This window comes from Pararhizobium polonicum (assembly GCF_001687365.1).
Lineage (GTDB): Bacteria > Pseudomonadota > Alphaproteobacteria > Rhizobiales > Rhizobiaceae > Pararhizobium > Pararhizobium polonicum.
In genome coordinates this window covers 55,442-168,121 of the sequence record NZ_LGLV01000017.1, presented here as the reverse complement: position 1 = coordinate 168,121, position 112,680 = coordinate 55,442, and the positions used below count along the sequence as shown (strand labels likewise).

General features: G+C 61.7%; 109 protein-coding genes, 1 pseudogene and 1 riboswitch (2 of these 111 only partly in view). Of the genes and pseudogenes, 58 read left to right on the top strand and 52 right to left on the bottom strand.

The window, feature by feature from the left end; genetic code table 11:
* The 5 genes from ppdK to ADU59_RS24765 form a co-directional block, all read right to left on the bottom strand.
* A protein-coding gene (gene ppdK / locus ADU59_RS24785) for a pyruvate, phosphate dikinase (RefSeq protein WP_068957615.1) crosses the window boundary here: on the bottom strand, positions 1–1,254 show its start. The gene continues 1,413 nt to the left of window position 1, outside the view; only the first 1,254 of its 2,667 coding nucleotides appear in the window; it begins with the start codon at positions 1,252–1,254; its stop codon lies beyond the left edge, outside the window.
* A 134-nt stretch (positions 1,255–1,388) separates the two neighbouring features.
* Positions 1,389–3,011, bottom strand: a complete 1,623-nt coding sequence (locus ADU59_RS24780; protein WP_244506503.1) for a diguanylate cyclase domain-containing protein — start codon at positions 3,009–3,011, stop codon at positions 1,389–1,391.
* Between the two features lie 143 nt (positions 3,012–3,154).
* Positions 3,155–6,616 (bottom strand): chromosome segregation SMC family protein, encoded by a 3,462-nt coding sequence (locus tag ADU59_RS24775; protein ID WP_068957611.1) that lies wholly within the window; start codon positions 6,614–6,616, stop codon positions 3,155–3,157.
* 180 nt (positions 6,617–6,796) lie between these two features.
* Complete coding sequence (locus ADU59_RS24770; protein WP_099050926.1) at positions 6,797–7,681, bottom strand: DsbA family protein; 885 nt, start codon at positions 7,679–7,681, stop codon at positions 6,797–6,799.
* A 123-nt stretch (positions 7,682–7,804) separates the two neighbouring features.
* On the bottom strand, positions 7,805–8,311 hold the full coding sequence (locus tag ADU59_RS24765; protein WP_068957609.1) for a DUF721 domain-containing protein: 507 nt from the start codon (positions 8,309–8,311) through the stop codon (positions 7,805–7,807).
* A gap of 95 nt (positions 8,312–8,406) precedes the next feature.
* Here ADU59_RS24765 and mutY point away from each other — a divergent pair, with 95 nt between their 5' ends.
* From mutY to ADU59_RS24740, 5 genes are all read left to right on the top strand, one after another.
* Complete coding sequence (gene mutY / locus ADU59_RS24760; protein WP_068957607.1) at positions 8,407–9,501, top strand: A/G-specific adenine glycosylase; 1,095 nt, start codon at positions 8,407–8,409, stop codon at positions 9,499–9,501.
* An 11-nt stretch (positions 9,502–9,512) separates the two neighbouring features.
* The gene (locus ADU59_RS24755) at positions 9,513–10,127 is read left to right on the top strand and encodes an HAD family hydrolase (protein ID WP_068957605.1); all 615 of its coding nucleotides are present in this window, start codon (positions 9,513–9,515) and stop codon (positions 10,125–10,127) included.
* 20 nt (positions 10,128–10,147) lie between these two features.
* The gene (locus ADU59_RS24750; RefSeq protein ID WP_068957602.1) at positions 10,148–10,504 is read left to right on the top strand and encodes a nuclear transport factor 2 family protein; all 357 of its coding nucleotides are present in this window, start codon (positions 10,148–10,150) and stop codon (positions 10,502–10,504) included.
* 121 nt (positions 10,505–10,625) lie between these two features.
* The gene (locus ADU59_RS24745) at positions 10,626–11,669 is read left to right on the top strand and encodes a calcium-binding protein (RefSeq protein ID WP_068957601.1); all 1,044 of its coding nucleotides are present in this window, start codon (positions 10,626–10,628) and stop codon (positions 11,667–11,669) included.
* 460 nt (positions 11,670–12,129) lie between these two features.
* The gene (locus ADU59_RS24740; protein WP_068957599.1) at positions 12,130–12,333 is read left to right on the top strand and encodes a hypothetical protein; all 204 of its coding nucleotides are present in this window, start codon (positions 12,130–12,132) and stop codon (positions 12,331–12,333) included.
* Between the two features lie 60 nt (positions 12,334–12,393).
* Here the strand turns inward: ADU59_RS24740 and ADU59_RS24735 are convergent, their stop codons facing one another.
* A complete protein-coding gene (locus ADU59_RS24735; protein ID WP_068957597.1) occupies positions 12,394–13,524 on the bottom strand; it encodes a site-specific DNA-methyltransferase in 1,131 nt (376 codons plus the stop codon).
* Between the two features lie 146 nt (positions 13,525–13,670).
* Here ADU59_RS24735 and ADU59_RS24730 point away from each other — a divergent pair, with 146 nt between their 5' ends.
* The 3 genes from ADU59_RS24730 (at position 13,671) to ADU59_RS24720 (ending at position 16,108) form a co-directional block, all read left to right on the top strand.
* The gene (locus tag ADU59_RS24730; protein WP_068957688.1) at positions 13,671–13,967 is read left to right on the top strand and encodes a nucleotidyltransferase family protein; all 297 of its coding nucleotides are present in this window, start codon (positions 13,671–13,673) and stop codon (positions 13,965–13,967) included.
* A complete protein-coding gene (locus ADU59_RS24725) occupies positions 13,964–14,314 on the top strand; it encodes a HepT-like ribonuclease domain-containing protein (RefSeq protein WP_099050925.1) in 351 nt (116 codons plus the stop codon). The genes ADU59_RS24730 and ADU59_RS24725 overlap by 4 nt, the downstream gene beginning before the upstream one ends.
* Positions 14,315–14,443: 129 nt before the next feature.
* Positions 14,444–16,108 carry a vWA domain-containing protein gene (locus ADU59_RS24720; protein WP_244506502.1) on the top strand — a complete coding sequence of 555 codons (1,665 nt, stop codon included), beginning with the start codon at positions 14,444–14,446 and terminating at the stop codon, positions 16,106–16,108.
* A 54-nt stretch (positions 16,109–16,162) separates the two neighbouring features.
* On the opposite strand, the gene ADU59_RS24715 is transcribed toward ADU59_RS24720, so the two are convergent.
* Both ADU59_RS24715 and ADU59_RS24710 read right to left on the bottom strand, forming a co-directional pair.
* Positions 16,163–16,528, bottom strand: coding sequence for an antibiotic biosynthesis monooxygenase family protein (locus tag ADU59_RS24715; RefSeq protein WP_068957591.1), 366 nt, complete (start codon positions 16,526–16,528; stop codon positions 16,163–16,165).
* Positions 16,525–16,869 (bottom strand): NIPSNAP family protein, encoded by a 345-nt coding sequence (locus ADU59_RS24710; RefSeq protein ID WP_068957686.1) that lies wholly within the window; start codon positions 16,867–16,869, stop codon positions 16,525–16,527. The genes ADU59_RS24715 and ADU59_RS24710 overlap by 4 nt, the downstream gene beginning before the upstream one ends.
* Positions 16,870–16,941: 72 nt before the next feature.
* Between ADU59_RS24710 and ADU59_RS24705 the strand changes: the two genes are divergently transcribed.
* Positions 16,942–17,628: an ArsR/SmtB family transcription factor gene (locus tag ADU59_RS24705; RefSeq protein ID WP_068957589.1), complete on the top strand. Its 687-nt coding sequence runs from the start codon at positions 16,942–16,944 to the stop codon at positions 17,626–17,628.
* Here the strand turns inward: ADU59_RS24705 and ADU59_RS24700 are convergent, their stop codons facing one another.
* Positions 17,629–18,060: a DUF1284 domain-containing protein gene (locus tag ADU59_RS24700; protein WP_068957587.1), complete on the bottom strand. Its 432-nt coding sequence runs from the start codon at positions 18,058–18,060 to the stop codon at positions 17,629–17,631.
* A gap of 170 nt (positions 18,061–18,230) precedes the next feature.
* On the opposite strand from ADU59_RS24700, the gene ADU59_RS24695 reads away from it, so the two are divergent.
* The 3 genes from ADU59_RS24695 (at position 18,231) to ADU59_RS24685 (ending at position 19,945) form a co-directional block, all read left to right on the top strand.
* Positions 18,231–18,926, top strand: a complete 696-nt coding sequence (locus ADU59_RS24695; protein ID WP_068957585.1) for an HAD family hydrolase — start codon at positions 18,231–18,233, stop codon at positions 18,924–18,926.
* A 315-nt stretch (positions 18,927–19,241) separates the two neighbouring features.
* A complete protein-coding gene (locus ADU59_RS24690; protein WP_068957584.1) occupies positions 19,242–19,670 on the top strand; it encodes a putative toxin-antitoxin system toxin component, PIN family in 429 nt (142 codons plus the stop codon).
* A gap of 38 nt (positions 19,671–19,708) precedes the next feature.
* Complete coding sequence (locus tag ADU59_RS24685; protein ID WP_244506501.1) at positions 19,709–19,945, top strand: hypothetical protein; 237 nt, start codon at positions 19,709–19,711, stop codon at positions 19,943–19,945.
* Positions 19,946–20,098: 153 nt separating this feature from the next.
* Here the strand turns inward: ADU59_RS24685 and ADU59_RS24680 are convergent, their stop codons facing one another.
* Positions 20,099–20,653 carry a hypothetical protein gene (locus ADU59_RS24680; protein ID WP_068957582.1) on the bottom strand — a complete coding sequence of 185 codons (555 nt, stop codon included), beginning with the start codon at positions 20,651–20,653 and terminating at the stop codon, positions 20,099–20,101.
* Positions 20,654–21,033: 380 nt separating this feature from the next.
* Here ADU59_RS24680 and thrC point away from each other — a divergent pair, with 380 nt between their 5' ends.
* The 5 genes from thrC to ADU59_RS24655 all read left to right on the top strand — a co-directional run bounded on the left by thrC (position 21,034) and on the right by ADU59_RS24655 (position 28,614).
* On the top strand, positions 21,034–22,440 hold the full coding sequence (gene thrC, locus ADU59_RS24675; protein ID WP_068957580.1) for a threonine synthase: 1,407 nt from the start codon (positions 21,034–21,036) through the stop codon (positions 22,438–22,440).
* Positions 22,441–22,456: 16 nt separating this feature from the next.
* Positions 22,457–23,758: a M16 family metallopeptidase gene (locus tag ADU59_RS24670; protein ID WP_099050924.1), complete on the top strand. Its 1,302-nt coding sequence runs from the start codon at positions 22,457–22,459 to the stop codon at positions 23,756–23,758.
* An 87-nt stretch (positions 23,759–23,845) separates the two neighbouring features.
* The gene (locus ADU59_RS24665; RefSeq protein ID WP_068957578.1) at positions 23,846–24,457 is read left to right on the top strand and encodes a GNAT family N-acetyltransferase; all 612 of its coding nucleotides are present in this window, start codon (positions 23,846–23,848) and stop codon (positions 24,455–24,457) included.
* The gene (locus ADU59_RS24660) at positions 24,457–27,369 is read left to right on the top strand and encodes an EAL domain-containing protein (protein WP_068957576.1); all 2,913 of its coding nucleotides are present in this window, start codon (positions 24,457–24,459) and stop codon (positions 27,367–27,369) included. Before ADU59_RS24665 ends, ADU59_RS24660 begins: the two co-directional genes overlap by 1 nt.
* Positions 27,370–27,618: 249 nt before the next feature.
* Complete coding sequence (locus ADU59_RS24655) at positions 27,619–28,614, top strand: sensor domain-containing diguanylate cyclase (RefSeq protein ID WP_244506500.1); 996 nt, start codon at positions 27,619–27,621, stop codon at positions 28,612–28,614.
* A 39-nt stretch (positions 28,615–28,653) separates the two neighbouring features.
* On the opposite strand, the gene ADU59_RS24650 is transcribed toward ADU59_RS24655, so the two are convergent.
* From ADU59_RS24650 to ADU59_RS24640, 3 genes are all read right to left on the bottom strand, one after another.
* Positions 28,654–29,730, bottom strand: coding sequence for a zinc-binding metallopeptidase family protein (locus ADU59_RS24650; protein WP_068957572.1), 1,077 nt, complete (start codon positions 29,728–29,730; stop codon positions 28,654–28,656).
* A 250-nt stretch (positions 29,731–29,980) separates the two neighbouring features.
* Complete coding sequence (locus tag ADU59_RS24645) at positions 29,981–30,172, bottom strand: CsbD family protein (protein WP_068957570.1); 192 nt, start codon at positions 30,170–30,172, stop codon at positions 29,981–29,983.
* A 119-nt stretch (positions 30,173–30,291) separates the two neighbouring features.
* Positions 30,292–30,894, bottom strand: coding sequence for a YqgE/AlgH family protein (locus tag ADU59_RS24640; RefSeq protein ID WP_425332054.1), 603 nt, complete (start codon positions 30,892–30,894; stop codon positions 30,292–30,294).
* Positions 30,895–31,082: 188 nt separating this feature from the next.
* Between ADU59_RS24640 and ADU59_RS24635 the strand changes: the two genes are divergently transcribed.
* Both ADU59_RS24635 and ADU59_RS24630 read left to right on the top strand, forming a co-directional pair.
* Positions 31,083–31,919, top strand: coding sequence for a protein-disulfide reductase DsbD domain-containing protein (locus tag ADU59_RS24635; protein ID WP_244506499.1), 837 nt, complete (start codon positions 31,083–31,085; stop codon positions 31,917–31,919).
* 78 nt (positions 31,920–31,997) lie between these two features.
* A complete protein-coding gene (locus ADU59_RS24630; RefSeq protein ID WP_068957566.1) occupies positions 31,998–32,483 on the top strand; it encodes a peroxiredoxin in 486 nt (161 codons plus the stop codon).
* A gap of 23 nt (positions 32,484–32,506) precedes the next feature.
* Here ADU59_RS24630 and ADU59_RS24625 read toward each other — a convergent pair whose 3' ends face one another.
* Entirely contained in the window at positions 32,507–33,391 is an 885-nt protein-coding gene (locus ADU59_RS24625; protein ID WP_068957564.1) for a LysR substrate-binding domain-containing protein, read from the bottom strand.
* A gap of 214 nt (positions 33,392–33,605) precedes the next feature.
* On the opposite strand from ADU59_RS24625, the gene ADU59_RS24620 reads away from it, so the two are divergent.
* A complete protein-coding gene (locus ADU59_RS24620) occupies positions 33,606–34,937 on the top strand; it encodes an MFS transporter (RefSeq protein WP_068957562.1) in 1,332 nt (443 codons plus the stop codon).
* A gap of 205 nt (positions 34,938–35,142) precedes the next feature.
* Positions 35,143–35,544 (top strand): VOC family protein, encoded by a 402-nt coding sequence (locus ADU59_RS24615; protein ID WP_068957560.1) that lies wholly within the window; start codon positions 35,143–35,145, stop codon positions 35,542–35,544.
* A 3-nt stretch (positions 35,545–35,547) separates the two neighbouring features.
* Here the strand turns inward: ADU59_RS24615 and rnhA are convergent, their stop codons facing one another.
* The 14 genes from rnhA to coxB all read right to left on the bottom strand — a co-directional run bounded on the left by rnhA (position 35,548) and on the right by coxB (position 45,909).
* Positions 35,548–35,991, bottom strand: coding sequence for a ribonuclease HI (gene rnhA / locus ADU59_RS24610; protein WP_068957558.1), 444 nt, complete (start codon positions 35,989–35,991; stop codon positions 35,548–35,550).
* Positions 35,988–36,968 (bottom strand): homoserine kinase, encoded by a 981-nt coding sequence (locus tag ADU59_RS24605; RefSeq protein ID WP_068957555.1) that lies wholly within the window; start codon positions 36,966–36,968, stop codon positions 35,988–35,990. The genes rnhA and ADU59_RS24605 overlap by 4 nt, the downstream gene beginning before the upstream one ends.
* A 183-nt stretch (positions 36,969–37,151) precedes the next feature.
* On the bottom strand, positions 37,152–38,162 hold the full coding sequence (gene ispH / locus ADU59_RS24600; protein ID WP_068957554.1) for a 4-hydroxy-3-methylbut-2-enyl diphosphate reductase: 1,011 nt from the start codon (positions 38,160–38,162) through the stop codon (positions 37,152–37,154).
* 3 nt (positions 38,163–38,165) lie between these two features.
* On the bottom strand, positions 38,166–38,531 hold the full coding sequence (locus ADU59_RS24595; protein ID WP_068957552.1) for a DUF1304 domain-containing protein: 366 nt from the start codon (positions 38,529–38,531) through the stop codon (positions 38,166–38,168).
* Positions 38,532–38,563: 32 nt separating this feature from the next.
* The gene (locus ADU59_RS24590; RefSeq protein ID WP_068957674.1) at positions 38,564–39,310 is read right to left on the bottom strand and encodes an SURF1 family protein; all 747 of its coding nucleotides are present in this window, start codon (positions 39,308–39,310) and stop codon (positions 38,564–38,566) included.
* Entirely contained in the window at positions 39,303–39,686 is a 384-nt protein-coding gene (locus ADU59_RS24585) for a DUF983 domain-containing protein (protein ID WP_068957550.1), read from the bottom strand. Before ADU59_RS24585 ends, ADU59_RS24590 begins: the two co-directional genes overlap by 8 nt.
* Before the next feature lie 129 nt (positions 39,687–39,815).
* Positions 39,816–40,109, bottom strand: a complete 294-nt coding sequence (locus ADU59_RS24580; protein WP_068957548.1) for an addiction module antidote protein — start codon at positions 40,107–40,109, stop codon at positions 39,816–39,818.
* Positions 40,106–40,411 carry a type II toxin-antitoxin system RelE/ParE family toxin gene (locus ADU59_RS24575; protein WP_068957546.1) on the bottom strand — a complete coding sequence of 102 codons (306 nt, stop codon included), beginning with the start codon at positions 40,409–40,411 and terminating at the stop codon, positions 40,106–40,108. Before ADU59_RS24575 ends, ADU59_RS24580 begins: the two co-directional genes overlap by 4 nt.
* Positions 40,412–40,523: 112 nt before the next feature.
* On the bottom strand, positions 40,524–41,402 hold the full coding sequence (locus tag ADU59_RS24570; RefSeq protein ID WP_068957544.1) for a cytochrome c oxidase subunit 3: 879 nt from the start codon (positions 41,400–41,402) through the stop codon (positions 40,524–40,526).
* Positions 41,403–41,465: 63 nt separating this feature from the next.
* Complete coding sequence (locus tag ADU59_RS24565; RefSeq protein WP_068957543.1) at positions 41,466–42,074, bottom strand: cytochrome c oxidase assembly protein; 609 nt, start codon at positions 42,072–42,074, stop codon at positions 41,466–41,468.
* 13 nt (positions 42,075–42,087) lie between these two features.
* Positions 42,088–42,228: a hypothetical protein gene (locus ADU59_RS30945; RefSeq protein WP_099050922.1), complete on the bottom strand. Its 141-nt coding sequence runs from the start codon at positions 42,226–42,228 to the stop codon at positions 42,088–42,090.
* The gene (locus ADU59_RS24560; RefSeq protein ID WP_068957541.1) at positions 42,228–43,184 is read right to left on the bottom strand and encodes a heme o synthase; all 957 of its coding nucleotides are present in this window, start codon (positions 43,182–43,184) and stop codon (positions 42,228–42,230) included. The genes ADU59_RS30945 and ADU59_RS24560 overlap by 1 nt, the downstream gene beginning before the upstream one ends.
* 105 nt (positions 43,185–43,289) lie before the next feature.
* Entirely contained in the window at positions 43,290–44,990 is a 1,701-nt protein-coding gene (gene ctaD, locus ADU59_RS24555) for a cytochrome c oxidase subunit I (RefSeq protein ID WP_068957539.1), read from the bottom strand.
* Positions 44,991–45,024: 34 nt separating this feature from the next.
* Positions 45,025–45,909 (bottom strand): cytochrome c oxidase subunit II, encoded by an 885-nt coding sequence (coxB, locus tag ADU59_RS24550; RefSeq protein WP_068957537.1) that lies wholly within the window; start codon positions 45,907–45,909, stop codon positions 45,025–45,027.
* Between the two features lie 434 nt (positions 45,910–46,343).
* On the opposite strand from coxB, the gene ADU59_RS24545 reads away from it, so the two are divergent.
* Together ADU59_RS24545 and tldD are read left to right on the top strand one after the other, a co-directional pair.
* Positions 46,344–46,883 carry an invasion associated locus B family protein gene (locus ADU59_RS24545; protein ID WP_068957535.1) on the top strand — a complete coding sequence of 180 codons (540 nt, stop codon included), beginning with the start codon at positions 46,344–46,346 and terminating at the stop codon, positions 46,881–46,883.
* 275 nt (positions 46,884–47,158) lie between these two features.
* On the top strand, positions 47,159–48,574 hold the full coding sequence (gene tldD, locus ADU59_RS24540; protein ID WP_068957533.1) for a metalloprotease TldD: 1,416 nt from the start codon (positions 47,159–47,161) through the stop codon (positions 48,572–48,574).
* 5 nt (positions 48,575–48,579) lie between these two features.
* On the opposite strand, the gene ADU59_RS24535 is transcribed toward tldD, so the two are convergent.
* Positions 48,580–48,861, bottom strand: coding sequence for a helix-turn-helix domain-containing protein (locus ADU59_RS24535; protein ID WP_068957531.1), 282 nt, complete (start codon positions 48,859–48,861; stop codon positions 48,580–48,582).
* Positions 48,862–49,131: 270 nt separating this feature from the next.
* Here ADU59_RS24535 and ADU59_RS24530 point away from each other — a divergent pair, with 270 nt between their 5' ends.
* Both ADU59_RS24530 and ADU59_RS24525 read left to right on the top strand, forming a co-directional pair.
* On the top strand, positions 49,132–50,025 hold the full coding sequence (locus ADU59_RS24530) for a hypothetical protein (RefSeq protein ID WP_068957529.1): 894 nt from the start codon (positions 49,132–49,134) through the stop codon (positions 50,023–50,025).
* 198 nt (positions 50,026–50,223) lie between these two features.
* Positions 50,224–51,255 (top strand): polysaccharide deacetylase family protein, encoded by a 1,032-nt coding sequence (locus tag ADU59_RS24525; protein WP_083198410.1) that lies wholly within the window; start codon positions 50,224–50,226, stop codon positions 51,253–51,255.
* Between the two features lie 12 nt (positions 51,256–51,267).
* Here the strand turns inward: ADU59_RS24525 and pdxH are convergent, their stop codons facing one another.
* On the bottom strand, positions 51,268–51,888 hold the full coding sequence (gene pdxH / locus ADU59_RS24520) for a pyridoxamine 5'-phosphate oxidase (protein WP_068957525.1): 621 nt from the start codon (positions 51,886–51,888) through the stop codon (positions 51,268–51,270).
* 132 nt (positions 51,889–52,020) lie between these two features.
* On the opposite strand from pdxH, the gene ADU59_RS24515 reads away from it, so the two are divergent.
* From ADU59_RS24515 to ADU59_RS24500, 4 genes are all read left to right on the top strand, one after another.
* Positions 52,021–52,473 (top strand): RT0821/Lpp0805 family surface protein, encoded by a 453-nt coding sequence (locus tag ADU59_RS24515; protein ID WP_068957523.1) that lies wholly within the window; start codon positions 52,021–52,023, stop codon positions 52,471–52,473.
* Between the two features lie 219 nt (positions 52,474–52,692).
* Complete coding sequence (locus tag ADU59_RS24510) at positions 52,693–53,787, top strand: DnaJ C-terminal domain-containing protein (protein WP_068957521.1); 1,095 nt, start codon at positions 52,693–52,695, stop codon at positions 53,785–53,787.
* Between the two features lie 253 nt (positions 53,788–54,040).
* Complete coding sequence (fabI, locus tag ADU59_RS24505) at positions 54,041–54,859, top strand: enoyl-ACP reductase FabI (protein ID WP_068957519.1); 819 nt, start codon at positions 54,041–54,043, stop codon at positions 54,857–54,859.
* 90 nt (positions 54,860–54,949) lie between these two features.
* A complete protein-coding gene (locus ADU59_RS24500; protein ID WP_068957517.1) occupies positions 54,950–55,534 on the top strand; it encodes a histidine phosphatase family protein in 585 nt (194 codons plus the stop codon).
* 87 nt (positions 55,535–55,621) lie between these two features.
* Here the strand turns inward: ADU59_RS24500 and ADU59_RS24495 are convergent, their stop codons facing one another.
* Positions 55,622–55,882, bottom strand: a complete 261-nt coding sequence (locus tag ADU59_RS24495) for a DUF1344 domain-containing protein (protein WP_068957515.1) — start codon at positions 55,880–55,882, stop codon at positions 55,622–55,624.
* Between the two features lie 251 nt (positions 55,883–56,133).
* Here ADU59_RS24495 and ADU59_RS24490 point away from each other — a divergent pair, with 251 nt between their 5' ends.
* The 5 genes and pseudogenes from ADU59_RS24490 to ADU59_RS24470 all read left to right on the top strand — a co-directional run bounded on the left by ADU59_RS24490 (position 56,134) and on the right by ADU59_RS24470 (position 62,317).
* The gene (locus tag ADU59_RS24490) at positions 56,134–58,848 is read left to right on the top strand and encodes a bifunctional diguanylate cyclase/phosphodiesterase (RefSeq protein WP_099050921.1); all 2,715 of its coding nucleotides are present in this window, start codon (positions 56,134–56,136) and stop codon (positions 58,846–58,848) included.
* Between the two features lie 163 nt (positions 58,849–59,011).
* Positions 59,012–60,109, top strand: a complete 1,098-nt coding sequence (gene aroC / locus ADU59_RS24485) for a chorismate synthase (RefSeq protein ID WP_068957513.1) — start codon at positions 59,012–59,014, stop codon at positions 60,107–60,109.
* 17 nt (positions 60,110–60,126) lie between these two features.
* Complete coding sequence (ribB, locus tag ADU59_RS24480) at positions 60,127–61,227, top strand: 3,4-dihydroxy-2-butanone-4-phosphate synthase (protein WP_068957511.1); 1,101 nt, start codon at positions 60,127–60,129, stop codon at positions 61,225–61,227.
* A 158-nt stretch (positions 61,228–61,385) separates the two neighbouring features.
* A pseudogene (locus ADU59_RS24475) lies at positions 61,386–61,625 on the top strand (hypothetical protein); the annotation flags it as partial.
* A 158-nt stretch (positions 61,626–61,783) separates the two neighbouring features.
* Entirely contained in the window at positions 61,784–62,317 is a 534-nt protein-coding gene (locus ADU59_RS24470; protein WP_068957508.1) for a GNAT family N-acetyltransferase, read from the top strand.
* Here the strand turns inward: ADU59_RS24470 and ADU59_RS24465 are convergent.
* Positions 62,314–63,504, bottom strand: a complete 1,191-nt coding sequence (locus ADU59_RS24465) for a winged helix-turn-helix domain-containing protein (RefSeq protein WP_068957506.1) — start codon at positions 63,502–63,504, stop codon at positions 62,314–62,316. The two genes, ADU59_RS24470 and ADU59_RS24465, sit on opposite strands and share 4 nt — an antisense overlap.
* A gap of 112 nt (positions 63,505–63,616) precedes the next feature.
* On the opposite strand from ADU59_RS24465, the gene ADU59_RS24460 reads away from it, so the two are divergent.
* The 9 genes from ADU59_RS24460 to dxs all read left to right on the top strand — a co-directional run bounded on the left by ADU59_RS24460 (position 63,617) and on the right by dxs (position 73,186).
* A complete protein-coding gene (locus tag ADU59_RS24460) occupies positions 63,617–64,297 on the top strand; it encodes an energy-coupling factor ABC transporter ATP-binding protein (RefSeq protein ID WP_068957504.1) in 681 nt (226 codons plus the stop codon).
* Positions 64,291–64,911 carry an energy-coupling factor transporter transmembrane component T family protein gene (locus tag ADU59_RS24455; RefSeq protein ID WP_068957501.1) on the top strand — a complete coding sequence of 207 codons (621 nt, stop codon included), beginning with the start codon at positions 64,291–64,293 and terminating at the stop codon, positions 64,909–64,911. The genes ADU59_RS24460 and ADU59_RS24455 overlap by 7 nt, the downstream gene beginning before the upstream one ends.
* Before the next feature lie 85 nt (positions 64,912–64,996).
* A complete protein-coding gene (locus tag ADU59_RS24450; protein ID WP_068957499.1) occupies positions 64,997–65,560 on the top strand; it encodes a biotin transporter BioY in 564 nt (187 codons plus the stop codon).
* Between the two features lie 9 nt (positions 65,561–65,569).
* A complete protein-coding gene (locus ADU59_RS24445; protein ID WP_068957497.1) occupies positions 65,570–66,562 on the top strand; it encodes a zinc-dependent alcohol dehydrogenase family protein in 993 nt (330 codons plus the stop codon).
* A 63-nt stretch (positions 66,563–66,625) separates the two neighbouring features.
* Positions 66,626–67,552 (top strand): histone deacetylase family protein, encoded by a 927-nt coding sequence (locus ADU59_RS24440; protein ID WP_068957495.1) that lies wholly within the window; start codon positions 66,626–66,628, stop codon positions 67,550–67,552.
* Positions 67,553–67,554: 2 nt separating this feature from the next.
* Entirely contained in the window at positions 67,555–67,806 is a 252-nt protein-coding gene (locus ADU59_RS24435; protein ID WP_068957493.1) for an exodeoxyribonuclease VII small subunit, read from the top strand.
* A gap of 160 nt (positions 67,807–67,966) precedes the next feature.
* Positions 67,967–70,144: a calcium-binding protein gene (locus tag ADU59_RS24430; RefSeq protein ID WP_068957491.1), complete on the top strand. Its 2,178-nt coding sequence runs from the start codon at positions 67,967–67,969 to the stop codon at positions 70,142–70,144.
* 34 nt (positions 70,145–70,178) lie between these two features.
* A complete protein-coding gene (locus tag ADU59_RS24425; RefSeq protein WP_068957489.1) occupies positions 70,179–71,102 on the top strand; it encodes a pirin family protein in 924 nt (307 codons plus the stop codon).
* A gap of 167 nt (positions 71,103–71,269) precedes the next feature.
* Positions 71,270–73,186, top strand: a complete 1,917-nt coding sequence (dxs, locus tag ADU59_RS24420; protein WP_068957487.1) for a 1-deoxy-D-xylulose-5-phosphate synthase — start codon at positions 71,270–71,272, stop codon at positions 73,184–73,186.
* Positions 73,187–73,238: 52 nt separating this feature from the next.
* Here the strand turns inward: dxs and ADU59_RS24415 are convergent, their stop codons facing one another.
* Entirely contained in the window at positions 73,239–74,357 is a 1,119-nt protein-coding gene (locus ADU59_RS24415) for an OpgC family protein (RefSeq protein ID WP_158515763.1), read from the bottom strand.
* Between the two features lie 161 nt (positions 74,358–74,518).
* Positions 74,519–76,345, bottom strand: a complete 1,827-nt coding sequence (locus ADU59_RS24410; protein WP_068957483.1) for a methyl-accepting chemotaxis protein — start codon at positions 76,343–76,345, stop codon at positions 74,519–74,521.
* A gap of 253 nt (positions 76,346–76,598) precedes the next feature.
* Between ADU59_RS24410 and ADU59_RS24405 the strand changes: the two genes are divergently transcribed.
* Positions 76,599–77,387: a TlyA family RNA methyltransferase gene (locus ADU59_RS24405; protein ID WP_068957481.1), complete on the top strand. Its 789-nt coding sequence runs from the start codon at positions 76,599–76,601 to the stop codon at positions 77,385–77,387.
* A complete protein-coding gene (locus tag ADU59_RS24400) occupies positions 77,384–78,634 on the top strand; it encodes a class I SAM-dependent RNA methyltransferase (RefSeq protein ID WP_068957480.1) in 1,251 nt (416 codons plus the stop codon). The genes ADU59_RS24405 and ADU59_RS24400 overlap by 4 nt, the downstream gene beginning before the upstream one ends.
* Before the next feature lie 25 nt (positions 78,635–78,659).
* Here ADU59_RS24400 and ADU59_RS24395 read toward each other — a convergent pair whose 3' ends face one another.
* From ADU59_RS24395 to ADU59_RS24370, 6 genes are all read right to left on the bottom strand, one after another.
* Entirely contained in the window at positions 78,660–79,343 is a 684-nt protein-coding gene (locus ADU59_RS24395) for a nucleotidyl transferase AbiEii/AbiGii toxin family protein (RefSeq protein ID WP_244506507.1), read from the bottom strand.
* Between the two features lie 112 nt (positions 79,344–79,455).
* Positions 79,456–79,680, bottom strand: a complete 225-nt coding sequence (locus ADU59_RS24390) for a hypothetical protein (protein WP_068957669.1) — start codon at positions 79,678–79,680, stop codon at positions 79,456–79,458.
* A 149-nt stretch (positions 79,681–79,829) separates the two neighbouring features.
* Complete coding sequence (mcpU, locus tag ADU59_RS24385) at positions 79,830–81,920, bottom strand: methyl-accepting chemotaxis protein McpU (RefSeq protein ID WP_068957476.1); 2,091 nt, start codon at positions 81,918–81,920, stop codon at positions 79,830–79,832.
* A 265-nt stretch (positions 81,921–82,185) separates the two neighbouring features.
* Positions 82,186–83,256: an extracellular catalytic domain type 1 short-chain-length polyhydroxyalkanoate depolymerase gene (locus tag ADU59_RS24380; RefSeq protein ID WP_068957475.1), complete on the bottom strand. Its 1,071-nt coding sequence runs from the start codon at positions 83,254–83,256 to the stop codon at positions 82,186–82,188.
* Between the two features lie 134 nt (positions 83,257–83,390).
* The gene (locus tag ADU59_RS24375; protein WP_068957473.1) at positions 83,391–84,143 is read right to left on the bottom strand and encodes a crotonase/enoyl-CoA hydratase family protein; all 753 of its coding nucleotides are present in this window, start codon (positions 84,141–84,143) and stop codon (positions 83,391–83,393) included.
* 11 nt (positions 84,144–84,154) lie between these two features.
* Complete coding sequence (locus ADU59_RS24370) at positions 84,155–85,936, bottom strand: acyl-CoA dehydrogenase family protein (protein WP_068957471.1); 1,782 nt, start codon at positions 85,934–85,936, stop codon at positions 84,155–84,157.
* A 207-nt stretch (positions 85,937–86,143) separates the two neighbouring features.
* On the opposite strand from ADU59_RS24370, the gene ADU59_RS24365 reads away from it, so the two are divergent.
* Positions 86,144–87,136: a transporter gene (locus ADU59_RS24365; RefSeq protein WP_068957469.1), complete on the top strand. Its 993-nt coding sequence runs from the start codon at positions 86,144–86,146 to the stop codon at positions 87,134–87,136.
* Between the two features lie 62 nt (positions 87,137–87,198).
* On the opposite strand, the gene ADU59_RS24360 is transcribed toward ADU59_RS24365, so the two are convergent.
* Complete coding sequence (locus ADU59_RS24360) at positions 87,199–87,654, bottom strand: BA14K family protein (protein WP_068957467.1); 456 nt, start codon at positions 87,652–87,654, stop codon at positions 87,199–87,201.
* Between the two features lie 256 nt (positions 87,655–87,910).
* On the opposite strand from ADU59_RS24360, the gene ADU59_RS24355 reads away from it, so the two are divergent.
* The 3 genes from ADU59_RS24355 to ADU59_RS24345 all read left to right on the top strand — a co-directional run bounded on the left by ADU59_RS24355 (position 87,911) and on the right by ADU59_RS24345 (position 91,067).
* Complete coding sequence (locus ADU59_RS24355; protein WP_068957465.1) at positions 87,911–88,894, top strand: glycoside hydrolase family 25 protein; 984 nt, start codon at positions 87,911–87,913, stop codon at positions 88,892–88,894.
* A 152-nt stretch (positions 88,895–89,046) separates the two neighbouring features.
* On the top strand, positions 89,047–90,714 hold the full coding sequence (locus ADU59_RS24350; RefSeq protein ID WP_139093216.1) for a calcium-binding protein: 1,668 nt from the start codon (positions 89,047–89,049) through the stop codon (positions 90,712–90,714).
* 137 nt (positions 90,715–90,851) lie between these two features.
* The gene (locus tag ADU59_RS24345) at positions 90,852–91,067 is read left to right on the top strand and encodes a hypothetical protein (RefSeq protein ID WP_068957461.1); all 216 of its coding nucleotides are present in this window, start codon (positions 90,852–90,854) and stop codon (positions 91,065–91,067) included.
* 57 nt (positions 91,068–91,124) lie between these two features.
* On the opposite strand, the gene ADU59_RS24340 is transcribed toward ADU59_RS24345, so the two are convergent.
* The 3 genes from ADU59_RS24340 to ADU59_RS30525 form a co-directional block, all read right to left on the bottom strand.
* Complete coding sequence (locus tag ADU59_RS24340; protein ID WP_068957459.1) at positions 91,125–92,222, bottom strand: FAD-binding oxidoreductase; 1,098 nt, start codon at positions 92,220–92,222, stop codon at positions 91,125–91,127.
* 1 nt (position 92,223) lies between these two features.
* On the bottom strand, positions 92,224–93,474 hold the full coding sequence (locus ADU59_RS24335; protein WP_068957457.1) for an aromatic ring-hydroxylating oxygenase subunit alpha: 1,251 nt from the start codon (positions 93,472–93,474) through the stop codon (positions 92,224–92,226).
* Positions 93,475–93,595: 121 nt separating this feature from the next.
* Positions 93,596–93,792, bottom strand: a riboswitch (cobalamin riboswitch).
* Positions 93,760–93,969, bottom strand: coding sequence for a hypothetical protein (locus tag ADU59_RS30525; RefSeq protein WP_148661992.1), 210 nt, complete (start codon positions 93,967–93,969; stop codon positions 93,760–93,762). Its footprint overlaps the riboswitch before it by 33 nt.
* 180 nt (positions 93,970–94,149) lie before the next feature.
* Between ADU59_RS30525 and ADU59_RS24330 the strand changes: the two genes are divergently transcribed.
* From ADU59_RS24330 to ADU59_RS24320, 3 genes are all read left to right on the top strand, one after another.
* Positions 94,150–94,755 (top strand): DUF6656 family protein, encoded by a 606-nt coding sequence (locus ADU59_RS24330; protein WP_068957454.1) that lies wholly within the window; start codon positions 94,150–94,152, stop codon positions 94,753–94,755.
* Between the two features lie 164 nt (positions 94,756–94,919).
* The gene (locus ADU59_RS24325; RefSeq protein WP_068957667.1) at positions 94,920–95,894 is read left to right on the top strand and encodes an L-threonylcarbamoyladenylate synthase; all 975 of its coding nucleotides are present in this window, start codon (positions 94,920–94,922) and stop codon (positions 95,892–95,894) included.
* A gap of 3 nt (positions 95,895–95,897) precedes the next feature.
* Positions 95,898–97,331 (top strand): FAD-binding oxidoreductase, encoded by a 1,434-nt coding sequence (locus ADU59_RS24320; protein WP_068957452.1) that lies wholly within the window; start codon positions 95,898–95,900, stop codon positions 97,329–97,331.
* 15 nt (positions 97,332–97,346) lie between these two features.
* On the opposite strand, the gene ADU59_RS24315 is transcribed toward ADU59_RS24320, so the two are convergent.
* Positions 97,347–99,659 (bottom strand): DUF1217 domain-containing protein, encoded by a 2,313-nt coding sequence (locus tag ADU59_RS24315; protein WP_068957451.1) that lies wholly within the window; start codon positions 99,657–99,659, stop codon positions 97,347–97,349.
* Between the two features lie 349 nt (positions 99,660–100,008).
* On the opposite strand from ADU59_RS24315, the gene ADU59_RS24310 reads away from it, so the two are divergent.
* Positions 100,009–100,575: a DUF6101 family protein gene (locus ADU59_RS24310; RefSeq protein ID WP_068957449.1), complete on the top strand. Its 567-nt coding sequence runs from the start codon at positions 100,009–100,011 to the stop codon at positions 100,573–100,575.
* Positions 100,576–100,888: 313 nt separating this feature from the next.
* On the opposite strand, the gene ADU59_RS24305 is transcribed toward ADU59_RS24310, so the two are convergent.
* The 4 genes from ADU59_RS24305 to ADU59_RS24290 all read right to left on the bottom strand — a co-directional run bounded on the left by ADU59_RS24305 (position 100,889) and on the right by ADU59_RS24290 (position 104,321).
* Positions 100,889–101,323 carry a hypothetical protein gene (locus ADU59_RS24305; RefSeq protein WP_158515762.1) on the bottom strand — a complete coding sequence of 145 codons (435 nt, stop codon included), beginning with the start codon at positions 101,321–101,323 and terminating at the stop codon, positions 100,889–100,891.
* Positions 101,324–101,425: 102 nt separating this feature from the next.
* Positions 101,426–102,385 (bottom strand): 4-hydroxybenzoate octaprenyltransferase, encoded by a 960-nt coding sequence (ubiA, locus tag ADU59_RS24300; RefSeq protein WP_068957446.1) that lies wholly within the window; start codon positions 102,383–102,385, stop codon positions 101,426–101,428.
* A 67-nt stretch (positions 102,386–102,452) separates the two neighbouring features.
* Positions 102,453–103,220, bottom strand: coding sequence for a MipA/OmpV family protein (locus ADU59_RS24295; RefSeq protein ID WP_244506504.1), 768 nt, complete (start codon positions 103,218–103,220; stop codon positions 102,453–102,455).
* A gap of 285 nt (positions 103,221–103,505) precedes the next feature.
* Positions 103,506–104,321 (bottom strand): AraC family transcriptional regulator, encoded by an 816-nt coding sequence (locus ADU59_RS24290; protein WP_068957442.1) that lies wholly within the window; start codon positions 104,319–104,321, stop codon positions 103,506–103,508.
* A 112-nt stretch (positions 104,322–104,433) separates the two neighbouring features.
* Between ADU59_RS24290 and ADU59_RS24285 the strand changes: the two genes are divergently transcribed.
* From ADU59_RS24285 to ADU59_RS24265, 5 genes are all read left to right on the top strand, one after another.
* Positions 104,434–105,633 carry an MFS transporter gene (locus ADU59_RS24285; RefSeq protein WP_068957440.1) on the top strand — a complete coding sequence of 400 codons (1,200 nt, stop codon included), beginning with the start codon at positions 104,434–104,436 and terminating at the stop codon, positions 105,631–105,633.
* Positions 105,634–105,894: 261 nt separating this feature from the next.
* Positions 105,895–106,938, top strand: coding sequence for a polyamine ABC transporter substrate-binding protein (locus ADU59_RS24280; RefSeq protein WP_068957665.1), 1,044 nt, complete (start codon positions 105,895–105,897; stop codon positions 106,936–106,938).
* Positions 106,935–109,328 carry a putative bifunctional diguanylate cyclase/phosphodiesterase gene (locus ADU59_RS24275; RefSeq protein ID WP_068957438.1) on the top strand — a complete coding sequence of 798 codons (2,394 nt, stop codon included), beginning with the start codon at positions 106,935–106,937 and terminating at the stop codon, positions 109,326–109,328. Before ADU59_RS24280 ends, ADU59_RS24275 begins: the two co-directional genes overlap by 4 nt.
* A 95-nt stretch (positions 109,329–109,423) precedes the next feature.
* Positions 109,424–110,695 (top strand): phosphoribosylamine--glycine ligase, encoded by a 1,272-nt coding sequence (purD, locus tag ADU59_RS24270; protein WP_068957436.1) that lies wholly within the window; start codon positions 109,424–109,426, stop codon positions 110,693–110,695.
* Between the two features lie 134 nt (positions 110,696–110,829).
* Positions 110,830–111,351 carry a plant virulence effector HPE1-like domain-containing protein gene (locus tag ADU59_RS24265; protein ID WP_068957663.1) on the top strand — a complete coding sequence of 174 codons (522 nt, stop codon included), beginning with the start codon at positions 110,830–110,832 and terminating at the stop codon, positions 111,349–111,351.
* Positions 111,352–111,467: 116 nt separating this feature from the next.
* On the opposite strand, the gene ADU59_RS24260 is transcribed toward ADU59_RS24265, so the two are convergent.
* From ADU59_RS24260 to ADU59_RS24250, 3 genes are all read right to left on the bottom strand, one after another.
* Positions 111,468–111,965, bottom strand: coding sequence for a 2-thiouracil desulfurase family protein (locus ADU59_RS24260; RefSeq protein WP_068957434.1), 498 nt, complete (start codon positions 111,963–111,965; stop codon positions 111,468–111,470).
* A 170-nt stretch (positions 111,966–112,135) separates the two neighbouring features.
* On the bottom strand, positions 112,136–112,450 hold the full coding sequence (locus ADU59_RS24255; RefSeq protein ID WP_068957432.1) for a helix-turn-helix domain-containing transcriptional regulator: 315 nt from the start codon (positions 112,448–112,450) through the stop codon (positions 112,136–112,138).
* A gap of 1 nt (position 112,451) precedes the next feature.
* Positions 112,452–112,680: the 3' portion of a type II toxin-antitoxin system RelE/ParE family toxin gene (locus tag ADU59_RS24250; protein ID WP_244506498.1), read on the bottom strand. 5 nt of this gene lie beyond the right edge of the window; the window shows 229 of its 234 coding nt (coding positions 6–234); the start codon falls outside the window, past its right edge — the gene reads right to left on this strand; its stop codon occupies positions 112,452–112,454.

Genomic DNA, 112,680 nt, shown 5'->3' with positions numbered 1-112,680 from the left:
ACCCGTCGCCGCCCCCGGCGAGGCCGGCAGGCCGGAGCCGATGATGTCGCGACGAGCGCGCGGATCGATGGTCGGGTGCAGCAGCTGGTCGAGCGAGGCCGGGTCTATGCGGGTGACGGCCTGATCCGTCGTGATCGTGCGGGCTTCGGCCATATCGACGGCGATCCTCAGCGCCGCCTTGGCCGTGCGCTTGCCCGAGCGGGTCTGCAGCATCCAGAGCGTGCCGCGCTCGATGGTGAACTCCAGATCCTGCATGTCGCGATAGTGGCCTTCCAGCCGGGCGCAAATCCTCTGGAATTCCTCGAAGGCTTCCGGCATCAGCTTTTCCAGCGACGGCTTGTCGGAGCCGGATGCGATGCGGGCGGCCTCGGTAATGTTCTGCGGCGTGCGGATGCCGGCAACGACGTCCTCTCCCTGCGCGTTGACGAGGAATTCGCCGTAAAGCTCGTTTTCGCCGGTCGACGGGTTGCGCGTGAAGGCGACGCCGGTGGCGGACGTGTTGCCGAGATTGCCGAACACCATGGCCTGCACATTGACGGCAGTGCCCCAGGCGGCGGGAATATTGTGCAGATGGCGATAGGTGATGGCGCGCGGGTTCATCCAGCTGGCAAAGACGGCGCCGATGGCACCCCACAATTGCACTTCCGGATCCTGCGGAAAGGCCTCGCCGAGTTCCTCTTCGATCACCCGCTTGTAGAGCGAGATGATATGCTGCCATTCGACGGCGGAGATCTCTGTGTCGTTTTCATAGCCAAGGCGGCCCTTCTCGTCCTCGAGGATTTCCTCGAAGACCTCGTGATCGAGCCCCATGACCACATCGGCATACATCTGGATGAAGCGGCGATAGCTGTCCCAGGCAAAGCGGGCATCGCCGGCATCATGGCCGAGCGCCTGCACAGTATGGTCGTTAAGGCCGAGGTTGAGGACGGTATCCATCATGCCCGGCATCGACGCGCGTGCGCCGGAGCGGACCGAGAGCAGCAGCGGGTGCTGCGTGTCGCCGAAGATGCGGTCGGTAATCGCCTGCATCTTCTCGATGCCGGCCTTCACCTGGGCTTTCAATTCATCGGGAATGACGCGGCCGTCGTCATAGTAGCGCGCGCAGGCCTCGGTGATGATCGTCAGGCCGGGAGGGACCGGCAGGCCAAGATTGCACATCTCCGCCAGGTTGGCCCCCTTGCCGCCCAGCAGGTCACGATCGCCCGCACTTCCCTCGGCTTCTCCACCGCCGAAGGTATAAACCCACTTCGTCATGCTCATTCTCCACCCATTCGGCTCCCACCGAAGCGTACAGTATCCCTTTCGGGTTTAAAATGCATCGGCGGCAGAATTTTGCTGCACTGCAACAAAATCAAGGAAAAACCTGTCCCAATGATCGGAGCGAGCCGTCAGGCAGCGGCGCGGCTTCGGCGCCATGTGCTTTTTCCGGATGCCTTTGCCTGATAGAGGGCGGTGTCGGCGGCGCTCATCAGCTCGTCGGGGTCGAAGCCGTTTTCGGGCGCAGCGGCGATACCGATGCTGACGCTGATGCCGATCTGGCGGTTGGCGATGCCAAAGGGCTCCCCGAGTGCAAGGACGCAGCGGTTGGCGATATCGGCGGCCCCTGCCGCCGACGCATGCTGGAGAATGGCGAATTCATCGCCACCGAGCCTTGCCACCAGATCGCCGGCACGCAGCACCGATTTCAGCCGTTCGGCAACCTGCTTCAGGAGCATATCGCCGGCGGCATGGCCAAAGGTATCGTTGACCGGCTTGAAGCCATCGAGATCGAGATAATGGACCGCCAGTTCCCCGCCATCGCGCGCGGCGGTTTGCAGCGCGGCTTCGAGCCTCTGGCGAAACTGCATGCGATTGGGCAAGCCCGTCAGCGGATCGTGATGGGCAAGATGGGTGGCGTGCGCCTCGGCGCGGATGCGATCGCTGACATCGGCGATGGTCAAAAGCAGCCGCCGGGATGGTCCTTCGTTCAGCATGCGGACATAGATGAGCACATGGTGTTCGCCGCCGCTGGCCGTCGTCTGGCGCCAGACGGTGCGTGCCTCGCAATCTCCCTCAAGCCCGCGCAGCGTGGTGCCGAGCTTTTCGCTCTCGCCGGGGACGTGAAAATCGGTGATGCGCTTCTCCAGCATCGCCCCGGCTGCAAGGCCATACAGCGCGACTGCCGCATGGTTCACCGCGAGAATGTCGAGCGTGGCCGCATCGCAGACCATCATCGGCATCGGATTGGCGTCGAACAGAAGCCGGGACGACTCTTCCCGGCGTTTCAGATCGGTGATGTCGATGCGCATGCCGATGGCGCCGCCGTCGGGCGTGCGACGGTCGTCATGGCGCAGCCAGCGCCCGTCACGCAACATCTGCTCGTGCTGGGAGACCGGCATCATATGCCGCGCCATCCGTTCCTCCAGCCACACATCCGCATCATCCACCGCCTCGGTGGTCTGACCGCTGCCAAGGCTGATTTTCAGAATATCGCGGAAGGCGATGCCGGGCCGCAGATGCGCGGCGATCTCCGGATAGAGTGCCGCATATTTCTCGTTCCACAGGACATAGCGGTCCTCGGCGTCGAAGACGCAGGCGGCCTGCGGCAGCATGTCGATGATGAAGCCCAGGCGCCGTTGGGCGGCTTCCGCTTCCGCCAAAGCCTCCTCATTCTGCCGCTCAAGCTCGAGCTGCATCGATTCCAGTGCCTTTTCATCGATCAGGTCGCGGATCACCACACCCATGCGGCCATTGCCAAGACGCACGACGGAAAGCTCGACCGGGATCGCGCCGCCATCGCTACGCACAAGCATGGTTTCCCGGCGGAAGGATCTGGTTGTCGTCATCGACAGGGACTGCCATTGCGGCAGGAGGCGCAAAACCGGCGTTCCGGCCATCGTCGAACCGGCGCCGGACATCGCAATCGCGGCCTCGTTGGCAAAGACGATGACACCGTCCGCATTCACGCACAGCGATGCGAAGGAAACCGCCTCCAGCAGCAGCAAGGCATCTGCGCCCGTGAAATCCGTCAATCCCTTACCCTCGGCAGCCGACATCCGCCCTTTGACAAGGCCTTGCCAGGAGTGTGCGCGCAGATCGGAAAGATTCCCTTACCGGGCCCAGATACCGTGCAAGACGGACCGCCGGCTATGTCTCAAATCAAGAGGCCCGGAACCTAAACCGCCTCCCTCAGCTGCTCGGCCGTCTGCAGATCGACAGAAACCAGCTGGGAGACGCCCTGCTCGGCCATGGTGACGCCGAACAGGCGGTTCATGCGGGCCATGGTGATGGGGTTGTGGGTGATGATGACGAAGCGGGTCTCGGTGGAGGCCGCCATCTCGTCCATCAGGTTGCAGTAGCGCTCGACATTGTGGTCGTCGAGCGGTGCATCGACTTCGTCGAGCACGCAGATCGGCGCGGGATTGGTGAGGAAGACGGCGAAGATCAGCGCCATCGCCGTCAGCGCCTGCTCGCCGCCGGACAGGAGCGTCATCGTCTGCGGCTTCTTGCCGGGCGGACGGGCGAGGATTTCGAGGCCGGCGTCGAGCGGATCATCGCTCTCGATCAGCTGCAGCTCGGCCGTACCGCCGCCGAACAGATGGGTGAAAAGCCGCTGGAACTGGGCGTTGACCACATCGAAGGCGGTCAGCAGCCGTTCGCGGCCTTCGCGATTGAGGCTCTGGATTGCCGAGCGCAGCTTGCGGATCGCGTCGATCACGTCCTCGCGCTCCTTCAGCATGCCATCCAGCCTGTCGGAAAGCTCCTTCTGCTCCTCCTCGGCCCGCAGGTTGACGGCGCCCAGCCGTTCGCGCTCGATCTTCAGCCGGTCAAGCTCGCGCTCGATCTGGCGGACATCCGGAAGCTCGGCATCGACGGCAAGGCCAGTGAGCCGCATGACTTCATGCGGGGCACAGTTGAGCACCTCGCGGATACGGGCTTCCCCTTCGAGCCGCTTTTCCCGGGCGGAAACAAGCCGTTCCTCGGCCCGGCCGCGCTTTTCCCGCGTCTCGGCCAGTTCCGACAGCGCCGTGACGGCGATCCGGTCGGCGTCGCGCTGGCGTGTTTCGGCAATGGCCAGCACATCCGCCGCCTGCCGCCGCGCCTCTTCGGCTTTCGACAGCTCGCTCATCAGGGCGCGGCGCTTCTCGTCGAATTCGTCCGGCGCTTCGAGCAGTTCCTCGGCTTCCTCGCGCGCCTCGCTTTCGCGCTCGCGCAGGGTTTCGATATGTTCCTGGGCGCTGGCTGCCCGTGCATTCCACGTCTGGCGCTCCGCTGCGATGGCACGGATACGGCGCTCGCGGGCTTCGTTTTCGCGGGCAAGGCCGTCGTTGATGGCGCGGGCTTCGGCCACCAGCGCCCGGTCGGTGGCGACGGTGGTCATCTGGCTGTTGAGCGTCTGCTCCAGCTGGCCAAGATCCGGTGCATCCTCCAGCGCATCGCGGCCGCTCTCCATCTGCTCGCCGATCTCCTCGACCTGCAGTGAAAGCTGGCTGCTGGTTTCGGCCAGTACGGCGCGGCGGCGGACGAGATCGCCGGAGGCGCGCTCGGCGGCGGCAAGCGCCTCGCGGGCTTCGGCCAGCTTGCGCACCACCATGCGCTGGGATTCGCGCGACAGCCTTAGTCGCTCGTCCTCAGCACGGATGCGCGCGGCAGCGGCGGCAAGCTCGGCTTCGCGCGCCGCCAGCTGATCGCGGGCGTCAGCGAGTTCGCCTTCCAATTCGGCAAGACGGTTCTTCTGTTCAAGCCGGAGTGCTGCGGCGCTTGGCGCATCCGCTCCCGTCACATGACCATCCCAGCGCCAGACGGCGCCCTCGCGGGTGACCAACCGCTGTCCGGTCTTCAACAGCGGCAACAGCCGCTCCGCCGTGGCGTCATTCTCGACAATGCCGATCTGCAGCAGGCCGCGATCGAGCGCTTTGGGCGCACGCACATGCTGCGTCAGCGGCACCGCGCCATCGGGTAATTGCGGATCACTGGATGCATCGCCGGGCACGCGCCAATGGGCAGGCGCAGCCGGATCGAGCGGCGACTCCAGATCCTCGCCAAGGGCTGCACCCAAGGCTGTCTCGAAACCGCGATCGACCTTCATGTCGTCAACCACCGGCGGGGCAGCGCCCTGCACAGCGGACGCATCCAGCATGCGGCGGATGGTGCGGGCTTCGGTCTCGATGCCGTTCAGCCGGGCGCGGGCGGCATCGACCGGCGGACGCGCCGCGACCTCGGCCAGACGGGCGGCATTCAACGCTTCTTCGATATCGGCGACGGCGTTTTCCGCATTTTCCAGCGCGACCTCGACCGCCTCGACCTCTTCGCGCTTTTCCTGCGGATCGGGCAGCGTCGCAATCTGCCGGTCGAGCTCGCCGAGATCACGGTTCTGGTCGGAGAGCTGCCTGGCAAGCCGCGCCTGCCGCTCGGTGAGATCGCGGATGGTCTTTTCGAGCTGGTTGCGCGATGCCTGCGCCTCGGCACGTTCCGCAGTCAATAGCCCGAGCTGCCGTTCGCTCGCAGCCAGTGTGTCACTGACATCGGCCAGCCGCTCGCGCGCCTCTTCCGCCCGCTCGCCGGCTTCGGCCAGGAGGTCGGCAAGCTCGCTTTCCTCCTCGTCCAGACGCGCCAGAATACCGGCATTGTCGGCGACCAGGCGTTCTTCGCGAACAATATCCTCGGCCAGTTGCGACAGGCGGCGCTGCAATTCGTCACGGCGGCGGAGAATCCGGCCAGCATCTTCCTCCAGCTGCGACTTGGCAATCTGCAGCCTTTGCAAGGCCGCCGCCGCGCGGGCCTCGCCTTCGCGCAGTTCCGGCAGTTTGAGGCTGGCAATGCCCTGCACCTTTACCGCCTCCATCTGGGCCTGCGCCTTCTCGGCCACCAGCGAAGTCGCCTGGTTCAGCTGGCTGTCGGCTTCGCCCTCGGCTTCCTTGGCCTGCACCCAGCGGATATGCAGCAGCATCGCCTCATGGCGGCGGATATCGGCCGACAGCATCTTGAAGCGGTTGGCCTGACGCGACTGGCGCTTCAGGCTTTCGATCTGGCTTTCGAGCTGGGAGGTAACGTCCTCCAGCCGCTCGAGATTGGTTTCGGCGCCCTTCAGCCGCAGCTCGGCCTCGTGGCGGCGCGAATGCAGGCCGGAAATGCCGGCGGCCTCTTCGAGCAGCTGGCGTCTTGCCTGGGGCTTGGCCGCGATCAGCTCGCCGATCCGCCCCTGGCCCACCATCGATGGCGAACGCGCGCCGGTCGAGGCGTCGGCAAACAAAAGCTGCACGTCCTTGGCGCGGGCTTCCTTGCCGTTGATGCGGTAGACCGAGCCGTTCTCCCGCTCGATCCGCCGCGTCACCTGGATTTCGTCGCTATCATTGAAGGCGGCGGCGGTGCGGTCGCTATTGTCGAGATAAAGGCCGACTTCGGCCGTGTTGCGGGCCGGGCGATTGCCCGAGCCGGAAAAGATCACGTCGTCCATGCCGGACGCGCGCATGTTCTTGTAGGAATTCTCCCCCATCACCCAGCGCAGCGCCTCGACCAGATTGGACTTGCCGCAGCCATTCGGCCCGACAACACCGGTCAGCCCGCGCTCGATGACGAATTCGGAGGGTTCGACGAAGGACTTGAAGCCGAGAAGACGGAGCTTGGTGAATTTCATATGTCCACCCTCCCCTTGAGGGGGAGGGTCGGACCGAAGGTCCGGGGTGGGGTGACCTTTCGCGATATCCAACGGGTCACCCCCACCCGCGCATTCGCGCGACCTCCCCCCTCAAGGGGGAGGTAATAAAAAACGGGCGCACAAAGGCGCCCGCCGGTCGTTTTCTCGAAACGAGAGGGATCAGAGCATCGTGTCGATAAGGGCCGACATGGTGTCAACCGACATTTCTCCGGAATACTTCTTGCCATTGATGAAGAAGGTCGGGGTGGCCTTGACGCCGAAATCCTTTTCGCCCTTCTGCATTGTAGCCTGCACATCATCCAGAAGTTTCTGGTTCGTCAAGCAGGCCTCGAAGCTCTCCTGTGTAAAACCGGCGAGTTTCGACATCTGCAGCAGCGCGTCGCGGCCGTTCGGGGCGGCGGCCCAGGTTTCCTGCTGCTTGAACAGCATCGAGACCATCGGGAAATACTGGCCTTCCGGCGCGCAGCGCGCCAGCATGAAGGCGGCAGCGGCACGCGGATCGAACGGGAATTCGCGCACGACGAAGCGGACCTGACCGCTATCGACATATTTCGTCTTGATGGCGTCGAAGGTCTCGTTGTGGAAGCGGGCGCAATGCGGGCAGGTCATCGACATGTATTCGACGATCGTTACCTTGGCATCGGCCTGGCCGAGCGCCATTTCCGGCAGCGGACCCGGCGCCATCAGCTTGGCGACATCGACTTCGCCTTCCGACTGCGGCAGCTCGATCTTTGCCGGTGCTGCGGCCTGCGCCACCTGCGTCTGACCGGCATCGGTGGCGGTTGCCGGCGTGGCCGCCGACGACATAGTCGACGAGGTCATCGTGCCGTCGACCGGCTTCATCGCCGTGCTGGACGACATCATCGAGCCGCCTTCGGCCGGCTTGATCTCGGTCTTGGTGGCGGTGTCCGTCGTCGCGGTCGCGGGCGCATTGGCAGCCGCGTCCTTCTTCTCGTCGCTGCAGGCGGCGAGCGTGACGGCGATGGCGGCCACGGCAACGCCGCTCAGGAGGCGCTTGAACGGGCTCAATTCAGAAAGGGACATGGTTTCACCTGTGTAAGGGGATAAACGGAAACGCTCGAAAATTCGATAACTTGCCTTCTGCGGGGCGACAAGGGGCTGTCGCACACCAAAGTTCAAACAATTGTGACCGGCCGGTGTTCCCACTCACTTTTTGCGGGCCGACAGCACGGCCGTGCCAAGGCGGGTCAGCGCCGCCTTCAGCGCGTCGTTCTCGATGCCGCCGACCATCGTTTCCAGATGCCGCGCCCGCTCGCCGGTCAACGGTTTCGGCTTGCGATAGGGTTTGGGCGGCGGCGAAACCGGCTTCTGGACGATGCGCATCTGGTTGATCGCCGGGAAACCGAAAAAGCCGTTGATCCGCTGGATCAGCTCGCCCTGCGCGTGGGTGAGGAACAGGGCGCGCGCTCCCTCGCAGGCAATCGTCAGCACACCGGGCTGATAGCCGCCCTCGCCCGCCATTTCCGAGGCGCGGCGCGGCCAGGCGATCTTTTCCGGCCGGGTGCAATCGGCAAAGTCCTCGCCGGCGATCTCGTCCCAGGAACCGAGCAACAGCGTGTTGATACCGGCGCGCTTGGCAAGCACCGGATCAATCAGGCCGTTGGCGATCTCGCTGATCTGGCGGCCGCCCTTGCGGGTATGCGATTGTTTCAACAGAAGGCTTCCGGTTCTGACGCCAAGGATTCGATTACGCCTTGAAGGATGGCGGCTACTCCTTCAAGTATAGGGCGCAACCAACCTCCCGGCAAATGATGCAGCACACTGACAATGCGGCCGACGCGGCCAGACGGCTTCTCTCCTGGTACGACCGGCATCATCGCGATCTGCCCTGGCGCATATCGCCGCCAATGGCACGCGATGGCGTGGTCGCCGATCCCTATCACATCTGGCTGTCGGAAGTGATGCTGCAACAGACCACCGTGCAGGCGGTCAAACCCTATTTCCACAAGTTCCTCACGCTCTGGCCGAAGGTCACGGACCTTGCATCGGCCGATACCGAAGAGGTGATGAAGGCCTGGGCCGGGCTTGGCTACTACGCCCGGGCGCGAAACCTGAAGAAATGCGCCGAGGCCGTCGCCCGCGATCATGGCGGCGTGTTTCCCGATACCGAGGAAGGCTTGAAGGCGCTGCCGGGCATCGGCGACTATACCGCCGCCGCCGTCTCGGCCATCGCCTTCAACCGGCAGAGCGCGGTGCTCGATGGCAATGTCGAGCGGGTGATTTCGCGGCTGTACGCCATTGAAACGCCGCTGCCGTCGGCCAAGCCTGAAATGCGGGCATTGGTGGCGCGGATGACGCCGGCGGACCGGCCGGGCGACTTTGCGCAGGGGATGATGGATCTCGGCGCGACCATCTGTACGCCGAAACGGCCGGCCTGCGCGCTCTGTCCGCTCAATGCGGACTGTCTGGCACTGAAGATGGCGGATCCGGAGACCTTTCCGCGCAAGGCCGCAAAGAAGGACAAGCCGCTGCGGGTGGGCGCTGCCTTCGTCGCCAGCGGTCCGGATGGCGCGGTCTATCTGCGCAAGCGGGCCGAAACCGGATTGCTCGGCGGCATGACGGAGGTGCCGGGGACGGCATGGACATCGCGCATCGATGGCGACAACACTATCGAAGCCCAGCCTTTTGCCGCCGCCTGGGAGCCCTGCGGCACGATCACCCATGTTTTTACGCATTTTGAATTGCGCTTGTCGGTCTACCGGGCGAATGTCGCCATCCGCGACAAAAGCGGAAACGGCTGGTGGGAACCGCTTGCCTCTCTCGAGGCGCAGGCGCTGCCGACCGTCATGAAAAAAGCAATCGCCCAGGCTATACCGCACGCCTTCAAGGCCGGGACGAACTGAGGAACACCTGAATGAGCATCGAGATCCGCCACATCGTCTTCGACATCGGCAGGGTGCTGATCCATTACGATCCGCATATCCCCTTTTCCCGGATCATTCCCGACGATGCCGAGCGCAACTGGTTTTTCGCCAATGTCTGCACCCATGACTGGAACATCGAGCAGGACCGCGGCCGCGGCTGGCAGGAGGCCGAAGAGCTGCTGATTGCCGAGCATCCGGCGCATGAAGACAGCATCCGCGCCTTTCGCAAGCATTGGCACGAGATGGTGCCGCACGCCTATGTCGAATCCGTCTCGATCATGGAGGGCCTGATTGCCAAGGGTTACGACGTGACCATGCTGACCAATTTCGCCTCCGACACGTTCAAGGAAGCCCAGAAACTCTATCCGTTCCTCACTCTTCCGCGCGGCGTGACGGTTTCGGGCGATGCCGGGCTGATCAAGCCGGACGTGGCGATCTACCAGACCCACGCGAAATCCTTCGGCCTCGATCCGGCGGCAACGCTGTTCATCGACGACAGCATGCCCAATGTCGAGGGTGCGCGGGCGGCAGGCTGGCATGCCGTGCATTTCACCGATCCGCAGACGCTTCAGGCCGATCTTTCGGCCTATGGTCTGGCAGTGTAAAGGCGAGCGCCGGAGATAGCATGCCCCTTGATCCCGTCGCCCTGACCATCCGCTATCACGCCGCCATCAACGCTCTCGATTTCGCAGTCATCGCGGATTTCTTCGCTGAGGACGCGACCTATTCCTCCGGCGGGATCGGCGGCCTGAACGGGCGTGCCGATATCATGGCGGCGTTCCGGCGCTATTTCACCGAATATCCCGACCAGATCGCCGAAGACAGCATTGTCGAGCCCGTTTCCGCCATCGCGGCACGTTCGGTCTGGCATCTGACGGCGACCAGCACCCTCACCGGAAACGGCGTTCAGCGGCAGGGCGAAGAGATTATCACCTTCCGTGAAGACGGCAGGATCATGAGCGTTGACGTGACCGACCGCTGACACCAAAAGCCCTCCTTGATATCACCAAATCGCCGCAATTGGTTCAGCTATCATTCACCTTCATAGCTGCATCATCCCGCCCGGAAGACTGCATCGCAACTCACCGAAAGGCCGCGTTTCCATGGCAAAGATCATCGATGGCACCAGCAACAATGATTACATCGTGCAGAGCGACTACACCACCGGTCCGGTAGAGATTTACGCCTATGGCGGCAACGATACCATCTACCTCAACGTGACCAGCAGCGCTGGCGGCAACAACTATGTCAGCGCCGGCACCGGCAGTGACAAGGTCGTCACCTATTTCGAAGGCGGCAACGATATTTTCCTCGGTGACGGCAATGACCTTTACATCGCCGACATCAAGGCGGGTGACGCGAACGGCTACGACATCGTCAAGGCCGGCAACGGCAACGACCGTTTCGAAGTCGATACCCTGGCCAGCAAATATTACGGCGAAGCCGGCAACGACACCTTCCTGTCCTGGGGCGCCGACAACTATTTCAACGGCGGAAGCGGCACCGACACGATCAGCTATGAGCTGCAGGACGACTATGCCTCGCAGCGCGGCAAGGGCGTCACCGTCGATCTCGGCGGCCAGCGGGCCTCGACCACCAAGGGCCATTTCGAAGACCTGATCAGCATCGAGAATGCGACCGGCACCAATCTGGGCAGTGACGACATCACCGGCAGTTCCGGACGCAACGTGCTCAAGGGCCTCGGCGGCAACGACGTTCTCGATGGGCTTGGCGGCAATGACGACCTGTATGGCGGCGCCGGCAACGACGATCTCTATGGCGGCTCCGGCGCCGATATCCTGGTCGGCGGCACGGGCTTCGATTACCTGACCGGCGGCACCGGCGCCGATACGTTCGTCTTCAGTTCGACCCGCGAAACGGCCGTCGGCACAAAGCGCGACGTGATCACCGATTTCCACCGCTCCGAAGTCGATATCGTTGATCTCTCGAAGATCGATGCCAACACGCTGAGCAGTGGAAACCAGGCATTCTCGTTCATCGGCGGCCAGTCGTTCCACGGCAAGGCCGGCGAGCTGCGGTTCAGCGGCGGCATCGTCTCGGGCGATACCGATGGCGACGGCCATTCCGACTTCCAGATCAAGATGAACGGCGTCACCAAGATGTATGCCGACGACTTCTTCCTGTAAGCCGGCGCGTTTTCCAAGCGACAAACGGAGCTTCGCCTGACGGCGGGGCTCTTTTTTTCACCGTCACAGCTTTGAAAACAGAAACGCCCAGGACCATTGCGGATCCTGGGCGTTTAAGTCTTCTTCCGGGACTGAAGGTACTAAACCGGACGAAAACTATCTCTGAACCGGGCGGTCTTGCGGCCGCGCGGTCAAGCAATTTACGGGTCGCCCCGCGCGCCTCGTATGGTTGATCACACGGTCGTCTTGCTCGTGGCCAGACTATCTGCGGGATGGTTAAATTGTTCTAAAAACCGCATTACCATTTCTGGGATCGTCACCGGTTTCTCTGGATTTTTTTGCCGGCGACAGGCAGGCTCAGCCGTGAGTTGCATCGACTCATTCCGGGAAGATCGATCGACTTTCCGAAACCCCTTCCTTCCGCGATTGCTCCTGTGCAGCAGCAGGAAAGGCAGTGCATATGAGCGAGAGCAGCAACATATCGGTCCGGCCCGCAACCGCCGGGATCAACGCGGAAAGCCCCGCCCGCTGGGTCATTCATTGCATCTGCTGCGAACAGCCCGTCGAGCCGTGGCAGAGCACCGGCTACGCCTTCGGCTATTGCGCCCACTGTTTCACGATCCTGATGGAACCGGCCCTGATGGAACCGGTAGGCAAATCGTAAACGCCACGCAACCCTTGCGGATTGCGCGGCGTTCACTGATGTTTCAGCCAGTGGCCTGGATCAGTTGATCTTGGCCATGTCGCTGCGAATGACGGCCCGCAGGTCGTCGATCGGCCTGAGCGACGTGCCGTCGTCATAGTGCCAGAAGGTCCAGCCGTTGCAGGCGTCGAGCCCCTGCACCTTGGCACCCAGACGGTGGATCGAACCGGCGTCGCCGCCGCTTGCGACCGTTCCGTCGGCACGCACGATGGCGCTGTGGCGGCGTCTCGCATCGGTCAGCACCGTGCCCGGCTTGATCATGCCGCTTTCGATCAGTGTGTTGAAGGCAACGCGCGGTTCGGCCTTCTTGCCGGTCATGACCGACAGGGTTGCCTTGCCGAGCGGCTCGACGGCGGCGATCCGCTCGGACGCCGCATCGATATAGGCCTGTTCGCGCTCGATGCCGACGAAGTGACGGCCGAGGCGCTTGGCAACAGCCCCCGTCGTCCCCGAACCGAAGAACGGGTCGAGCACGATGTCGCCCGGCTTGGTCGAGGCCATCAGGATGCGGGCGAGCAGGGCTTCCGGCTTCTGGGTCGGATGTGCCTTCTTGCCGTCGTCGCCCTTCAGCCGCTCGCCGCCCGAGCAGATCGGGAACAGCCAGTCGGAGCGCATCTGCACGTCGTCGTTGGACGCCTTCAGCGCATCATAGTTGAAGGTATAGCCCTTACCCTTGGCGCTGGGGCTTGCCCAGATCAGCGTCTCATGGGCGTTCTGGAACCGGCGCCCCTTGAAGTTCGGCATCGGATTGGTCTTGCGCCAGATGATGTCGTTGAGGATCCAGAAATTCAGGTCCTGCAACGTCGCACCGACGCGGAAGATGTTGTGGTAGGAGCCGATGACCCAGAGCGTGCCGGTGGGCTTCAGCACCCGGCGGCAGGCGAGCAGCCAGGCGCGGGTGAAGGCGTCATAGGCCTCGAAGGAAACGAACTGGTCCCACTCGTCATCGACAGCATCGACCAGCGACTGGTCGGGCCGGTGCAGCGAACCGCCGAGCTGGAGGTTGTACGGCGGGTCGGCGAAGACGACATCGACGGAGTTGTCGGGAAGCGCCTCAAGCGCTGCGACGCAATCGCCCTTGATGATGGAATCGAGCCAGCCGGAACGGCTGACGCCGCGGGAGATTTCGGCCAATGAAACAACTGATGACATGGACAACTCGCACCTACGCTTACTCGGAACTGATTTCTGCCCTTATGGTTACCGAACTTGGTTACCAAACCCTGAAGGCAGCCTGAAAATTTGCGAAATCATACAAGAGGATGGAAAGTGAACCATCGATACGGTATTTTGTTTTCATGATCCGAAGCGACGCCATAGCAAGACTGCAGGCACAAGCCGATACCGTTCGGGGAATGGGTGCGACCGCACTTTATGTCTTCGGCTCGACGGTGCGCGATACCGCGCATGCGGCAAGCGATCTCGACCTGTTCATCGACTACGATCCAGCCAGCCGGTTCAATGCCTTCGACCTGATCGGGATCAAACTTCTGCTGGAAGCGGAACTTGCCGTACCGATCGATATCACCACGCGGGACGGGCTGCATCCGGTCCTGAAGTCCGGGATCGAAAAAACCGCCGTGCAGGTTTTTTGATGGCAAGGGAGTTTCGCCATGCCCTTGGTGATATGCTCGCTGCCATCGAAGGCATTGAAACAGCGGTGGCAGGCAAGACGCTGGCGGACTATGAAAATGATTGGCTGCTCAAACATGCCGTCCAGCGGGCCATAGAGATCATATCCGAGGCAAGCCGCGCTCTTCCCGAGGACGTCAGGGACCTGCGGCCGGAAATTCCCTGGCCACAGGTGCGAACGATCGGCAATGTTCTCCGGCATGAATATCACGGTTTATCCGACAGGATCATCTGGGGCGTCGTCGTTGACGAATTGCCCGCATTGAAAATGGCCGTCGCCAGCCTCATTGCAACATTCAAAACTCCGTAAGTGTTTCGCTTGCCGAATAACCCGACCGCTCCAGCCGTATGATCAGGCAAGCACCGGCGATTGCCGGGCAACCCCGTGCCGTGCGACAGTCGATCTCATGACTGGCCCATGACAGACAAGGAGAGTTCCGTGCGCTTTTCAGCTGCCTTCGCCCTTCTTCTTTCGATCCTGTCACCCTCGCTTGTTCAGGCGGCAGACCGGACCATCGTGGTGCTGGATGCATCCGGTTCGATGTGGGGCCAGATCGACGGCCGGTCCAAGATCGAGATCGCGCGCGAAACGATCGGCAAGGTGCTGCCTTCCGTTTCGAAAGACACGGAGCTTGGCCTGATGGTCTATGGCCATCGCGACAAGGGCTCCTGCTCGGACATCGAACTGGTCGTGCCGCCGGCCAAAGGCACCGAGGCTGAGATCGCCAATGTCGTCAACGGCATCACGCCGAAGGGCAAGACGCCGCTGACTCAGGCTGTGCGGGAGGCGGCGGAAGCCCTGAAATACACCGAGGAAAAGGCGACGGTCGTTCTGGTCACGGACGGCCTCGAGACCTGCCAGGCCGATCCATGCGCCCTTGCCGCCGAGCTTGAGAGCAAAGGCGTCGATTTCACCGCGCATGTCGTCGGCTTCGGGCTGACGGAGGAGGAAGGCAAGAAAGTTTCATGCCTTGCCGAAGGCACCGGCGGGCAGTATTTCCAGGCATCCGACGCCAGCCAGCTGGTCGCAGCCCTTGCCGCCACCGTCGCGGGCCCACCGATGGTCAAGCAACCGGCCGAGCCGGTGGAACAGGCAAAACCGGTCCAGCCCGAATACAATACCGTGCTCGAAAGCAGGCTTTCCGAAGGTGGCCCACCGATCGGCGAAAGCAGCGATATCCAGTGGAAGATCTTCAAGGCCGGCGCCAATGGCGAGCCGGAAGGAGACTATATCGCGCTGGAATACAAGGGTGGCTATTCGGCGACCTATCCCGCCGGCAAATATATCGCCGATGTGATGCTGAACAGCTCGATCGAGCGCAAGGTGCCTTTCGAGATCAAGGACGGCGAAGTCGCCAAAGCCTCCGTCAATTTCGACGCGGGCTACCTGATCATCACGCCGAAGCGGACGCCACAGGATACGGCAGCCGACGACAACGCGGCGGTCCTGATCGGTTTTGGCGACTATTCGACCACCTATTACGGCCTGACGAAATTCTATGCGCCGGCCGGAAATGTCAGCCTGAAGGGAACGATCGGGGCGGCAACGGCCGAGGAAACCGTTGCGGTCAAGGCCGGTGAAACCCTCGAGCACGACCTCGTCATCGGCTCGGGCGTCATCGACAACAAGGCCGTCTATGCCGAAGGCGGCCTGGCGGTCGATTCGTCCGAAGTCTTCTTCGAGATCCTGTCGCCGCAGAAGGACATCAACGGCGACCGCAAGAGCTTTGGCAACACCTACGGCACGGGCACCAAGCTGGACACGCCGACGGGCGATTTCATCCTCGCCGCCAAACTCGGCCTTGTCAGGGGCGAGACGCCGTTCTCGATCAAGGCCGGCGAACGCAAGGACGTCACCGTCAATCTCAACGGCGGCGTCATCGCCATCACGGCGCCGGGCGCAGAGAAGATCGAGATCTACGAAGCAAAGAAAGACATCCAGGGCAACCAGAAGATCGTCGCCACCGCCTTTGGCACCGAGTACACCGAAACCGTCCCGCCCGGCGACTACATCGTCCGGGCGAGCTATGAAGGCGACCGGGCCCAGAAGGACATGCCGGCCACGGTGAAAGCCGCCGAGCGCACGGAGGTCGCGGTGCAGTAGGAGGCATCCGGCAGGCGCGCTTGCCGCGCCTTGCCGAAACCCGCAAGGTCCGGGTCAAACCGGATCGCGCTCTCTCTCCGCATGATAGGCCCGGCTGTCGTCCGGCGCCTCGTCCCGTTCCGTCATGCCGTAATCGCGGATCACACCGGCAATGCGCAGACGGTAGTCTGCGAAAGCGCCATTGCGCCCGGCATGCTGGGCGGCGCGATGTTCGGGGCCGTTGCGCCATGTGGCGATCGCCGCCTCGTCGCGCCAGAACGACAGGGACAGGATCTTGCCCGGCAGCTTCAGGCTTTCGAACCGCTCGATCGACAGGAAGCCGTCGATGGTGTCGAGCCTTGCATGCAGTTGGGCGGCCAGATCGAGATAGGTGTCGCGCCGGCCATAGGCTGGTGTGACCTCGAAGATGACGGCGATCATGACGAAACCCCGCCCATAGGCAGGCCTTCGGCATGCGGTAGCGAGACGTTCTTCAGGAACATCCGGTCTTCCTTGAGGATGAAGCGTTCCTTCCGGGCGAATTCGTAGTTTTCCGCGCCGAGCGGATCGGCGGCGAGCCTTGCACGATAGGCCTCGTAGGCGGCGAGGCTTTCGATGGTGTAGACGCCGTAAGCGGTCGTCGCCGAACCTTCGTGCGGGCCGAAATAGCCGATCAGACCGGCGCCGTTGCGCGGGATCGCCTGCCCCCAGTTGCGGGCATAGGCGGCAAATTCCGCGCGCTTGAACGGGTCGATCTCATAGCGGATGAAGCAGGTGATCATCGTGGTCTCCTTGGTTTCGATGATCGCTTTTCCCATCTTGAATGTGTTCGATGCTTCGGTTAGCATCGAACTATGAAAGAAGGACCAGACATAGCCCAGATCGGTTCGCTGATCGGCGATCCAGCCCGCGCCAACATGCTGACCGCGCTGATGGGCGGCAAGGCGCTGACCGCAACCGAGCTTGCCGGAACCGCGGGGATCACACTGCAGACGGCGAGTTCGCATCTGTCGAAACTGGAGGCCGGCGGGCTGATCGGCCAGCGCAAGCAGGGCCGCCACCGCTATTTCGCCCTTGCCGAGGACGATGTCGGGTTGCTTCTCGAAAACCTGATGGGCTTTGCCGCCAGCCGCGGCTTCACCCGCCATCGGACCGGCCCGAAGGACCCCGCCCTGCGCAAGGCGCGGGTCTGCTACAATCATCTGGCCGGCGACTACGGCGTGCGCCTGCTCGACAGCCTTGTCGCCGAAGAGGTGATTACCGGCACCGGCGACGACCTGTCGCTGACACCATCCGGCGCCGACAAGATGACAGCGCTCGGCATCGATCTTCCGGCGCTGGCAAAATCCCGCCGCCCCGTCTGCCGCGCCTGCCTCGACTGGAGCGAGCGCCGCTCGCACCTGTCCGGCTCGCTCGGTCAGGCCTTGCTGACGCTGTTTCTCGACAAGGGCTGGGCCAGACGCGAGCCCGACAGCCGCGCCGTCCGCTTCACCGGCACCGGCGAGAAGGAATTCGCGACGCTCTTTCCGCTGCCCGCCTGATCAGCTGCCGGACGCCGCCACCAGCACGCCCTGGAAGCCGGAAGCGGCAATGCCGGTACAGAGCGGCGACCATTCGCAGCGGGCGCATCCATCGCGGATGGAGCCGGCGCTGAATGCAGCGCGCATCGCGGCCAGAAAATCCGCGTCGGGACGGATCGAAGCCCCCGGACCGGCAGGCACATTCAGCAAAGCCTGAACCGCCTCGCTCGCCCGCGCATCCCGATCCGTCACGCTCTCGCCCAGACAGTGATTGTCGGGTCCGCCCAGCAGCGGCGCGCAGACATCGTCCGGCCCCTCGACCACCAGAATATCCTCACCGGCCGACAAGCGGGCAGCGATACGGATGTAGTTTTCGGTGAAAGCAGCCGTATATCCCTTGCCGACAAAGGTCAGCATGCAGAGCAGATGATGCGGGCGCAGGCGGACGGTCATGGGGGCCTTGGTGGTGGGAGCTAACCCTCATTTGTCTAACCGGCATGAACGCCCGATACAACATGCTGGATTATACCCCCTTCCCGCATGGCAGCTTCCCGCTTGCCGCGGTTGAGCTTTGCGGGCGCATCGTGTAAACGGCGACCATCTCCCCCAAGGACTCTCCCGATATGACCAGCATTGACCTCATCATCTTCGACTGCGACGGCGTTCTGGTCGATTCGGAAATCATCGCCAGCGAAGTCGAAGCCGAGCTTCTGACCGAATCCGGCTATCCGATCAGCACCGAGGAAATGGCCGAGCGCTTCGCCGGCATGACCTGGCGCAACACGCTGCTCACCATCGAGAAGGAAGCGGATATTCCCTTGTCAGCTAGTCTCCTCACCAAAAACGAAGCCGCGCTCGACAAGCGTCTTGCCGCCGACCTGAACATCATCGACGGCGTCAAGCCGATGCTGGCGCAACTGACGCTGCCGCATTGCATCTGCTCGAACTCGACCTCGGCGCGGCTTGCAACGATGCTGGCCAAAGTCGGCATCAAGGATCATTTCGGCAAGCATATCTATTCGGCCCGCGATCTCGGCGAGGATCGCGTCAAGCCGAAGCCGGACATCTTCCTGCACGGCGCAAAGCAGTTCGGCATCGATCCGTCCCGCGTTCTGGTGATCGAGGATTCCGTGCACGGCATCCATGGCGCAATCGCCGCCGGCATGCGCGTCGTCGGCTTCACCGGCGCATCGCACACCTATCCGTCGCATGCCGACAAGCTGACGGAAGCCGGCGCCGAAACGGTGATCTCGCGCATGAGCGCCCTGCCCGGCGTCATTGCCGCGCTGTCGGAATGGTCGGAAACACTGACGGCTTGAGCCTCTCCCCTTGCGGGAGAGGATACAAAATCAACATCTTAGCTGAAGCTAAGTGTTAGATTTTGTTGGTGAGGGGGCTGTTGCCGCTCACAATAAGCCCCTCTCTTGCAATTTCTAACACTTAGCTAAAGCTAAGATGTTGAAATTGCTTTCTCCCCCGCAAGGGGGGAGATAAACGGAGCAAGCTCCCGCTTATTTCTTCTTCTTGCCTGCAGCCGGGCCTTCGTCGAAGCCGACATAGACCTTGGCGAAGCTGCCCGCGCCGCCCGGCAGGGTCGCTTGACATGATATCGGATGTGATATCAGATTAAGGCCATGATCGTGGTGGATGCGAATGTCGTGCTTTCGGCTTTCCGATCGTCGAACGGAGCATCCCACATCCTTGTCCGCAAGATGATAGGCGGCGAAGTTCCGTTTTCCGTCTCGCCTGCGGTTGCTCTTGAATATGAAGATCTGTTGAAACGGCCTGGAATTTTGGGAGACAATTCCTGGGTTCGTCATGATGAGATCGATACCGTTCTCGACGCCGTTTTCAGCCGGGCAAGGCTGGTATCTCCATGGTTTCGGTTCAGGCCCTTTCTGAACGATCCGAAAGACGACCTATATATAGAATGCGCCCTTGCCGCCGGTGCGAACATAATCGTGAGCAGCGACAGGCATTTTCACCATCCTGCCGTCGAGGCGTTCGGACTGAAAGTCATCAGGGCGGGAGAATTCGTCGCTGAAATGACGAGAAGGAGATGAACATGAGCACGTATCCATTGCGGCTCGCAGATCATGTCATGGAGGAAGCCAAACAGGTTGCGGCGGAAGACAATGTTTCGCTGAACCAGTTGCTGTCGGCGTTTATCGCCGATGGAATCGGTCATCGCCGCGCGATCATGACGCTCAAGAAGCGGGCCGAGCGCGGCGATCCCGCCGCTGCCCTAGCGATCCTTGATCGCGCCCCGAATGTCAAACCTGATGCTGGTGATGAGCTTACCGGAGAGGTGAAATCAGCCGCCAAGCCGAAGACGTAGAGAAGACACTCCGGAAGGCTGCTTTTGACCGCCCCGCCGATCGGCGGCGCGGCGCGGTTTCCCGGCTCGCCTTTGCAAATCGCCCAAAAGGACAAACAAAAAAACCGGCGCGAAACCTCGCGCCGGCTTTCTCGATCAAGCAAAAATTCCCGCTTATTTCTTCTTCTTGCCTGCAGCCGGGCCTTCGTCGAAGCCGACATAGACCTTGGCGAAGCTGCCCGCGCCGCCCGGCAGGGTGATCTGCGTCTTGGTGAAGATGAACTGCGTGGTGCCGACACCGGTCGGGACCTCGACCGGGTACTGCGTCAGTTCGGAATAGAGCGTATTCTGGCCGTCGGTGGCAGCCACGCGGATCGGCAGGGTGACGGTGCCGGCGCCACCGGCCGGACCGGCAACGACACGGCCCTGGACGACGACAGTCATCACCAGCTGGCTTTCGTTCTGGACGCACTGGCGGGTCGTGTCGGCCAGCGATGCCTGGTAGACGATCTTGGTCGGATCGTCCTTGGCGCCCTTGGCATAGGTGCGATAATTGGCGGTTCCGTCGAGCAAATAGACTTGCGGGCAGGCGCCCTGGATGACGGCCGGCGTCGGCGCTGCGGCACTGCCACCGGCATCGATCGCACCGCCGGTATCCGTTTTGTTACAGCCCGCGACAACCACGAGAAGCGAAATTCCGAGAACACGGCTGGAAATTTTACCAAACACCTGACTTGACCCTCTGCCTAGCGCGATTGATGTCGCAGGAGCGTGACTGACCGGAAAATAAGGTATTTTTCGGTTTTGCGCCCCTGCAACTTGAGCCTTTCAAGACCCTTGGCGATGGTCTATAGCAGCGACGCATCGAAAAATCGATTGGAGTCTGAAGCCGGGCCGCCAAATTTTCAGAACGCGCTGGAATGGCCGGACAAGGACGAAAACCGAGATTTCCGCCAGCCTTGCCAAGGGCTGGCGCGAAGGGAACCACATCCGGTTCGCCGACGAAAGTGCTACAGCGGCCTTTGCGCGTCATGACAAGACGCACGGCGCTGTAGAGTGCCGTTCAATTTCCGCCGCACGCGCCTGCGGCATCTAACGTATGACGAAGGATGGTCACGGTGAAGTATATCTCGACGCGGGGCGAAGCCCCTTCGCTGGGTTTTTGCGATGCGCTTCTGGCGGGTCTGGGCCGCGACGGCGGTCTCTATGTGCCGCAGGCATGGCCGAGCTTCACCAAGAAGGAAATCCGGGCGATGCGCGGAAAATCCTATCAGGAGATCGCCTTTACCGTTCTCAACCCCTTTATCGACGGCGAAATTCCGGACGATACGTTCCGGTCGATGATCGACGAGGCCTATGCGACCTTCCGTCATCCGGCGATCGCGCCGCTGGTCCAGACCGGGCCGAACGCCTTCATCATGGAGCTGTTCCACGGCTCGACGCTCGCCTTCAAGGATGTCGCCATGCAGCTGCTCGCGCGGCTGATGGACCATGTGCTCAGCGAACGCAACGAGCGCGCCACCATCGTCGGCGCCACCTCGGGCGATACCGGCGGGGCAGCCATCGACGCCTTTGCCGGGCGCGACCGCACCGACATCTTCATCCTCTTCCCGCATGGCAAGGTCTCTCCGGTGCAGCAGCACCAGATGACCACATCGACAGCCAGCAACGTCCATGCGCTCGCCATCAACGGCAATTTCGACGATTGCCAGAGCCTCGTCAAAGAGATGTTCAACGACGTTGCCTTCCGCGACGGCGTGGCGCTCTCGGGCGTCAACTCGATCAACTGGGCGCGCATCATGGCCCAGATCGTCTACTATTTCACCACCGCGCTGGCGCTGGGCGGTCCGGACCGGATGGTCTCGTTCACCGTACCCACAGGAAATTTCGGCGATATCTTTGCCGGCTATGTGGCCCGCCAGATGGGCCTGCCGATCGACAAGCTGGTGGTCGCCACCAACGAGAACGACATTCTCGCCCGCACGCTGCAGACCGGCCGCTACGAGATGCGCGACGTCAAGGCCACCACCTCGCCGTCGATGGATATCCAGATCTCCTCCAATTTCGAACGGCTGTTGTTCGAAGCCTATGGCCGCGATGCCTCCAAGGTGCGCGGCGCCATGGCCAACCTGAAGCAGTCCGGCTCCTTCGAGATCGAGGAAGACGCACTGAAATCCATCCGCAAGGTGTTCCGCGCCGGCCGCGCGTCGGAGAAGCAGGTCGCCGAAACCATCGCCAAGACGCTGGAGACGACCGGCTACCTTCTCGACCCGCATAGCGCCATCGGCGTCTTCGTTGCCAACAAGCATGAAACCTCCAGCGTACCGATGGTGACGCTCGCCACCGCGCATCCGGCGAAATTCCCGGCCGCAGTAAAATCGGCCAGTGGTATTGACCCGGCGCTTCCAACGTGGCTTGCTAATCTGATGGTCAGGGAGGAGCGTTTCGACATTCTTGACGCCGAGCTTAAAGCTGTTGAAACCTTTATCAACGAGCGTGCCCGCATCCGGAAATAAGGACGCAGAAAGACGTATGATGAAAGTTGAGTGCACCCGGCTCCAATCCGGGTTGACGGTCGTCACCGAGAATATGCCGCATCTTGAAAGCGTGGCACTCGGGGTCTGGATCAAATCCGGTTCACGCGATGAAACCACGGACGAGCACGGAATTGCCCATCTGCTGGAACATATGGCGTTCAAGGGCACCGCACGGCGAACTGCCCGCGAAATTGCCGAACAGATCGAGAATGTCGGCGGCGAAGTCAACGCCGCGACATCGACGGAAACCACCTCCTACTACGCCCGCATCCTTCAGGACGACGTTCCGCTGGCCGTCGATATTCTTGCCGACATCCTGACGGAATCCTCCTTCGACGAAGACGAACTGCAGCGCGAAAAGCAGGTCATCCTGCAGGAAATCGGCGCCGCCAACGACACGCCCGACGATGTCGTCTTCGACAAATTCGCCGAAACCGCCTTTGCCGACCAGACGATCGGACGCCCGATCCTCGGCACGCCGGACACGGTTTTATCCTTCACGCCCGAACAGATCCGCGCCTATCTCGACCGCAACTACACCACCGACCGCATGTTCGTCGTCGGTGCCGGCGCGATCGATCATGATAGCTTTGTGCGACAGGTTGAAGACCGCTTTTCCAGCCTGCCGCAAAAGCCGGCCGCCTCCCCCGTCGCCGACGTTGCCCGCTATACCGGCGGCGACGTGCGCGAGGCCCGCGACCTGATGGACGCGCAGGTGCTGCTCGGCTTCGAGGGCAAGGCCTATCACGCCCGTGATTTCTATTGCTCGCAGATCCTTGCCAATATCCTGGGTGGCGGCATGTCGTCCCGGCTGTTTCAGGAGGTGCGCGAGCATCGTGGCCTCTGCTATTCGGTCTATGCCTTCCACTGGGGCTTTTCCGATACCGGCATTTTCGGCGTTCATGCCGCAACCGGCGGCGAGAACCTGCCGGAGCTGATGCCCGTCATCATCGATGAACTGCGCAAGTCGTCGATGAACATCGAGCAGCAGGAAATCGACCGCGCCCGCGCCCAGATCCGCGCTCAGCTGCTGATGGGCCAGGAGAGCCCTGCCGCACGCGCCGGCCAGATGGCCCGGCAGATGATGCTTTACGGCCGCTCGATCCCCAACGAGGAACTGATGGAGCGCCTGTCCGGCATTACCGTCGAACGCCTGACCGATCTTGCCGGGCGGCTGTTCTTCGATACGGTGCCGACACTGTCGGCGATCGGCCCGGTGGAAAAGCTGGCGCCGATGGACGATATTCTCGGTGCACTTTCCAACAAGGCAGTCCGCGCGCGCGCTGCGAACGGTTAATACTTTTCGAATGGGCGACCTCCGGGCGTTCGTCGAGCGCCCGGCACTCTCGCATACGGCAACAACCCATCGGCTGCGGAGGCTTACATGACACGATCGGTCTTTCGGTTTCTGTCACGGCAGCCGGACCCGGTCGAGATTGCCAACGCGACACATATGCTGCGCCTGCCGAAATCAACCGATTACCGCCAATGGTACCGGCTGCGCAGCGAAAGCCGCGCCTTCCTCGAGCCCTGGGAGCCGACATGGCGGGCCGACGAGATGACCGAAAGCGCCTTTCGCACCCGCGTCATCCGCAACGAGCAGGAATTCGGCTCCGGCCAGGCGGTGCCGCTGTTCATCATTTCACGGGCAGACGATCAGCTGATCGGCGGCCTGACCATCGGCTATATCCGCCGGGGAGCCGCCCAGTGCTGCATGATCGGCTATTGGATGGGCGAGCGTTTTGCCGGTCAGGGGCATATGGCGCAGGCGGTTAAACTCGCCATTCCCTACATCTTTTCGAGCCTTCAGTTGCACCGTATCGAAGCAGCCTGTATTCCCGAGAACCACAGAAGCATCCGGCTCCTTGAAAAGGCCGGGTTTCAGCGCGAAGGCTATTTGCGGGAATACCTGAAAATCAACGGGCAATGGCGGGATCACCTGATGTTTTCCCTTCTCGCGCAAACTGGCATGCAACATAAGAATTCGAGTGATTGATGTTTTTGAACCGCCACCCGCTTTTCCCGTCAGCACGCAGGCTCCTGGCGCTTCTCAGCGCCATGATGGTCGCGTTCTGCCTGATCGGTAGCGGTGCTGCGCGGGCGACCGAGCCCGTCAAGATTTCCCGCGAGGACACAGCGCTCGACCTGACAGCGACGACCGAAATCTATACCGGCCGCGGCGACGCCTTCCAGGTTTCGACGGCGCCCGGCACCGATGGCATCGTCCGGCGCATCGAGGTGCGCTCCAGCGCCGAAAACCATCAGGGCGACTGGGCCGTCTTTGCGCTTGCCAACGTTTCGGAAGAGCAGCTGGAGCGCGTCATCGTCGCTCCGCATTTCCGGCTGGTGAATTCCAAGCTGTTCTGGCCGGACCTCGGCTCGCAGCGCATCCTGTCGATCACCCCGAGCGAAGGCTTTGCGCTCGACCGGCAGCCGAGCGACGAAGCGGACGTGTTCCGCATCACGCTGAACCCGGGCTCGGTCATCACCTTCGTGGCGGAGCTTGCGGGCCCCGACCTGCCGCAGATCTATCTCTGGCAGCCCGATGCCTACAAGGACACGGTTAACGCTTTCACACTGTATCGCGGTATCGTGCTCGGCATCGCCGGCCTGCTGGCGGTGTTCCTGACCATCCTGTTCGTCGTCAAGGGAACCTCGATGCTGCCGGCCACGGCGGCGCTCGCCTGGGCGGTGCTGGCTTATATCTGCGTCGATTTCGGCTTCCTGTCGAAGCTGATCTCGATTACCGCCGGCGACGAGCGCATATGGCGGGCGGGGACCGAAGTGTTCCTTGCCGCCGGCCTCGTCATCTTCCTGTTCACCTATCTCAACCTCAACCGCTGGCACCAGCACCTGAGCTATGCGACGCTCGCCTGGATCCTCGGGCTTGGCCTGCTGTTCGGTGTCGCCATCTACGATCCGGCCATCGCGGCGGGCATCGCCCGCCTCTCCTTCGCGCTGACCGGCACCGCCGGCATCATCCTGATCGCCTATCTCGGCTTCAACCGCTACGACCGGGCCATCCTTCTGGTGCCGGCCTGGCTGCTCATCCTCGTCTGGCTGTTCGGCGCCTGGCTGACGGTCACCGGCCAGCTTTCCAACGACATCGTCCAGCCGGCACTTGGCGGCGGGCTTGTTCTGATCGTGCTTTTGATCGGCTTTACGGTGATGCAGCACGCCTTTGCCGGCGGTGCCTACAGCCAGGGCCTGTTCTCCGATCTAGAGCGCCAGTCGCTGGCATTGACCGGCTCGGGCGATACCGTCTGGGACTGGGACGTGGCGCGCGACCGCGTCGTTACCATTCCCGACATCTCCGCCCAGCTCGGCCTTTCACCCGGCACCATGCATGGCGCCGCCCGCAACTGGCTGCCGCGTCTGCATCCCGACGACCGCGACCGGTTTCGCGCCACGCTGGATGTGCTTTTGGAGCATCGCAAGGGCCGGCTGAACCATGAATTCCGTGTGCGCGCCGAAGACGGCCACTATCACTGGCTGTCGATCCGTGCCCGGCCGGTGCTGGGTGCCAACGGCGAAATCATCCGCTGTGTCGGGACCATCATCGACGTCACCGAGCAGAAAAACTCGATCGACCGGCTGCTGCACAACGCCCTCAACGACAATCTGACCGGCCTTCCCAACCGGCAGATCTTCCTCGACAGGCTGCAATCCATCCTGTCGCTGGCACCGGGCTCGAGCGCCGTTCGCCCGACCGTCATCACCATCGATATCGACCGCTACAGGCAGGTCAACGACGTGCTCGGCATTGCCGCCGGCGACAATATCCTGATTGCGCTGACCCGCCGCCTGCGGCGGCTGGTGAAACCGCAGGACACGCTGGCCCGCCTCGGCAGCGACGAATTCGGACTGATCCTGATGTCGGAACGCGACCCTGCCAAGGTCGCAGATTTCGCCGATGCGGTGTCCAAGGCGATCATGGTGCCGCTCAACTTCGGCAATCGCGAGATCAACCTCACCGCCTCCATCGGGCTGGTCTCCTGGGTCGATCAGCAGGAAAATGCCGCCGGGCTGCTGGATGATGCCGAGCTTGCCATGTTCCGCGCCAAGAAAGCCGGCGGCAACCGCGTCGAGCCGTTCCGCCCGGCCTTCCGCGCCTCGGGCACCGACCGCCTGCAGCTGGAGACCGACCTGAAGCGCGCCATCGAGCGCAAGGAACTGAGCCTCGTCTACCAGCCGATCGTGCGGCTTGTGGACGCCGAGATTGCCGGTTTCGAAGCCTTGATGCGCTGGGAACATCCCAAGCGTGGCAGCATTTCGCCGTCGGAATTCATTCCGATCGCCGAAAGCTCCGATCTCATCAACCAGCTCGGCATGTTCGCCTTCGAGCAGGCAACCAGCGACCTGACCGAATGGCAGATTCAGACCGGCGAGCTGCCGATCTTCGTCTCCGTCAACCTGTCCAGCGCACAGCTGCTCAACAATGACCTCTATGACGATATCCGGGCGGTGCTGAACAAGAACCATTGCGACCCGCACAAGGTGAAGGTGGAACTGACTGAATCCGTCGTCATGGAAAACCCGGAACAGGCACGCCTGGTGCTGGAGAAGCTGAAGGATGCCGGCTTGAAGCTGGCGCTCGACGATTTCGGCACCGGCCATTCGTCGCTTGCCTACCTCACCCGCTTTCCGTTCGACACGATCAAGATCGACAAGTCACTGGTCAGAGACCCCAGCGACAAACGCTCGATCCTGCTGCGCTCGGTCATCACCATGGCGCGCGAACTCGAGATGCAGGTTGTCGCCGAAGGCATCGAATCCGAGGAAGACGCCATCCAGCTCGCCCAGATGGGCTGCGATTTCGGCCAGAGCTTCCTCTTCGGCCCGCCGATCGGCTCGGAATCGATCCAGCGGCTGCTGAAAGAGCGATTTCCGCTGATGAAGCGGGCTTGAGGCGCAGGTAGGATTTCAGATTGCGAAGGCTGGCGTGGACTGCTGGTGGCTAATTTCGGCCAAGGCTGGCGGCCTGGGCCGCCACGATCTGGATCTTACAAAAGCAACCTGTCACCGCGTCGTTTCCCGGGATTTCATTTGGCAGCGGAAGGCTTCTCAGGAGCTTTCACCGCAACCGAAATGAAACGTTTTTGCTGCATACTACAGCCAACTGAGCGTCGATATGAAATCGAGATGTAGGAATGTTTCATGCCTAGCAGTTTGCAATCTCATTGCGAAAGCCAAGTTGACGCAATGAAGGTGGACGCCGGTGAGCCTCTTGCGGATACTCCTCCCAATTCAGAACAGTTCAATAGGCTTCAAAATCTGTTTGATAAATCATTCAAGGCGGCGCGCGTCGGCATTTGGGAATGCACCCTGCCGGATGAAACGCTCACATGGACCGATACCGTCTACGAGTTGTTTGAGCTGGAACCCCGATCGCCGCTGGTGCGGGAAGCCACTGTCGCACTCTATCTACCCGAATCCCGCAAGAAACTGACCGAAGTTCGCAACGCAGCGATCAAGGATGGGGACGGGTTTACGCTCGACGCCCAGATTGTTACCGGCAAGGGCAATCTCCGATGGATCAGGATTACCGCGATCGTCGAAAGAATTGACGGCCAGCCGGTCCGCATCTTCGGAATGAAGCAGGATATAACGGCCGAAAAGACGCTGTTCGAACAAACCCGCCGCCTGGCGGAAACCGACCCCGTGACCGGGCTCGCATCCCGGACAAAGTTTGAGGCCGCGTTCGATGAAGCTGTTGCTGCCAGTTCGCCGGGACAAAAGGCGCTTCTCCTCCTCGATCTGGATCGCTTCAAAGCCGTCAACGACAGGTTGGGGCACCAGGCCGGAGACACGTGTTTGAAAGACGCCGGCCGGCGAATTGCAGAAGCGACGCCAAATGCGACCGTGATTGCGCGCCTTGGCGGTGATGAATTCGCGATCATTCTGGATTGTGAATCGGTGAAAAGCCTCAACGAGGCCGCCCGACGCGTCGCCAACAAACTGGAATGGTGGGTCGGTTCTTTTCCCAACAAGCTGAAGGTGAGCGCCTCCGTCGGCGGTGCGATGATCCTGCCGGGTGTCCCCGCAAAAGACATTTTCGCCGAAGCCGACAGGGCTCTCTATGCCGCAAAAGCGGTGGGCAAAACCAGCTTGGAACTGGTGCCGGTGCCTGACAAGACTGCTGGTGTCGCCTGACAAAAGTGCCGGCATCGCTGATATCGACCGAACGGCTCGCTACCGCTCATAAACCGCGCCCGCCCGCCGGATCAGCCGGTTGATGAAATCAAGCTTCTGCACCACCGGCGGTGAGAGCACGAAGGGATAGCTGTCGGGCTGGCCCATGCTGCGCTGGATGCTGTTCAGCGCCACGCTCAGCGGCACCCAGGCATCGACGAGCGTTTGTGCATCCGCTGCTCGGTAGGGATCGAAATCGACTTCTGCGGCCATCTTTTCATGGCGCCGCGGCTCGGTCGAGAGCCCGAAGGACCGGGCGGTTTCCAGCGTATCGACGATATGGAGAAAATGCGCCCAGCATTCGGCGAAATCCTCGGCCGGGTGGCTGCTGGCATAGGTGCTGATGAAATGCGCCTGCCAGTCGGCGGGCGGTCCCTGCCGGTAGTTGCGTTGCAGCGCTTCGGCATAATCCACGCGCTCGTCGCCGAACAGCGCCCTTGCCTCGGCAAGCGTCCGATCGTCGCGCACCAGCTGCGCCCAATAGAAATGACCGATCTCGTGGCGGAAATGGCCGAGCAGCGTCCTGTAGGGCTCGTTCATCGAAACCCGCACGCTTTCGCGCGTCGCGTCATTGGCTTCCGCCGCCCGCAGGCTGATGAGGCCATCCTCATGGCCGGTCATGGCTGGCACCAGATAGCCGTTGGCATCGACCTCGTCGGCGAGGAAATCGAAGACCAGCCCGCCCTGCGGATCGGCGTCGCGGCCGGGGCGCGGCAGGTTCCAGCGCAACAGCGAATAGAACAGGTAGCGCTGCGCCTGGCCGATCTTCTGCCAGCGCGCCAGCCCCTCCGGGTTATCGGTCACCGGAACGATGTGATTGTAGCGGCATGCCTGGCAATAGACATGATCGTCATTGGTCGAGATCAGCCAGTTGCAGATATCATGCGCGGCATTGGCGCAGAAGCGGACATCCGCCTGTGGGCGCGAGGCTGCCTGCCACAGATCGCCACCAGCCGGCGTCAGGGCCTGCATCGACATGCTGTCGGGCAGGAAACCGAGCTGCGCGCCGCAATTGATGCAAACGCGATTGTCGAAGTGAACGGGATTTCCGCACTTGCCGCATTCGTAAAGTCTCATGAAAAATGGCCCGCCCGATCAATGTATGTGCGTTCGATATTGGAAACTGGAAGTATGAATGCCCGTCCAAAAAAATAGGCGTCTCGTCGTCCTGTAAAAATGCCCGCCGCGCAAGGCACAGCGGGCATCGGCGCTATAAATCGCCCATCCAGTTGAACCCGTCAGGACAGTCGATTCGCGCACTTTGAAGCCGCCGCCATCATCCGGGACGACGATCCGTCATCGGGAACGACGACCGGCGGCAAACCGGTTAGATGCGATCAACGACGCCCTTTACGGCATCCTTGGCCTTGCCCGTCGCGGACTGAACCTTGCCTTTGACTTCCTGGCCCTTGCCTTCGGCCTGCAACTTGTCATTTCCGGTTGCCTTGCCGGCAGCCTGCTTGGCCTTGCCTGCAACCTGATTGGCGACGCCGGAAATCTTGTCGGAAGTGCTACCCATGATCAGTCTCCTTGGAAGGTTGAGGACAGGATCGAAGTGTCCTGTCCTTGCCACGGGAAAACGGAGGGCAGCTCAAATTGTTCCGGCCGAATATCAGAAAGTAGGGGAAAATCGGCCGGTCAGGCGTGACCGGCGTCCACCGAAAGCATGGCCGGAGCAACGCCCATCAGCGCCAGGGCCCGGTCGTATTTATCACCGAGATCGCGGTCGAAGATCAGTTCCTCGCTGGCCGGGCAATTGAGCCAGCCATTGCTGGCGATCTCGTTTTCGAGCTGGCCAGCCCCCCAGCCGGCATAGCCGAGCATCATCATCGCCTTTGACGGCCCCTCGCCGCGCGAGATGGCGCGGACGATGTCGAGCGTGGCCGTCATGCAGATATCGTCGCTGACGGGAATACTGGATTCGCTGAGATAATCGTCCGAATGCAGGACGAAGCCGCGGCCGGTTTCAACCGGGCCGCCGGTCTGGATCTGGAAATCGCGGGTGACGCCGGGCAGCCGGATCGCCTGCGCCTGATCGATGATCCGCAGGTGGAGCAGCACATCCGGGAAGGTCAGCCGTTGCGGCCTGTTGAGCACGAAGCCCATGGCGCCGTCGTTCGAATGGGCGCAGACGAAGATCACCGTGCGGGAAAAATTGCTGTCGAACATGCCCGGCATGGCGATCAGAAACTGACCGTCTAGCAAACCGCGCTCGCGTTTCTTCTGGAACGTCGCCATCATGGTGTTAGCCTTCTGGGTCACTTGAAAAGCGTTTCCACCCTTGTCTTTTGTTTTGAAGACCGTCACCGGCCCCTCCATCCCATCTCCATCAAGAGAAAATGATCCGGAGGTGAAAGCGGGCATCTTTCAACCATGCCCCAAAACCGATAAGCCTCGACATCATGAAACATCATCGCTTCCGAGAGAATGTGACGCATTTGACGGCGCTGGCAACCCTTTCAGCGTATTTTTTTGTCGTCCCCCCAGCGAATGCCGCCTCGAGCGAATGGGCACAATCGCAAGGCGGCGCTGTACGCATCGTCGCCGACAGGCCGCAGCCGGACGGAACGATCCCGGCCATCCTGGACATCCGGCTGAAGCCGGGCTGGAAGACCTACTGGCTGGAGCCGGGCGCCAGCGGTATCCCGCCGCAGGTGACCGTCGATCCGCAGGACGGCATCTCCTTCTCCGGCATGCGCTTTCCAGCGCCGGCGGCCTTTGACGATGGCATCGTCAGCTATACCGGCTACGACCGGTCGGTGGCCTTTCCACTGTCCTTGAAACGCGAAGAGACGGGGACAAGCGAACAGACCGGCGACCTGACGCTCAAGGCCTCGGTCTTCATCGGCATCTGCAAGGATATCTGTATCCCGGTTCAGGCCGACCTCAGCCTGCCCCTGCCCGCCGGGCTGGCGGAAAACCCGCTCGACAAGGCGCGGATCGACGATGCCGTTTCCGCTTTGCCGGAAGAGCCGTCCGATACGTTCAAGGTGACGGCAGCCACGTTCGATCCGGCCGGCAAACGCATGCGCATCTCGCTGTTGCTGCCCTGGACGAACCAGACCGCGCCGCCCGAGCTTTTCCTCGCCGGCCCGCCCGGCTACAGCTTCGGCAAGCCGGACAGCATGACAACAGAGAACGGCCAGGTGACGGCGGACATACCGGTGCGGGTACCCGCACAAGGCGGGGCGTTGAAAAGCGGCTCGGTTCTGCTCGTTGCCCGGATCAACGGCCGGAGCATGGAAACCCCGCTTGCCTTTGACTGAGCCAAATCTATATTCCTTTTCGACCAAGCGGAGCCGCCGCGCTCCTGCCCTTTCCAAAATACCTCAAGGAGTGAGACCGTGACCATTTCCGTCGGAGACAAGCTGCCTGCCGCCACCTTCAAGGAAAAGACCGCCGATGGCCCGGTCGAAATCACCACCGACCAGCTGTTTGCCGGCAAGAGGGTCGTGCTCTTTGCCGTTCCCGGCGCCTTCACGCCGACCTGCTCGCTCAACCACCTGCCCGGCTATCTGGAAAACCGCGATGCCATCCTTGCCCGCGGCATCGATGATATCGCCGTTGTCGCCGTCAACGACCTGCATGTCATGGGCGCCTGGGCGACGTCTTCGGGCGGCCAGGGCAAGATCCACTTCCTGTCCGACTGGAACGCCGCCTTCACCAAGGCGCTCGGCATGGAGATCGACCTGTCGGCCGGTACGCTCGGCCTGCGCTCCAAGCGCTACTCGATGCTGGTGGAAGACGGCGTGGTGAAGACGCTGAACGTCGAGGAAAGCCCCGGCCAGGCGACCGTTTCGGCCGCAGCGGCGATGCTCGAACAGATTTAAAAAACGAGCACGCGCCCGGCCGTTCAATTGTCCGGCCGGGCGCGCATCTCCTCGATCAGCCAGCGCTCCAGCGCCAGCGCATCGGGCCGTCCCGCCACATGCGGGGCGATCCACAGCACCAGACGGCGCGGCCCGGGCCTGAAGCCGAAGGGGGCCACGAGCCGCCCCGATGCAAGCTGATCCAGCACCAGCATCTGCGGCACGGTGGCGACGCCGAGCCCGCAGGCGGCGGCCTGAATCAGCAGGTAGAAGTGATCGAAGCTCGATCGCGGCTCAAGCACCAGATCATTTTCTTCCGCGACAGTCTGCCAGTCCCGCCAGGCCTGCGGCCGGGTGCGGGTGGACAGAAGCATGGCCGCTTCCAGATCCTTCGGTGCCGAAATCTGCGCCTGCGCCAGATATTCCGGCGAGCAGACCGGTCCGATCGCCTCGCCGCCAAGCTCGCGGATCACCGCATCTCCCGGTGGCTCGATGATGCTGGAGCGGATCGCCAGGCCGATCTTGTCGCGCACGAAATCGATCCGGTCGAAATTCATGTTGAACTGCAGTTCGATATGCGGATGGCGCTCGTGGAACTGGCCGATGCGCGGGATGATCCATCCCATCATGATCGAGGACGAGCAGGACAAAGTCAGCGGTCCGGGCCGGACGCGCTCGACGCTTGCCTGCATCAGGCTGAAGGCACTCGCCAGCCCCTCCGCCAGACGCAGGCCCTCCAGGGTCGGCTCCGTCGATCGCGCCTTCCGGTTGACAAGCAGAACACCCAGTGATTCTTCCAGCGACTTGATGTGCCGGCTGACAGCGCCGTGGGTGACGAAAAGCTCATCGGCGGCGAGCGTCATCGACCGGTGCCGCGCGGTCGCCTCAAAGGCTTTGAGAGCGTTCAGCGATGGCAGCGTCTTGTTCACAGTGAAATCCCCGGCGAGCTGTGACTTTTTCTCACGTGACCGCGAGATTAAATCGATTGCCGGTAACCTATACATTCCTTTAGGACTTGCGGCAATTTGAAGGCGCATGCGTATCGAGGACGTGTAATGGAAGGGGAAATAGAGTTTCCACTCTGTCATCGGCGCTGAAAGACGGTGCTGCTGGAGAAGCCTTGCAACCAAGGGAGGGGCTCTTATGCATTCCAAAACCCAAGAAATGTCACAGGTCGAGCGTTCGGCCATCGCCAAGGTGTCGATACGGCTGGTGCCGTTCATCGCCTTGATGTTCTTCATCAACTTCCTCGATCGCACCGCGATCTCGTTTGCCGGCCCGAACGGCATGACGACCGACCTCGCGCTGACGACCGCCCAGTTCGGTTTTGCCGCCGGCATCTTCTTCTTCGGCTATATCGTGCTCGAAATCCCGAGCAACCTTGCGCTTCACAAATATGGCGCGCGGCGCTGGCTTGCCCGCATCATGGTCACCTGGGGCATCGTTGCGCTTCTCTTCACCTGGGTCAGCAGCGCGACGGAACTCTATGTCCTGCGCTTCCTGCTCGGCGTGGCCGAAGCCGGCTTCTTCCCCGGCGCGATCCTGTTCCTCAGCATGTGGGTTCCGGCCCGCCATCGCAACAAGATCCTGGCGCTCTTCTATCTGGCACAGCCGCTGACGACCGTGATCGGTGCTCCGCTCGCAGCCATGCTCATCCAGGCGCATGGCGCATTTGGCCTCGAAGGCTGGCGGATCATGTTCTTCGGTGTCGCGGTTCCCGCGATCCTCGTCGGCATCATCGCCTGGTTCTATCTCGCCGACAGGCCGGATGACGCCAAGTGGCTGACACAGGCGGAAAAGGACTGGCTGAACAAGGAACTGGCTAGCGAAGACAAGATCAAGGCCGCTGCCCACGGCGGCATGATGCGCATCGCCTTTACCGATGGCCGCGTGTGGCTGCTCTCGGTGATCTATTTCGGCCTGATCTATGGCCTCTATGCCCTCGCCTTCTTCCTGCCGACCATCATCGCCGGTTTCGAAGCGAAATTCGGCACCAAGTTCGATGTGTTCGACAAGGGCCTGATCACCGCCATCCCCTATCTGCCGGCCGCCGTGGCGCTGTACTTCTGGAGCCGCGATGCCTCCAAGCGTGGCGTCAAGGTCTGGCATATCGGCATTCCGGCGCTCACCGGTGCGATCAGCATCCCGATCGCGCTCTACATGGGATCTCCGGAAGCAACCATTCTGGTCATCACCATCACGGCCTGCTCGATCTTCGCAGCCCTGCCGAACTTCTGGGCGATCCCGTCGCGCTTCCTCACCGGTCCGGCAGCCGCCGCCGGTATCGCCCTGATCAACACGATCGGTAATATTGCAGGCTTTGCGGCGCCCTATATCACCGGCCTGGTCAAGGATTCGACCGGCGTCTACGAACTGCCGATGTTCATCGTCGGCGGACTGCTGCTGTTATCGGCGATCCTCGCGTTCTCGCTGAGCGGCCGCGTGCAGGAACCGGTCACCGCCGCCGCCAAATAACGGCAACACGCTGACGAAACAGCCCGCATGACCGAAAAGGCATGCGGGCTTTTTTTTGGAAACGGGAGGCGCCGTGGGCCGGGTCCACATGCCCCGCAATATTACTGCACGCTCTGCCGGAGGCGTTTGATCCGCAGCAACGGCGCTGGTTTTCAGTCCCGAATCCTGCAAGCATCGGCATCATTGCCAGCCCAGCGGAGGCGTCATGAACCAGAGTCTTGCCCTGATCGCCATTGTCGTGCGCGATTATGACGAAGCGATCGACTTTTATGTCAACACGCTGGGGTTTGTGCTGGTCGAGGATAGCTATCAGCCGGAGCAAGACAAGCGCTGGGTCGTGGTCAGGCCTTCGGGAGACGGCAGCACATCCCTGCTTCTGGCGCGCGCCTCCTCCGAACATCAGGAGACGTTTATCGGCAACCAGGCCGGCGGCCGGGTCTTCCTGTTCCTGCGAACCGACGATTTCTGGCGGGACCATGCGAAAATGGCAGCAGCCGGCATCACCTTTACCCGCGAACCCAAAGAAGCCCCCTACGGCATCGTCGCCGTCTTCGAGGACCTCTACGGAAATCTATGGGATCTCGTGCAGTTCACCGACGGCCGCTGAGGGTTACCGCTTCTTCTTGAACGGTTCCATGCCCTTGCGGGCCAGTTCGTCGGCGCGTTCGTTTTCCGGATGGCCGGCATGGCCCTTGACCCAGTGCCAGGTAACCTTGTGACGCTGGTTGGCGGCGTCCAGTGCCTGCCAGAGTTCGCCGTTCTTCACCGGCTTCTTGTCGGCGGTCTTCCAGCCGTTCCGCTTCCAGCCGTGGATCCACTTGCTGATGCCGTCCATGACGTATTTCGAGTCGGTATGCAGATCGACCTCGCAGGCGCTCTTCAGGCTGTCGAGCGCGGTGATCGCGGCCAGAAGCTCCATGCGGTTGTTGGTCGTATCCGCCTCGCCGCCGCACAGGTCTTTCTCGACCTCGCCATAGCGGAGAACAGCACCCCAGCCGCCCGGTCCGGGATTTCCGGAGCAGGCTCCATCGGTGAAGATATCGACATGTTTCATGCGGGCAGGTTCTCTTGGATAAGGCCATATTCGGCGGCGCTGGCCACCGAGCGGTGAAATTGCAGTTTTTTGAGATATTCGAGCGGGTCCTTCTTCACCACCAGCGCGCCCGGCGGGGTCATCAGCCAGTCGTAGAGCCGCGTCAGGAAGAAGCGCAGGGCCGAGCCGCGTGCGAGCAAGGGCAGCGCGTCGATCTCTCCAGCGGTCAGCGGCCGCACGCTCTGATAGCCCGCCAGAAGCGCCATGCCCTTGGTCATGTTGAAGGCGCCGTCCTTTTCAAAGCACCAGGCATTGAGGCAGATGGAGACGTCATAGGCGAGGAAATCGTTGCAGGCGAAATAGAAGTCGATCAGGCCGGACAGCTCGTCGCCGAGGAAGAAGACGTTGTCGGGGAAGAGATCGGCGTGGATGACGCCTTCCGGCAGGTCTTTCGGCCAATTGGCTTCGAGCGTATCCAGCTCGGCGGCGATCTCGGTCACAAGTCCCGGCTGAACCTCGTCGGCGCGGTCGCGCGAATTGTTCCAGAGCGGCCGCCAGCCGCCGACGGACAGCGCATTGCGGCGGCGGATACCGAAGCCCTCGCCCGCCACGTGCATGGCCGCCAAGGCCTTGCCGACCTCGCGGCAATGATGGGCATCGGGCTTGCGCAGCCACATGCCCTCCAGAAAGGAGATGACGGCGGCCGGACGGCCGGACAGCTGACCAAGCAATTCGCCATCGGCACGCGGCAGCGGCAACGGGCAGGAAAGGCCGTTGTCGGCAAGATGCTGCATCAGCCCCAGGAAAAACGGCAGATCGTTCTGGTCCACCCGCTTTTCGTAGAGCGTCAGGATGTAGGAGCCCTTGGTGGTGTGCAGCAGGAAATTGGTATTTTCGACGCCTTCGGCAATGCCCTTGTAGGACGTCAGCGTGCCGACGTCATATTGTTTCAGGAAACCGCTGAGGTCGTCTTCGGTGATGTCGGTGTATACGGCCAAGGTCTGTTCTCGTACTTAGGATTGGTGAAAAGGTTTGTCGGCGTATGGATCCTCGGGTCAAGCCCGAGGATGACGGAGAGTGGGGGCAGCAATGGCAGAGATGGTTGATTTCAAAGGATAGCGAACCTGAAACTCGTCATCCTCGGGCTTGACCCGAGGATCCATGCCGCCCGCTCCCATCACCTATTCCCCATTCACCCACGCCATATCCAGGGTCGTCAGCGGCACATGGCGAAGCTCGCGGTTGACGAGGAAGTTTTCGGTTTCCTCGACCGTATCGGCAAGCTCGACCACGGCGCCGTAGCGTTCGCGAAACGCCTCGATGATCTCGTTGACGATGACTTCCGGCGCGGATGCTCCGGCCGACAGGCCCATCGTAGAGACATCGGCGAAATCATCCCAGTCGATTTCCGATGCACGCTGGACAAGCACCGATTTTCTCGCGCCGGCCCGCAGCGCAACCTCGACCAGCCGCTTCGAGTTCGACGAATTCGGGGCGCCGACGATGATGAAATGGTCGCAGCCGGGGGCCGCCTGCTTCACCGCCTCCTGGCGGTTCGTCGTCGCATAGCAGATCGAATCGGCTGCCGGTGCCGTCAGGTTCGGAAAACGCTCGTGCAGCCGCTTGATGACGCCCGCCGTGTCATCCACCGACAGTGTCGTCTGGGTGACGAAGCCGAGGTTGTCGGCGTCCGGCGGCATATAGGTTTCCGCGTCCTCGACGGTTTCGACCAGCGAGACCGCGCCTTCCGGCAGCTGTCCCATCGTGCCGATGACTTCCGGATGGCCGGCATGGCCGATCAGCACGACATGGCGGCCGAGTTTCTGGTGGCGCATCGCCTGCTTGTGGACCTTGGAGACCAGCGGGCATGTGGCATCGAGATAGAAGAGGTTGCGTTCCGTGGCATCGGCCGGCACGGATTTCGGCACGCCATGGGCGGAAAACACCACCGGCTGCTTGCGATGCTCGGCCGGGATCTCATCCAGTTCCTCGACGAAGATCGCGCCCTTGGCCTCAAGCCCCTCGACGACATAGCGATTGTGGACGATCTCGTGGCGGACATAGACCGGGGCGCCATATTCCTTCAGCGCCAGAACGACGATCTGGATCGCCCGGTCGACACCGGCGCAAAACCCGCGCGGGCCGCAGAGGCGAAGGGTGATCGGTTTCTTTGCCACGGAAGAAGATGCCATTGATCAGGATGCCAGAACAGTAAACACGAGAGCGAGAATTGCCGGACCGCCCTGCACCAAGAGGATGCGCGGCTTGACCGACCATGCGCCATATATAGCGGCAACGATCACGCACACAAGGAAGAACAGCTTCAGCTGGAAGGCAAATTCCGGCGGCGAAGCGACAAGCGACCAGACGAGACCGGCGGCAAGAAAGCCGTTGTAAAGCCCCTGATTGGCCGCCAGCACCTTTGTCGCTTCCGCCTGCTCGGGCGTCATCCGGAACACTTTGCGGCCCTGCGGCCCAGTCCAGAGAAACATTTCGAGCACGAGAAAGCCGACATGCAGCAGCGCGGTCAGGGCGATCAGGATGTTTGCAAGAACGGCCATTCGTTTCCTCCAGCGAGAGCTCCTTGCGGAGCTTACGGCTTCCGCCGGAAGATGAACATCCCGCTGATAACCGCCAGCGCTGCGGCCAGCCCGTACCATGTGGCGGCATATTGCAGGTGGCTGTTGGGCAGGTCGAACTGCGTGACGCCGCCGATCGGCATGCCGCCATCATGCGGCGTCGCATCGGCATCGACGAAGAACGGCACGACCTTTGCCGGATCGAGGCCGACGCTGGACGCCATGACGTCGAGATCCTTCCAGTAGAAGATGTTCTTGGCGACATCATTGTCCGGAACGGCCCAGGACGGTTTTTCCAGAAGCTTGGCGCGGGCAAGGCCGGTGACGGTCTGCTCGCCGGTCAGTTGCCCCTGCTTGCGCATCTCCGGCTCCTTGCGCTCGAAGGAGACGAAGCCGCGATTGACGAGGAGGAGTTCGCCATCGGCAAGCTGCAGCGGCGTGTAGACGTAATAGCCGGTGCGGCCCTCGTAGGTGGCAAAGAAATGCCGTTCCTTGTTGTTGAGATAGGTGCCGGTGACGCGCACGGCGCGGTAGTCGACATCCTCGCCGGCGCTCGCCAGCGCCTCGATGGCAGCCAGATCGGCGGGAGGGGCATGACGCCGCTCCTCGATCTCCGCCAGCAGGCCTTCCTTCCAATGCAGACGCTGCACCTGCCATGTTCCGAGCGACAGCAGGATGCCGAGCGCGATCAGCACCAGCACGATGCCCGCGACGCGCCCCAAAAGCCCGCCGCGTGTTTTTCCGTTTGCGGTCTCAGTCACGATCAATCTCGCCCGGCCGCGCGCTGTTGCGGAACTGCAGATTGATCAGGACGCCCTTGAGCATGCGCATGAGGACCAGACTGAAGACGCTGGCGAGCGGTATCCACAGCAGGAAATGCACCCACAGCGGCGGATTGATATTGACCTCCATCCACAGGGCCGCGCCGACAACGATGAAGCCGACGATCAGGATGACGAAGACCACCGGACCATCCCCGGAATCGGCAAATTTGTAATCGAGGCCGCAATTGGCGCAGGCGGGCTTCATTTTGAGGAACCCGTCGAACAGCTTGCCCTGGCCGCAGCGCGGGCAAAGCCCTCTCAACCCGGCCTTGACCGGATCGACCGGCGGAAAATGTGCGCTGTCTTCGTTCATTCTGTTCTTTCCGCTCGCCAGTTGTCGGGCCCGTCGAATTCACCCGATCAGTAGCGCCGCTGCGCCGTGGCGTCCAATGCAAAAGCTGCGACAAAGATGTCGTGCCCCGCTCCCCGGCGGCAGACAGCGTCAAGATGACGGTCCATTGGCGACGATCGTCATTTTCAGCCCCAGTGTCTGGACGATCTTGTGAAGCGTTTCGAAACGGGCCTTCGATCCTCCGCGCAACGATTTGTAGAGGCTTTCGCGGCCCAGCCCGGAGGCCTTGGCAATCTCGGCTATCCCCCGCGCTTTCGCGACGTCTCCGAGTGCACCGATGAAGACATCTGGATTTTCATCGTCCATGGCAGCAGTGAGATATTCTGCAACGAGCTCATCATCGTCCAGAAACTCCGACACATCGAATCTTGAGATCGTTGTCATGATTGATCCTTCTGAAGATATCTCGCCATCTTCAAGGCCGCCGCGATATCCCGCTTCTGGCTGGATTTGTCTCCCCCGGCAAGCAGGAGATAAACAACATCTCCGGTGCGTTTGAAATAGAGGCGATAGCCGGGGCCATAGTGAATGCGCATCTCCGACACGCCCTCACCTACGGCTGAACAATCTCCCAGATTTCCGAATTCCGCCGATCGAATCCGCGCAAGAATTCGGGCTTTCACCTTCAAATCCCGTAGCGAAAACAGCCAATCTTTGAAAACATCGGTCGCTTCAAATACGAGCATCCCCTTTTGTATCCAAAAGGATACAAAAAGTCAATCACGGACGAAATCCAGCGACCAAAACAAAAACGGCCGCATCTCTGCGGCCGTCGAAAATTCCAGCTGTATTTCTCTATCACCCGTGGGCGATCGGTGCGCCCCAGCCGCCCCAGATGTAGATCGAGAAGAACAGGAACAGCCAGACCACGTCGACGAAGTGCCAATACCAGGCGGCGGCTTCGAAGCCGAAATGCTGCTTGGGGGTGAAATCGCCCTTGAGCGCGCGCAGCAGGCAGACGAGCAGGAAGATCGTGCCGATCAGCACGTGGAAGCCGTGGAAGCCGGTCGCCATGAAGAAGGTGGCGCCGTAGATCGAATCCTTGAAGGCGAACGGAGCGTGGATATATTCGTAGACCTGAACGTAGGAGAACAGGGCACCGAGAGCCACGGTCAGCGCCAGACCGTTGATCAGGCCCTTGCGGTCGCCGTGCAGCAGCGCATGGTGCGCCCAGGTAACGGTCGTGCCGGACAGGAGCAGGATGACGGTGTTGTAGAGCGGCAGGTGCCAGGGATCGAGAACCTCGATGCCCTTCGGCGGCCAGACGCCGCCGGTAAAGGCGGTACGGGTTGCCTGGATCGCTTCGCCCGGGAACAGGCTGGCATCGAAATAGGCCCAGAACCAGGCGACGAAGAACATCACTTCCGAAGCGATGAACATGATCATGCCATAGCGCAGGTGCAGCGACACGACGCGGGTATGATGCCCCTCATGCGCTTCCTTGATCGTGTCCGACCACCAGCCGAACATCGTGTAGAGCACGACGGCAAGGCCGATGAAGAAGAACCACGGATGGGCCCAGTCGAGGCCGAAAAGATGGAGCGAACCGCCCGACAGGTAGCGCATGTAGCCGACGCCGCCAAAGGCCATGACGAAGGCGCCGATCGAAGCCAGAAGCGGCCATGGGCTCGGGTCGATAATATGGTAGTCGTGGTTCTTCTGGTGCGCATCGGCCATGTCAGTAATCCCCGATAAGTCTTTCTCTTCGTCGCTTCCGGCTTAGCCGAAAACGGTGATCTGTCAAAGTTTCTTGTCTGTTTCCGCCGGCTTCACCGTCAGCGCCGCAACCGGCTTCGACGACTGGTGGGCGTAGAAGGTATAGGAAAGCGTCAGCGTGTTGATGCCCCTGGTCTCAACCGCATTGACGATTTCCGGATCGACGAAGAACACCACCGGCATCTTCATCGTTTCGCCGGGCTGCAGCGTCGTCTCGGTAAAGCAGAAGCACTGCACCTTGTTGAAATAGGCGCCGGCCGCCATCGGCGTGACGTTGAACACCGCCTGGCCGGTGGTCGGCTTTTTCGACAGGTTCGTCGCCTCGAACTCCACCTGCACGGTTTCGCCGATCTTCAGTTCGATCTGCCGCTGAACCGGCTTGAACGCCCATGGAAGGTCGGAGGCGATGTTGGCGTCGAAGGTCACCTTGATCGTCTTGTCGAGGATGACATCGGACGCCTGCTCGACGCGCTTGGTCGTGCCGTTATAGCCGGTGACCTTGCAGAACATGTCGTAGAGCGGCACGGCGGCATAGGCCATGCCGCCCATGCCGAAGACGAAGGCAAGACAGGATGCCACGATGACACCGTTTGCCCGTTCCTTCTGCTGTCCTGGCTTGTTGACCGTTGTCATGATCGTTCGATCCTTATTGAACCATGCCGTTGCTGAACTTGATCAGCGTCACGATATAGAAAATGGCAACGAGGCCGAAGAGCACGACACCGAGCGCAATGTTGCGGCCGCGGCGCGATTTCTTCTGAGCGTCCGTGAGGGTCACGAATTCCATCAGACAACCTTTCCGGAAGTGAGCCACAGCGTGGCAATCAGGTGATCGATCATCAGCGCGGAGAAGATCGCGAAGAGATAGAGGATCGAGAAGGCAAAGAGCTTCTTGGCCGGCACCATCTTTTCGTCGCCCTCCGGCATGCGGTGCACGCCGAGCGAATACCAGATGAAACCGAGGCCGAGCGCGGCGGCGATGACGCCGTACACGGTGCTCGAAAATCCGAGCGCCGTCGGGACCACGCCGATGATGGCGGTCAGCACGGCATAGATGACGATCTGGTTCTTGGTGGTCGCCTCGCCGCTGACATTGGGCAGCATCGGCACGCCGACCGCGCCGTATTCGCGCATCTTGAACAGGGCCAGCGCCCAGAAATGCGCAGGCGTCCACAGGAAGGTGATGAGGAAAAGAACGATGCTTTCGACAGCAACGCCGTTGGTCACGCAGGCCCAGCCGATCATCGGCGGAAAGGCGCCGGCGGCGCCGCCGATGACGATGTTCTGCGGTGTCGAGCGTTTCAGCCACATCGTGTAGATCACGGCATAGAAGAAGATGGTGAAGGCCAAAAGCCCGGCCGACAGCCAGTTGACGACGAGGCCGAGAATGCAGACGGAAAAGGCCGACAGGATCAGGCCGAATGCCAGCGCTTCCTGCGGCAGGATCTTGCCCGCCGGGATCGGCCGGTTTGCCGTGCGGGTCATCACAGCGTCGATATCGGCGTCGTACCACATGTTGAGGGCACCGGAGGCTCCGGCGCCCACGGCGATACAGAGGATCGCGATAAAGCCGATGAAGGGATGGATGTGGCCGGGCGCCAGCACCATGCCGGCGAGTCCCGTGAAGACCACCAGCGACATGACGCGCGGCTTCAGCAGCTCAAAGAAATCGCGCGCAGAGGCTTCCGAAAGGTGCACACCACCCTTCGTGCCGATCGCTTCGTGATTGTCGATGACCCTCATGTCCCGTCCTTGAAATTGTCCGTCGCGTCCTGCGCGCCGGCATGCCGGATTTCCCGGCTTGGAGCGAAGCCGCCGTTTCCGGCGGCCTCGATTTCGACGCGGCGCCTACTTGATGCGCGGCAGCTGTTCCCACTGGTGGAACGGCGGCGGCGACGACAGCTGCCATTCCAGCGTATTGGCACCCTCGCCCCACGGATTGTCGCCTGCGACACGCTTCTTGGCAAAGGCTTCGAAGACGCCGAAGAGGAAGATCAGCACGCCGACGGCCGAGATGTAGGAGCCGATCGAGGATACGAAGTTCCAGCCGGCAAAGGCATCCGGATAGTCGATGTAGCGGCGCGGCATGCCGGCGAGGCCAAGGAAATGCTGCGGGAAGAACACCAGGTTGACGCCGATGAACATGACCCAGAAGTGCAGCTTGCCGATGAACTCGTTGTACATGTAGCCGCTCATCTTCGGGAACCAGTAGTACCAGCCGGCAAAGATCGCGAAGACGGCGCCGAGCGACAGAACGTAGTGGAAGTGGGCAACCACGTAGTAGGTGTCGTGCAGCGAGCGGTCGAGGCCGGCATTTGCCAGCTGAACGCCGGTGACGCCGCCAACCGTGAACAGGAAGATGAAGCCGATCGCCCAGACCATCGGCGTGGTGAAGCGGATCGAACCGCCCCACATCGTCGCGATCCAGGAGAAGATCTTCACGCCGGTCGGGATTGCGATGACCATCGTCGCAAAGACGAAGTAGCGCTGCGTGTCGAGCGACATGCCGACCGTATACATGTGGTGCGCCCAGACGATGAAGCCGACGGCGCCGATTGCGACCATGGCATAGGCCATGCCGAGATAACCGAAGATCGGCTTCCTGGAAAAGGTCGAGACGATGTGGCTGATGATGCCGAAACCGGGCAGGATCAGGATGTACACTTCCGGGTGACCGAAGAACCAGAACAGGTGCTGGAACAGGATCGGATCGCCGCCGCCTTCAGGCGCGAAGAAGGACGTGCCGAAGTTGCGGTCGGTGAGCAGCATGGTGATGCCGCCAGCCAGAACCGGCAGCGAGAGCAGGAGCAGGAAGGCGGTGATCAGCACCGACCAGGCAAACAGCGGCATCTTGTGCAGCGTCATGCCCGGAGCGCGCATGTTGAGGATGGTGGTGATGAAGTTGATCGCACCGAGGATCGAGGATGCGCCGGCAATGTGCAGGCCCAGGATCACCATGTCCATCGCCGGTCCCGGTTGCCCGGATGTCGATAGAGGCGGATAGATCGTCCAGCCGCCGCCCGCGCCGTAACCGCCGGCAGGCCCTTCGACGAACATCGACAGCAGCACCAGCAGGAAGGCCGGGATGATCAGCCAGAAGGAAATGTTGTTCATGCGCGGGAAGGCCATGTCCGGCGCACCGATCATGATCGGCACCATCCAGTTGGCAAAGCCGCCGATCATCGCCGGCATGACCATGAAGAAGATCATGATCAGCGCGTGCGCGGTGGTGAAGACGTTGAACATCTGCTTGCCGCCGTCGATGGCAGCGTCACCCTCGAAGCCGTAGACCATCTGGGCCAGGCCGTGGAAGATCTGGATACCCGGCTCCTGCAGCTCGGCGCGCATGAAGACCGACAGCGTGCCGCCGACGATGCCCGCGAAAATCGCGAAGATCAGATAGAGCGTGCCGATATCCTTGTGGTTGGTCGACAGAAACCAGCGCTGAAAGAAGGTCAGCGGCTTGTGGGCGTGGTCGTGATCATGGTCGTGCCCGTGATCATGGGCATGGTCATGAAGGTGGTCGTGTTGCGCGGTTGTTCCGGCCATGGGTCGATCTCCCCTTCGAATTCTGTAGGGCGAATTACTGTGCGGCGTTTTCAGCGACGTCTACGGTCTTGGCCGCGCCGTCGATGGAAGCCATGAGTGCCTTGTTCGCCTCACCAACATTGGTGGCGGCAGCAGCGAGCCAAGTGTTGTACTTGTCTTCGCTGACCACGCGGATGGCGATCGGCATATAGGCATGGTCCTTGCCGCACAGCTCGGAACACTGGCCGTAGTAGAGACCTTCGCGCTCTGCCTTGAACCAGGTTTCGTTGAGACGGCCCGGAACGGCATCGATCTTGACGCCAAAGGCCGGCATCGCGAAGGCGTGGATCACGTCTGCCGCGGTAACGAGGACACGAACGGTCTTGCCGACGGGAACGACGACTTCGTTGTCGACGGCCAGAAGACGCGGATAGGCTTCCTTGTCTTCCTTGCCGAGCGAGGCACGGTCGCCTTCCTTCAACATCAGACTGTCGAAGGAGAGCGGCGTTTCGCCGACTTCATACTCGTAGGACCAGTACCACTGGCTTCCGGTCGCCTTCAGCGTCAGGTCCGGATTCTGCGGCGGCGTGAGCTGCGCGGTCAGGAGCTGGAAGGACGGGATCGCCAGGAAGAGAAGGATGACGACCGGACCGAGCGTCCAGACGATCTCGATTGCCGTATTATGGCTGGTTTTCGATGCTACCGGGTTCTTGCTTTCGCGGAACCGGTAAATAATCCAGAGCAAAAGCGCGAGAACGAACAGAGTGATCGGGATGATGAACCAGAGCGTGTAATGCTCGAACCATGTGATTTCCTCCATGATTCCGGTTGCCGCCGTCTGAAAGTTGGTCTGCCACGCGACCGGCTTGTCAGCAAAAGCATTCGAAGCAAAAAGCAGACAGGCAATCGATGCCAAAACTGCAAAAGCCTTGTTTTTCACAATAGTGTCTCCCCAGACGCTTGATCAGGATCAAACCGAAACGCAGAATCCTTAGCCATACTGAAGCGCTTCAAACCACAGTTTGATCAGCGCCGCAACATCTGTCCATTCAAGCTCATGCGGCATTTTTGCGCAAACCATGCTTTTCGCACAGGCTCTTAGGCGATATGGCTCTTCCGGAGGCAGACGGCGGCGAAAGATGCCCCTGACAACGCCTGGTATTTCCTGTCGATGTCCGACCCTATACCATATATATGTCAGACGGCACTACGATGGTGTCTCTTCCATCCCGGCCGAGGCACCGGTTTGCCGTTTACGCCGCGCGCAGGAGCCCCATTTCCGCCACACCGGGCTGGAATGTACCCTGCGGGGCTTTTCATTTGTGCGTGCGCGCTTCAAGAATAGCCGTACTGATTCTTAAGTTTGAGGTTTACATGGGCCTGTCCCTCCTTTCCCGGCTGCCGATTGCGGCATTCGGACTTGCTGCCACTCTTCTTTCCTATACGGCGGCGGCCCAGCAGCCCGGAGCACAACAGCCAGGCACACCCGGCACGGTCAAGTCGAACCACGGGGCGTGGTCGATCGTCTGCGACCAGCCGGCGGGGGCTGCGGCCGAACAGTGCGCGCTGATGCAGAACGTGATTGCAGAGGACCGGCCGGAAGTCGGCCTTTCGGTCGTGGTGCTGAAGACCGCCGACCGCAAGGCGAAGATCCTGCGCGTCCTGGCGCCGCTCGGCGTTCTGCTGCCGAACGGCCTTGGCCTCAACGTCGACGGCAAGGATATCGGCCGCGCCTATTTCGTGCGCTGCTTCTCGGACGGCTGTTATGCCGAAGTGGTTCTGGAAGAGGAACTGCTGAAAACCTTCCGGTCCGGCGCACAGGCAACCTTCATCGTCTTCCAGTCGCCGGAAGAAGGCATCGGCATTCCGGTTGACCTCAAGGGTTTTGGCGAAGGCTACGACGCGCTGCCGTAAAGGGTTCGCCTTCCTCTTCTCCCCAGCGGGGAGAAGTGCCGAGTGAAGCGAGGCGATGAGGGGGCGGTTCGGCAAATTCCTGTGTGTTCGGCTCCCCCTCATCCGGCCCTACGGGCCACCTTCTCCCCGCCGGGGAGAAGAGGAGCCGCCAGCTCATTGCACAAATTGGCAAGCCGATGCGTCCTGACGATAGCGTCTTTACATCTCCGCTTGCCCCTCCCCGCGCCTGTCCCTACATAAAGCACCATATTCGTCAGCATCTGGAGCCCGCGCCCATGAACACCGATCTCATCAAACTGTTCGACAGCGACGAGGCCGCCGTTCGTGACGTGCTGGCGCAGACGCTGTTGGGCGCCGATGACGGCGAACTGTTCATCGAGCACAGCCAGTCGGAATCGCTTGCCTTCGACAATGGCCGCCTGAAGGGTGGCAGCTTCAACACCGACCAGGGCTTTGGGCTGCGCGCGGTGGCCGGTGAAGCGGTCGGCTATGCGCATGCGGGCGATCTCTCCCTGTCTGCCCTGAAGCGCGCCGCCGATGCGGTCGGCGCCGTGACACGCGGCTATTCAGGCTCTTACGCGGCCGCTCCGCAGCGCACCAACAGGCGTCTCTATGGCGACGAAAACCCGATCGGCGAGCCGAGCTTCGAGGCCAAGGCGGCGCTGCTGCAGGAGATCGACACCTATCTGCGGGCCAAGGATCCGAAGGTCCGGCAGGTCAGCGCCTCGATCGCCGCCAGCTGGCAGGTGATCGATATCCTGCGCGCCGATGGCGAGCGCATGCACGATATCCGGCCGATGACGCGGCTCAACATTTCCGTCGTGGTCGGCCAAGGCGACCGGCAGGAATCCGGCTCCTACGGCGTCGGCGGCCGGCGGGGCTTTGGCGATTTCGTCGCCACCGACAACTGGCAGCGCGGCGCCGACGAGGCCCTGCGGCAGGCATTGGTGAACCTCGAAGCGATCGATGCGCCGGCTGGCACGATGGATGTCGTCCTCTCGTCCGGCTGGCCGGGCGTGATGCTGCACGAAGCGGTCGGCCATGGGCTGGAAGGCGATTTCAACCGTAAGAAGACCTCGGCCTTTGCCGGCCTTCTCGGCCAGCAAGTGGCGGCAAAGGGCGTGACCGTGGTTGACGATGGCACGATCGAAGCCCGGCGCGGCTCGCTTACCATCGACGACGAGGGCACGCCTTCGGCCTATAACGTGCTGATCGATGACGGCAAGCTGGTCGGCTACATGCAGGACCGGCAGAACGCCCGGCTGATGGGCATGGCGGCAACCGGCAACGGACGGCGCGAATCCTACGCGCATGTGCCGATGCCGCGCATGACCAATACCTATATGCTCTCGGGGACCAAGACCCCGGAGGAAATCATCGCCTCGGTGAAAAAGGGCATCTATGCCGTCTCCTTCGGCGGCGGCCAGGTCGACATCACCTCCGGCAAGTTCGTCTTCGGCTGCACCGAAGCGTATCTCATCGACAACGGCAAGATCGGCGCACCGGTCAAGGGCGCCATGCTGATCGGCAACGGACCGGATGCGATGCAGCGCATCACCATGATCGGCAACGATATGAAGCTGGATACCGGCATGGGCAATTGCGGCAAGGGCGGCCAATGGGTCCCCGTCGGCGTCGGCCAGCCGCACCTGCGCATGAACGAGATGACTGTCGGCGGCACGCAGGCCTGAGAGCGTCAAGCGGCGTCCGAGATATGCATCTCGACGTGCAGGCCGGCGGCGGTTGCCATATTGACCAGCGTGTCGAGACCAAACAGATCGATCTTGCCGCGCATCAGATCTGAAATGCGCGGCTGCGTGACGCCCAGGAACTCCGCGGCCTGAGATTGACTAAGCGCCTCCACCGAAATCCTGTCTCGCAAAGCAGCCATCAGCGCCGACCGCAACGTCATGTTCGCGGCCTCGGCCGGCGTCGCTTCGATCGCGTCCCAAACGCTTGTGAACCGCTCGTTGCTCATAACCCTAACTCCTTTACCTGATCCCTGTAACGCTTGGCTGCTAGGTTCGCAAACGCCCCCACAAGCTGCTCCTCCTCCATCCGAAATTCAACTGCGTGGAACCAAAGCCCGCGCTCTGAGTTAATGGATGCAAACCGCATAACCATTTGAAAACGCGGTCAGTTCAACACAAGGGAGACACATCATGGGACGCGGTATTCTGCTCTGGCTGCTGGGGGTTCCGATCCCCATTATCATCCTTCTTGCTCTCTTCTTCCGATAGGTGGCGCAATGACATATCCGGATTCAACAGTGCCAGCCGGCACCACAACGGAATCGTCGAGCTCGGCCGTCAGCTGGGGAGCGATCATTGCAGGGGCGGTCGCCGCATCGGCGATTACAATCGTTCTCTCGCTGGTGGGTTCGGGCATAGGCCTCGGCGTGGCATCGCCGTTTTCCTCCACCGGGTCCTCGGTGGCGACCTTTGCCGTCGGCGCCGCGATCTGGCTGATCATCGTGCAATGGGCATCGGCAGGCATCGGTGGATATATCGCCGGACGGCTGCGGACCAAGTGGACGGGCGTCAACCGGGACGAAGTGTTCTTTCGCGACACGGCCCATGGCGTGCTTGCCTGGGCCCTGGCAACGTTGATCGTTGTCGGTGCGCTGGGCTCAGTCGTGTCTTCAACCATCGGAGCGGGCGTACAGGCAACAGCAACGCTCACGGCCGGCGCCACGGCGGCCGGTGCGGCTGCAGCCTCATCGGATGCCGGCAGCAATGCGACGTCCTATTTCGTCGATAGCCTGCTCAGGCCGGCAAGCCCGGGCACCGCACCTGCGGGAACCGCCGGCGACGACACGGCCGGCCAGGTTTCGCGCATCCTTCTCAACAGCGCCACGAGCGGCGCATTGTCGGACGGTGACCGTGCCTATCTCGACCAGCTCGTCGCATCGAAGACGGGGCTGTCGGAAGCCGACGCGAAAGCCCGCGTCGATGGTGTCCTGAAGAGCATTGACGACGCCAAGATCGCGGCCACGAAAGCTGCGGAAACGGCACGCAAGACGAGCGCGACGGTTGCCCTCTTCGGCGCACTGTCCCTGCTGATCGGTGGCTTTGTTGCCGGTGTCGGGGCTGCACTCGGCGGACGCCAGCGTGATGAAGTGGACGGTGTTCTCCCCGCCTGAGTGGGCTCGGAGAGTGGACAGCAGAAGGCGGATCGTGAAAGCGGTCCGCCTTTTTCGTGTCCGGGAGCCGGACTAGAGCGCTTCATCTTCAACCGGAAGCGCTCTAAGGCCGATTCAGCCGGCGTTAACGCCGCCGAAGCTAATGTCGGCCCATTGCCATCGGTACTGCACGCGGATTTGGGGACATCCTTGAAGAACATGCTGCGACAGCTCGCCAAACGCGCTGCCATTACCGGCGGTCTCGAGGCCGCGCGGCTGCTGCATGCCGGCGGACTGATGCGGACGGCGCGCGGGCGCGGCGCGATCTTCACGCTCCATCATATCAGGCCGAAACGGGCACGCCTGTTCGATCCCAATGCGCATCTGGAGATCACGCCCGAATTTCTCGACACAGCCATCGTCCAGCTGAAGCGCGACGGCTACCGCTTCATCGCGCTGGACACCCTGCCGTCGCATCTGGCTTCGGACAATCCCCAGCCGGCGGCCGTGTTCACGCTCGACGACGGCTATCGCAACAATCTCGACCATGCCGCGCCCGTCTTTGCCAGACATGGCGTGCCCTTCACCATCTTTGTTGCCGGCGGTTTTGCCGATCGCACCCATACGCTCTGGTGGGAAACACTTGCCGACCTGCTGGAATGGCAATCAAGCCTGACCTTCGATTTCGGCGGCGGCAACGAGACCCTTGCGCTCGGCAGCGTTGCGCAGAAGCAGGCGGCTTTCAATCGCTTCGCCGACTTCATTCATTCGACGGACGAAGCCACCGCCATCCAGCGGCTGAACGCGACCGCGCAAACACATGGCATCGATGCCTTCAAAATCACCGCAGACCTCACGCTCGATGAAGCAGGCCTTCGAAGGCTGATTGAACATCCGCTGGCGAGCCTTGGAGCCCATACGATCAGCCATCGTGCCGTGGCGCGGCTCACCGACGATGCCGCACGGTCGGAGATGGACCGCTCGGCCACGCGGGTCGAGCAGATCACAGGCCGCCGCCCGGCCGCCCTCGCCTATCCCTACGGCGATGTTCCCGCGGTTTCGCCACGTGATCACCACCTTGCCCGGGAACTCGGTTTCACCACGGCCGTCACCACGCAGCCGGGAATGCTGGCCACGGGCATCGATACGGCCGCCCTGCCGCGCATCTCGCTGAACGGCCATTTCCAGAAGGCAGGCTATGTCAGCGCGCTCGCCTCCGGCATCCCGTTCCGGCTGATGCGACGCCGCTGAGGCAAGCGCCGATCAGGGATACATCCGGACCTTGCTCCAGCTGCCCTCGGGATCGTCCCGGCGGAACTCGATGCGATCGTGCAGGCGGAAGGCGCCGTCCTTCCAGAATTCGATCGCAATCGGCCGGATGCGGAAACCGGACCAGTGCGCGGGGCGCGGGATGTCGCCGATGGCATATTTCAACGTGTATTCGGCAACGGCCTTTTCCAGCGCGAACCGGCTTTCCAGCGGCCGCGACTGTTTCGACGCCCAGGCACCGATGCGGCTGCCGCGGGCGCGGGTCTTGTAATATTCGTCCGCCTCCTGATCGCTGACGATCTCCACCGGGCCGCGCACCCGCACCTGGCGGCGCAAGGTCTTCCAGTGAAAACACATTGCCGCCTTCTTGCTGCCGAGAATTTCCTGTCCCTTGCGGCTCTCGAAATTGGTGTAGAAGACGAAACCGCGCTGGTCGAAGTCCTTCAACAGGACCATGCGCACATCCGGAAGCCCGTCAGCATCGACAGTTGCCAGTGCCAAGGCATTGGGATCGTTGATCTCTGTTGCCTGTGCCTCTTTCAACCATGTACCAAAAAGGGAAAAGGGCTCGTTCTCTTCCGTGAAGTCACCAGTTGTTAACCCAGTCTCGCTCATATTGTCATCCAATGCCGTGATGTATGGCGCGGATAGATCCCGAAGGTCCCGCCTGCCGATAAAAAATGTCAGAGCCTGCACGATGCGTCTGCGGACCTCGAAGCCGCTCTTTCAAGTCTGACAGGTACGCCGTTGCAAGACATAGCAAAGTGGATCGATGACACAAAGGTTTTATCCCGGCTGACGGGAATTGCCGCTTTGTGCCTGACCGTCTCCACATTGTCGGGATGCATGGGGGCGGGCCTCGACCTTATGGGATCGAGCAATGTCGACAGGAGCGTTGCCACCGGCTCCGTGCCGCAGATCAAGAATGACGAGGATACGTCCGACGCCATCACGGTGCGCAACGCGGTTTCCTCCGCCGACGTCAGCAAGATTGCCGGAAATCCCATTCCCTGGGCAAATTCAAGCTCCGGCAGCGCCGGCGTCATCAGCAACATCGCCGAGGAACAGGTGAACGGCACCACCTGCCGCCGCTTTACGACCACGCGCCATTCCTATCAGGGCATCGCCAAATTCGACGGCAATACCTGCCTGCTCGGCAATGGCGAATGGTATCTGACCAGTTTCGGCCCGCGCAGCTGACTGCAGCCGCTACCTGCCGTTAACCACGCTTCGACAAACACCAGGCCTCCACCCGCCGGAGTGTCATTCCAGCCCCGCGGCTAACCGTTATTTAAGCAGCAGCTTCTCATCATCGCCGCAACCGGGAATGCGGCCTTACGGCGTGATCTCCCCGATATTTCAACAGGCTGAAACGAACCGCTGGATGCGGTGCCTCAGCCCTCAAGAGCGGTGACATGCATGCGTGATCCCTATTCAGTGCTCGGCGTCAGACGCAATGCCGGGCCAGACGAGATCAAGGCCGCCTGGCGGTCCATGGCGAAAGCCGTGCATCCGGACCAGAACAAGGACGACCCGCTTGCCAGCCAGCGCTTCGCCGAAGCCGGCCGCGCCTACGAGGTGCTGAAGAACCCGAAGCTGCGCGATCGCTACGACTATGCCCGCCGCGAGGCCGAACTGCGCCGCATGGAAGAAATGAAGCGCAAGGCAAAAGGCACGGAAGAGGAAACCATCGATCCGGAAACGGCCGAAGAGATGATTTCGCGTATCTTCGGCGCCAATGAACGAGCAAAATCCCAAACCGCCCGGCCGCAGAACAGAAAACCGGCAGCCGCTGCACCGCAGGCAAAGGCCGAAGCCAAACCAGAGCCAAAGCCCGAACCAAGGGTCGAGGCAACGCCGGAACCGGAAACCAAACCGGACGTCAAAGCCGAGACGGCCGACAAGCCACCGGCCTTTGCCGTTTTCCCGCGTGCTGCGGCCCCTGCCGCCGAGCTGGTCTCGGCCATCGTCCGGCGCATTCGCGGCACGGCCAACAAAAACACTGAAAAGGTGCCGGATATCTTTTGCGACGTCACCGTTTCGGTCGAGGACATCTTCCGCCGCGAGAAAGCGACCGCGACGCTGCCGGACGGCCAGACACTGAAAGTCGCCCTGCCCGCCGGCACCACCGACGGCAGCATCGTCCGTCTCAAGGAGATGGGCTACCGCCTCAACGGCATGCAGCGCGGCGACGTCGTCGTTGCCGTGCGCATCCAAGAGGACGGCACCTTCCGCACTGACGGAACGGACTTGCGCACCACGCTCGCCATCAACATCCAGGATGCGGTGCTGGGCTGCGAAACGGTCGTGGACACCCTGACCGGGCTTGTCTCCGTGACTGTTCCGGCCTGGTCGGGCTCCGACCATGTGATCCGGCTCGAAGGCCATGGTTTGCCCACGGCCGACGGCAGACGCGGTGACCTTCTGGTGGAACTGCGGCTGATGCTGTGGGAAAAGCCGGACGAGAAGGTGACCGACCTGATGCGCAGCCTGCGCGGCGGCCTGTTCCTGTAAACATTTTGCGACAAAGCCCGTGGACGACGGCACCCTTCGTGGATACTGACCCAATATTACGGGGACTAACAGTTCCTGATCTCAGCCGCGCTTGAACCACCGGGACGGCTATGTCATAGCCATTGCTCGAAAAAATACAGAACCGACGCGACCGCTGAGCGCGCGAAGGTTCCGGCAGGTTCAACATATGCGAATTTCCGGGCCGCCGACGGCGAGCGGACGGAAGCATAGGCAGTATTGGGGGCATAACATCATGTCGCAAACATCCGGTCTGATGAAGGGGAAACGCGGCCTCATCATGGGTGTCGCAAACAACCGCTCGATCGCATGGGGTATTGCCAAGGCAATTCACGCCCAGGGCGGCGAACTGGCATTCACCTACCAGGGCGATGCCCTGAAGAAGCGCGTGGAGCCGCTGGCGCAGGAACTCGGCGCCGTGATGGCCGGCCATTGCGACGTCAGTGACGAATCCACCATCGACGCCGTGTTCGACAATCTCGAAAAGCTCTGGGGCAAGATCGACTTCATCGTGCACGCCATCGGCTTTTCCGACAAGGACGAGCTGACGGGCCGCTATGTCGATACATCGGCGGCGAACTTCGCGTTGACCATGAACATCTCCGTCTACTCCTTTACAGCCGTCGCGCGGCGTGCGGAAAAGCTGATGACGGATGGCGGCTCGATGCTGACCATGACCTATTACGGCGCCGAGAAGGTAATGCCGAACTACAACGTCATGGGCGTTGCCAAGGCGGCACTCGAAGCCAGCGTCAAGTATCTGGCGGTCGATCTCGGCCCGAAGAACATCCGCGTCAACGCGATTTCCGCTGGTCCGATCAAGACGCTGGCCGCGTCCGGCATCGGCGACTTCCGCTACATCCTCAAGTGGAACGAGTACAACGCGCCGCTGCGCCGTACCGTCACCATCGAGGAAGTCGGCGATGTCGGCCTGTACATGCTCTCCGACCTGTCGCGCTCGGTGACCGGCGAGATCCATCACGCCGACAGCGGCTATCATGTCGTCGGCATGAAAGCCGTCGATGCGCCGGATATCGCCGTTATCAAGGATTGATACGGCACGACAGAATTCCGGGGCTCCGCACCAAGGCCGGGCCCCGGCTCCCAGCGTAAAGCTTGCATATCCCTGCCCCGGAGTTGTTCCGTGCTCATTTACATGATCCGTCACGGACAGACCGACTGGAACGCGCAGATCCGCATGCAGGGGCAGAAGGATATTCCCCTCAACGATACCGGAAGACGGCAGGCGAGCGGTAATGGGCGCGCGCTTCTGGCTCTTCTCGGCCGTGACGCGGAGACTTTCGATTTCGTCGCCAGCCCGCTTCACCGCACCCGCGAAACCATGGAACTGGCGCGGGAAGCCATGGGCCTGCCCCGCTTGGGCTATCGGACGGACGACCGGCTGAAGGAAGTTTCCTTCGGCGCCTGGGAAGGCTACACGATGGCCGAACTCGAGCGCGAAATGCCGGAGCGCGTGGCCGAACGCGAATTGTCGAAATGGGACTTCATTCCGCCGGGCCCGGATGCGGAAAGCTATGAAATCCTCTCCTGGCGCGTCGGTGCCTGGCTTGCCAGCGTTTCCGCACCGACCGTCTGCGTCAGCCATGGCGGCGTCATCCGCACGCTGTTCAAGCTGTGCGGCGCGATGGACGCCGAAGAGGCAGCCCTTGGCGCCATTCCCCAGGATCGAATTTTGAAAATCGAAAACGGCGCGATCGGCTGGCTCTGAGAGCGGCTTTTGCCGAAAGCCGTAAACCGTTTGATGGCATCAAGCCGGAATGAGGCAGCACGCAATCGCGTGCTGCGGAACGCAGAATTACTGCACGACTTCCAGATCGTTGATCACACGCTTGCCGTCGACTTCCGTATAGAAAACCAGAACCTTGACGCCCTTTTTCAGGCCATCGAAATTGAATTCTTCCGGAGCCTGGTAGTTCTTGCCGTCATCCAGCGAGAGGCTCAGCTTGTCGGTGTCGACGCCGGTAATGACGGCCTCGACATCGGCACTTTCGGCATACGCGGCAAGCGGCGAAAAGAAACCGGCTGCGGTCATCAACATTGCAACGATGAAACGCATCTGTCTTGCCCTCTTCAGTGATTCACTCAAATTTATTGTGCTCATTGTTTGACCCCTGATTGTGGCAAAAATCGCCCGTTGCCGTGTCATTTAAAATTTTATCGGATTTGGAAGCAATATGGTTAATCAAATGCTGAGCGCCGTGCCCACCCCATAGCCGCGGCGCGGATTTCATAACAGGAACAGCCTCTAAAGCCAATGTTAAGACTCCGTGGCTAGCGTGGCGCCGGGGAATATGGGATGCATGACCGTTGACGAAAAACACGACAATCCGCTATCGCGCCCGGGCACTCGCCAGGCTTGCAAAGCCATCTCTTTTTCCCGCGTTCATCGCAGCCGCCGTCGTCTTTACCGGCGGCTATTTCTTCGAAGAGCAGAATCGCCATAATTTCAACAGCGAGCTGAAGAGCAACGTTCAAAACGAACTCAATCTGGTCTCCATCCGCCTGCAGAGCGAGATCAACAACAACATCACGGCGCTGCGCAGCTTTGCCAACAATCTCGCCGTCGATCCGCAGATGCCGCAAGACCAGTTCGACCTGCTGGCAACCAAGCTTCTTATCCAGAATCCGCAGATGGTGCGCGTCAGCGCGGCACCCGATGCCGTCATTCGCATGACCTTTCCGCTCAGCGGCAACGAGCGGATGATCGGCACCGACTTCAAGAGATTCCACTCCTCCAGAATAGCCGTCGACCGCGCGCAATCGAAAGCGAAGCCGATTATCGCCGGCCCGGTCAGGCTGCCGAGCGGCCGCACCGGTTTCAACCTCTTCTCGCCGGTCTTTACCAAGACCAATGAAACCGTGGCCTTCTGGGGGTTCATGGAAGCCATCATCGACGAGAAGGAAATCTACGCCAACGCGGGCCTCCTCGACGACGGCAACCAGGAAAACGAAGCGAACGACCGAACCCGGCGCGTCGATATCCAACTGGCGATCCGCGATATTTCGGTGGAAGACAGCATCCAGGATGCCTTCTTCGGCGATACCGACATTTTCGAGATGGCGCCGGTGATCCACCGGCTGGAACTTCCCGGCGGCACCTGGGAACTGGCGGCGATCCCGGTCAAGGGCTGGGCGCAGGAGCCCGCCAACAGCACCTGGCTCGAAATCACCATTGTCATCGCCGCCGTGATCATCATCATCCCGATTTTCCTCACCGGCGGGCTCGTCAACGAGCGCCAGCGCAACATCGCCACGCTGCGCGCGCGCGAACGGGAACTTCTGACCCTGTCGCACCGGCTCAACCTGGCGCTCGAATCCTCCAAGATCGGCATCTGGGAAATCGACATCGACACCCAGCGGCGCTCCTGGGACGAGCGGATGTATCATCTGCACGGCCTGTTGCCCGGCGATGGCGACCCGAGCTACGCCGAATGGCGCCGGACCGTTCATCGCGACGACATCACCGCGGCCTCGCTTACCCTGTTCAAGGCGCTCGACGAGGATCTGGAGTACCGCTCGCAGTACCGCGTCGTTACGCCGGACGGCAGCATCCGCCACGTGCGCAATGCCGGCTCCACGCATGTGGGCGCCGATGGCAAGGCCAAGATCACCGGTATCAGCTGGGACGTCAGCGACGATGTGCTGATGACGGAACAGTTGCGTGCGGCCAAAGCCGTGGCCGACGAGAAGAATGCCGAACTCGCCGAGGCCAAGGACCGGATCGAGCACAATGCACTGCATGACCCGCTGACGGGGCTTGGCAACCGGCGTATGCTCGACAAGGAACTGGAGGCGCTGTCCGGTGCCCGCAAGGACGGCCTGCAGAACATCGCCATCCTGCATATCGACCTCGACCGCTTCAAGCAGATCAACGATACGCTCGGCCATGCGGCGGGCGACGCCATGCTGGTGCATGCATCGCAGATCCTGCGCTCCAGCGTGCGCGCCGGCGACATGGTCGCCCGCATCGGCGGCGACGAATTCGTCGTGCTGGTTGCCGATCCGCCGAGCAAGGACTTCCTGTCCAGCCTGTCGGATCGCATCATCGTCCAGATGCGCCAGCCGGTGGACTATAACGGTTTCCCCTGCCGCTTCGGTGTCAGCATCGGCATTGCCGTGGCCCAGGATCTCGACCTCGACGAGCGCCAGCTTCTCGTCAATGCCGACATCGCCCTCTACCGCGCCAAGGAAAACGGCCGCAACCGCCACGAATTCTTCACCGAAGCGCTGCAGGCGGAAATCATCACCACCAAGCGCATCGCCGACGAAATTCTCGAGGGCATCGAGAAGAACCAGTTCGTCGCCTGGTACCAGCCGCAGTTCGACGCCAGCACCCTGCGCCTTTCCGGCGTCGAGGCTTTGGTCCGCTGGAATCACCCGCGCGAGGGCGTTTTGACGCCCGACAAGTTCCTTCACATCGCCGAAGAACTGAACGTCGTCGCAACGCTCGACCGGATCGTGCTCGACCGGGCCTTGATCGATGCCATGCGCTGGGCGGCGATGGACATCGACGTCCCGAAGATCTCCGTCAACGTCTCGGCCCGGCGCCTCAGCGACGATACGCTTCTGACGTCGCTGCAAGGCCTCGCCTTCACCCCCGGCCAGCTGTCCTTCGAACTGGTGGAATCGATCTTTCTCGACGAGAGCGACGATATCGTCACCGCGAATATCGAAGGTATCAAGAAACTCGGCATCGATATCGAGATCGACGATTTCGGCACCGGCCACACCTCGATCGTCAGCCTTTTGAAGATCAAGCCGAAGCGGCTGAAGATCGACCGCCAGCTGGTCGCTCCAATCCTCAAGTCCCGCAGCGAACAGGCGCTGATCCGCTCGATCATCGAAATCGGCCGGTCGCTCGGCATCGAAACGGTGGCCGAGGGCGTGGAAACCATGGCGCATGCGGAAATGCTGGCCCTGCTCGGCTGCGATCTGCTGCAGGGTTATGCCTTCGCCAAACCATTGAGCTTCGACAGGTTCGTCGCCTTCGCCAACAACGAGGCCCTGCAGCTGGCCTCCTGACCACCGGCCTGCGCAAGGCAACACACTGTTCACGCGGCAATCGCCAAATTTTGCCAGAAAGGTTTTCCCTTTCCGGCATTTTCCACTAATAGTCACGGCCGAATGAACGGCGCTCCGGGCCTTGCCCCGTGGCGCTCACGCCCCACATCCGGTTGCCTGATCCATGTCGCACAATACCTTCGGTCATCTTTTCCGTGTCACCACCTGGGGCGAAAGCCACGGGCCAGCCCTCGGCTGCGTCATCGACGGCTGCCCTCCCGGCATCCGCTTCACGCTGCCCGAGCTGCAGGCCTGGCTCGACAAGCGCAAGCCCGGCCAGTCGCGCTTCGTCACCCAGCGCCGCGAAGACGATCTGGTCAAGGTGCTCTCCGGTGTGATGCTGGACGCCGATGGCGAAACGCTGATCACCACCGGCACGCCGGTTTCGATGATGATCGAGAATACCGACCAGCGCTCGAAGGATTATTCCGAGATCGCCAAGAGCTACCGGCCGGGCCATGCCGATTACACCTACGACGTCAAATACGGCATCCGCGACTATCGCGGCGGCGGCCGCTCGTCGGCCCGCGAAACGGCGGCGCGCGTCGCAGCCGGTGGCCTTGCCCGCAAGGTCGTGCCGGGACTTCTGGTGCGGGGCGCACTGGTGCAGATCGGCAAGCACAAGATCAACCGCAACAACTGGGACTGGAACGAAGTCGGCAACAATCCGTTCTTCTGCCCCGATCCGGCGATGGTTCCCGTCTGGGAAGGCTATCTCGACAGCATCCGCAAGGCCGGCTCCTCGGTCGGCGCGGTCGTCGAAGTGATCGCCGAGGGCGTGCCGGCCGGCATCGGTGCGCCGATCTATGCCAAGCTCGATCAGGATATCGCCTCCAGCCTGATGTCGATCAACGCCGTCAAGGGTGTGGAGATCGGCAACGGTTTCGGCGCCGCCGAAATCACCGGCGAGGAAAATGCCGACGAGATGCGCATGGGCAATGACGGCAACCCGATCTTCCTGTCCAACCATGCCGGCGGCATCCTTGGCGGCATATCCACCGGCCAGCCGGTGATCGCCCGTTTCGCCATCAAGCCGACCTCCTCGATCCTGACCGAGCGCCAGTCGATCGACTCGGACGGCAAGAATGTCGATATCCGCACCAAGGGCCGCCACGACCCCTGCGTCGGCATCCGTGCCGTGCCGATCGGCGAGGCCATGCTTGCCTGCACCATTGCCGATCATTATCTGCGCGACCGGGGCCAGACCGGCCGGTTGAAATAACTCCAAGGAACACTTCCATGCCCTTTGACCAGAAGCGCGTTGCCGATGCCATCCGGGCCTTCGAGGCCGGCGAGATCGTTGTCGTCACCGATGACGACGGCCGTGAAAACGAAGGCGACCTGATCGTCGCTGCCGTCCATTGCACCCCGGAAAAGATGGCCTTCATCGTGCGCCACACATCCGGCATCGTCTGCACCCCGATGCCGAAGGAAGAGGCCAAGCGCCTCAACCTCAACGCCATGGTGGCCGAGAACGATTCCGCCCATACGACGGCCTTTACCGTGACGGTGGACTTCAAGCATGGGACGACAACCGGCATTTCGGCCGAAGACCGGACATTGACGGTCCGCAACCTTGCCAACCCCAATGTCGGCGCTGCCGATTTTACCCGCCCCGGCCATATCTTCCCGCTCGTTGCCCGCGAGGGCGGCGTGCTGATGCGGTCCGGTCATACGGAAGCGGCCGTCGATCTCTGCCGCCTTGCCAGCCTGCCGCCGATCGGCGTCATCTGCGAACTGGTCAACGACGACGGCACCGTGACCCGCGGTCCGCAGGTGACTGAATTTGCCGAAAAGCATGGATTGAAACAGGTTTCGGTCGCCGATCTCATCGCCTATCGCCAGCGCAAGGAAACGCTGATCGAGCTTGAGGCGGCGTTCGACGTCGAAACCCCCTATGGCAAAGCCAAGGCGCATGCCTATTCCCTGCCCTGGGACCCGATGCAGCATCTGGCCGTAATCTTCGGCGACATTCGCGACGGCGTCGATATCCCGGTGCGGCTGCATCTGGAAAACGTCGCCGCCGACGTGTTCGGCAAGGATCGTCAGCTCGACCCGATCATGAAACGCATGTCCGAACAAGGCCGCGGCGTCATCGTCTACCTGCGCGAAGGCTCGGTCGGCGTCGGCGTATCGACAACGGCGCGGACCGGCAAGCACGACCGCGAGGACCATAGCGAGGCCCAGGAGCGCGAAAGCGAATGGCTGGAAATCGGTCTCGGCGCCCAGATCCTGAAAGATCTCGGCATCACCTCGATCCGGCTGCTATCGTCGCGCGAACGCCACTATGTCGGCCTTGAAGGTTTTGGAATCCAGATCGCGGCGACGGATATTCTCTGAACGCGCTGTTCCTCGCGATATTCAAAGGCCACCGCGTCAACGTGACCGGTGGCCTTTCGCGTTTTGCCGATATCGGCTCGCGGCTCAACCGGCGTCGCCAAACGATCGCCTGAATAAACTACCCTCCCCGCCCGTTGGACAATCGGAAAGCAGCCCTTATCCTGCCGGGCGAATGGGCCGGCTATGCCTTCGTTCTCGCCATCGTCCTTGCCTGGTCCTTCAAGGCCGCAGTGCTTGAGCCTTTCGCCATCGCCGCGCTGATGAGCGTCTATTTCAAGGTGATCGAGGGACAGGTGCCGAACCCGGAATGGGATGCGAAGCTTTCGGATGTGTCCGCGACATTTCGGGAGATCAAGGACAAGGCTTTCGGGAAGGGAACGGTACCGGAAGCAAAATGAAAAGCCGGAATGGACTGCGATCTGAAGTCTTTACAGTACGGCAGACTCAATTGTTTTGATGTTTGCAACGCCCCATAAATGGAACCGATTTGGCTTTGGGGCAGGAACGACGAGAAAATCGGGGCATACTTGCCAAAACGATAGGCGGATGTTCGAAAATGGCCGTTTTGCAGACAACGCAGCTGACGCTCAGTCCTTGCTGCCCGAGTGACCGCGCTGATTTCATCGGCCTTGAGCTTGATCCGGAGGTCATGCGCTTTCTGAACGGCGGACACGCCGTCAATCATGAGACGGTAGGTCAAAACGCGACGTTCCTCATGCCCAGAGGAACGGAGCCCTACATTTGGACGGCGCGCCGGACAGCCAACGGTGCGTTCGTCGGGTGGTTCTGTCTGTGGCCGGAGAGTGAGGGGGTGGCCGAACTCGGATATCGCCTGCGCCGGATGGACTGGGGTCAGGGGTTGGCCTCGGAAGGGGCTTGGGCTCTTGTCAACTGGGGATTCGAAAGCGGCCAGTACGACAAGATCGTGGCGACGACGATGGCGGTGAACCACGGATCGCGCCGCGTGATGGAAAAGGCCGGTTTGAACTATGCGCGCGCAGTCGCCTTCGAAGGGCCTGATCCCATTGCGGGCAGCGAGCACGGCGAAGTCTGGTACGAGGTGCTGCGCTCCGAATGGAACGGCAGCTAACCGTCCCACCCGTCCAGAAACACCACCGTCTCGACACCGGCGAACTTCGCCACCCGCGAAAGCTCGGCTTCCAGCCGCTCCATCCGGCCGGACGATGAACGCACGCCCTTCTCCCACCAGACCCGCTTGACGTTCAGCGAACCGGTCTTGCGCTCCGCCTTCATGTCGATACGGCCGACGATGCGGTCGCCTTCGAGCAGCGGGAAGACGTAATAGCCGTATTCGCGTTTTGCTTCCGGCACGAAAATCTCGATGCGGTAGTAGAAGCCGAACAGGCGTTCGGTGCGGTTGCGGTCGCGGATCAACGGGTCGAAGGGGCTGAGCACGCGCAGCCGGGCCGGCGGATCGGCAAGATCGCCGAGATTGTCCGGGAAGCCGGTAAAGGCATAGGACAGCCGCGGCTTCTCGCCATCGGCAGGTTCGATCGTCACCTCGCAGAGTTCGTCGCGATGACCCGTTACCCAGGCCTTGGCTTCCTCCGGCGAGACGAGGTCGAAGAAGGCGGCGATTTCTCCGTGGGTGGCAAAGCCGAGCCGCGTCAGCGCCGCGCGGCAGCACCAGTCGACGAAGGCTTCGTGGCTGACATCCGGCTCGTGATGGTGGCCGGGAATGACCCGTTCGGTGAGATCGTAGACCTTCTGGAAGTTTTCCCGCCGGGCGATGGCTACCTTGCCGGTGCGCCAGAGATATTCGAGCGCGGTCTTTGACGGATGCCAGTTCCACCAGCCGCCGGATACCCGGCCCTCGAACTTGAAATCGCGCGCCATGACGGCGCCTTCGGCATGAATTTTCGCGTAGATTTCGTCGAAAGCCTCTTCGAACCCTTCTTCGCGCCATTGGCGCCAGCGCTCGAGGATGGTTTCGCCTTCGCGCCGGAAGCGGTGTTTCCAGTAGACGAAGAAGCGGCTCGGGATGATCGAGGCATCATGCGTCCAGTGCTCGAACAGGGCGCCGTCCTTTTCCAGAAGCTCGGTCAGGTGCTCGCGCCGATAGGTCTGGTTGCGCGAAAACAGGATCTGGTGATGGGCGCGCTCGACGGTCGAGATGCTGTCCACCTGGACGAAGCCGATATCGTGAATGAGATCGAGCAGGCCCTGCTTGCCGAGCGCCCGGTTGGGCGGCGCGGCCAGGCCCTGCTTGTTGAGGAAAATGCGCCGCGCATCGCGGTTTGAAACCAGAATCGCCATGGAACAATCTAGGCGCATGTTCACACTTTGTTCAAGCCCGTACCACACCCTATTTCCATCGGCAGAGAAATCGTCCTATAGAGCCCCGACATTCGAACGCGGGGGACGCGGATTGGACATACGCTTTTCCAGTGCATCGGTCAGTTTTGGCGGGCGCATGGTTCTTCAGCCACTGACGCTGACACTGACCGAGCGCCGCATCGGCATCATCGGGCTGAACGGCTCCGGCAAGACCACCTTTGCCCGGCTGATCAACGGGCTGGTCAAACCGACCACCGGCCAGGTGACCGTCAACGGGCTGGATACCGTGCGCGACGCAAGCGCGACGCTGGCGGCGGCAGGCTTCATCTTTCAAAATCCGCAGCACCAGATCATCATGCCGATCGTGCATGAGGACATCGCGTTCGGGCTGAAAAACCGTGGACTGAAGGCCGACGAAATCGAGCGCCGGACAGCTGCCGTTCTGGAGCGGTTCGGCATCCCGCATCTGGCCAAACGGCGGGTGCACGAGCTGTCGGGCGGCGAGACGCAGCTGGTCGCCATCGCCAGCGTGCTGGTCACCGGCCCCGGCATTCTCATTCTCGACGAGCCGACCAACCAGCTGGACCTGAAAAACCGCCGGTTGGTGGAAACCACCATCACCGGACTTGACGAGCACAGTATCGTCATCAGCCACGACCTGCCGCTGATCGAACAGTTCGAGCGGGTGCTTCTGTTTCACGAGGGCAGGCTTGTCGTTGACGGCCCGGCGCAGGAGGCGATCCGCGCCTATCATGCGGTGGCGGGATGCTGAACGGGCTGAATGTCGAGGGGACAACGCCGCTTCACCGGATGTCGGTGCGGATGAAGCTCGCCATCCTTTTGGTCTGCGGGCTGGCGCTCTATGCCGTTTCCTCCCTCTTCATTCTGATCCCTGCCTTCGTCATCGCCGCCCTGATCTATTTCACCACGGGCCTTGCGTTTCGCGAGGCCGTTTCCCGCCTGAAACCCATCCTTTTCACCATCCTGATCCTGCTGATCGCGACGGCCTATCTCACGTCGCTGCGCGAGGCCGCCGAAAGTTTCTTCCGGCTGATGGCGATCGTGCTGTTTGCCGGCGCGGTGACGGCGACGACGGCGACCGGCGATTTCATCGACGAGATCACCCGGCTGCTGCAGCCGCTCGATCGCCTCGGTCTCGTGCGGGCCGCCGATGTCGGGCTCGCCTTCGGGCTGGTGCTGCGCTTCGTGCCGGATATCTTCAACCACTATCAGTCGATCCGCGAAGCGCACCGGGCACGCGGACTGAAGGTCCGGCCGTTGACGATCCTTGCGCCGTTGATCATCCTGACGCTGAAGGACGCCGACACGATCGCCATGGCGATCGACGCGCGCGGCTTCCGGCGGCCGCGCGAAACGCGCATTTGATGACGGAGAGGCCTTCCGGCTTCTCAACCGTTTTTCCGGCTCCGGCCGAATGCAGGCATAAACAGCGATAGACAAAGGACTTGCCATGACCACCAGAGACCTCGTTCTCATTGCCCTCTTCACCGCGATCATCGTGGTTCTCGGCCTCATCCCCCCGGTCACGCTCGGCTTCATTCCCGTGCCGATCACGGCGCAGTCGATGGGTGTGATGCTGGCGGGCTGCATCATCGGCGCCAAGCGCGGCGCGCTCGCCTATGTGCTGCTGGTGCTGCTGGTCGTCATCGGGCTGCCGGTTCTTTCCGGCGGCCGTGGCGGTCTTGCCGTCATCCAGGGCCCGACCGGCGGCTTCGTCCTCGGCTGGATCGTTGCCACCTTCGTCACCGGCCTGATCGCCGAGCGGCTGGTCAAGGATGGCCAGAGCGAGCTCAGGCAGTTCGCCGGCTTCTTCATCGCTTCCGTCATCGGCGGCATCGGCGTGCTCTATGCCATCGGCATGCCGTGGGTGACAGCAATCACCGGCACGCCGCTTTCAGCCGTTGCGACCGGTTCTCTTGCCTTCATTCCGGGCGATGTCATCAAGGCCGTGATCGCAACGCTGGCAGCCCGCGCCGTTCTGGCCGGCTATCCGCTCTTGCCGCAGCGCGCCTGACCGCTTCGCATGACGGACCATGCCGCAGCCTGGGTGCGCGAATATGGCAGGCCGGAGGATGTGATCCGGCTCGCCAGCCTCCCGCGCCCTGCCCCCGGACCGGGAATGGTGGAGATCGCTGTCGCGCGGGCGGCGATCAATCCGTCCGATCTCATTCCGGTGACGGGTGCCTACAGCAATCGCACCGTCCTTCCCTTTGTCCCCGGCTTCGAAGGCGTCGGAACCGTCAGCCGGATCGGCGCTGATATCACCGCCCTGAAGCCCGGCGACCGCGTGCTGCCGCTTGGCGCCAGCGGTCTCTGGCAGGCTTTTCTTCTGCGCCCGGTCGAATGGTGCTTTGCCGTGCCGGACGATCTGTCGAACGAGCAGGCTGCGACCTCCTACGTCAACCCGATGACGACAGTGCGCCTGGTCGAGGCGCTGAAGGCGCATTTTGGCAGCGGCTCCCGGCTGGATGGCCGCAGGATCGCGATCACGGCGGCCGGATCGGCGATCGGCCGGATGCTGGTAAAGACACTCACGGCTGAAGGTGCACAGGTCACCGCGATCGTTCGCAGCGAGGAGACGGCCGAGAGCCTGCGCGCATTTTCCGGTATCGACATCATCATGACCGGGGGCCGATATCCCGGCAGCGATCTCGAACTCGATGCGGTGGTCGATGCCGTCGGCGGCGATATCGGTGAACAGCTGCTGCGCCGGAACGTGGCGGGAGGCGGTCTCTTCCTGCAATATGGCGCCCTGAGCGGCGTGCCGATTGCGCCTCTAGCAACGGCCGCACGGCCGGATGTGCGGTTTTCCTTCCTCTGGCTGCGGTCCTTCGTCCATGCCGCCGGCCGTGCGGCACTGGAAGCGGCACTTGCAACATGTTTCGACGGTGTTCGCGACGGCACCTTGCAAAGCGGCATCGCTGCCACCTATCCTCTGTCATGCCTCGCCCAGGCGCTTGCCCACCAGCAAGCAACCGGCCGCCGCGGCAAGGTCCTGATCGACCCGCGCTGTTGAAAACGCCGCAATTGCATGCGCTATGCCATGGACCTTGCATCCCCGAAGCCATAGGTTCCCGCCATGACCACGATCCTGTTCGAAAATCCGATCTTTCTGGAACACAAGGTTCCCGAAGGTCACCCGGAGCGGCCCGACCGGCTGAAGGCGCTCAACCTTGCGCTGGAGCATGAGCGGTTTTCGCCGCTGTCACGACTTGAGGCGCCGCAGGGCAACGAGGATCTGGTGCTGCTCGCTCACCCGGAAGAGCATCTGCGCACGGTCATGTCGGTTATCCCCGAGGAAGGCATCAACTCCTTCGAGGCCGATACGCATGCCAGCCCTGCCAGCCTGCAGGCAGCGCTGACCGGCATCGGCGGCGCGGTCGCGGCTGTCGACGCGGTCTTCTCCGGCAAGGCCGACAATGCCTTCGTCGCGTCGCGCCCGCCCGGCCACCACGCCGAGCGGAACAAGGCGATGGGCTTCTGCTTCTTCAACAACATTGCCATCGCCGCCCGCCATGCGCAGCAAAGGCACGGCGCCGAGCGCGTCGCCATCGTCGACTGGGACGTGCATCACGGCAACGGCACGCAGGATATCTTCTGGGACGATCCGTCGGTGCTGTTCTGCTCGACGCACCAGATGCCGCTTTATCCCGGCAGCGGCGCCAAGACCGAGACGGGTGCCGGCAACATCGTCAACGCCCCCTTGTCTCCCGATACCGGCAGCGACCATTTTCGCGAGGCCTTCAAGACGCGGGTGCTCAGCGCACTCGACGAATTCCGCCCGGATTTCATCCTGATTTCCGCCGGCTTCGACGCCCACCACCGCGATCCCCTGGCGCAGATCAATCTCGTCGCCGACGATTTCGACTGGGCGACCGGCAAGCTTCTGGATCTTGCCGGCAAGACCGCCAACAACCGCATCGTCAGCCTGCTCGAAGGCGGCTACGATCTCCAAGCCCTGGCCGAATCGGCCGGCACGCACATCTACCGCCTGATGAGAGGATGACCATGACAACTGCCCCCCAGATCGACGTATCCTCGCTCTCCTTCGAAAAGGCCGTCGAGGAACTGGAAGCCATCGTCTCGGCGCTGGAACGCGGCGACGTGGCGCTCGACAAATCGATCGAGATCTACGAACGCGGCGAAGCGCTGAAGAAACATTGCGAGGCGCTGCTCGGCGCCGCCGAAAACCGCATCGAAAAGATCAGGCTCGACCGGGCCGGCAAACCGCAAGGCGTGGAGCCGCTCGACGGAGAATAAATCGCGCGGAAAAGTTGTATTTCGGCTTGACAGAAATTGCGTACCGACCTTAGTTATCGTTGATTAAATTATATTTTTGACGGTATTCGGTTCGCTTCAATGGATATCAGCCTCGCTGCCAGCCCATAGGAAGATCGTGCCGGCCTAGAGGGGCAGTTGCATGGCCTATTTTTACAGCACCGCAGGCGTCGATCGTCTTGTCGGTGGCAACGAGGATGATTTTTTCTTTTTCTGGTCCGGCTATATGAGCAAAACCGATAAGGTCGATGGCGGCGGCGGTAAGAACGCGCTCGCGCTTGTCAATGACATTGGCTACACTTGGTCCGTTTCCAGTGCCAACTGGCCCACCTTTTCCAAAGTCAGAGGTATCGCCCTGCTCTCGGACCCTTACAATGGGTCAAGTGCTGCCGGATTCAAGCTCACTTTCGATAACAACGTCTTCAAGACAAACACAGTTTCCCGCTTCACAATCGATGCCTCCGCTATTGGCCTCGATGAAGCGAGCTTGCAGCTCAATGCATCTGCGGTCACCAATATGTCGTTCGATATTTATGGATCCACGGGATACATTTTTGAAAGCGGCAGGGAAGAGGAGAGCTACGATCAGCTGCGGACCGGCGCCAAGAACGACAGATTCATCTACTACGCCAACTCGTTAATAAACGACGGGATCGACGGTGGAGCGGGAACCGACACCATCGTGCTTGTTGGGGCAGGCCGCACGACGACCAAGAACGGTCGCGACAAAACCGACCCCAACGGCTTCACCACGCTTACGAATGTCAAAAATGTCGAAAACATCCTGATCACGGATCTGCTCGCAGGACAATCTCGCACGATCGATTTCGGCTATAGCGGTTGGTACAAGGGCCGCAACGCGATCAAGATCACGACAGATAGCAACTATGGCTCGGAAAATGCTGCGGCCGCCGTCAATGGGAAGCTGATCGTCGATGGATCGAGTTTGAAGTCTCAAGATAGCATCCTCAACGTCACGGGCGGCAACGCGGGGGACATCCTGATCGGTGGAGCGGCCAATGACCGTCTATCCGGTGGCAAGGGAAATGACATACTGGTTGGTGGAAACGGGGACGATTGGCTTTCCGGTGGGCTAGGAAATGACGTGTTCATCGGCGACACCAGCCTGTTTGCAGGTGATTATACAATCAAGTCGATGTTCCATGGCAAACCCGGTAGCGACAGGATGTTCGGTGGCGAGGGAAACGACACCTTTATTGTCTCGGCCTACTATTGGAGTCCCGGTCGCAGTAAAGATTTGATCTCAGGAGGGGCTGGCACTGATACCATCCAGCTTTTGGGACGTGAAATTCCGAAAGGCGTTCTTGATTCCGCCACGATATCCAGCATCGAAATCGTCGACCTCAGCGACAGCAATGTTGCTTTTGAAGTCAGCCAGAATTTCTTGAAAAACAACCACGATGCAAACGGTCGGCTGCTGATCAGAAACCGCGAGGGAAGCCTGGGTGGGACGGTGACAGTTGACGCCTCAAACCTGACGGATGCCAAATACTCGGTGCACATTGCCGTCCGCTCGCCCGGCAAGGAATTTCTGACCGGAGGCATGGGCAACGATATTTTCGACTTTTCGCGTGTCAACAACAAGACTTTGGAAAGCGGGCTGAACGCGAGCGATACCATCATCGGCGGTGGCGGTATCGATACGATCCTTGTCTCGGAAGGACGAAACACCACTCTTGGCCCGAAGATCACCGGCATCGAAAAATTGAAGGTCGTCAGCAAGTCCGACAGCGGCGATAAAACCAGTATCATCATCGGGACCACCGAAGCGCTATCCATCGATGGCAGAAAGCTTGATGCCAACGACACCCTGATCGCTCAAGGATACTTCAAGGACCCCAAAACAGGGAAGGTCACCGAAGCCAAGGCTTCATTGCTGATCACCGGCGGCGACGGCGATGATATCCTGACCGGCGGTCGGGCAAACGATCGGTTACGCGGCGGCGATGGCGACGACATACTGACAGGAAACAAGGGTGCCGACAGGCTGACAGGCGGTAGCGGTGCTGATCATTTCGTCTTCGGAAATATCTCTGAATCGCCAAACACAGCGGCGGGGCGAGACCTCATCACAGACTTCAACCAGAAGGACGGCGACAAGATACACTTCCTGCATGAAGGCTCGGCCTATTCCTTTATCGGATCTGGCACTTTCCACGGCAAAGCGGGAGAGGTCCGCAGCGTCGTTTCCGGCAACAACACCTATGTGCAACTCGATTCGAACGGTGATGGTGTCGCCGATCTCGGTATCGGGCTTTTAGGTAAAATCAGCCTCACACAGAGCGATTTCATACTATAGTCTCCGTGGCCAATAGCGGTTCAGGAGACCACCCATGTCCTTCTTTCCCGGAAACGACCCCGAAGCCGGCGATGCGCCGGCGTGCGATGCGATCGAGCATCTGATCATTCCGCGCACCAGCGATATCGGCAATCTGCAGGTACGCCGGGCGTTGCCGACGGCCAAGCGGCGGCTGGTCGGGCCGTTCATCTTCTTTGACCGCATGGGCCCGGCGCTTCTGAAGGCCGGCCAGGCGCTGGACGTGCGGCCGCATCCGCATATCGGGCTTTCGACCGTCACCTATCTGTTCGACGGCGAAATCAAGCATCGCGACAGTCTCGGCACCGAGATGGTCATCGCGCCGGGAGACCTCAACCTGATGACGGCGGGGCGCGGTATCGTGCATTCGGAACGCTCGCCGGAAAATCTGCGCGGCAAACCGCAGTCGATTTCCGGGTTGCAGACCTGGCTGGCGCTGCCGGACCAATATGAGGAAATCGCCCCGATCTTCGCCCATACCGAAAAGCGCGACCTGCCCTCCTTCAACACGGACGGACTGGAAGGCCGCGTCGTCATCGGCCAGTTCGAAGGCATGACATCGCCGGTCTCGGTGTTTTCGGACACGATCTATGTCGACCTGAGGATCGAACCGGGAAAGAGCGCGCCATTCGCAGCCGAGTGGGAAGAACGCGCGCTCTATATCCTCGAGGGCGAGGCGATCATCGCCGGGGATCATTTTGCCAGCAACCAGCTGCTGGTGTTGCGGGCCGGCGATCCGATCACGATCACGGCCGGTCCGATGGGCTGTCATATCATGCTGTTCGGCGGCGCGGCCCTCGGTTCAGCCCGGCATATCTGGTGGAATTTCGTTTCCTCATCCAAGGAACGAATCGAACAGGCCAAGGAAGAATGGCGCACCGGCCGGTTCGACATCGTGCCGGGGGACACGGAAGAGTTTATCCCTTTGCCGGAACGGTAATATTCGGTAAACTCCCGGTCTGCGCCGCAAGAAAACCCGCTTTTGCAATCCATAACGATTGTGTTTAAAGACGCGGGTCCCAGCGGACACCCACACTTGCAATCGGGGCTTGTTCAGAGCCACGAGAACGAAGGCCTTTCAGCGTGACACAACTGCCAGTCAATCCCATGCCGGCGACCCCTCTTCTCGATCAGGTAACCTATCCCGACGATTTGAAGAGAATCGACGACAAGGATCTGCCACAACTGGCAGCGGAACTTCGCACCGAGATGATCGACGCGGTGTCGCGCACCGGCGGGCATCTGGGCGCGGGGCTCGGCGTCGTCGAACTGACGATCGCCATCCACAAGGTTTTCAACACGCCGCATGACCGGTTGATCTTCGACGTCGGCCACCAGTGTTATCCGCACAAGATCCTGACCGGCCGCCGCGACCGCATCCGCACGCTGCGCCAGGAAAACGGCCTCTCCGGCTTCACCCGCCGGGCCGAAAGCGAATACGACCCCTTCGGCGCCGCCCATTCCTCGACCTCGATTTCGGCCGGCCTCGGCATGGCCGTCGCCGCCGATCTTGCCGGCGAACACCGCAATGTCATTTCCGTCATCGGCGATGGCGCCATGTCGGCCGGCATGGCCTATGAGGCGCTGAACAATGCCGGCGCGCTCGACGCCCGGCTGATCGTCATCCTCAACGACAACGACATGTCGATCGCCCGGCCGACCGGCGCGATGAGCGCCTATCTGGCGCGTCTGGCCTCCGGCCGCACCTATATGGGCTTCCGCGAACTCGGCAAGAAACTGACGGCCTATCTCGGCAAGTCGGTGGACCGGGCGATCACCCGCGCCGTCGAACATGCGCGCGGCTACGTCACCGGCGGCACGCTGTTCGAGGAAATGGGCTTCTACCATATCGGCCCGATCGACGGCCATTCCTTCGATCACCTTCTGCCGGTGCTGCGCAATGTGCGCGACAATTCCAAGGGCCCGGTGCTGATCCATGTGGTGACGCAAAAGGGCAAGGGCTATCCGCCGGCCGAAGCTGCCGCCGACAAATATCACGGCGTCAACACCTTCGACGTCATCACCGGCGCGCAGGCAAAAGCCAAGCCGAATGCGCCGGCCTATACATCGGTCTTTGCCGAAGCGCTGACGCAGGAAGCCGGTTACGATGACAAGATCGTTGCCGTCACCGCCGCCATGCCGTCCGGCACCGGCCTCGACAAGTTCGCGCTCGCCCACCCGTCCCGCTGCTTCGATGTCGGCATTGCCGAGCAGCACGCGGTGACCTTCGCGGCGGGCCTTGCCTCGGAAGGCTACAAGCCCTTCTGCGCGCTCTATTCAACCTTCCTGCAGCGCGGCTACGACCAGGTGGTGCACGACGTTGCGATCCAGGGGCTGCCCGTGCGTTTCCCGATCGACCGCGCCGGTCTTGTCGGTGCAGACGGGCCGACGCATGCCGGTTCGTTCGACACGACCTATCTTGCCACCCTGCCCGGCTTCGTCGTCATGGCGGCAGCCGACGAGGCGGAACTCAAGCATATGGTGCGCACCGCCGCTGCCTATGACAATGGCCCGATCTCCTTCCGCTATCCGCGCGGCGAAGGCATCGGCGTCGAAATGCCCGAGCGCGGCCAGATCCTTGAGATCGGCAAGGGCCGGGTGATGAAACAGGGTTCGAAGGTGGCGCTGCTGTCCTTCGGCACGCGTCTGGCCGATTGCCTGCTTGCCGCCGAAGACCTCGATGCCGCAGGCCTTTCGACCACCGTCGTCGATGCCCGTTTCGCCAAGCCGCTCGATCACGACCTGATCCGCCAGCTGGCCCGGCATCACGAGGTGCTGATCACCATCGAGGAAGGCGCTGTCGGCGGTTTCGGCAGCCATGTCATGCAGTTCCTTGCCCATGAGGGCCTGCTCGACAACGGCCTGAAGATCCGCCCGCTGGTTCTTCCCGATATCTGGATGGAACAGGCCAAGCCCGAGGCCATGTATGTCAAAGCCGGTCTCGACCGCGCCGGCATCGTCTCGACGGTGTTCAGGACATTGGGTCAAAAGGAAGTGGGCATCGGCACGAGCGTGGCTGGTTAGGACAACCGACGCCCGCAAGGCTCGGCACTTTCCCGGCATGATCATTTGACGCTCAAGGTGCGGACATGGCGGCTGCCGGCGTGGTGGCGGACGGCCTTGTGAGAACCTTGCTGCTTTTGCGGCTCTCAAGGACCCAACCGACCGCCAGCTGCAACGCACAGCCACCGGCAAGCAGCAGCAACTGCCGCCAAAGCGGCGTTCCGGGGCTCAGTTTCATCAGCACCATCGTCCCGAAGGACAGCAGAATGCCGGCGGAGAAAACCGGAAGGCTGTGACGGCCGGCGATGCAGAGCAGCCGCAGGCCGGGGTGATCGGCGGCCGTTTTGACAGCCGGTATATTCCAGGCGAGATACAGGATCGCCAATACATTGATGATCCGCAACGGGCCGCCATTGGTCTTGGAAGCCAGCTGGTGATGAAGATCGCCAAACGGCGAATGCATGAAACCCAGATATATCGCCAGATTGACGGGGATCGCGATCGCAGCAAAAAGCGCGGCCGCGACGAAGACCGGCCGCTTGTAGGGCAGAACAATCCGGTCCTGCCGGATGCGCACGCCAAGACACAGCCCGATCACGAAAATGAATTGCCACGACAGCGGGTCGAAATACCAGACATGTCCTTCGAGGGCGGCATTCGGAAGATTGATATGGCCGAGCCCCGCGACGAACCAGACGAGGCAGGAAAGCCCCAGAAGAACGCCCTTCGACCGGTCGTGCAGCACAAGGGCAAACGGAACCAGAAGAAGCAGCACGACATACATCGGCAGAATATCGAGATTGCCGGGCATATAGCCGAGAGACAAGGCCTGAAGCCCGTGCCGAAACGGAGTCCTCCAGAAATCCGCCATATCGACGGCCGATGCCGGCTGACTGAGGATGCCCAGAACGGCCGCCGATACCGCAGCCATGATCGCAAAGAGCGTGAGATGAACGAGATAGAGGCGGAACGCCCGCTTCCAGGGACGCTGCAGCTGCAGCCCGGCATCGGGACGATAGTAGGCGAGAGCCGAGGACATGCCGGCCAGCAGCACGAAGATTTCCGAGGCGTCGGAAAAACCGCGCGCATGCTGGAACGTCGCCGAAAACGTGAATTCCGCATGGCCAATGAAGATCAACAGAAGCGACAGACCTCTCAAAAGGTCAATTCTGTTCTCCCGCTGGCCGCGCATCGCTGATCCCCAAGGTCGCCGTGACCGCGACATGCGCGATCAGGATATCCATAGGACAAAATCGCTACTCTCCCGCTGCCGTCACCGGTACAATTTTAGCAATCCATCATTTTCGTCTCGTCGCAATACGCCAGCCCCCCGGAAAGCCGGATACGCCGATATCAGGCGGCGCGGCGGGGTGCGTGGAATGCCGCCGTGCCGGCGCCGTTGCCGAGCACGAACCGGGAAATCAGCTCCCGCAGGCGGCTTGCCTCGTTGGCCAGCGTCGCGCTGGCGGCATTGGTCTCTTCCACCATGGCGGCGTTCTGCTGCGTCACCTGGTCCATCTGGTTGACCGCCGTATTGACTTCGGCGAGACCGACCGACTGTTCGCGCGCCGAGGTGGCGATCGCGTCCATATGCTGGTTGATGGTCACCACATGGGTCTCGATGGCTTTCAGCACCTCGCCGGTTTCGCGCACCAGCTTGACGCCGCCCTCGACCTCGACGCTCGAATTGCGGATCAGGTCCTTGATTTCCTTGGCGGCCTTGGCCGAGCGCTGGGCCAGCTCGCGCACTTCCTGGGCGACAACGGCGAACCCCTTGCCGGCATCGCCAGCACGGGCGGCTTCAACCCCGGCATTCAGTGCCAGCAGGTTGGTCTGGAAGGCGATCTCGTCGATGACGCCGATGATATTGGCGATCTGGCTGGACGATTCCTCGATGCGGCGCATGGCATCGACCGCATTGGCGACGACAGCGCCGGATTTGGCAGCGCTGGCATTGGCCTGCACCGCGACGTCACGGGCCTCATCGGCCCGCTTGGAGGAGTTGGAGACATTGACGGTGATCTGGTCGAGCGCTGCCGCGGTTTCTTCCAGCGAAGCCGCCTGCTGCTCGGTGCGCCGGGACAGGTCGTCCGAACTCTGGCTGATCTCGCGCGTGCCGCTGTCGATCGAGCCCGCTGCTTCAGAGACGGCAGCGAGCGTTTCCGCCAACTGGGCGACGGAGCGGTTGAAATCCTGACGCAGGACTTCGAAATCGCCGGCGAAGGGTTCGGTCAGCTGAAACCCGAGATCGCCGGAGGCAAGCCGCTTCAGACCATTGCCGAGGCTGGACGTTGCCTGCAGCATGGCATCGCGTTCGCGCGCCTTTTCCGCATCGCTGAGGCGGCGGCCGGTTTCGGCATCGCTGCGCATCTGTTCGGCTTCACCGGTGATCCTGAGATTTTCGAGCGCCGCCTGCTTGAAGACGAGCACGGCCTGCGCCATGCGGCCAACTTCGTCGGTGCGGTCGAGCGCGGGAACGGCGATGTCGTGATCGCCACCGGCCAGGCGGCCCATCGCGCCGGTCATATCGACGATCGGGCGAACGATGCCGCGCGACAGGGCCCAGGCCAGCAGGGCGGCGACCAGCGTTGCAGCAAGGCCACCGATTATCAGCGTCAGGCGAACGGCGCTGATCGAGGCAGCCTGCTCGGCCGTCTGCAGCTCAGACCACGCAGCCGCATCGGCCTTGATCTTGGCGGCCACGCCGCGGAACGTATCGAGCTGGCCCTTGGAGAGATTACGGCCGATCTCGATGATCTCGGCCAGAGGCTTGTCGGCGGTGCGGGCGGCCTCGATCTGGGGACGGGCCAGTTCGTTGTACCAGACATCGGCGGCGGCCTGCATGGCGTCAAGCTGCCTGGAAATCTCAGGCTCGGCCGCGGCCAGAGCCTTGGCATCGGCAATGGCCTTGACCATGCGCTCGCGGTTGACGGCCACGTCGCCATAGGTGCTGTCGCTGCGCAGGAGGAGGAAGCCGCGCTGATTGACTGCCTGCTCGAGCATGCCCTGCATCGCATCGTCGATCAGCACGGTCAGCCGCTGCGAGGCATTCTGCCGGGCGGAGGCGTCGACCGAGAGATTGGCCTTGGAGAGAACGATGCCGGACACGGCCAGAAAGATCAGAATGAGACCGGCGAAGGTGAAGCCGAGCTTGCGGTTCAGGGAGAGTTTTTTCAACATCGCGAAAGATCCTTCGGCGGGCAGCGCCACGGCAAGCAGAGATTGGCGATCGACGCCGCGCGAACGAACGGACGACTAGCTTCAATATCGGGGGAAATCATCGGGGCCGGCAAAAAGACCATTACCATCATGGCCGATCTTGATAGGCTTTGCCCGCTGAGGAAACCTGCATCGTTTGGCTTAATATTCGTTTAAGTTTGCTGTGATGCGCCAGGAGACTTGCAACAGAGTTCGCAACACGCCATGAGACCCCATGTCAAACGAACCTAAAACAACCGTCCGCCTCGATCAGCTGCTTTTGAACCTGGGGCTCGTCGCCAGCCGTTCGCGCGCCCGCGATGCGATCCAGCGTGGCACCGTCACCGTCAACGGCCGCGTCGTCGTCAAGGCGAGCTCCACCTTTCCCGAGGACGTGACGATCGCCATCGACGATCCGGTCCAGGCCTATGTCTCGCGCGCGGCGCTGAAACTGAAGGCGGGCCTCGAACATTTCAAGCTGTCGCCCGCGGGGTTGGACTGTCTGGATATCGGTGCCTCGACCGGCGGCTTTACCGAAATCCTGCTGCACAATGACGCCGCGCACGTCATCTCCGTCGATGTCGGCCACGGCCAGTTCCATCCGCGTCTGGAGGCCGATCCGCGCGTCACCAACATCGAGGGGCTGAATGCCCGTGTGCTGGACGAGGATCATCTCGACGGTCATGCCATCTCCTTCATCGTGTCCGACGTTTCCTTCATCTCGTTGAAGCTGGCTCTGCCGCCGGCGCTCGACCTCGCCGAGCCCGGCGCCCATTGCATCCTGCTCGTCAAACCGCAGTTCGAAGCCGGACGCGAGGCGATCAGCAAGGCGGGCCTGCTCAAGGATCCCGAAAGCGCGCCCGCGGTCGCTGCCGAACTGGAGCGCTGGCTCATCGAGGATATGGGCTGGACGAGCCTCGGCCTCATCCCCTCGCCCATTTCCGGCGGTGACGGCAATGAGGAATATCTGCTGGCCGGCCGCAAGCCGCTGGACGACGACGCCCCGTTGGATGAAGACGCATGAGCACCGAGACGCTGACCATCGAGAAGATCGGCCAATCCGGCGACGGCATCACCCGTGGCCCGTTCGGGCCGGTCTATGTGTCCTTCACCCTGCCCGGCGAAACCGTGGCGCTGGCCGTCAACAAGGACAAGGGCACGGTGATGTCGATGTCCGAGATCTCGCCCGAGCGTGTCGCACCGAAATGCCGGCATTTCGGGCCTGAAGGCGAAAACGGCACCTGCGGCGGCTGCAGCCTGCAGCATGCCAGCGACAGCCTCTATCAGGACTTCAAGCGGCAGCTGGTTCTCGACGCGCTGAAATCGAAGGCGCTACAAGTAGATGTCGCGCCGCTGGTGCTTGCTCATCCCGGCGAGCGGCGGCGCACCGTGTTTACCGCACGGCGCACCGAAAAAGAGCTGCTGCTCGGCTACAACCAGCCTGAGACCCATCACATCGTCTCGATATCGGAATGTCCCATCGCAAGCCCCGGCATCGTGTCGCGGCTTGCCACCATCCGGACGGTCGCGGAGGCAATGGCGGTCAATGCCGAACCCTTCCGCATCACGGTGCTCGAAACCCTCTCCGGCCTCGATCTATCCTTCGAGGGCATCAAGGCGATGGACGACCGGCAGCGCCGCATGGCGATCGAAACCGTTCTGCGCCAGAAGAGCGTTGCCCGTCTCAGCCTCAATGGCGAGATCCTGGTCGAGCCGATCAAGCCCGTTCTCGATTTCGGCGGTGTATCGGTTTCGCCGCCGCCCGGCAGCTTTACCCAGGCGACCAAGCCCGCGGAAGAAGCGATGTCCGAGCTGGTGCTGGCGCATCTCGGCAAGGCCAAGCGCGTCATCGACCTCTTTGCCGGCTCCGGCACGTTTTCGCTGCGCATGGCCCGCAAGGCCCGTGTCCATGCCGTCGAAAGCGAAGACAAGCCGCTGAAGGCGCTGGATTTCGCCGCGCGCAACACGCAAGGGTTAAAGCCGGTGACGGTGGAAAAACGCGATCTCTTCCGCCGGCCGATGATGGCTTCGGAACTGAAGGTCTACGACGCCATCGTCTTCGACCCGCCGCGCGCCGGCGCCGAAGCCCAGACGAAGGAAATGGCCCGCTCCGGCGTGAAGAAGATCGTTGCCGTCTCCTGCAATCCGGTGACGCTGGTGCGCGACCTGCGCATTCTCGTCGACGCAGGCTACCGCATCACCTCCGTCACTCCGATCGACCAGTTCCTGTGGTCCTCGCATGTGGAAGTTGTGGCGACGCTGGAGAAGTAGAGGGCTGAAAACATCAGAGCGGACGTCAGGATGGCGATACGGACGACGGCGTGTCGATGGATGCCGTAGGCCAGATGCGGCGGCATTCATCCCTGAAGAAACCGATCGCCTCAAGGGCCGTTTCATTTTTCATCTGCACGGCATCCGAAGCGCGCCGGAGTTCGTCCAGATCGCAAAGGCGATTGACGACCCAGACCGCCCGTTTTTCGATGTCCGCGCCGTAAGCCCGGTCCACCTTTGCAAGCGCCGTATTCGGTATATTGCCGAAACCTTTGATGAGCATGCCGATGTCGAGCGCATCGCGATAATTCACCGCGGGATCCATACAGCGATCGGCATTGGCAAGCAGCTTTTCAGCGAACATATCCGCGGGAGCAAGGATCGGCACCCCAAGCTCCTGATCGAGAAAACCATCGATCTCAATACGCCCTTCCCGCACAATCTCGAACTTTATGGGTTGGCCGTTGTAACGAAGGAGCGCCCTGATTCCATATTGATCGGCTTTGACCTCCCGGAGGCTTTCGACCTTCGACGAAAAAAGCGCCCCGATGCCATCGCTCATTGCCGCCATGCGCAGCCTGCGGTACCCGTCGATATCCGAACACAGGAAATCGATATCCATCGATTGCCGGTATTCACCCAATTTGAGAACGATTGCGGTTCCACCGCCAAACCAGCATTTGTTGTCCAGCAGAAAACCGCGATTCATCGCTCCGAGCATTTCGGAAATGATTTGATGTTCGGCACGGGCAAATTTGAGCATGGCGTCCTGCGGTGCGTTTGAACCATGATGCAGGATCGTCCGGCCAAGGAGAAGGCGGTCAGGAAAAAAGAATGTGGCCCGCGCCGAACTGGCTCGTCAGGTTCTCGATCAACTGCTTTTCTTCAACCGTCAGATGCGCGGTATCGACGAAGCGCCAATTGCGCTCATAGAGGGCAAAGGCTTCTTCGGGTGGAATCGGGCACGTGACGTCGCGATTCCAGGCAAGCAGACGCAACTCGGGGAAATCGGCCGGAACAATTCTGTTTACGAGTACCGTGCTCATCATGCCCTCAATATATGGCCGCCGGTCGTCCATATCAACAATTCAAGCACGGGTTCCCCCCGACGGTGATCCTCTCGCACGGTCGTACTGCAAATAGTGTTCCCCTCGAAGCTCGCGTTTCGAGGGGAATATACAAGCAGATCGTGTTTTTATGCCGCGCGACGCCCATACGCCGGCTGCCTCGCCGCTGGCTCGCCGATGTTGAACTGGGCGAGCAGATCGTTGAGGGCCGCGGCTTCCGAGGCGAGGCCGTGACTGGCGGCCGTTTGTTCCTCGACCATGGCGGCGTTCTGCTGGGTGCTCTGGTCCATGGTGTTGACCGCCGCGTTGATCTCCTGAAGACCGGTCGACTGTTCGCGGGTGGAGGTCACGATCGCACCGATATGGGTGTTGATCTCCTGGACCTCCGAGACGATCGTCTGCAGCGACTGGCCGGTTTCGCCGACGAGCGCCACGCCGGCGCGCACCTGATCGCCCGAGGTGGTGATCAGCGCCTTGATCTCCTTGGCGGCATTGGCCGAGCGCTGGGCCAGTTCACGCACTTCCTGGGCAACGACGGCAAAGCCCTTGCCGGCGTCCCCGGCCCGGGCCGCCTCGACGCCGGCGTTGAGCGCCAGCAGGTTGGTCTGGAAGGCGATATCGTCGATGACGCCGATGATATTGCTGATCTCGCCGGAGGATTTCTCGATGCCCTGCATGGCGTTGACCGCATTGCGCACGACTTCGCCGGACTTTTCGGCACCGGCGCGGGTCCGGGCGACCAGCTGGCCGACCTCTTCGGCACGGCGGGCGCTGTCCTTGACCGTCGTGGTGATCTGTTCGAGTGCGGCGGCGGTTTCCTCGACGGAGGCGGCCTGCTGTTCGGTCCGGCGGGCGAGGTCGTCGGCGGCATGAAGAATTTCGCCGGCACCGGCGTCGATGGCACGGGCGTTGGCCCCGACGGCCTCAAGTGCATGGTGCAGCTTGGCGACGGAGTTGTTGAAGTCGGCGCGCAAACGGTCGAGATGGGCCACAAAGGGGATGGAGATACGGTAGCCGAGATCGCCATCGGCAAGACGGCCGAGACCGGTCGCCAGCGCTTCGACGGCCTGCTGGATATCGGCAGTTTCCTTCGCCTTCAGGGTTTCGCGTTCGTGGCGCTCCTGCTCCGACAGCGAACGTCCGCTTTCGGCTTCACTTTCGAGACGCGCCCGTTCGATGGCATTGGCGCGGAAGACGGCGACGGCAGCGGCCATCGAGCCGATCTGGTCGCGGCGCTCCTGGCCGGGAATTTCGGCCTTCAGGTCGCCGGCAGCCAGCCGTTCCATGGCACCGGTCATATCGGTTACCGGGCGGATGACGAGACGGCTGAGCAGGGTTGCAAGGAAGGCGATCATCACGCCGACGGCCAGAAGCGTGGCGATGGTGGCGGCGATCCGGAACTGACCGATGGCGGAATAGGCGACATCGGCGTCGACGGCGAAACCGACATACCATTCGACCGACGGAAGGCCTGCGACCGGCAGGAAGCTGACCAGCATCGGCTTGCCGTCAAGTTCGGTCTGCATAACCGCAGAACCGATCGACGGTGTCGAGGCCGGAAAGGCATCGGCAAGTGTCTTGCTGACGAGCTTGGCATCCGGATGGACGAGAATCTGGCCGGACTTGTTGACGAGGAAGGCAAAGCCTTCGCCGCCCACATCAACGGACTTGATCATATCGACGAGGGTTTTGAGCGAGAAATCACTGCCGGCGATGCCGATCAGCTTGCCATCACGCTTGACCGGAACGGCCGCGGTAATGGTGAGATTGCCGCTCGATGCGTCGACATAGGGGTCGGTGAGAACGCCGGTATCGGCCTTGACGGCCTGCTGATACCACGGGCGCTGACGCGGGTCATAATCGGCCGGCAGCGGCAGATCCGGCCAGCTGGTAAATTTGCCGCTCTCGTCGCCGACATAGGTGCTGATGAACTCCTTGACGAGAACGTCGTTCTTGAGCGCACCTTCGAGGGCGGCCTGATCGGTGGCATTGCCTGCGGCATTCGCGGCCATGGCGGTCAGCGTGACGCGGCCGTTCAGCCAGTTGGCAACGCTCTGGGCGGCCTGCTTGCCGGAGGAGGAAATATTCTCCTCGACGGCGCGTGTCGTCGCCTCATGCTGGAGACTGTCGATGTAAAAGGAAAAGCCGGCAAAGGCGGCAACAACGACGAAGGACGCAGCGGCAAGGATGCGCGTCATCAGGTTCGATCTTTTGGACAAGGCAGAGTTCCCTATTGCGGCGCGGCTTCTGCGGCCGGGCGGAGGCTCGATCTGGTCCGCAAACGGGATCGGCGGCCGGGCGCAGGACCGTTCCAGAATGCGGGAATGAGGAACATGCCACGGCGGGCTAAGACGGCACGCCTCATGCGGGCCCGTCAGGAACCGGGCACGCCGGGCCTGTGACAGGCCGAACCATATCGGCGCGCAATTAAGGCAGGGTTAAAATTTCATCACCGGAAAGCCTACGATTTTAAGGGTTTTCCGTCTATTCCGCCGCCTGTTTCAGGGCTGAAAGCAAGGCCGGTTTCTTCAATCCCCAGACGGTCGCCAGATGCATGGACGAGGATATCCCGGCATCCAGCATGAACGGGCCGGGCGTGTCGGCCTTTGCCCGCGATGCAGGCCTCGGCTTCAACGGCGTCCCGTGTCCCATGCCCTCGACCAGATAGAGCTCGACCGCGATCCTCCCCGAGGCATCCTTCCAGACACGGCGGATATGGCCATCCACCTCGCTCTCAGTGAAAGCCCCGCTTTCGAGACCGTGCACATCAAGCCATTGCTGCAGCAGTGCGTCGGCGTTGGAAATCGAGACCGTGTGATCCCTGGTGCCGTGCCAGATGGAGACCGCCGGAAAATCGCGCTTCACCGGCGATGCGGCGCGCACGAGATCGCCCCATTCCTGCGAGGTGCGCTGCGGCGCGGCCTTCATGGCGGCCAAAGCCCGGTGAACGTCGCGCGCGGCGCCGTAGGGCAACCCGGCAATGATGCCGCCGGCGCGGAAGACGTCGGGATAGGTTGCCAGCATCGCCGATGCCATCGCGCCGCCGGCCGAAAGGCCGGTCACGAACACGCGCTTGCGGTCGATACCGTGCGTTGCCGCCATCTTGGCGACCATCTGGCGGATCGAGATCACCTCGCCACGATCGCGCGTGACGTTGCTGGGGCGAAACCAGTTGAAACAGAGATTGGCGTTGTTGGAGCGCTTCTGCTCGGCATAGACGACGGCAAAGCCGCGCTCGCGTGCCAGGGTCGACCAGCCGCTGCCGCGATCATAGGCTTCCGCCGTCTGATGGCAGCCATGCAGCACCACGACGAGCGGCGATTTCTTCGGCAGGTCGGCCGGGACATATCGCAGCATGCGCAGACGGCCGGGATTGCTGCCGAAACTCGCCACCTCCTCAAGCCTGCTGCCGACTTTCGGCTTGATGGCCGCTGGCGCCTGCGCGGCGGACGCGACAGCCTTGCGGGTGACTTTGACGGCTTTCAGCAGTGTCTTTTCCCAGCGCCGGTGCTGCCGGAGCATATCGGAGAGGGAAAACTTGAAATGCGACCGCATGGACGAATCCTTGGTTTGCCGGCATGCTCCCGATGCCGCGTTCCTCCACGCAACTGCTGGCAATATGGGGCGCAGCCTGCCATCCGGCAAGGCGGAGCGCTTACAAACTCCTGGCACCGGCCGCTTTGCCGGCGTCAGCGGCGCATGAAAGCTTCGAAAGCAGCGCGCGCTTCCGCGCTTTTCAATTGCGCGGCAAAGTGCCTTGCCTCCTCATCGATGCGCGCCAGAACGTCGGAACGGTCGCCGCGGATCAGCTGGCGGGCGATGCGCAGGGCTTCCGGCGGCTTTTTGGCGAGATTGGCGGCCAGCGCCAGCACCTCCTCCTCGATCGCTTCGGCACCGGCGATCTTCCAGATCAGACCGGCCTGCTGCGCCTCATCGGCGGTGAAGGCTTCGCCGGCGGCCAGAAGCGCAAAAGCCCGCTGGTGACCGGCAATGCGGGGAACGAGCAGGCTGGAGGCCGCCTCCGGCACCAGCGCCAGATCGACGAAGGGCGTCTTGAACACCGAGCGCGCCGAGGCGATCGTCAGGTCGCAATGAAGGTGGATGGTAGTGCCGATACCGATCGCCAGGCCATCGACTCCGGAAACGATCGGCTTGGCCGCCCCGGCCAGCGCGCGCAGGAAATCGAGCACCTCCTGCCCCATCGTCCCGCCCATGGCAAAGGCCATGAAATCGGCCATGTCGTTGCCGGCCGAAAAGCAGCCCTCGGTTCCCAGAAAGACCGTGACGCGAACGGCATCGTCGGTTCCGGCAACGGTGAGCGCATTGGCCATCTTGGCGTACATCGCCCGGGTGATGGCATTCTTCTTGGCCGGCCGGTTGAAGCGGATGACCTGAACGCCCGGATAGGCTTCGGGCCGCTCGATCAGAACGTCGTCGGTCATGATAGTCTCCTTCAGGCCAAAGCGATGCGGGCGGCGGCAAGGCTTGCCGCGCCGTTGACGATGCGGTCCTTCAGCGTCGCCGTCTCGGATATCAGGTTTTCGGCGGCAAAGCGGCAGAGCGCGATACGAGCATCGCGGCCGCCATCGCCCGCGTCCGCCAGCCCGCCCCTGGCGAGATAAACGCCGGTCAGCGTCAGGCCGAACAGCCGCTGATAGGCGGTCGCACCGGCAAGGGCTTCGGCGGTCTTACCTTCGGCGAGCCGGGCAAGCAGCCACTCCGTTGCCTCTTCCAGATCGGCGAGCGCGTCCTCAAGCCGGCGGCCGGTCTCGCCGAAACCGGCAAGATTTGACGCGCCGACCTCTTCGGCAACAGCCTTCAGTTCGGCGATAAAGCCGCGCACATGGCCACCGTCCGACAAAGGCAGCTTGCGGGTGACAAGATCGATTGCCTGGATGCCATTGGTGCCTTCATAAATCGGCGCGATGCGGGCATCCCGCAGATAACGCGCGGCTCCGGTTTCCTCGATGAAACCCATGCCGCCGTGAACCTGGATACCCATGGAGGCGACATCGACGCCGACATCGGTGCCGAAGGATTTGGCGATCGGCGTCAGGAGGCTGGAGCGCTCCTGCCAATAGCGTGCGGCATCACCTTCAGCGACATGCGCCCGGTCGACCGCGCGGGCGCAGGCGAAGGTGATGGCGCGCGCACCTTGCGTCACCGCCTTCATGGTGAGCAGCGTGCGGGCGATATCCGGATGCTCGATGATCGGGCTCATGCCCGCACCCTTCCAGCCCGGCGCCTTGCCCTGGGTGCGTTCGCGGGCATAATTCAGGGCGTGCTGGGTGGCTGCTTCGGCGATCGCGACGCCTTGCGTGCCGACGGCGAGACGGGCGTTGTTCATCATCGTGAACATGCAATTGAGGCCCTTGTTTTCCTCCCCGACGAGATAGCCGACAGCACCCTTTTCGTCGCCGAACCGGCCGTCGCCATAGACCATGGTGCAGGTCGGCGAGGCATGGATACCGAGCTTGTGTTCAATCGAATGGCAGAACAGATCGTTGCGGGCACCGAGCGAGCCATCGTCGTTGACGAGGAATTTCGGCACCAGGAACAGCGAGATGCCGCGCGTGCCTTCCGGCGCTCCGGCAAGGCGGGCCAGCACCAGATGGACGATGTTGTCGGTCAGGTCGTGCTCACCCCAGGTGATGAAGATCTTCTGGCCGAAGATGCGGTAGGTACCGTCGTCGCGGCGTTCGGCGCGGGTCTTCAGCACGCCGAGGTCCGAGCCGGCATGCGGCTCGGTGAGGTTCATCGTGCCGGTCCATTCGCCGGAGATCATTCTGGCGAGGAACACCGATTTCAGGGCGTCGGAGCCATGCTTTTCCAGCGCGTCGACGGCGCCCATCGTCAGCATCGGCGCCAGGGCAAAGGCCATGGAACCCGCATTCCAGAGTTCCATCGCGGCGATATGCAGCATATGCGGCAGGGCCTGGCCGCCGAACTCTTCCGGCGCCGTCAGGCTGTTCCAGCCGCCCGCCGCCCAGGCATGATAGAGATCCCGCCATCCGTCCGGCGATCTGACAGTGCCGTCGGTCAGCGTCGAGCCCTGTCTGTCGCCGATATCGGCGAGCGGCGCGACCTCATCGGTGGCGAAACGGCCCGCTTCACCGACGATCGCATCGACGAGATCGTCGTCGAGATCACCGAAAATGCCATTGGCGAGGTCCTCGCCCAGACCGGCCACATGCTTGAGCGTGAACAGGATCTCGTCCACCGGCGCCTTGTACATATCGTCTCCTCCCGCAGTCACATGACAACATTGCCGCCTACCAGTCCAGCAATGGCTCATTCGTTGACCGAGAAATTATTGATTTTTACGTAAACGTCAATATTCGATTGCGCGAGGACGTTATTGCGGCTTGCGGGCAGCGCTGTAACAAAACTGTCATGAAACCCGAATACAGCGAAGTCTGGCCTCCTCCCGGAACCATGCCACATGAATCTGATCTCGACTGAAATACCGGGGCTCGTCTGGGCCTATCGTTTCCTGCCGGGCGAAAGCCGCTGTACGCGGATCGCCGCCGATTCGTCGATCGACGCGCTGCTGGAGGGCGAAGGCTGGGTCTGGCTGCATCTGGCCTTGAGCGACGCGCGCACCCCAGCTCTCATCGAACGCATCGCCACCCTGCCGCAAGCAGCGCTTTCGACACTGGTCAGCCATGATACGCAGGCCGCCGTGACCATCTCCGACGACATGGTCTATGGCACGCTGGTCGATTTCGAGCGCACCTTCGACGCGGAAACGAAAACCATCGGCTGGCTGCATTTCGCCGTTACCGAAAAGATCATCATCACCACGCGGCTGCATCCGCTGCGCAGCATCGACCGTGTCAAAGCCGCCGTCGAGAAGAATGCCCGCTGCGCCCGGCCGATCGACCTGTTCGAAATGATGGTCGTCGAGTTCCAGCGCACGCTGATCAGCCTGGTGCTCGAACTGACCGAGGAATTGAACGTCATCGAGGACGACGTCTATGGCGAGGCCGGCCACAATCACCAGCCGCGCCTGGCGCCGCTGAGACGAACCGCCGTGCGGCTGCACCGGCATCTGCGCACGCTGCTGGCGCTGTTGCGGCGAGCCGCAACGTCGGAGGAGGACGAGGTGCCCCCAGGCTTCATCGATGTGGCCGAACGCATGTCGGACCGGCTGGAAGCGGTCGATCGCGATGTCTTCGCGCTGCAGGAGCGGGCGCGCCTCCTGCATGAAGAGATCGACAGCAAGCTCTCCTCCGAGACCAACCGCCATCTCTACATCCTGTCGCTGATGACGGCCTTCCTTCTGCCGCCGACGCTGGTCACCGGCTTTTTCGGCATGAACACCAGCAGCCTGCCGCTTGCAGAGGGCGTTCATGGCACACTGATCGCCGGGCTGTTCATCCTGCTGTCGATGGGACTGGCCTGGACGATCCTGAAACGGATCGGCATTCTCTGAACGCATGAAAACGGCCGGAGACAGAATCTCCGACCGTACATCAGCGTTCAAAGCTGCTGATATCAATAGGGTGAAACACACGCGCGGCGGGGGCCATAGTTCGGCTGGTACGAATTGTCGTAGGCGCGGTAGCTGCGATAGCGGTTTGCGCACCATTCGACATGGCTGCCGCCGTAGCGGGGGGCCGGACGATCAGCCATTGCACCACCGATGATGGCACCGGCTGCGAATGCTCCCAGCGGGAACCACATGCCGTTATGCTGACGATAGCCGTGGCGGCGTTCACGATAGCCACGATGGCCATTGTAAAAGGCCTCGTTGCCGCGGCGGTTGAAGCCGTGGCGGCGGCGCCAGTCGTCATTGCCACGCTGGCGATACTGGACATTGTCCACATCGCTCACGCGCTCGGCCTTCACCGGCACGGGAATTTGCACGAAGGCCTGCGACGGCGTGAAAGACGTTGCCAGCAGGACCGCCGACAGCGCCAGCGGCGCCAGCTTCAATCCAAAAACACCCATGTGTTCCTCCATTCGTTTATTCTCGACACGATTGTCTTGTCACGGAAACGGTCCATGGTTTCTTTTGTTCCATGAACCACCCTAGATAATCACGCCTGCAAGATTCGCGAAAGACGTGTCATATCAAACATCGGTGAAAGCCCTGTTGGAGCAATCCCGGGTCTTATACCAAGTCTCGATGATAGGGACCCATAAGGACCTATCATCGAGACTTGGTCTTAATCCTCGGTTAACCCTCTTTCCGCACCCTCTTGCGATGGAAACGCGCCGGAAGATCCGCTGGGGCAAGTTTTTCCGCCTCGCCGGTCTCCTCGGCGCCGGGCTGTTTTCAGGCGCAGCCCTGGTTCCGGACAGCACATCGGCGCGCGATCTGATGCCGTGGAAATTGCCGGATCACGCGCTGGTCATCGATGCCTACGAGTTGAACATCATCGACTGGGACGCGATGCTGAAGGACAGGCGGATCGCCGGCTTCATCTCCAAGGCGTCCGACGGCCTGCCGGAAAGCTTTGCCTGCACCGGCGATCATCGTGGCGACACGGTCGGCCACTGCAAGACCATGTGGCGCAAATATGCCGTCAGCCGCGAACTCTACCAGACCCGCCGCCTCGTCGCCCGGGCCAACGGCCTTCTCTGGGGCGCCTATCACCTGGCCCGGCCCGGCAATCCGATCGATCAGGCCAACCATTTCCTCGATTATGCCGCGCCCCGCGACGACGAGCTGATGGTGCTCGATGTCGAGGGCATCGACGCGGAGAAATACATGTCTCTGGAGGATGCGGCCATTTTCGCCGGCCATATCAAGACCCGCACCGGCCGCTATCCGATGCTCTACACCAACCACGTCACCGCCACCTACATCGCCGCCAACCGCGCCCGCTTCCCCATCCTGTCGCGCCTGCCGCTCTGGTATGCCCGCTACAAGCCGGGAATCCGCAATGTCTTTCCGATGGGAAACTGGGATAGCTACACGCTCTGGCAATTCTCCGCCGCGCCCAACTGCGGCAGGCGCCGCTGTCCCTATCGCGTTGCCGGGACGCTGAACGACATCGATGTCAATGTCGCTGCGATGAATGCCAAGGCGCTCAGGGCCATCTGGGCAAACGGAGAGCTGCTGCCGGAAAAGCCGCTGCTGATCGCCACCGGCAGGGGCAGCATTTCGGCAGGCGCAGGCATCGATGTGGATCTGATGATGACCGGATCGATCCGCAAGCCATCGGGCGCTCTGGCGCTCCAGTAGATCTTGCCGGTCGCATCGCCGCCGCCAGCACCGGTTCGCCGCGTTACCATGCATTTACCACGGCTGCCGAAATGTTGTCCCGGAACGGGACCTGTTCATCCCTTTGCCGTATGACCACCCGGACCAAAGCCATTCCTGCACATGATGGGCAGATGACCAAAAAGATTGTGATCAGCAGCAACCGCGCCACGCCGGTATCGGTGCTTGAAGCCGGCAGCATATTCGTCCTCGACAAGGGGGTGACGCTGAGCACATCCGCGACGGCCATTCTGGCAACCGGGACGGCGACGGCGCGCAATTTCTATATCAACGGCACGGTGATTTCGGCCTCCGGCTACGCGTTTCAATTCGGCGCGGCCTCGGTCGCCGGCAGCAGGAGCCAGTTCGTCGTCAGCAGCTCGGCCAAGGTTTCCGGCAAGGATTATGGTCTCAGGATCGATAGCGGCGGCCTGGACCTGATCAATGACGGCACCATCGAAACGCGGCTCACGGCGATCACGGTCACGGGCAAGGCGACACATCTCGTCAATACCGGACTGATCGAATCCTCTGCCGGTATCGGTGTATCGGTTTCCGGCGGCAATGCCGTCGTCACCAATCACGGCACCACCCACGCGGCGGCCAACGCGGTGCAACTGTCCGGCAGCGCCGCGCTTTTCACCAACAATGGCGAGCTGCGTTCGGACAAGGCGTCTGCCATCGTTTCCAGCGGCAAGGCCGCGATACTGACCAATCATGGCACGGCGATCGCCTATGGCACGGCCATCGCCTCCTCCGGGGCTAATGCGACGATCACCAATGACGGCGCCGTCACCTCGAGCCATGCAACGGCGATCCGGGCAACGGGCGACGCGGCCATCGTCACCAACAGCGGCACGATCACGGCAGCGAAGGATGCGATCGTCCTGACAGGCGACGACGGCAAGGTCACCAATAACGGGCTGATCAAATCCGCAGCCTATGCGATCTCGGTTTCGGCCGACGGCGCCATCATTACCAACAACAGGACGATCACGGCCGGCGGCGGCGTCAAGCTGGCCGGAACAGACGGGACGGTGACCAATTACGGCACCATTACCGGCACGGCTTCCGCCGCAACCATCGATTTTTCCGCCGCCGTCAAGGCCAGCCTGCACAATAGTGGCCTGATCAAATCCACCGGTACCGCCTTTCTCGGCGGGAGCAGCGCCGATTCGGTCTTCAACAGCGGCACCATCACCGGGGCGATCACGCTTGGCGGTGGCAACGATTATTTCGACGGCACCGGCGGCAAGGTCAACGGCACCGTCTATGGCGGCAGCGGCAACGATGTCTACGTGATCAGCGATGCCGCGATCAAACTGTCGGAATCCGCCGGCGGCGGAACCGACCTCGTCAAGACGACGGTTTCCTTCACGCTCGGGGCAAATTTCGAGAACCTGACGCTGAATGGCACGGCGGCCATCAATGCCACCGGCAACGCGCTTGCCAACCAGCTGCACGGCAACAGCGGCAAGAACATCATCGACGGCAAAGCCGGTAACGACATCATCTGGGGGCATGCCGGCGACGATATCCTGACCGGCGGCGCCGGTGCCGACCAGTTCGTCTTCGCGACGAAGGACGGCAAGGATATCATCACCGATTTCATGCCGACCGGCGCCAGCCACGACATCCTCGATCTCACCGGCCTTGCCAGCATCACCGACTATACCGATCTCAAGCTGCATCACATGAGCCAGGTCGGCAGCGATGTGCTGATCGACGGGCTGAACGGCGACAGCATTCTGCTGAAGGGCGTGAAGATGGCGGCGCTCGATGCGGGTGATTTTCTGTTTTGACGGTGCTGTGGCGCCGGGTGCCGTCTCTTCGGTATAACCGGCAGATCAGCCACCGCTTCGGGTTGCTCCGAAAGAATCAGTTTCGCGTAAGTTGCAAGTCCTAATATAAGAACGCAACCGGCCCGGAGGGCGTGACGATGCGTACCACAGATATGACCTACGAACTTCTGAAAGCCTCGAAGATGAGCGCGGAACGCGGCAACAGAAAAATGCTCGTGTTCCTGATCGAAATGGCACTGCTGGAGGCAGAGTTGTCCTTATCAACCGGCCTCGACACCAAACGCCCCCATCCGGCCCGCATTCCTCAGATCCCCCGATCGGGATCGACCAGGATCGCCATCCGGAACACGTGACATCGCGGGTTTGCGACGATGCGAGGGGCAAGACAACCTGCCCCTCGCATACAAGCATCACGCCTCGATCTGCACATCGCCGATCGGCCGCGAACAGCAGGCCAGGATGTAGCCTTCGTCGATCTCGTCGTCGAGAATGCCACCATTGTGGTTCATCTCGACCTCGCCGGACACCTTCATGACACGGCAGGTGCCGCAAAGGCCGCCTTCGCAGGCCGCACCGATGCGCACGCCGGCAGAACGAGCCGTCTGCAGGATGGTCTGGCCGGGCTGACACTTGGCTTCCTTGCCGGCCATGGTGAAGGTCACGGTCGAGACGGCGGCGGCATCCACCTCCCCGGCTCCGGCACGAATGGCAAGTTCCTCAGCGGCAGGGGCTGCAGCTGGCTGGAAGCTTTCCTCGTGGTAGCGGTTCATGTCGAAGCCGACGCTTTCCAGCATCGACTTGACGCCGCGCATGAACGGCTCCGGACCACAGCAGAAGACAGTGCGGTCGCGGAAGTCCGGCGCCAGCAGGGCCAGCTTCGAGGTCTCGATGCGGCCGCGCAGGCCGTGCCAGCCGTGGCGCGGCGCATGGGTCTCGACGATGAAGCCGAGGTTGAGCCTCGGCATCTGGGCGGCGAGGTTTTCCAGTTCGGCGCGGAACAGAAGATCGTCCGGCTGGCGGGCGCAGGACAGGAACGTGACATCCGTCTGCGGCGCGCAATCGGCCATCCAGCGGGTCATCGACATCATCGGGGTGATGCCGGAACCGGCCGAGATGAACAGGTATTTTTCGCCCGGATGACGCACGAACGAGAAATCGCCGAGCGGACCGAACGCCTTGAGCTTCATGCCCGGTTTCAGATGGTTAAACATCCAGCGGGTGCCGATGCTGGCAGCCTGTGCCTTGACGGTAACCGCGATCGAGAATGGCCGCGACGGTGTCGAGGACAGGGTGTAGGTGCGCATGACCGGATCGTCCGGCGTTACCGGCAGTTCGAGCGTGACGAACTGGCCCGGCAGATAGCGGAACCAGCTGTCCTTGTCGGCCTTGAAGCCGAAGGTCATCACATCCGGCGCTTCGGCAGTCACGGAAATGCATTCCAGCAGTTGCTGCCGGTCGTTGAACGGCTGCAACTCGTCGAAATGCCGGAAGGATGAAGCAATCGTCATATCAGGCGACCCGAACCAGAGGGGTGGACATGGAACGGCCCTGCAGGCGGTCGGCCATGAAATTGGTGTACCATTCGACGAACTGCATCACGCCGCCTTCGTGCTCCGGCGAATAGGGGCCGGGCTGGTAGGCGGGCGAGCGGATGCCAAAGGCATTTTCCTCGACGATCTGGCGGTCCTGGTCGTTGGTCTCGGTCCAGACATGCGTCAGTTCGTCGATGGTGTAATCGACGCCTTCGACCGCATCCTTGTGCACCAGCCACTTGGTCGTGACCTGCGTCAGTTCCGGACCGAGCGGCAGCACGCGGAAGGTGATGGCGTGATCGGCCAGCACGTGGTTCCAGGTGCTGGGATAATGGAACAGCAGCAGTGTGCCGATATGGCTCTGGCTGACATCATCCGACAACTGGCGCTTGACGGCGCGCTTGCCCGACATGGTGTAGCTCTCGGCATCCTCGATCAGCGGCATGCGGGCAACGCGGAACTGGCCCTTCGGATCGATTTTGAATTCGCTCGGCAGGCCGGTGGCCTCGCAGCGGGCCCAGTGTTCGGCGATGACCGGGTCGTCCTTGGCGCCCTGCACGCCGGTTGCCGACGGGGCTTCCGGATAGGTGCGGCAGAGTTCCGGGTGGTTGGCGGCGCAGTGGTAGCACTCGCGGTTGTTTTCCCAGACGAGCTTCCAGTTGCCCTTCTCGATGATCGTGCTTTCGAAAGCGACCTTGGTGTCCTTCAGATTGTGCGGCATGACATAGGACGAGACCATGTCGCGCACCGGCTGGAAATCCATCGCCTCTTCGGCGAGGCAGATGAAGATGTAGCCGCCGATGGTTTCGCAATGGATCGGCTTCAGACCATGCTGGTTCTTGTCGAAATCCTCGCCCATCTGGCGGGCAAACAAAAGCTTGCCGTCAAGCTCGTAGGTCCACTGGTGATAGGGACAGACAAGCTTGGCCGACGAGCCCTTGGCTCCGGCGCAGACGCGCGAACCGCGATGGCGGCAGGAATTGTGCAAGGCCCGCACAGTGCCGGTGCGGTCGCGAACGACGACGACCGGATATTCGCCGACCTGGACGGTGAAATAATTGCCGGATTTCGGGATTTCGCAATCATGGCCGATGAACAGCCAGTCCTTGTACCAGATCTCTTCCATATCGAGCTTGTAGAGATCGGGATCGGTATAGAAGGCCTGCTCGAGGCTGTGCGTCTCGCGACGGTTCTTCAATTTGCGAAGGACTTCACTGCGGAGATCCATGGTCGTTTCCTTGTGCTCGCCAACTTTTTTGAAGTTGCTGCGGGCAGGAAAGGAACCGCCACCGCGCCGGGAGTGCGCGTGGTATACAGGTTCTCCTTCCGGCTGCCCGCCGCAACCCAGACATCAATTTCGCCACAAGGCTGGTTTCCGGGCTTTGGAGCCGTCCTTGCGGACTATCCCGGCGCCTTCCCGGATTTCTCCAGTGGCCTTTTGCCGAGGTTTCGCTCCACCACCGTTGCGGGGGCAGCGCCGGATTTCGACCGGCTTCCCAATTCTCCGCCCTCCCTAAAAGGCGGCACCCTGAGTATCGCTATCTAAACCTGCGGCATGGCCGGACAGCTGCCGATTAGCGACATCCGATTCCAGAATGACGACACGATCCAAGTTGCTTCGCGACGTCGAAGGAGTGGCTATTTTATAAGCAGAAACAACGGCTTTTCCTGATTTTTCGGCAGATGGCGTCTTTTCCGCCACAGACCGGCAGATTCTGGGCATGCGCCGTCTCTTTGCGACATCTTTCGGCACCGCTCACGCGACCGCCGCAAGCCTCACGCCATGACATAACGCTAATGTCCGGAAAGATTGCGTTAACCCTGACACTGTAGCTTCTTCTTATTCAAGCGTTTCCGCCCCGGAGTGTTCTCACGCATTCCGCCGCTATCCTGGTACAGGCCGATGTCAAACCTTCGATATTTCGACGCCGCAGCCGCCAAGAAGCCGGCGCCATTGCCGAAGGTGGCCGTTCATACCGAGTTTCTGCGCACAGGACGGATCAACCGGAATCAACAGATGTGGAGCGCCGAGGAAAAGCGCTACCTGACGCACCAGGACGTGGCCGTGCGTACCGGCCGCAAGCTTGAGGCCGCCGCAACGGTGACCCATGGCCGGATCAACGGCTTCCACCGTTCGATCCGCTTTCCCAAGCTGTTTTTTCACCGCACGCTCGCCGACAGCCCGCATCTCGGCTATTGCCACGTGACGGCGGCGCACACGAAATTCGCCCAGTTCGACGATGTCCGGTGGTCGTTCTACATCGCCAATTTCTTTTCCGACATCGGTGACGACGAGCATTTCTTCGAGAAGATCAAGCTCGGCTATTCGCGGATGTATTTCGCGGTGGCAACAGAGGTGGACGCAGACGCCGGCAAGCTGACGGTCAACCGTGCCATCCACGAAAACGGCCTTTTGTTCCGCACCCGCGACCCCAAGGAAGCCCTGAAGAACGTGCTCCTGCTCGGCGCGCGCAATGAGCAGCTGCGCAAGATCATCAACAGCCTCTGAAGACCCCGGCAGTCCGGATTGATTGCTTGTCGATCAGCTGGTCCCGCCCGACCGGTAGTTCGTTTTCGAATGCACTTGGCAATATCCCGCCGGGACCTGTAAAGGAAACCGCAGAGCGCCTGCCCTGCCTTATCCCGGACGGCGCGTGGATGTTTGGAAGCCGCATGACCCTCATCATCGACACACGGACCGAACCGGATCGCGCCCTGGCGCTGGCCTGCGAGACGCTCGGACAGGGCCTGCCGGTCGCCATTCCGACAGAGACGGTCTATGGGCTGGCAGCGGACGCGACGAACCCCGACGCCATCAGCCGTATCTATGAAATGAAGGGCCGCCCGCGCTTCAACCCGCTGATCTGCCATGTCTCCGATTTCGCCATGGCGGAAGCCTATGTCAGCTTCGATCCCCTGTCGCGGCAGCTGGCCGAAGCCTTCTGGCCGGGTCCACTGACGTTGATCCTGCCGATCAAGCCGGACAGCACGGTTCATCCGCTGGCTTCCGCCGGCCTCGACACGCTCGGCATCCGCATGCCGGACGGTTTTTCGCGCGCCGTCATCCAGCGCTACGGCAAGCCGCTGGCAGCTCCCAGCGCCAATACGTCCGGCAAGATCAGCCCCACCAGCGCCGCGCATGTCGAGGCTGATCTCGGCGGCAAGCTGGCGCTGATCCTTGATGCCGGTCCGGCCGAAATCGGGCTGGAATCAACCATCCTCAAGGTGGAGGACGGCGAGATCCGGCTCTTGCGGCCGGGCGGCCTCGATGTCGCCGATATCGAGGCGCTGACCGGGAAAACCGTGTTGCGGCCGGAGACTGCGGGCGCCGTGATCGAGGCGCCGGGCATGCTCGCCTCGCACTATGCGCCGGGAGCAACGGTGCGGCTGAACGCTGAAGATGTGAAGGCTGGCGAAGCGCTGATCCGGTTTGGCGGAGCGAAGCTGCCGGGCGAGGGAAATGCTATCGTGGTTCTCGATCTCAGCCCGACCGGCGATCTGCGCGAGGCTGCCGCCAATCTGTTTGCCTATATGAAAGAAGCCGATGCCTCGGGTGCCGCAACCATTGCATTCGGCCCTATCCCCAATGAGGGGCTCGGCGAAGCGATCATCGATCGGATCGAACGCGCGGCAGCGCCAAGGGACTAAAGCATGACCAACACCCTCCCCACCGCCGATCTCATCACCCGCTTTACCGAAATCGTCGGCAGCCGCAATGCGCTGACCGATGAGGCCGACATTGCCCCCTATCTCATCGAATCGCGCGGCCTCTACAAAGGCAACGCGCCGCTGGTGCTGAAGCCCGGCAGCGTCGAAGAAGTCTCGCAAATCCTCAAGCTCGCCACTGAGACCGGGGCCGCGATCGTACCGCAGGGGGGCAATACCGGCCATGTCGCGGGACAAATCCCGCGCACGGGTGCGGCCGATATCGTGCTGTCGCTGGAACGGCTGAACCGTATCCGCGATATCGATCCGGTCGGCAATGTCATTGTGGCCGATGCCGGCTGCATCCTTGCCGATATCCAGAAGGCGGCGGAGGAACACGACCGGCTGTTTCCGCTATCGCTCGGCTCGGAGGGCTCGTGCCGGATCGGCGGCAATCTTTCCACCAATGCCGGCGGTACGGCGGTGCTGGCCTATGGCAATATGCGGCAATTGTGCCTGGGTCTGGAAGTCGTGCTGCCGACCGGCGAGATCTGGGACGGGCTGCGGCGGCTGAAGAAGGACAATACCGGCTACGACCTGCGCGACCTGTTCATCGGTGCGGAAGGCACGCTCGGCGTCATCACCGGCGCCGTTCTGAAGCTGTTTCCGCAGCCGCGCGGCCATCAGGTCGCCTTTGCCGGCCTGAAAAGCGTTGCCGATGCGCTCACCCTGTTCGACAAGGCGTCGAGCCTTTGCGGCCCGGCGCTGACCGGCTTCGAACTGATGCCGCGCCTCGGCGTCGAGTTCACGGCAAAACACATTCCGGGCGTCCGCGATCCGATGGATACGGTGCATGCCTGGTACGCGCTGATCGACATCTCGACCTCGGATTCGGCTGAAAGCGCCGAACGGATGATGCAGACCCTGCTCGAAACGGAAATATCCAGCGGTCTCGTCGAAAACGCCGTGGTGGCTGCCAACGAGGCGCAGCGCAAGAGCCTCTGGCACATGCGCGAAAGCATGTCGCCGGCGCAGAAGCCGGAGGGCGGATCGATCAAGCACGATGTCTCGGTGCCGGTCTCCAGCATTCCGGCTTTCATGGCCGAGGCCGATGCCGCGGTGATGAAGGCCATTCCCGGCGCCCGCATCTGCTCGTTCGGCCATATGGGCGACGGCAATATCCATTACAACATCTCGCAGCCGATCGGCGCCGACAAGGACCAGTTCATCGGCCGCTGGCGCGAGATGAATGCGATCGTCCACGGCATCGTGCTCGCCTATAACGGCTCGATCTCGGCCGAGCACGGCATCGGTCAACTGAAGCGCGACGAACTGGCCGACGTGCGCTCGCCGATCGAGATCGACCTGATGCAGCGGATCAAGCACGCCTTCGACCCCGCCGGGATCATGAACCCCGGCAAGGTGCTCAAGGCCTCCTGAAACGGACAGCCTCCGTCAGTAGCCGCCAAGGCGCAGCTGTGAAAGACTGAACAGGGTATCGGCGCTGATGCTGCCGCCACCGCCCGACAGGATGATCTCGGCGCCGGAAATATCGACATTGTTGTCGACATCGTAAAGCGCAGCGAAACGGACGAGCAGCTTTTCCAGTTTTTCCGGATCGTGCAGGTCCTGGATATCCAGCACGCGGTTGATATAGGCATATTGCACGTCGACGTCGGCATTCGACATCGCTTCGGGGATGCTGAACGTCGTCTGGATGACCTGCAGCAGCGCGCTGTCGGCCAGAAGATCGTAGGCCGTACTGATGCCCGATGCCTGGCGCCGGAAATAGAGCGCGAGGCGGACGCCGGCATTGTCGTCGCCCTTCTGCTCCTCCATCGTCTGGTTGAGGTAGAGATTTTCGGTCTCCAGCAGACCGCGCTTGGTCTGTATGCCCTGGGTCGGGCGCGCGACGTTGCCGGTACTGTCAAAATTGTAGGAGGAGACCATCTCCTTGAAGAGCGTCGTGTTCGGCTCGGTATTGATGAAACTGTTCGGATCGTTGAAATCGGATTCGAACATCTGGCGGACATAGTCCGTCGTGAATTTCTCCGGATCGAGGCCGGAGGCGACGAGCATGAAATCGACCAGGCGCCGGTTGGACAACAGGCCGTCGAGCGTTTTGATCTTGCCGATCTCGGTGGTGTAGTATTTCGATTCCTCCGTCGCCTTGGTCTTGTCTTCCTCGGTGCCGAACCGGCTCTTCTCGATGACATAGGACTTGGCGGTGTTGAGGATTTCGGATTCGGACTGGGCCATGATCGGCACGCCAAGCGATCCGTCGGCATTGAAATTATAGGCCTTCGCCAGCTGGACGTAGCGGTCGTCCTTCAGGGTATAGACATAGCTTTTCGGATCGGTGAGATCGCTGGTCAGCACCTTCTTCAATTTGCGCGCCGTGTCGCCTTCGTCCTGAAGACCGACCGCCGTCAGCGCCAGTTTCATGATTTTACTGTCGGCGAGCAGACCGTCGACATCCGACACCACGGCGATCAACGTCTTGTAGGAACTGATCAGGGCTTCGTCGGCGGCGTCATCGACGTCGTTATAACGGTTTGTCCAATAGGCGTCGGTAACTCTCGTCTGTTCGGCTGTCTGCGCGGTATCGCCGTCGGCCAGCGTTCCGTCCGTCTGGAAATTGAAGGCGGCGGCGAGCTCCTTGTAAGCCGCATTGTAAGCGGTACCGCCTTCGGTATTGGCATAGCTGGCGGGGTCGCTGAGATCGCTGGTGAGGATTTTCTCCATCACCGAACTCGACAGGCTGGTCGGCAGGCCGTAGGCGATGCGGAGATAGGCAAACATCCGGTTGTTGCCGAGGATATCGCTGACCTTGGTGACGCTCTGGATCGCCGAATCGTAATAAATCGTGTTGAGCTGTGCTGCGGACGAGGAAAGCCGCGGCTGCATGAAAATATAGTTCTCGTTGACCCACGACTTCTGCGCATCCGACATCGGTACGTCGCCGGCGGCCAGCGTTCCATCGACCTGAAAGTTAAAGGCGGCCGCAAGCGGCGTATAGTCCGGCGCGTTGGTGATCGACGCCTGATACTGGGCAATCTGCTTGCTGGCCGCGCTGTTGCTGTTGGCCAGATCCTCCGGCGTGGCTGTAGCCTGGATGTTGGCAATCCTGTCCAGAAAATCCTGCTTATAGGCCGCAGCCGACGCATTCACATAGCTGTTCGGATCGTCGACGTCGCTGGTGAGGACATTCTTGAAATGCTCATAGGACATGGTGCCGGCATTGGAGCCGAAACCGAACGCTGTCAGCACGTAATTCTTAAGCTTGCTGTTTCCCCAGATCTGGTCGACGTTGGTGACGGTGTCGATCACTGCGTTAAAATAACGCGTATCCTCTTTGACTGCGTCATCCTGATTGGCGATGCTCTGGCCGTAGAGGCCGATCAGCGCATCTTCCTGTGCCTCGCTTTGAACCACTTCGGTCGACTGCGAAAAACTGAACGCCATCGCGAAATTGCGGTAGCGATCGTCGGTCAGCTTGTTGGCATAGCTATTGTCGTCGCTGAGGTCGCTTTCCAGAACCTTGCGCATGAAGGCCTTGGCATAGGTCATGTCTTCCAGGCCATGCGCCTTCATGGCGTAGGCATAGAGCCGGTAGTCGTCGAGGAACTCGTCGATCGAGGTGACGTTGCCGATATTGGCCTTGTAATACTCGGTTTCGCGGGTGACCATCGCCTGCTGCGACGTGCGCTGAAGGCTCGTCTTCATGTCGCGGGTGATGAGATTGTAGTCGATATATGTCGAAACCATTGCCGCTCTGCCGATCGCCTGAAACTGTTGGCGGGACAGCGTCTCCTTGGACGCAACCCCACACCCTGCGGTCATAACCGCCGGTAGTATTCCCGTTCAGCCTTGCGCGTGGCTTTTCCTGAGCGCCGGCGGGCGGCTGCGCCGGGGCACTTCGAATGCGGTGCTTTTCCTTCACATTTGAGAAACCCTGCCGCGTCGGTTTTTGCTAACCATCAGGAAATGCAAAGTTTTTTAACCGCGATTTTTAAGTGGTCCCAAACGGCCGCCCCCTATCCTTGGGTCACAGAGGACGAAAAGTCCCAAAGAGAAGACCGGAAACCGGCTCTCAAGGAAAACAAGGGCGATTGAAATGCTGAAGACACTTTCCCAACCGGCCTGGGTCGAAACCACGCTGCGACTGGACCCGAAACGCTTTCCCCAGCAGGCGAGCTACAGCTTGCACGGACAGCCGAGCAATGTCACGATCAGTCTGGACGAGCGCGGAGCAGTGTTGCGCAAGGTTTTGCCATCCAGCGGATTGCCATTGTCGATCGCGCTGCCGGCACGCGCCTTCAAGGGTGTCGCTGCCCGCGCCATCGACCATGGAGACGGAGAAGTGACTGTGACGCTCGAACTTCATCACGACGACCCGGAGCTGTGCATTCCGCTTCTGGTCGCCCACGATCTTTCCGACATCGCCGCCGACTGGCGCACATGGTCGGAAGCCTACCGGATTCCAATGCTGATGGTCGAGGCCGATGGCGTTGCCCGGCCGCTGGAAGATCATCTCGGCGAAGTGCGCACCCGCGATATCAAGCCGCGCCGCCGCCATTCGCTCTTCAACGACCGCCGCCCGCGTTTCCTGATGCGCCGCTCGACCGGCAGCCTCGGCGTCAACATGAAGATCGACGGCCGCGAGATCATCGCCCGCAACTGATCTCCGACACAATCACCAAGCGCTCCTCCAGCGTAAAAGACCGGCCGTCCCTGCGGCCGGTCTTTTGTCGTTGTTTTCTGGCCGTAATCACGTCTTTGAAAGACCTTGAGACTGCCTTCTTGGCGCCACAGGCGGCCAGCATCTTGCCGGCACGAGAAGGAGACAGACCATGCGCACATTCATCCTCGCGGCCATCGCCGCCTTTTCCGCCCGCATCGGCAAGATGAAGAAGAAGAGCGATCAGGAGATGAGCTGGGCCTGATATGCGGCCCGGCGCATTCTTCAACAATATCCGCCGACAGCGGTCATCCGTCTATGACAGGGATTGCTCCAAAATTGCCTCGGTAGCTTGACCGTTTAGGTGGCTCAAGAGCGAAGATTGGAAGCGCGCCAAATCCCCGTAAATGACGGGAAACTCGACGCGGATTTCCGAGCTAACACCCGTAGACATTTCTGTTGCTGCCAATTGAACGGATGCGGATAACATCCCCCGCTGCCCGATGGGCTTGATCTGAATACGAAAATGCACTTGATCGAGCGTGCCATCGTCTTTCCAAAATCCGCTTTCAAGGAGAGGCGCGCTATCGGCTTCTATCGGATATCTGCCGATAGACTGAGCGAATTCCTCCACTTGCGAAATATTAAACCATGCTGAACCCCGACCGCTGAATTCGCCACAGCGAAGCTTCGCCGCGAGTTCGCCATGCGATTCATCTTCGGCTTTGTAGGTAAGTGAGACGCTGTTCATCGAGAAAGAGTAATCGCAGTTGGCAAACATGTGCAACTGGATGGCAACATCTCAATCGGAGATGGAGGCCCAGCGCGCCCAAAATCATCCGAAGGGCTTCTTCTACATCAACCGTACCAGAAGCGCGGCGCAAAGCCCGGCAAAGACGATCAATCCGACGACATTGTTGAATTTGAACAAGGCCAGGCATTGGGTCGCATCGTGGATATCGAGCACAAGGATCTGGTAGAACAGCAGGACGGCAGCCACCAGCAGGCCGGCATAGGCGAGAAACCCGGCGCCGGCGATGGCGAAGGCGACGAACAGCAGCAAAACCGCCAGGCCGTAGAGGCCGAACAGCCACGGGCGCGGATGATCGCCGAACCGCCGCGCCGTCGAGCGCACGCCGATCAGCTCGTCGTCTTCCTTGTCCTGATAGGCATAGATCGTGTCATAACCGACCGTCCAGGCGATAGCCGCGAGATAGAGCGCGATCGAGGCCAGTCCGACAGTTCCGAACTCGGCCGACCACCCCATCACCGCGCCCCAGGAGAAGGCAAGGCCGAGGAAGAATTGCGGCCAGTCGGTAAAGCGCTTGGCAAAGGGATAGACGGCGACGAATACCAGCGAGAACACGCCGAGAAAGATCGAAAAGCCGTTGAACTGCAGGAGCACGACGAGACCGGCCAGCGCCTGCAGCGCCATGAAGATCTTGGCCTGAGCCCGTGTGACGCGGCCGGACGGCAGCGGCCGCGAGCGGGTGCGCGCCACTTCCATATCGATGTCGTGGTCGATGATATCGTTGTAGGTGCAGCCGGCGCCGCGCATGGCGACCGAACCGATGAAGAACAGCAGCAGGTGGAAGACGAAGCGGCCCACCGAAAACGTGCCGAGCGCTGCCGCCGCATTGGCGGCCAGCGCCGCCGACCAGAAGCAGGGCCACAGCAGCAGCTGCCAGCCGATCGGCCGGTCCCAGCGGGCAAGCTGCGCATAGGGCCAGAGCGCCCTCGGCAGGACGCGGTAGACCCAATTGTTGGACGGCGCATCGTGGACGCGCCCGGAATCGGCTGGATTGGTGCTCATGCCGCCTGTTTGCTACCGCTGACGGGCGCGGTCAAGCGCTGACGTTTTCGCCGGCGCGAACCGGCGCTCAATCCAGCGTGAAATCGAAGCGGTATGTGGCGGAAAGGCCGACCAGGAACTGGTTGCGGCTGCCGCCTTCCCTGACGATGCTCGAATCCGCTGCCGGGCCCATCAGCCGCTTGTATTCGGCAAAGGCGCTGGTTTCGAGCTTTTCGGTCGCCTTCCAGGTGATGGCCGCACCGGCGCCGAGCGAACCTAGACCGCCGGACGGCTTGTACTGCGAATAGCCCGACTTTGCCGATTCCGATCCGCTGACGCCGTAATAGGCATCGAAATAGTCGCTGGTGGCCGCCGACAGGCGCGGCCCGGCCGACAGGCGGACGTTGTCGCTGACATCGACGAAACCGTCGGCTGCGACATCGGCGACGAGACCGTTATGGCTGCGGATACCCTGGCGCAGTTCGGCGCGGATGCGCAACCAGTCCGTTGGATAGACCTCGGCAAAACCGCCGAGTTCGCCGCCGAAACGGACGGGATCGAGCCCCTTCAGATCCTTCGAGGTATCCTCGTCGCGCTGGAAGATCAGCTTGCCGACGACACCGGCGCGAAACGCACCCTGATCGACAAAGGCGAAGGCCGGATTGTCGTTGCGCGAGGAAAAGCGCACGGCGCTGCCGGCGCGTCCGAACGAAATCAGCGGTGCGGCCTGGAACAGGCGAGCGGACGCGCCATCATATTTCGGGCCGATAAACCCCGTGGCGCCGACTTTCAGATACCAGTCACCTGACCAGAAGCCGTCCTGCGCGTGGGCGGACAGGGAGCTGGAAAAGAACAACCCGAGAGAAAGGGCAAGCAAGGATCGATTGAACACGCTGAAACTCCGGACACACTAAAACGGTTCGTTACCAGGCGCTTATAGGTGCAGCCTTCCTACCATCCCGTTAACCAGACGCGTTCAGCCTTTCTTTTCCATGCCGGTGCATCACCGTCTTATATTACGCAAGCCATACAATCGGATAGGCAAGAGCCAACCCTAAACCGGTCCGTGAAAATGCATGCCCAACCGGGACGTATGATCGATTTTGGAACATGCCGGCGCAGGCCATTGCCGCAGCCAATATCATGCAGCCCGCGATTTGAGATAGCTACTCGGCGCGCTGCCGAGCATGCGGCGAAACATGGTGGTGAAGGCGGCGATGTTCTCGTAGCCGGCATCGAGCGCGACATTGGTGATCGGTTCGCCTTCGGCCAGGCGCGGCAGCGAGGCGAAGATGCAGGCCTGCTGCCGCCAGGTGACGAAGCTGACCCCGGTCTCGGCGCGAAACAGCCGGGTGAAGGAGCGGCGGCTCATGCCGAGATCGCGCGCCCAGTCGTCGATGCCGGCATTGGCATCGGGCGATTTCAGGAAATGGCGGCAGAGACGGCCAAGCCGTGGGTCGCCGGGAAACGGCAGGCCAAGCGGGCGCTCCGGCAGCTGGCCGATCTCGTCCAGCAACAGTTCCATGATCAGGCGCTTGCGCCGCGCAGTCAGCTGCTTTTCATCCGATTGCACCAGTTCCTCGATCAGGCTGCCGCCGAGCGGCGTCACTTCCAGCACGCGCGGACCGTGCTGATCGATCAGCGACGGATCGACATAGATGGAATGCATATGCACTTCGCTGATCATCTCGGTGGAATGCTCGAGGCCGGCCGGGATCAGCAGGCCGTGACCGGGCGGCAGCATCCAGCGGCCGCCGGCGGTGCTGACCACCACGACACCACGGCGCGCGGACCAGAGCTGCGTCTTGCCATGGCTGTGGGCCGGCACCCGAAAGCCGGCGGGATAGATGCGGCCAAGCGCAAGGACCAGATCTTCAGCGCTTTCAATCCAGGAAAGGCTGTCGAAATGTTCCTTTTCGCTGAGACTGTCCTGCCTGGTAAGATCGATTGCCCGCATTTGGCCCACTCTCGAAAGAATGCGACCAGAGCACAAAAGCAGGCCAGATTCAAGCGATGTAGAGACAGCACATATTCGAAAAACACGATATCCGACGGGCGAGGAAGACAGCATGGCGACCATATCATCCGAAACAGGCATCAGTGCGGAAAAGACGGCGGTCTCCGTTATCGTCGCCGTCAGCTTCTGCCATATGCTGAACGACATCATGCAATCTCTGCTGACCTCGCTCTATCCGCTGCTGAAAGAGAATTACGCGCTCGATTTCGTGCAGATCGGCCTTTTGACCTTCGCGTTTCAGGTCACCGCATCGCTGCTGCAGCCCGCCGTCGGCGTGGTCACCGACCGCTGGCCGATGCCCTTTTCGCTGCCGGCAGCCATGCTGTCGACCTGCGCCGGGCTGATCACGCTCGCCAACGCCCATCACTTCTACGTCCTGGTCATCGGCGCCTGCCTGATCGGCATCGGTTCGGCCATCTTCCATCCGGAAGCATCGCGCGTAGCGCGGCTTGCGTCCGGCGGGCGCCACGGCCTTGCCCAGTCCCTCTTCCAGGTCGGCGGCAATACCGGTACGGCGATCGGGCCGCTGCTGGCAGCCTTCATCGTCATCCCGCAGGGCCAGGGCAGCCTCAGCTGGTTCTCGGTCATCGCGCTGGCCGGCTTCATGGTGCTGTCCTGGGTCAGCGTCTGGTACACGCGCCATCGCCGCAGTTCGGCCGGCCGCAAGGCCGTCAGCCGCACCCTGCCCCTGCCGCGCAACCAGGTGATCTGGACACTGATCGTTCTGGTCATCCTGACGGCGACGAAGAACGCCTATCTCTCCAGCCTCTCCAGCTACTTCACCTTCTTCACCATCGAGAAGTTCGGCCTTGGCGTTCAGGATGCGCAGCTGCTGCTGTTCCTGTTCCTCGGCGCGTCCGCCGCCGGCGTGATCTTCGGCGGACCGATCGGCGATCGCTTCGGCGCCCGGTTCGTCATCTGGTTCTCGATCCTCGGCGTCATCCCCTTCGCGCTGCTCCTGCCCTATGCCAACCTGTTCTGGACCGCGGCGCTGGTCATTCTCATCGGCTTCGTCTTTTCCTCGGCATTCTCGGCCATCGTGGTCTTTGCCCAGGAACTGGTGCCCGGCCGCGTCGGCCTGATCGCCGGCATGTTCTTCGGCTTTGCCTTCGGCTTCGGCGGTATCGGCGCCGCCGTGCTCGGCATCTTTGCCGACCGTGAAGGCATCGAATTCGTCTACACGGTCTGCTCCTACATGCCGCTGCTCGGCCTCCTGACGATCTTCCTGCCCAAGCTGCCAAGCCACCGGTAGGATCGGAACGCTCCGATAATGGCCAGCCCGGGCATCAAGCCGGGGCTGGCTCTGCCGCCTTCCGGCGTAAGCCCGGTGTCGTTCTCCCCGGGTTTCGGGCAGCCAAAGGCCAGCGTGATCGTGCCGAAACGACCGGATCAGGATGCACATATCCTGCCCAAATCCGGCTCGTATCTTTCACAACCGATTGCATCCCATTGTAAGTATTCATCAAGCATTGCGCGCTACGGTTCACCGCGGGGGGATATCGGGGTGATTTCAATGTGCACGCGGTTCATTGCTTTTTCCATCGCCATCGGCGCATCCCTCGCTGCCACGCCCGGCCGCGCGGAAACACTCAACCTGTTGATCTGGGAATCTTATATCGACCAGAAGATCCTCGATCGTTGGACGGACAAGACCGGCATTGCCGTGCACCAGATTTTCTACGACAGCAGCGACGCGCGCGACGAGATCCTGTCCGATCCGGCCAGCAATATCGACCTTGCCGTCGTCGGCGAAACCACCGCTGACCTCTTCGGAAAGCGTGGCATTCTCGAACCCCTGACGGAAAGCAATGCTCCGTCGATGAAGGACTACAAACCCGAATGGACGTCGCGCTGCGCCGGCTATGCCATGCCCTATCTCTGGGGCACGATGGGGATCGCCTATCGCTCCGACATGGTGAAAACCACCCCCGCCTCCTGGAGCGACCTGATGTCGCCGGCGCCGGAACTGAAAAAACATGTCGCCATGTATGACGATCACAACGAGGCCTTCATCGCGCCGCTGGCACTGCTTGGCAAATCGATCAATACCAATGACAGCGAAACGCTGAAAGCCGCCTTCGAACTGATGAAGAAGCAGGCGCCCTTCGTGCTCACCTACGACTATGTGATCACCGCGATCCAGAATCCGGAATTCCGCGACAATATCTACATGGCAATTGCCTATAGCGGCGACCAGCATGTGCTCAACGACAAGGCCGGCACGGCCGGCGTCTGGCGCTATGTGGTGCCGAAGGAAGGCACGCTCTCGTGGCTCGACTGCATGGCCGTGAACGCCGCCTCTCCGCGCAAGCAGCTGGCCCTGCAGCTGCTGGATTTCATCGGCTCACCGGAGAGCGCCGCATCCAATGCCACGGCGCTGAACATGCCGACGGCCAGCGACAGGGCGCTCGATCTCATTGCGGCCGACATGCGCTCCAACCGGGAAATTTATCCGCCCGCTGAAATCCTGGCGAAGAGCCAGTATCAGACGGAACTGTCCGTCCAGTCGATCCAGACCCGCAGGCGCATCATCAGCGCAATGGCGAACTTCCAGTGACGCTCGGCAAACGCGCCTTCTGCCTGATCTTCCCCGTCGTGCTGGCAGGTTATCTGCTCGCCGCGCTCTCGGTCTATGTCGTGCAGGGACATTCGGTGCTGGCGCTGGAGCGCGCCCGCCTCTCGCAGCATCTCGATCATCTCGCAGCCCTTTTCCGCAACGAGGTCGGCCAGAGCCGCGGCTTTCTCTATTCGCTTCTCCAGGGAAATGCGGTCCGCCTATTCGTATCGGAAACCGATGAAACCTACCGCAACAATGCGCTGGCCCTTCGATTGCAACAGAGCATCCGGTCGCTGTCCGACGATCCGAAGATGTTCATTTCCTTCGCCATCCTCAATCCGGACCTGACACCCGGCTACTATTTCGAAAACAGTGAAGATCCTTTCGCCGAAATCGGTGATCCGCAGCTTGAGTTGGCCCGCCGGCTGACCGGTGGCAGCCAGCTGCGGGACTGGACCTATCTTCACGATCCGCAGAGCCGGCCCCTGATCGTCTATTCGGAATTCATCGACCCCGTGACCTTCAACCGCCCGCTGCCCAGCGCCAAGAAGAACGCGCTGCTGGTCCAGGTCGCCATCGAGCCGACCCAGTTTCTGGCCATGCAGCGCACGCTGCAGAAGGAATATGAGACCGCGATAGACTTCGACACCACACCATCGCTGCTGCCGTCTGCCGGGCTTTCTGCATCCGTCCGTCTGGCGCCGTCGCTGTTTGCCACGCTGACTGCGCCGCCATCCGCCGATTCCGGCCATATGGGACAGCTGAAGCTGCTTCTCGGCCTTGGTGCGCTGGCCATGAGCTTTGCCACGGTCGGCCTGATGATCACCCTCATTCGCCGTTTCATCACCAATCCGATCTCGGTGCTCGACCGGCAGGTGACGGCGGTGATGAGCGGCGAGAACGACGGCATCCGGGAAACCGGAGCGGCCGGCGAAATCGGCCGGCTGACGGGCAATATCAAGCAATTGCACGACCAGTCGCAACGCGCCCTGAAGCTGGTCCAGCATGCCTCCTGGACCGACACGCTGACCGGTATCAGCAATCGCGGCCATTTCAACACGCTTGCCGCCGATGTCGTGCATCAGGTCACGACCGGGGGCGGGCATTGCAGCCTGCTGTTCATCGACATCGACAACTTCAAGTTCGTCAACGACAAATACGGCCACGATGTCGGCGACGATCTTCTGAAAATGCTGGCGCTCAGGATCGAAACCGCCGTCGGCGCCATCGTCGCACGCCGGGCATTGCCGCCGGTGGTTCTCGCACGGCTTTCCGGCGACGAGTTCGCGGTCCTCGTGCAATCTGCCCCGGGCGACGGCACCATCCGCGAAATGTGCTCCGTCATCCTGTCGCTGTTTTCCGGCGGCTTCGAGGTGCATGGCAAGGACTACCCCGTGACCGCCAGCATCGGCGTTGCGCTCTGCCCGACGGATGCAACGAACCTGGCCGAGCTGATCTCCAATGCCGATGCCGCGATGTACCAGGCCAAGACCAACGGCAAGAACCGCTCTGCCCGCTTCTCCCGCGCGCTCCAGGACAAACGCAACCGGATCCGCCAGATTCAGGAGGAGCTGCGGACGATCGAACCGGACGAGCAATTCCACCTCGTCTACATGCCGATCGTCGATGCCGGCGGCAAGGTGACCGGCTGCGAGGCGCTGCTGCGCTGGGTCTCGCCGGTGCTCGGCAATGTCACCCCGGACGAGTTCGTGCCGATCGCCGAAAGCTCGGGCCTGTTCACCAAGATCGACTGGTGGGTGATCAACCGGGCGATGTCGCAACATCATCACCTCAAGCAGCTGTTCGGGCATGAGACGGTGCTCGCCATCAACATATCCTCGGCGGAACTGCATTCGAAATCGATCAGTGATTATTTCTGCGCCTGCCTCGACAAGCATGGGCTCGATCCGCAAACGATCGAGATCGAGCTGACGGAGACCTTTGCCGTCAAGCTGGGCGACCAGTTGCTCCGCAATATCGAAGCCCTGCGCGCCCGCGGCTTCCGCATCTCCATCGACGATTTCGGCGCCGGCTACACCTCGGTGCAGCAGATCATCGAATATACCGCCGACACCATCAAGCTCGACCGGGCACTGGTGGAAAACCTCGCCAATGAGGCCTCGCTGCCGGCGCTGAAGGCGATGATCGCGCTCTGCCACGCACAGAAGATGTCGGTGATCGGCGAAGGCGTCGACAGCCACGAGAAGCTCGCCATGCTGACGGCGGCCGGCTGCGATCATTTCCAGGGTTACCTCATCAGCAAGCCGCTGATGCTTTCCGACCTTTCCATCTGGGCCTTGAGACAGACGGCGGAAATCGCCGGCCGGGCGGGAGACCGTGTTCTGGTGGCCGACCGCAAACGCCGTACCGGGTCTTCGAACCTGCTCTGAACGCCGGGAATCCCGGCATTGTGCCGATTTCGTCTTGACCTTCGATAGCCCTCGCCTTAACGGCACCACATCACGGCGGGCTGCGGGAGTAGGCGATGAGAGTTCTGTTGATCGGTTCGGGCGGGCGCGAGCATGCGCTGGCATGGAAACTGGCGCAATCGCCGCGCCTGACGGCGCTTTACGCCGCCCCCGGAAACCCCGGCATCGCCGAGGAAGCAACGATCGTCGATCTCAACACCGAGGACAACGGCGCGGTGCTTGCCTTCTGCATCCACGAAGCGATCGATTTCGTCGTCGTCGGCCCGGAAGCGCCGCTGGTGGCTGGCCTTGCCGACACGCTGCGCGACGGCGGCATCGCCGTGTTCGGACCTTCGGCGGCCGCGGCCCAGCTTGAAGGCTCCAAGGGCTTCACCAAGGACATCTGCGCCAAATACAATATACCGACCGGCGCCTACCAGCGCTTCACGACCGCAGAACCGGCCAAGGCCTATATTCGCGAACAGGGTGCACCGATCGTCATCAAGGCCGATGGCCTGGCCGCCGGCAAGGGCGTGACCGTTGCGATGACGCTCGACGAGGCGCTCGAGGCCGTCGACAGCTGCTTTTCCGGCGCATTCGGCGCGGCCGGAGCCGAAGTCGTGGTCGAAGCCTATCTCGACGGCGAGGAAGCCAGCTTCTTCTGCCTGTGCGACGGCAAGACCGCGCTGGCACTCGCCTCGGCGCAGGATCACAAGCGCGTCGGCGACGGCGATACCGGCCCGAACACCGGCGGCATGGGTGCCTATTCGCCGGCTCCGGTGATGACGGCCGACATGACCGAGCGAACCATGCGCGAGATCATCGAACCGACGATATCAGGCATGGCCGATAGCGGCCACCCGTTCACCGGCGTGCTCTTTGCCGGGCTGATGATTACGGCCAAGGGACCGGAACTGATCGAATACAATGTCCGCTTCGGCGATCCGGAATGCCAGGTGCTGATGATGCGGCTGAAGAGCGACCTGTTGCCGCTGCTCTACGCTGCCGCTACCGGCACGCTTGCCTCCGTCAGTGCCGAGTGGCGCGACGACGTCGCGCTGACCGTGGTGATGGCCTCGAAGGGCTATCCGGGCGCCTACGAGAAGAACACGCCCATCGCAAAGCTGCCGCACGAGGATGCCGCAACCAAGGTGTTCCATGCCGGGACAGCACTGAAGGACGGGCAACTGGTGGCAACCGGCGGCCGCGTGCTCAACGTCACTGCCATGGGCCGGACCGTCAGCGCCGCCAAGGACACGGCCTATGCGGCGCTTGACCGGGTGGTCTGGGACAACGGCTTTAGCCGCCGCGACATCGGCTGGCAGGCGGTCGAGCGCGAGAAGGCCTGACCGGCCCGCCCACGGCACAAAGATCGCTGTCGCGTCGGAAAGCCGAAAAACTCATTCAATTTTTACCAATTCTCCTGACGGGAACGTAACGGAGAACGGATATTTTCATCTGACGATTTCAGAGGAGAATGCCGATGCGCACCCTTTTGCTCACACTCGCCAGTCTGGCCGCCGCCGGCACCGCCGGCGCGTCGTCGCTCGAAAACGTGATACCGGGATCGAACGCCAACAGCGTATCGCAGTTTTCCTGCACCCATTGCCCGCCGCTGGTGGTCAAGAAGACCAGCAACTACATCGTTCCCGAAGTCGCCCCCGGCACCGAGCGGGTGGAGAGGAAGGAAATCAACGGCGAGATGAAGCTGGTGCGCACCGAAGCCTGGCTCGGCGGTTCGCCGGTCGTCTTCATCAGCAAGGCGCCGGAAGAACCCGTCAAGGCCGCACAGGTTGAACCGGAGCCGCAACAGCTGCCGGGCATGACCTCAGTGGTGGATAGCGTGCCCGCAGACGCCCCGGCGGCGGCGATTGCCGTCATCGATACCACCGCAAAAACCGGCGCGGTCACCACCGCATCGATGGCGGAAATAGGCGCGGTAACGCCGCAAAACAGCCATTCACAAGAAGTTGATCTGGAAAATTTCCAACTTCGGTTAAAATAGTCTTGAAATTCCCTGTCCCTGCCCTCGCCAGCCGCGTGAAAGGCTGATCGGGCATTCGCCCCTCCAGGGCGAGAAATAACGCCCCTGAGAGAAGCAGGGGCGTTATTTTTTGCGGCTCACTCCGCTTCGGCTTCAACCCGCGCCGCCAGCGTTTCGATCTCCCGGTCTGAAAAGACCTGGATGCCATTGGCGTTGAGCAGCGCTGCCGTAACGCCTTCGCCCGGCTGACGACGCCCCGAAAAGCTACCGTCATAGATGAAGCCGGAGCCGCAGGACGGGCTGCCATCGATCAACAGCGCGTAGGAGCAGCCGGTCCCGATCGCCAGCGCCAGGGCATTTTCCGCTGCCTGTAGAAATACAGCCGTGACATCGCCGCCATCGCGCTCCAGCACGCGGGCCGCACCCGACAGGACGTCGGCCCCGGTACTTCCTGCCGCGATCTCCGCCGGCAGACGCGGCACCGGCATGCCGGCCGACATCTCCGGACAGATCGTCACCAGCCGCCCCTCCTGCCGCCAGCGATCGAGCGCCGGATGCACCAGCGGCTTGGCCTGCCCGTCATAGCGGACGGCATGGCCCATGAGGCAGGCGCTGATGAGAATCTTGGTGGTCATGGGCTTGGGGGATAACGCGATACCGGTTCGTTTTCCAGCATCGTCTGGCGGCGGTGCTATATTCGGCCGTCTCGCAAAACACTCTGGCGGTGGAAACGAAGGCAGGATGAGGGGATTTCCATTTGGCTGGCGCGGACATCACGCCATCGTCACCTCAATCGGAGATCATGTTATGCCGCTGCAACGGCAAGATGAACGCCGGTTTCCTGCTGAAGCTGACTGATGATGTGAAACAGGTTTTCCGCCCGGGGATTTCCCTTCGGCCCGAACATGCGCATCAGGCTTTTGGCGGGCATGCCCACCTTTTCCGCGAGCCGCTCGAATCCCACCGTTGCGTTGATGAAATCCCGCAATACGGATTTGCCGGTTTCCACGTCGCCCGACAGCAGCAGTTCGACCGCATCCGACAGCAGCGCCGCACGAAAATCCGCGTCATTCCTGGCGCGCGCCTGAACTGTCGTCTTGAATTCGCGCGTCAATGGCATGTCAGCTTCCTTTCCGGCGCTTATAGTCGCGCCAGCGTTCGTGGGCGGTTTCTATATCGTTTTGCTGTCGCTTTTTCGTACCGCCCGCCAGAAGGATGACGAGTTCTTCGCCATCACGGCCGAAATAGATGCGGTAGCCTGGTCCATATTCGATGCGATATTCCAGTAGGCCATGTCCACCGCCTTTGACATTGGACAGATTGCCTGCGGAAACACGCGCCAAGGCGATC

Excerpts from the sequence above, each read along its gene's own strand:
- ADU59_RS24575 (WP_068957546.1), bottom strand. The coding sequence starts at position 40,411 with ATGCTCGTATTTGAAGCGACCGATGTTTTCAAAGATTGGCTGTTTTCG.
- ADU59_RS24435 (WP_068957493.1), top strand. The coding sequence starts at position 67,555 with ATGACAACTGCCCCCCAGATCGACGTATCCTCGCTCTCCTTCGAAAAG.
- ADU59_RS24375 (WP_068957473.1), bottom strand. The coding sequence starts at position 84,143 with ATGACCGACGACGTTCTGATCGAGCGGCCCGAAGCCTATCCGGGCGTT.
- ADU59_RS24315 (WP_068957451.1), bottom strand. The coding sequence starts at position 99,659 with ATGGTTTCGACATATATCGACTACAATCTCATCACCCGCGACATGAAG.
- ADU59_RS24430 (WP_068957491.1), top strand. The coding sequence starts at position 67,967 with ATGGCCTATTTTTACAGCACCGCAGGCGTCGATCGTCTTGTCGGTGGC.
- ADU59_RS24495 (WP_068957515.1), bottom strand. The coding sequence starts at position 55,882 with ATGCGTTTCATCGTTGCAATGTTGATGACCGCAGCCGGTTTCTTTTCG.
- ADU59_RS24730 (WP_068957688.1), top strand. The coding sequence starts at position 13,671 with ATGATCCGAAGCGACGCCATAGCAAGACTGCAGGCACAAGCCGATACC.
- ADU59_RS24565 (WP_068957543.1), bottom strand. The coding sequence starts at position 42,074 with ATGACAACGGTCAACAAGCCAGGACAGCAGAAGGAACGGGCAAACGGT.
- ADU59_RS24660 (WP_068957576.1), top strand. The coding sequence starts at position 24,457 with ATGTTTTTGAACCGCCACCCGCTTTTCCCGTCAGCACGCAGGCTCCTG.
- ADU59_RS24695 (WP_068957585.1), top strand. The coding sequence starts at position 18,231 with ATGACCAGCATTGACCTCATCATCTTCGACTGCGACGGCGTTCTGGTC.
- ubiA (WP_068957446.1), bottom strand. The coding sequence starts at position 102,385 with ATGAGCACCAATCCAGCCGATTCCGGGCGCGTCCACGATGCGCCGTCC.
- ADU59_RS24470 (WP_068957508.1), top strand. The coding sequence starts at position 61,784 with ATGGCCGTTTTGCAGACAACGCAGCTGACGCTCAGTCCTTGCTGCCCG.
- ADU59_RS24360 (WP_068957467.1), bottom strand. The coding sequence starts at position 87,654 with ATGGGTGTTTTTGGATTGAAGCTGGCGCCGCTGGCGCTGTCGGCGGTC.
- ADU59_RS24620 (WP_068957562.1), top strand. The coding sequence starts at position 33,606 with ATGCATTCCAAAACCCAAGAAATGTCACAGGTCGAGCGTTCGGCCATC.
- ADU59_RS30945 (WP_099050922.1), bottom strand. The coding sequence starts at position 42,228 with ATGGAATTCGTGACCCTCACGGACGCTCAGAAGAAATCGCGCCGCGGC.
- ADU59_RS24710 (WP_068957686.1), bottom strand. The coding sequence starts at position 16,869 with ATGATCACCTGCTTCATCCGCTATGAGATCGACCCGTTCAAGCGCGCG.
- ADU59_RS24580 (WP_068957548.1), bottom strand. The coding sequence starts at position 40,109 with ATGACAACGATCTCAAGATTCGATGTGTCGGAGTTTCTGGACGATGAT.
- ADU59_RS24440 (WP_068957495.1), top strand. The coding sequence starts at position 66,626 with ATGACCACGATCCTGTTCGAAAATCCGATCTTTCTGGAACACAAGGTT.
- tldD (WP_068957533.1), top strand. The coding sequence starts at position 47,159 with ATGAACACCGATCTCATCAAACTGTTCGACAGCGACGAGGCCGCCGTT.
- ADU59_RS24690 (WP_068957584.1), top strand. The coding sequence starts at position 19,242 with ATGATCGTGGTGGATGCGAATGTCGTGCTTTCGGCTTTCCGATCGTCG.
- ADU59_RS24545 (WP_068957535.1), top strand. The coding sequence starts at position 46,344 with ATGGGCCTGTCCCTCCTTTCCCGGCTGCCGATTGCGGCATTCGGACTT.
- thrC (WP_068957580.1), top strand. The coding sequence starts at position 21,034 with ATGGTCACGGTGAAGTATATCTCGACGCGGGGCGAAGCCCCTTCGCTG.
- ADU59_RS24260 (WP_068957434.1), bottom strand. The coding sequence starts at position 111,965 with ATGACCACCAAGATTCTCATCAGCGCCTGCCTCATGGGCCATGCCGTC.
- ADU59_RS24305 (WP_158515762.1), bottom strand. The coding sequence starts at position 101,323 with ATGAACAGCGTCTCACTTACCTACAAAGCCGAAGATGAATCGCATGGC.
- ADU59_RS24415 (WP_158515763.1), bottom strand. The coding sequence starts at position 74,357 with ATGCGCGGCCAGCGGGAGAACAGAATTGACCTTTTGAGAGGTCTGTCG.
- ADU59_RS24650 (WP_068957572.1), bottom strand. The coding sequence starts at position 29,730 with ATGAGACTTTACGAATGCGGCAAGTGCGGAAATCCCGTTCACTTCGAC.
- ADU59_RS24645 (WP_068957570.1), bottom strand. The coding sequence starts at position 30,172 with ATGGGTAGCACTTCCGACAAGATTTCCGGCGTCGCCAATCAGGTTGCA.
- ADU59_RS24280 (WP_068957665.1), top strand. The coding sequence starts at position 105,895 with ATGTGCACGCGGTTCATTGCTTTTTCCATCGCCATCGGCGCATCCCTC.
- ADU59_RS24685 (WP_244506501.1), top strand. The coding sequence starts at position 19,709 with ATGGAGGAAGCCAAACAGGTTGCGGCGGAAGACAATGTTTCGCTGAAC.
- ADU59_RS24370 (WP_068957471.1), bottom strand. The coding sequence starts at position 85,936 with ATGTACAAGGCGCCGGTGGACGAGATCCTGTTCACGCTCAAGCATGTG.
- ADU59_RS24735 (WP_068957597.1), bottom strand. The coding sequence starts at position 13,524 with ATGTCATCAGTTGTTTCATTGGCCGAAATCTCCCGCGGCGTCAGCCGT.
- ADU59_RS24770 (WP_099050926.1), bottom strand. The coding sequence starts at position 7,681 with ATGTCCCTTTCTGAATTGAGCCCGTTCAAGCGCCTCCTGAGCGGCGTT.
- mutY (WP_068957607.1), top strand. The coding sequence starts at position 8,407 with ATGATGCAGCACACTGACAATGCGGCCGACGCGGCCAGACGGCTTCTC.
- ADU59_RS24755 (WP_068957605.1), top strand. The coding sequence starts at position 9,513 with ATGAGCATCGAGATCCGCCACATCGTCTTCGACATCGGCAGGGTGCTG.
- purD (WP_068957436.1), top strand. The coding sequence starts at position 109,424 with ATGAGAGTTCTGTTGATCGGTTCGGGCGGGCGCGAGCATGCGCTGGCA.
- ADU59_RS24775 (WP_068957611.1), bottom strand. The coding sequence starts at position 6,616 with ATGAAATTCACCAAGCTCCGTCTTCTCGGCTTCAAGTCCTTCGTCGAA.
- ADU59_RS24395 (WP_244506507.1), bottom strand. The coding sequence starts at position 79,343 with ATGAATCGCGGTTTTCTGCTGGACAACAAATGCTGGTTTGGCGGTGGA.
- ADU59_RS24265 (WP_068957663.1), top strand. The coding sequence starts at position 110,830 with ATGCGCACCCTTTTGCTCACACTCGCCAGTCTGGCCGCCGCCGGCACC.
- ADU59_RS24750 (WP_068957602.1), top strand. The coding sequence starts at position 10,148 with ATGCCCCTTGATCCCGTCGCCCTGACCATCCGCTATCACGCCGCCATC.
- ADU59_RS24595 (WP_068957552.1), bottom strand. The coding sequence starts at position 38,531 with ATGGCCGTTCTTGCAAACATCCTGATCGCCCTGACCGCGCTGCTGCAT.
- ADU59_RS24745 (WP_068957601.1), top strand. The coding sequence starts at position 10,626 with ATGGCAAAGATCATCGATGGCACCAGCAACAATGATTACATCGTGCAG.
- ADU59_RS24705 (WP_068957589.1), top strand. The coding sequence starts at position 16,942 with ATGAAAGAAGGACCAGACATAGCCCAGATCGGTTCGCTGATCGGCGAT.
- ADU59_RS24255 (WP_068957432.1), bottom strand. The coding sequence starts at position 112,450 with ATGCCATTGACGCGCGAATTCAAGACGACAGTTCAGGCGCGCGCCAGG.
- ADU59_RS24665 (WP_068957578.1), top strand. The coding sequence starts at position 23,846 with ATGACACGATCGGTCTTTCGGTTTCTGTCACGGCAGCCGGACCCGGTC.
- ADU59_RS24655 (WP_244506500.1), top strand. The coding sequence starts at position 27,619 with ATGCCTAGCAGTTTGCAATCTCATTGCGAAAGCCAAGTTGACGCAATG.
- ADU59_RS24425 (WP_068957489.1), top strand. The coding sequence starts at position 70,179 with ATGTCCTTCTTTCCCGGAAACGACCCCGAAGCCGGCGATGCGCCGGCG.
- ADU59_RS24570 (WP_068957544.1), bottom strand. The coding sequence starts at position 41,402 with ATGGCCGATGCGCACCAGAAGAACCACGACTACCATATTATCGACCCG.
- ADU59_RS24405 (WP_068957481.1), top strand. The coding sequence starts at position 76,599 with ATGTCAAACGAACCTAAAACAACCGTCCGCCTCGATCAGCTGCTTTTG.
- ADU59_RS24350 (WP_139093216.1), top strand. The coding sequence starts at position 89,047 with ATGACCAAAAAGATTGTGATCAGCAGCAACCGCGCCACGCCGGTATCG.
- ADU59_RS24380 (WP_068957475.1), bottom strand. The coding sequence starts at position 83,256 with ATGCGGTCGCATTTCAAGTTTTCCCTCTCCGATATGCTCCGGCAGCAC.
- ADU59_RS24365 (WP_068957469.1), top strand. The coding sequence starts at position 86,144 with ATGAATCTGATCTCGACTGAAATACCGGGGCTCGTCTGGGCCTATCGT.
- ADU59_RS24525 (WP_083198410.1), top strand. The coding sequence starts at position 50,224 with ATGCTGCGACAGCTCGCCAAACGCGCTGCCATTACCGGCGGTCTCGAG.
- ADU59_RS24640 (WP_425332054.1), bottom strand. The coding sequence starts at position 30,894 with ATGATGGCGACGTTCCAGAAGAAACGCGAGCGCGGTTTGCTAGACGGT.
- ADU59_RS24535 (WP_068957531.1), bottom strand. The coding sequence starts at position 48,861 with ATGAGCAACGAGCGGTTCACAAGCGTTTGGGACGCGATCGAAGCGACG.
- ADU59_RS24510 (WP_068957521.1), top strand. The coding sequence starts at position 52,693 with ATGCGTGATCCCTATTCAGTGCTCGGCGTCAGACGCAATGCCGGGCCA.
- ADU59_RS24325 (WP_068957667.1), top strand. The coding sequence starts at position 94,920 with ATGACCCTCATCATCGACACACGGACCGAACCGGATCGCGCCCTGGCG.
- ADU59_RS24445 (WP_068957497.1), top strand. The coding sequence starts at position 65,570 with ATGACGGACCATGCCGCAGCCTGGGTGCGCGAATATGGCAGGCCGGAG.
- fabI (WP_068957519.1), top strand. The coding sequence starts at position 54,041 with ATGTCGCAAACATCCGGTCTGATGAAGGGGAAACGCGGCCTCATCATG.
- ADU59_RS24290 (WP_068957442.1), bottom strand. The coding sequence starts at position 104,321 with ATGCGGGCAATCGATCTTACCAGGCAGGACAGTCTCAGCGAAAAGGAA.
- ADU59_RS24670 (WP_099050924.1), top strand. The coding sequence starts at position 22,457 with ATGATGAAAGTTGAGTGCACCCGGCTCCAATCCGGGTTGACGGTCGTC.
- ADU59_RS24560 (WP_068957541.1), bottom strand. The coding sequence starts at position 43,184 with ATGAGGGTCATCGACAATCACGAAGCGATCGGCACGAAGGGTGGTGTG.
- ADU59_RS24285 (WP_068957440.1), top strand. The coding sequence starts at position 104,434 with ATGGCGACCATATCATCCGAAACAGGCATCAGTGCGGAAAAGACGGCG.
- dxs (WP_068957487.1), top strand. The coding sequence starts at position 71,270 with ATGCCGGCGACCCCTCTTCTCGATCAGGTAACCTATCCCGACGATTTG.
- ADU59_RS24320 (WP_068957452.1), top strand. The coding sequence starts at position 95,898 with ATGACCAACACCCTCCCCACCGCCGATCTCATCACCCGCTTTACCGAA.
- ADU59_RS24455 (WP_068957501.1), top strand. The coding sequence starts at position 64,291 with ATGCTGAACGGGCTGAATGTCGAGGGGACAACGCCGCTTCACCGGATG.
- aroC (WP_068957513.1), top strand. The coding sequence starts at position 59,012 with ATGTCGCACAATACCTTCGGTCATCTTTTCCGTGTCACCACCTGGGGC.
- ADU59_RS30525 (WP_148661992.1), bottom strand. The coding sequence starts at position 93,969 with ATGCCCAGAATCTGCCGGTCTGTGGCGGAAAAGACGCCATCTGCCGAA.
- ADU59_RS24390 (WP_068957669.1), bottom strand. The coding sequence starts at position 79,680 with ATGAGCACGGTACTCGTAAACAGAATTGTTCCGGCCGATTTCCCCGAG.
- ADU59_RS24700 (WP_068957587.1), bottom strand. The coding sequence starts at position 18,060 with ATGACCGTCCGCCTGCGCCCGCATCATCTGCTCTGCATGCTGACCTTT.
- ctaD (WP_068957539.1), bottom strand. The coding sequence starts at position 44,990 with ATGGCCGGAACAACCGCGCAACACGACCACCTTCATGACCATGCCCAT.
- ADU59_RS24465 (WP_068957506.1), bottom strand. The coding sequence starts at position 63,504 with ATGGCGATTCTGGTTTCAAACCGCGATGCGCGGCGCATTTTCCTCAAC.
- ADU59_RS24340 (WP_068957459.1), bottom strand. The coding sequence starts at position 92,222 with ATGACGATTGCTTCATCCTTCCGGCATTTCGACGAGTTGCAGCCGTTC.
- ispH (WP_068957554.1), bottom strand. The coding sequence starts at position 38,162 with ATGGCATCTTCTTCCGTGGCAAAGAAACCGATCACCCTTCGCCTCTGC.
- ADU59_RS24715 (WP_068957591.1), bottom strand. The coding sequence starts at position 16,528 with ATGATCGCCGTCATCTTCGAGGTCACACCAGCCTATGGCCGGCGCGAC.
- ADU59_RS24530 (WP_068957529.1), top strand. The coding sequence starts at position 49,132 with ATGACATATCCGGATTCAACAGTGCCAGCCGGCACCACAACGGAATCG.
- ADU59_RS24740 (WP_068957599.1), top strand. The coding sequence starts at position 12,130 with ATGAGCGAGAGCAGCAACATATCGGTCCGGCCCGCAACCGCCGGGATC.
- ADU59_RS24330 (WP_068957454.1), top strand. The coding sequence starts at position 94,150 with ATGTCAAACCTTCGATATTTCGACGCCGCAGCCGCCAAGAAGCCGGCG.
- ADU59_RS24355 (WP_068957465.1), top strand. The coding sequence starts at position 87,911 with ATGGAAACGCGCCGGAAGATCCGCTGGGGCAAGTTTTTCCGCCTCGCC.
- ADU59_RS24310 (WP_068957449.1), top strand. The coding sequence starts at position 100,009 with ATGCTGAAGACACTTTCCCAACCGGCCTGGGTCGAAACCACGCTGCGA.
- ADU59_RS24335 (WP_068957457.1), bottom strand. The coding sequence starts at position 93,474 with ATGGATCTCCGCAGTGAAGTCCTTCGCAAATTGAAGAACCGTCGCGAG.
- ribB (WP_068957511.1), top strand. The coding sequence starts at position 60,127 with ATGCCCTTTGACCAGAAGCGCGTTGCCGATGCCATCCGGGCCTTCGAG.
- ADU59_RS24585 (WP_068957550.1), bottom strand. The coding sequence starts at position 39,686 with ATGAACGAAGACAGCGCACATTTTCCGCCGGTCGATCCGGTCAAGGCC.
- pdxH (WP_068957525.1), bottom strand. The coding sequence starts at position 51,888 with ATGAGCGAGACTGGGTTAACAACTGGTGACTTCACGGAAGAGAACGAG.
- ADU59_RS24450 (WP_068957499.1), top strand. The coding sequence starts at position 64,997 with ATGACCACCAGAGACCTCGTTCTCATTGCCCTCTTCACCGCGATCATC.
- ADU59_RS24400 (WP_068957480.1), top strand. The coding sequence starts at position 77,384 with ATGAGCACCGAGACGCTGACCATCGAGAAGATCGGCCAATCCGGCGAC.
- ADU59_RS24615 (WP_068957560.1), top strand. The coding sequence starts at position 35,143 with ATGAACCAGAGTCTTGCCCTGATCGCCATTGTCGTGCGCGATTATGAC.
- rnhA (WP_068957558.1), bottom strand. The coding sequence starts at position 35,991 with ATGAAACATGTCGATATCTTCACCGATGGAGCCTGCTCCGGAAATCCC.
- ADU59_RS24410 (WP_068957483.1), bottom strand. The coding sequence starts at position 76,345 with ATGTTGAAAAAACTCTCCCTGAACCGCAAGCTCGGCTTCACCTTCGCC.
- ADU59_RS24345 (WP_068957461.1), top strand. The coding sequence starts at position 90,852 with ATGCGTACCACAGATATGACCTACGAACTTCTGAAAGCCTCGAAGATG.